The organism is Clostridium vincentii (genome assembly GCF_002995745.1).
Lineage (GTDB): Bacteria > Bacillota > Clostridia > Clostridiales > Clostridiaceae > Clostridium > Clostridium vincentii.
In genome coordinates this window covers 1-97928 of record NZ_PVXQ01000010.1, presented here as the reverse complement: position 1 = coordinate 97928, position 97928 = coordinate 1, and the positions used below count along the sequence as shown (strand labels likewise).

Here is a 97928-nt window from a genome sequence, read left to right as displayed (position 1 = left end):
GGTTTGATAAAATGTTTAGATATTTTGAAGTGCCTGAAGCTAAAATACATGTAAATATATTTGAATTAAAGAAAGAGATTACATATATTCTGTAAATTATAATATGGGGAGCCGTATGCGGGAAATCCGCACGTACGGTTCTGAGAGGGGCCAGGGAAATGATTCCCTGGTCTACTTACCGGGTTGTTAACAAATTAATAAAATTCAAAAATAAGTAAATAAATAACTAATCTAAGAACTTCACTAAATAATAAATTTAGTGAAGTTTTTTTTGATTTATAGAATTATATCAAGATTTTTGTTTATCAAAATTATCTTATGGGATATAATATAAGTAAATAAAGATAAATTATCATTGTAAAAAAAGAATACCATATTAGAAGGACGTGAATAAATTTGTCTAAGAAACATGATTTTGATGCAGCATGGAAATCAATATTAGAAGCATTTCAAATAGAAGTGGTAGAACTACTTTTTCCAGAAATATTTAATGAAATAGCATGGGAGCTTGGAACAGAATCATTAGATCAAGAATTGCAAGAAATACAAAAAGAAATTTTTGATAAATACAGTGCCGACAAGATAATTTCAGATAAAATAATAAAGGTTAGGTTAAAAAATCAGAATAGTAAGATATTATTTATACATGTAGAGGTACAAAGTTATAGTAGTGAAGAAGATGCTTTTGGAGAAAGAATGTTCAGATATTTTTATAGGATCTGGGATAAGTTTAGGTATAAATATGAAGATAAATCTGAGATAGTTGCAGCAGCAATATATACGTATAAAGGACAACGAGGAAAAGATAAAAAATATATATACAAATTGCCAGAGTTAGAAGATGAGATACTAGTATATAATTTTAAAAGTATTGATGTAGAAAAAATCAATTTAGAAAAAATCAGTGATGATAATCCTTTAAAATTAGTTTTTAGAATGGCGAAAACATTATTAGAAACAAATTCAAAAGATGAAGATATATATGAAGCAAAGATAAATCTAGCAGAAGAATTGGTAATATATGATAAAGTTAAAGATAATGAGCAAATAAAAGCATTAGTGGATTTTTTAGAATACTTGTTTTTAATTCAAGATAGGGAATTGGAACAAAAATATGAAAATTATAAAAGAGAAAAAGGAGGTGCTTTAAAAATGACAGTAGATCAAATAAGAAAATTACATTATAAACAAGAAGGAAGAGAAGAAGGAAGAGAAGAAGGTATTGAAAAAGAAAAAGAGAAATCTAGACTAAAAGATGTTGAAAGAGTCATAAAGTTACTGACTAGGAAAATTGGAGCATTAGATAATAGTTTTATAGAAAAAATAGAAAAGTTTAATAGTGATAAATTAAATTTGATTATTGAAAATATTTTAGACATAGAAAATTTAGAAGAGGTAGAGAAGTATTTACAAGGGTGACTGTCAGTGCGCCAAAAGCAAATGAGTCACGAGTTCCTCATTAGCACCCCAGAGTACCATTTATTCGAGCAAGTGGGTCGCTGCGCACCCCACAATGGTAACAGGGACATGGGAAAAATAGTAAAAAAGCAAGCGGAGTCCTTTAAGTCATCCGCAAGGGTGACAGTCAGCTGAAAAATGCAAGTACAAGCCACTTCACTAAATGTATGTTTAGTGGAGTTTTTTCGTTTAAGAAAGGTTCTATATGGTATATAATATTAATATAGAGTAATTGATTTAGAAAGCATCCTAGAGGTGTATAATTTTCAAGGAGGTGGATAAATTTTGGCAAAGAAACATGATTTTGATGCAGCCTGGAAATCAATTTTAGAAGCCTTTGAGGTAGAAATAGTAGAATTGCTTTTTCCAGAGATATTTAGTAAGGTGGATTGGGAATTAGGAACAGAATCATTAGATAAAGATCTACAAGAAATACAAAAAGATATATTTGATAGAGATAGTAGCGAAAAAGTAATCTCGGATAAAATAATAAAGGTGAGATTAAAAGATAAAAAAAGTAAGATATTATTTATACACGTAGAAGTACAAAGCTATAGTAGTGAACATGAAGTTTTTGGAGAAAGAATGTTCAGATACTTTTATAGGATATGGGATAAATTTAGATATAAAGATAAAGATAAGTCAGAAATAGTGGCTGCAGCAATATATACTTATAAAGGCGAGGGCGGAAAAGATAAAAGATATGTATATAAATTACCAGAGATAGAAAATGAAATATTAATATATAACTTTAAAACTATTGATGTAGAAAAAATAAAGCTTGAAAAAATTAGTGATGAGAACCCATTAAAATTAGTTTTTAAAATGGCAAAAAGCTTGTTAGAAACAGGTGTAAGAGATGAAGACATTTATGAGGCAAAAATAAAATTAGCAGAGGAATTAAAAAATTATAATAAAGTTAAAAATAATGATCAGATAAAAGCATTAGTAGATTTTTTGGAATACCTATTTTTAATTCAAAATCAGGAGTTAGAAAATAAGTATGAAGAATATAAAAAGGCAAGTGGAGGTGTATTTAAATTGAGTATAGATGAGATTAGAAAGTTGCATTACAAGGAAGAAGGCAGAGAAGAAGGAAGAGAAGAAGGCGAAATAAAAAAAGCTATGGAGATGGCTAAAGCAATGATATTAGATGGAGAAGGAAATGAAAAAATAAAAAGATATACTAAGTTGGAATATACGGTAATAGATGAATTAAGGAAGAAACTATCTAATTAGTAGCAAGCTTATCACTCTGTTCATCCCAAAAAGCGGAGTACTTTCAGCCTTTCTCAAGACCTAAATAATAGCTTATATAAAAAGCTCAAGGCAAGCCTCTCGCAAGGTCCCTCGGGGGCAATGTCATCCCGGGGGTCATTAACAAAATATTAATAAAATTCAAAGATAAGTAAACAAATATAAGCTGTAAGCTATGTTAAATTAATATTTAGTGCAGTGTTTTTTTTCTAGGAAAGGCATTCATAAAAAATATTCTATATGATATAATGACAGTAATGTAATGTAGGTATTGATATGAATGAAATACTAGAACAAATACTTAATGAATTAAAAGATCTTAAAAAAGGTTAAGTTAGAATTGAAAAAAATTGGGATTCGTTCATGAATATACAGCTAAAATAACAGAAGATATAACCGTAGCTAATATGAAAATTGATAAAATATCGGATGATATAGATTTTCTTAAACATAAAGAGCATCATCGGAAAACAAGCTCGTCACGGTGTTCCTCCCAAAGATCCCTGGGGGTTATTAACTTTTAAAATGGCAAAAAGTTTATTATAGGTGTAGATATGAAGACATATACTGAACTACTCACCGTAGTTATTAAAGCACTCGCTGAATCAGGACTTGTTGATATATTAAGTTTTAAAAATCCTCTAGAATATGAATACTTAAAGAGTATATTTGAGGAGTCTTTTTTAGATTAAAACTATAATTTATGTGCTGAGAAACTTAAGTAGAAAATCTTAAATATAATAGAAAAAAAGGAAGTGATTAAAGAATGGATAACGAAGTATTAAAAGCATTAAGCAGCTTACTTGATGAGAAATTAGAGCCAATAAAAAATCAACTTAATAGTTTAGAAAAAAAAGTTGATGGAGTAGTAGATCAAATAGCTAATTTACTAGAGTTTAGGAGTGATATGTCAGAACAAATGAAGCAAGTTAAAGGTGACGTTAAATCAATAAAGAAAGATATCACAAATGTTGAAGTAATAACGGCTAGTAATTGGAAAGATATTGCAAAATTAAAAGCTGTAAAATAGTAGCAAGTTCAAGGCAAGCCTCTCGCAAAGTCCTTGGGGGTTGGGGTTGCTGACAAATTATAATCAAGTGGGTCGCTGCGCACCCAACAACGGTAACAGGGACATGGAAAAAATAGTAAAATAAAGATCTCCGCAAAGACAGTTGATGGCTGTGAACAAAATGTAAATAACCAAAGATGGGGCATATAATGAGAATATAAAAACTTCACTAAATAATAAATTTAGTGAAGTTTTTGTTTTAAACAAAGAGCAAAATTGTTTTTTTAATATTAGGTGAAATTTTGATAAAAATTGGATATAACATGAAAGGTAAGGACGTAGCTAATTTTTTATAAGAATATATGTTCTTGAAATTGGGAATAATTATATTAAAGGTATAAAGATGGAGCAAAGGAAAAATCCATGTGATATACTTAAATAAGGACAAGGAAGAAGGCAGAGAAGAAGGCGAAATAAAAAAAGCTATGGAGATGGCTAAAGCAATGATATTAGATGGAGAAGAGAATGAAAAAGTAAAAAGATATACTAAGTTGGAATACAAGGTTATAGATGAATTAAGGAAGAAACTATCTAATTAGCAAGCAGGTTACTGCAGACCACACAACGTGAGTTAAAGAAATTAAAGGTGATTAGATAAAGACTTCTTAGATAGGATTAGTCAAAGTCATTCACAGTATATAAAAGCTACAAATGCAAACAACCTAATAGATGTGATTGGTTGGGTGTTGAAACAACAAACACACGTTGAAGAAATGCTCGATGCATATAATATTAAACTATTTCAGTGATAACAAGGGGTTGATAAATTGAAGAAAGTAATTATACTTTTATGCATAGTATGGATGGGATTTATATTTTATATGTCTAGTAATAATGGAGAAACATCCCATGCAAAAAGTAATAAAATAGTCAATTTTATTGAAAGTAAATTAATACAGGAAGATACTATTAAGGCGCAGAAAGTGAGAGAAAAGCAACTAACATATATAGTTAGAAAAAGTGCTCATGCATTTATTTATATCGTGTTAGCAATTTTTGTAAGTGCAATATTATTCGCCTTTAATAAAAAAGGGAAACATTCAATAATTTATATCCTATTTATTTGTTTGATCTATGCTGTAATTGACGAGTATCACCAATCTTTTATAGCAAATAGAACCTCTTCAGTTGGTGATGTTTTAATAGATTTTGGAGGAGTTTTAATAGGAGTAATATTTTTCTATCTAGCTTATTATTTAGTTTATGAAAGATATAGAAGGTATGCAATTAATAAGGCTCTAAAAGTGCCTAAGTACAAGCATTTTCATTATAATAAAATTTAATGAAAATGCTTTTTTTTTGTTTAAAAAACAAGACTTATGACTATAATTTTAATGATATAACCCATGAAATTATAAACAATAGCAGAGAGAAAATCTGTTGCTTGGTGAAAAATAGCGAATAAAGGCGAACTCCTAAGGAGACAGAGTCTTCTAAGTCCTCAACAAAGGTGAGTGGAATTTGTCAAAAGTGGAATGAGGTTATAATTAGTTAAAGAAACATTATAAATATGTTTAAATATAAGGAGAAATATATGCATCTATTAGAGCTTAAAAATATTAATAAGAGCTATAAATTAAGTGGAAAAGAAGAATTTAAGGCCTTGATTAATGTTAACTTATCCTTTGATAAGGGAGAATTAGTGTCTGTGATTGGTGAGTCGGGTAGCGGTAAATCTACATTAATGAATTTGATCGGAGGATTAGATTCTAATTACTCAGGGGGACTATTTGCAAGTGGAAAAGATATTGGGAACTTTAGAAAAAAGGAACTTGATAAATATAGAAAAAATAAGGTTGGATTTGTTTTTCAAAGTTTTAATCTAATATCACATTTGTCTGTTTTAGATAATGTAACAATTGCTATGACATTGTCAAATGTGAAAAAAAAAGATCGAATAGAATATGCAAAAAAAATACTAACTGAATTTGGTTTGAGAGACCATATGGATAAAAAACCAAATGCACTATCCGGAGGTCAAAAGCAAAGGGTTGCTATTGCTAGAGCTTTAATTAATAATCCAGAAGTAATTATTGCTGATGAGCCTACAGGTAGTTTAGATTCAAAGACATCAATGCAGGTTTTAGAGATACTTAAGGGAATTGCTCAAAGAGGAAAACTTGTAATTATGGTTACTCACTCTGAAAAGGTAGCAGCTCTATCAAGTAGAGTGATTAAAATATCAGATGGTAAAATCATTGATGATAAAAAAGTTTTTGCACTAGAGAAAAATTCTGACATAGATAAAGTCGATAAAGAAGAAGCAAAACTAAATAAAAAAAGACAGAATTTGAATTTCATATCTGCCATAAAACTTGCCCTTATTAATATGAGGGAAAAACTAGTACGTAACATATTTATTTCAATAGGAGCAAGTATTGGAATAATGAGTGTTATTTTAATGTTATCTTTGGGCAGTGGAGTTAAGGCTTATTTTAATAAGACTATGAATAGCTATGTGAATCCTTTAGTAATAGAGGTTAATATGCCAAGTAATGATGAAGAGACAGTTGACTTAGATATTGCAACTATTGAAAAACCTACAATTAATCCGCAAAGTTCATTTAAAGAAGAAGATATACAAAGGTTGGCTGAAATAGAGAATGTATCCTCTGTAGAAAAAGGATTTACTGCAATTTCTATGGGGACTAATTCATTAAAGTATGATGGTAAATCCAGTGGTTTAATGAGAACCTCAACTATATCATCAAATATAACAGCTTCAAATGTTGAAGAGGGAGCACTACCAAAAGACGGCGAAGTATTAATTAATAAATCTGTAAGCGATAATCTTGGTGGAGAGGTTGTCGGAAAAACAGTTACTTTAAATATGTTTGTTAATCAAAAAATGGTGAAGAAAGAATTTGTTGTAAGTGGAATTTATGCTACGGCAGGTGGAGATTTAACTGCAGTAATGAAATCTGTTTTTTTGAATTATCTAGATTTAGAAAAATTGTATTCAGAAAATAGCAGTGAATTGAAATCAAATGTTATGTATATTAATACTGATAAGGCTGAATATACAGATTCTATTAAAGAAAAGGTCAAAGAACTTGGATATACAGGATCATCCCAAGAGCAAATGAGCGAAATGTTTAATGAAATGATAAGTATCTTAACATATGTATTAGCAGGAATTGCAGCAATATCCTTAGTTGTATCAACAATTATGATAGTAGTTGTTATGTATATTAGTGTTGTAGAGAGAACAAAGGAGATAGGAATAATTAAAGCAATTGGTGCAAGGCAAAAAGATATAAGAAGAATATTTGTCTGTGAAGCATTTCTAATTGGAGTTTTTAGTGGTATTCTTGGAATTTCATTAGCATTTATATTAATGAAAGGCATAAATATTGTATCAACTAGAATTTTCGATATAAATTTAGTTTTAATACAGAATTCTTACATAGTATTCGGGTTAAGTGTAAGTATTGTTATAAGTACAATTGCCGGAGTCTTACCAGCGAATAAAGCTGCTAAATTAGATCCAGTAGAATCTTTGAGACGAGAATAACTACAGAGTGGAGAGTTGAAGGTTAGAATTTCTCCGAAATTCTTTTGAATGAAATAAGTTTTAATTTAAGAAAAAGGTCATATGGTATATACTAGTAGAGATAGAGAATTAAGGGGGTCCATATGATTAAAATACTAAAACTGATTGTTGAAATAATTAATGAATTACATGATATTCTTGTAGATTTTTTTGGTGGCTTTGAAATGAAGTTTAATGATAAGCAACTTCATTTTATTATTATAGGTATAATTGGTATTTTTATTTACTTTGTAGTTAATAAGTTATTTAAAGATATTTCTAAATATAGCATTGCTGTCATATCTTTTATATATACAGTAACCGTACTTGTAGTTATTGTTTTTGGTATCGAAATTGGACAGAAAATTACCAATAGAGGCAATATGGAATTTGCAGACATAGTAGCAGGTCTATGGGGATTTGCAACTTTTTTTGCTGGTTATATTGTAATTTATGGAGCGGTTTTGCTTATCAAAAAGGGTATAAAAAAGATACATAGAAAAAATATAGAAGAAAGAACAACAGAAGAGATAGATTAGAGTTTTTCTATGGTTTATATGATTGAAGAACGTAAAATCTGTAAGTTTTTGCATATTGATAAAAAGAATTTGCAATGATATAATTTTATTATAAGATTGTAAAATCATATAAATGGTGGTGGTAAAATGGATAAAGAAATTTTGGAACTTTTAAAACATATTAATAATAAGATTGATACTTTAGATACTAGATTTGATACTTTAGAAAGTAGGTTTGACACTTTAGAAAGTAGGTTCGATAATTTAGAGATCAGGTTCGATACTTTAGATATTAAGGTTGATGAAAACTCAAGAATTCTAAGAGCATTAGAGCATTTGGCAGAAGTAAACAAAGCCGAACAGGATAACTTTAGTAATAATATGGCTTATTTGACTGGAGATATTAAAGGTCTAAGAAGAGATGTAACAACCATGGAAGTAATAACATCAAAGAATTGGAACGATATAGCGATCCTAAAAGCAATTTAACAGAATAAAGAAGATTTGCAATGATATAATTTTATTATAAGATTGTAAAATCATATAAATGGTGGTGTTAAAATGGATAAAGAAATAAAACAGATGTTTGAATTAGTATTAACTAAATTAGACAGTATCGGAAAAAAGCAAGACCGTATGGAAGAAAAGCAAGATAGTATGGATAAAAGACAGGATGAAATGTATATAATGCAAAGAGGCTTAGAAGAAAATGCAAAAGTTACAAGAGCCCAACAAGAAAAAATGATGTATATACTTTCTGACATACAGGGAAAAGTTACAAAATTAACTGGAGAAGTTGAAGAACATGAAAATTTTATTAGTCAAATTAGATCTATTAAATAAAAAAAGGTTGGTGAAATAATATATTTTCACCAACCTTTTATTTATTTATCTAAGAATATGTAATCAGTCATTTGTTTAGCAGTTTCTTCAATATCAAATACATAATAATAAATTCCATTGATTAGTTTACCTTCTCCATAGCCATCTCTTGGAAATCTATCTTGAGATAATTCGCTAATAGGTAGAGAATTTGCTTTAATCGCTAAGGATAAAAGATCTGTAGGAACTAAATTAGTATCTACAAGAGGTAATAAATCATCTAATAATGATGGATAAGAAGTAACTGAAGCACTTTTAAATTTATTAAATAAAGCGGTAATTACAGTTCTTTGTCTTTCGCTTCTCACAAAATCTCCGCCTACTGCATGTCTAATTCTAGAATAAGCAAGCGCTTCATCACCATCTAATGTTTGATTTCCAGCAGAGGCTAAATTTAAAATATTCTTCTCTTCACTAGTAATATTTACTTGGATTCCTCCAACTGAATCTATAAGTTTTGGAAGAGATGAAAAATTAACGGATACAAAATCCTTTATATTTAAATTAAAGTTTTTATTTAAAGTTTTTATTGCTAGTGTAGGGCCCCCATTAGCGTTTCCACTAGCAGTACCAAAAGCATAGGCATGATTGATCTTATCCTTGCCGTCTCTTCCTAGAATTTCTACATAGGAATCTCTTATTATAGAAGAAACCTTTAACTTATCGTGTTGTTTATCAATTGTTAATACCATTATTGAATCGGAACGTCCTATTTCTCCATCTGAAGAATCAATACCAAAGATTGCGATATTTGTAATATCAGTTGTATCAACCTCAGACTCTAAAGTTGGGCTGATTTCTAAATCAGTATTATCTAGCTCTATATTATTAACCTTATTTAAGGTTGTATGAACATAAGCATAACCGCCAACGCATAAAATTAAGACTAATGAAATAATACCTATTAATATTTTTTTACCTGGAGACATTTTTCTTCTTTTTTTCAAAAGCTAACACATCCTTCCCTTTGATAATTTTAACACTATACATTATTTAGGTAAAGTAGACTAGCTAAATAAAAAAGGTTGGTGAAAAGACATTTTCGCCAACTTTTATTTGATTATCGATCCAAGAATATATAATCAGTCATCTGTTTAGCAGTTTCTTCAATATCAAATACATAATAATAAATTCCATCGATAAGTCTACCTTCGCCATAATCATCTCTTGGGAATCTATCTTGATCTAATTGACTAATAGGAAGAGAGTTTATTTTTGTAGCTAGAGCTAAAATATCAGTGGGATTTAAATTAGTATCTAAAAGAGGTAATAAATTCTTTAGTAAGGATGGATAGGAGGTAATAGAAGCACTTTTGAATTTACTAAATAAAGCAGAGATTACATTTCTTTGTCTGTCGCTTCTTACAAAATCCCCGCCTTCTGCATATCTAATTCTAGAATATGCAAGAGCTTGAGCTCCATCTAATGTTTGGTTTCCAGCGGAAGCTAAATTTAAAATTGTCATTTCTTCACTACTGATATTTATTTTAATACCTCCAACCGAATCTATAAGTTTTGGAAGGGATGAAAAATTAACAGATACAAAATCCTGTATATTTAAATTAAAGTTTCTATTTAAAGTTTTTATTGCTAAAGTAGGGCCTCCATTATTGTCACCACTAGCAGTACCAAAAGCATAGGCATGATTAATTTTATCCTTGCCTTCCCGCCCTGGAATTTCTACATAGGAATCTCTTATTATAGAAGAAACCTTTAGCTTATTATTCTTTTCATCAATGGTTAATATCATTATTGAATCTGATCGTCCGATTTCTCCCTCTAGAGAATCAATACCAAAGATAGCAATGTTTCTAATCTCCGCAACAACAACATTAGCAGTTAGATGGGGCTTGATCTCTAGGTCATTAAGATCGATCTCTATAGTATTAACCTTGCTTAATGTTGTATAAATATAAGAATATCCCACTACACTTAAAATAAGAATTAATGAAATAATACCTATTAATATTTTTTTGAATGGGGATAGCTTTTTTGTTCGGTTCATGAATTACCACGTCCTTTCATAATATTAATACTTTATGAAAAACAAGTATAAAATGTTAACATTAAAAGAGCTTGTATGATAAGAATTTAATATTTGTGAAATAGGATAAATAAGGTATAATAAGTATATTAATCTGGAATTATAAGGAGAAATTATGAGAGATAAAGAAAGAAAAAGAAAAAAAACAAAGAATCCGTGGAGTGCTAAGAAAAAAATTATAGTTATATTGTCTTCTTTACTAGGAGTAATACTATTAGGATTATTAGGAGCAGCAGGCTATAGCTATTATGTTTATAGTAGAATGGATAATGTACAGATAGACAGAGAGGAAGTTCTTAATGATACTGGGAAAAAAGAAGAATATTCTAATATTATTAATATTGCTTTGTTTGGAGTAGATAGAGGAGAAGATGATGGCGGAGAGGGTGGACTTCACGGCCTATCTGATGCAATTATGATTTTGACAATAAATGAAGACACAAAACAGCTAAAAATATCATCCATTATGAGAGATACTTATGTGAATATTCCAACCCACGGGGATGATATAATTAATACTGCAATGTTAGCAGGTGGACCTGAGCTTATGCTTAAGACTATTAATACAAATTTTGATCTAGATATAGATAAGTTTATAGGGGTTAATTTAGAGTCATTACCTAAAATAATAGACAAGCTAGGTGGCCTAGATATAAATGTAGATAGTGAAGAGGTTCCCTTAGTAAACGGACTAGTAAGGAGCATAAATGAAAGAACTAGCAATAACTCATCTGGTATTACATCAGCTGGAATGCAACATTTAAATGGAACGCAGGCTACGGCTTATGCTAGAATTAGACATACAGATGGAAATGATTTTAAAAGGACACAAAGACAAAGAACTGTTATAACACTTATAGCTAATAAATTAAGTGCTATGTCAGTTGATGATTTGAATTCCTTTGTTTTAGAGGGATTACCAATAGTTCAAACTAATTTAACCTATGCAGAGGTTGTATCAATTGGAACTAAGGTTTTAAGCATAGGAACAGGGAATATTCTGCAAAATAGATTTCCTAATGATGGAGATCACTGGAGTAGTACAGTAAATGGCGGATATAGATTAAATATCGATAAAGAGGCGACTACTGAGAAGATGCACAAATTTATATATGAATAGATTTAATTTCTAATATAAAAAATAATGCTTAGGTATCCCAATAAAATGGGGGATACCTAAGCATTTTTAATTTAATACAAATTTTCTAATAGCCTTTCCAACACCAGAATTTACATTAGTATCTGTTATGTAATTAGCTTCATTTTTAAGCAGGTCAACTGCATTTCCCATGGCAATTCCAAGACCTGCATATCTAATCATGGAAAGATCATTTTCATTGTCACCCATGCAAATAACCTGTTCTTGTTTAATTCCTAAGGATTCAGCTAATCTTTGAACTGCCGAGCCCTTAGATGAACCTTTCTTCATAATTTCAAAATTATAAGGGCCAGAGCTAACTACCTCAAATTTATCTAAAGATTTAAGCTCATTTTTAACTTTTAATAAAGCTTCCTTATCCTTTTTTTCAATTACAATAGCTTTTAAGACTTCATTTTCATATTCTTTAAAAAGTGGTGAAAGATCTTCTTTTATACAAAAGTGAATTCTTAAGTCCTCAGAGACTTCTTTATTAAATGCTACATAAGGATGATTTTCAGGCAAGGTTTCAGAACCTAGCGCTGTATTATGTGTATAAAAATAATGTGTTAAGTTACTTTTATTAAGTATTTCATTAAGCTCATTACATTCCTCAAGGGTGAAGGTGTCCTTATATATAAATTCTTCCTTTGATCTTTCACGAATATAAGTGCCGTTAGAGGCTATAATAGGTCCTTCTATATCTAGGAGACTATAAGAGTAGCTTGCAGATGTAAACAACCTTCCTGTAGTTACTGCGATTACAACACCTCTGTTATGTGCTTCTTTTATGGCCTTTTTATTTTCTTCACTTATTAGATGATTATCATCTAGCAAGGTTCCATCCATATCTATACATATAAGTTTATAATTCAAATCTTACACGCCTCCATTTATAATCTTTATTATTTCTTCTTTTTATACTAGTGTACCACAGGTTATTTAAGTTTGAAAATTGTAATATTATCGTTGGTAATTTCTAGACTACTTTTGTTTATAAATTGAATATCAGTTGAATCAGAAGGAATTGATATAAAGGCTTGATTTTTATCTGAATCAGATTTGGAAGGTTCTGTTTGAACTTTTTCTGAATAACTTTTTTTAGTAGTTCCATCTGAATCTATATATTCAAAATAAATAGCATTTTTATCAATATTATCTTTTTCTATTTTCATAACAATAGTGTTTTGTTCTACTCCAATAATTTCTTCGAAATTATAATAATTAGCTGTATAGTAATTAGTTATAGAATTTGGAGTATTAGATAGAGTTGAAGGTGCTGCCCCATAGTAATTACTTATTAAGAGTAAGGGCTTAGGCTGTATTGGTAATACAATTTGAGAAGAACCTTCGCTAGCTGTAATTTGAGTATTAAAATCTTTTTTCCAAGATCCTAAAAAAATAATGTAGTAGTGAATTGTTAGTGATAAGGTTATAAAAGCTAAAATGAAAATTGATGAAGTTAAGAGATAACTTTTTTTAAAGCCTAAATAACCAATTAGATTTATTATTGCTATATTAATAATGGTACAACTTAAAAAGAAACTTCTATCAGGACATTCAGGCATAGTATACATAGCTAATCCGCTTATTATACCTATAAAAAATAGATTTAAATTAACTAATAACTGTTCAGTAGACATATTTTGTTTTATACATTTTAAGAATAAGAATATGAATAAGGGTATTAATATTAATAAAAATTTAAAGTAATATATGGCTAATAAGATGCCACTTGTGGGAATATAGTTAGTTAAAATTAATATTAGCAAACAGATAAATGATAAAATACATAGAATTGATAATATGGTATTAGTCTTCTTGTGTTTTTTGATGATATCTATATATTTTATAAAAGTGGATTTTAATTTTGTATTTATAAGTACTATTACTGCAAATAAAATGATTCCAATTAAAACTTTAATAATAGTGCTTGTTCTTAATATATTTGAAGGTTGAGATACTCTTAGAAAATTACCTGGAGCTAAGATTAGGAATAGTCCTCCAATTAAAAAACATAAAAAGGTTAAGATCTTTTTATGGTTAAATTTACTGATACATAAATCTAGTAAAAGATATGCTCCACCACATATAAAAATCATTTCATGAGAAGCACCTGTAATAAAGGCAATTATCATTAACAAGGGTGTTTTTGAATTGTTTTTAGAATAAATATTTAATAATAATAAAAACAAGGTGCTTGGCCACAAATAATTAATACTTCCAGAAAGCCAAACTATTGTTTCACCAAACATTGGAGTGAAAATCCACACAATAGCAAAGATTATAAGTAAAAGGTAAGGCGTTTTTTTAGAAAAAACTAAATTTGAAATTAAGTAAATAAAGATACAAAAAACAAATGAATTTACAATGGGAAAAGTGTTGCCTCCAATAAATAAAAATAGCTGAATTAAAGAGTGAACTATGATTCTTCCAGTCCAATTAAAATATAGTATTTTTTGTGAAGTTAGTATATCACTTAATGATGAAATTCGTGTATTTGTCCATGTAATATGACTATAGTTATATTCATCAGCATTAAAATGCATATTATTTGTTAATAAAAAGATAATTGTAAATATTATTATATATAAATATAGAGTTGGATTTTTAAAAATATTACGAATAGATTTCATATTTTTAGCTCCTTTCATTTTTATGGTATTATTTAGGGATTTACTGAACATAATAAATTTAATTATACGGCTGATTAGTTAATTATTCAATTGAGAATATCTTTGTTAGAAATTTACTCTATAGATTGTATGTAAATACTAAAGAATCTATATAAGGTAAATATTAGGGCTATTACTAGAACATAATACCAATTCTGTTGCTCATATCTATTAAAAGGTATAAGGTTGCACTGAGCGAAAGCTTTAAATTAATTATGCAAGGAGAAGGTAAAATGGCAAAAAACAAAAGAAGAGGAAAGAAATTCCTAGAGATGTTGTTATCAATTCTAATGGCGACAATAATGGTTTCTAGCGCAACACCAGCTACTACTAACGCAGCGACTGTTGATGGACAAGCTATTGTTGCTGAAGCAAAAAATCATCTGGGAAAACCATATGAATGGGCGGGAAAGGGACCAGGAACATTTGATTGTTCAGGTCTTACAGCTTATATCTATAGACAGGTAGCTGGAATTGAGATAGGTGAAAGTACTTATACTCAAATTAATGCCGGGACGGAAGTGTCTCAAGCTGAAATGCAACCAGGTGATTTAGTATTTCCACATGATGGACATGTAGGAATATACATAGGTAATAATCAAATGATTCATTCGCCTAAGGCTGGTGATGTGGTGAAAATCTCAGATATATATAGTTTTTGGAGAGCAAGAATAATAATAGCTACGGCTCCAAATACTACTCTTCAGGCAGCTAAGCCTATTGTGCTAGCTGAAACAGGAGAGGCTCCAGTATTTGATGCTAATTTTTATGCTAATAAATATTCGGATTTAAGACAAGCCTTTGGGACTAATGAAGCACAGTTATATAATCACTGGATAACCTATGGTATAAAAGAAGGACGAACAGCCTCGGAGATATTTGATGTTAAATTTTATTTAGCTAATAATAAAGATTTAATAAATGCCTTTGGAGCGACTAATTATACAGCAGCTTATAATCATTTTAGAAATGATGGTTTTAGAGAAGGGAGAAATCTTTCACCTGTATTTAATATGGGATATTATAGTAAAAATAATCCAGATTTAGTAAATGCCTATGGAAAAGATTATTCTGCAATAATGAATCATTTCAAAGTATATGGAATGAATGAAGAAGTGCAAGTGAAAATTTTAACTTAGGGATATATAAGAGCAGATATAAGGATTTAGTAAATGCTTATGGTAATAACAACAAAGCATATTATGATCACTATTTAACATATGGAATAGCTGAGGGAAGATCAGCAAGATAATCTTTTTGAAATTACTATAATATTTAGATAAAGCATTCTTAAATTAATATTTTTGAATGCTTTTTTCTTGTTTTATAGAGAATAAAAAGATCCTAGCGAGTTCTTAATGGAATTGTCATTCTTTTATGGTAAATATAGATTAGACTTTTAGTAAGGACTAATAAATACAAAGTCTACTTGATTTCAAGATAATATTTCATAAAGGATGGATACTTTAAAGAAATTTGACAAGAATTAAGAATAATAATAGTATAAAATAGGATGAAAAATTGGTATAATTATATTTGGCTATAAATGCTAAAAATATAGTAATAAAAGTTAGGAGAAGATGAGATGGGAAACTTTAATTTTGTTAAAACTAAAATCAAAGATTTATACATTATAGAACCAAAGGTATTTGGCGATAGCAGAGGATACTTTATGGAAACTTATAATAAGGAACACTTTAATGAGGCTGGTTTAACTATGGACTTTGTACAAGACAATGAATCAAAGTCAAGTAAGGGAGTTTTAAGAGGTTTACATTTTCAAACTAAGCATACTCAAGGAAAGTTAGTTCGTGCAACTCGTGGAAGTGTATTTGACGTAGCAGTAGATTTAAGAAAAGGATCTGCGACTTATGGACAATGGGAAGGTGTTATTCTTACTGAAGAGAATAAGAAACAATTCTATGTTCCAGAAGGTTTTGCACATGGATTTTTAGTTCTTTCTGATGAAGCTATTTTTAATTATAAATGTACAGATTTCTATTCACCAGAATTTGATGGTGGAATGTTATGGAATGACCCAGATGTAGGAATCGAATGGCCACTTGAGGGAATAGATAATATTCTTTTATCAGAAAAAGATAAAGTACAAAAAAGATTTAAGGACTTAGATGTCACATTTGAATATAAAGGAGATAAAAAATAATGAAAACTTATTTAGTTACTGGGGGAGCTGGATTTATAGGCTCAAACTTCGTTTTATACATGTTAGACAAATATTTTGATGTTAAGATAGTAAATCTTGATTCATTAACTTATGCAGGAAATCTTGAGAATCTTAAGTCACTAGAAAAAAATCCTCATCATATATTTGTTAAAGGGGATATTGGTGATGCTGAGTTAGTAAGTGACCTATTTAAGAAGTATAGTTTTGATTACGTTGTAAACTTTGCTGCAGAATCTCATGTTGATAGAAGTATAAAAGAACCAGAATTATTTGCAAAAACAAATGTAATGGGAACAGTAAACCTCTTAAATTGTACTAAGAATGCTTGGTATACAGAGGAGAACGGCTGGGCTAAAGGAGTTAAATATCTTCAAGTATCTACAGATGAAGTTTACGGATCTCTTGGAGATACAGGATTCTTTATGGAAGATACTCCACTTGACCCACATAGTCCATATTCTGCAAGTAAGGCAGGAGCAGACTTTATGGTTAAGGCTTATGGAGATACATTCCAAATGCCAATTAACATTACAAGATGTTCTAATAACTATGGCCCTTACCAATTTCCAGAAAAGTTAGTTCCATTATTAATAAACAATTGTTTAAATCATAAGGACTTACCTATCTATGGAGATGGCTTAAACGTTAGAGATTGGTTATTTGTTGCAGATCATTGCAAAGCAATTGATATGGTCTTAAGACAAGGAGTTCTAGGAGAAGTCTATAATGTAGGCGGACATAATGAAAGAACAAACTTACAAATAATTAAAAAAGTTATTTCATATATAAATGAAAATGTAGACGAAGAAGTAACAGAGAAATTAATGACTTATGTTGAAGATAGAAAAGGTCATGACAAGAGATATGGAATAGCTCCAGATAAAATAAAGGCTGATCTAGGATGGTATCCTGAAACTACTTTTGAAGTTGGAATAGAAAAGACTATTAAGTGGTATCTAGATAATAAAGAATGGATGGCAAATGTAACAACTGGAGATTATCAAAAGTACATTACGAAAATGTATAAATAGTATATAAGTAGAGAAGATTAATTTTAGAAATGTTATAACTGTGGGGTCTTGAAGAATGCAACACAGCTATAGCATTTTATAAGGATATAGGAGAGTTTTATTTATGGGTGTTTCAGTAGTAATTCCAAATTATAATGGGGAAAAATACTTAAAAGCTTGCTTAGATAGCTTAATGGAACAGTCATTAAAAGCTGAAGAGATAATAATAATAGATAATGATTCCAAGGATTCAAGTATTCAATATATAAGGGCTAACTATAAAGACAAGGTTACCTTAGTAGTTATGGATAAGAATTATGGCTTTAGTAGAGCTGTAAATGAAGGAATAAAGAGGAGCAAAAGTGAATTTGTAGCTTTGCTTAACAATGATACAGAGCTCCATAAGGATTGGCTTAAAGAACTTTATAATTGTATAAAAGAGGATGATAAAATCTTTTCAGCTTCAAGCAAAATGCTTAGATTTATAGAAAGAGACATAATAGATGATGCTGGAGATGAGTATACGTTATTTGGCTGGAGCTCCAAAAATGGTGATGGCAAGCCTAGTTCAAAGCAAGATATTTCAAGGGAAGTGTTTTCTGCCTGTGCAGGAGCGGCTATTTATAGAAGTAGTATTTTAGAGGAAATAGGACTATTTGATGAAGATTTTTTCGCCTATTTAGAGGATATGGATATATCCTATAGGGCAAGAATATATGGGTATAAGAATTATTATGCATCTAAATCAAAGGTTTATCATATAGGAAGTGCAACTAGTGGAAGTCGCCATAATTCCTTTAAGGTAAAACTTGCAGCTAGAAATAATATATACTTGATCCATAAAAATATGCCTAACCTTCAAATTGCACTTAATTCTATCTTCATTTTTATTGGGATTATGATTAAGTGGATTTACTTTGCCTTAAAGGGCCTGGGACGGGATTATATTTGTGGAGTATTTGAAGGCTTAAAAACAAAGAAGAAAATTAATAGGGTAAAGATTAAAAACAACCTATATAATTATAGAAAAATCGAAAAGATGTTATTTATAAATACAATAAACCTTTTAAAGAGAGGGTAAGATATGATTAAACAAAATCAAAAATTAGTTAATAAGGCTATGGTTCTTACGGATATAGTAGCTATAATAACTTCATTTTTATTTACTTGGTATATACGAGTTCATAGTGGAATTATAGAAGTTCAGGGAGGAATACTAAGCTTTAGAGAATACTTAGTGCCTGTTCTTATAATGGTTCCCATATACATATTAATATATAATTTCAAAAGACTTTATAATAGTGAGAGAGTAATATTTATGAGTAAAGAAATAGTAAATATTATAATTTCAAATGTTTATGGGATTATATTATTTACTGGAGTCTTATTCTTAACAAAGCAGATAGATTATGCAAGATCAGTTTTAGTTATCTTCTTTGTTGTATGTACAGTATTTACTTCTCTAGAAAGAATTGTAATAAGGCTGCTTATGAGACGCGCAAGAAAAAATGGATACAATATACGGCATACTGTATTTGTTGGATTTAGTGATGGAACTAAGAAGTTTTATAAATTGATAAATGAAAATAAACATTGGGGATATAAAGTCTTAGGTATCTTTGAAGATAGTGAGATTAAATATGAAGATCTTAAATATTTAGGGGATTTAGACTGCTTAGGCGAGTTCTTAGGTAAGAATAGAGATGTTGATGAAATTATTATTACTTTAGAGATGAAGGATTATGATAAGCTAAAGGCTATAATAGCTGCCTGTGAGAAATTAGGGGTTAGAGCTCAAATTATTCCTAGTTACTATAAGTACTTACCAGCAAAACCTTTTGTAGAGGAAATTGGTGGAATTCCCTTAATTAACATGAGATATATTCCCTTAGATAATATTTTAAATAAGGCAATAAAAAGAGGCGTAGATATAATCGGATCATCTATTGCAATACTTCTCTTTTCCCCAATAATGATCATAACTGCAATACTTGTAAAAACTACATCGAAGGGGCCTTTAATATTTAAGCAGGAGAGAATTGGCTTAAATAGAAACTCATTTGTTATGTATAAGTTTAGAAGTATGAGAGAACAAGATCCGGACGAGGAAAAGGAGAATTGGACTGTTAAAAATGATCCTAGAAAAACTAAGGTTGGGAATTTCATAAGAAAGACTAGTATAGATGAATTACCACAAATCTTTAATGTTCTTTTAGGCGATATGAGTTTAATCGGTCCAAGACCCGAGAGACCTTTTTATGTAGAAAAGTTTAAAGATGAAGTACCTAAATATATGGTTAAACATCAAGTTAGACCAGGTATTACAGGCTGGGCTCAGGTTAATGGATGGAGGGGAGACACCTCTATTGAAAAGAGAATAGAATGTGATATTTATTATATAGAGAATTGGAGTTTAACCCTAGATATTAAGATAGTATTTTTAACTGTTTTTAAGGGGTTTGTAAATACTAATGCTTATTAGAGAAAAAGGAGAAAATGATGAAAAGTATAGGAAAAAAGAAGGCGTTTATTGTATTAGGGACTTGTGTAGGTTCTGTATTATTATTTATGCTATTTACCAAGTATTATAATGTTAAAGTTGATGAAGGTGTCTATGGAGAAGGCTCAACCCTATTAAACATTGCTATGATATTCGCTTCTTTAGGATTAGGTTGGGTAGCGGCAACAGCTTTAGTAGAACTGAAGGAAACTATAAAATTTTTAAAAATTTCCGTGGATAATAAGAAGTTAATAAAGACTTTATCAAGAAATGATTTTAAAAGTAAATTTGCAGGTTCATATTTTGGGATAGCTTGGGCATTTATTCATCCTGTAATAACAATCCTTGTATATTGGTTTGTTTTTCAAGGAGCCTTTAAACAAGGAGATGTGGCAGGAAAACCTTTCATTTTTTGGTTTATAGCTGGAATAATACCTTGGTTTTTCTTCTCAGAAGCTCTTCCATCAACAAGTAATGTTTTTTTAGAGTATGGTTATTTGGTGAAAAAAGTAGTTTTTAAAATAGAAGTTTTACCAATGGTAAAGATAATATCTGCACTATTTGTACATGTTTTTTTTATAGGCTTTATATATCTAATTATGGCCCTATATGGATATTATCCTGATGCATATACTCTGCAGTTTATATATTATTCTTTTGCATTGGTAAGTATTGTTTATTCAGTTTCAGTAATGTCATCAGCAATAATATTGTTTTTTAGAGATTTCGGTCAAATAATTAATGTTATTTTAAGTGTAGGATTTTGGTTTACTCCAATAGGTTGGAATGTATCAATACTCCCAAAGAATTTGGCAATATTATTCAAACTAAACCCATTGTATTATATAGTAACAGGATATAGAGATGCTTTTATAGATAAAATATATTTTTGGGAAAGACCCTATGGAACATTATATTTCTGGGTACTTTGTTTAGTTATTTTATCATTAGGAATTAAAATATATAATAGATTAAAACCACATTTTTCAGATGTGATTTAGAGAGGTATTAATATGAGTGTAATGATTAAAGTTAAAGATTTAGTTAAAACGTATAATATATATGAGAAACCAATTGATAGATTAAAGGAAAATTTATTTAAAAGCAAAAAATCTTATCACAGAGAATTTGTAGCTTTAAATGGATTAACCTTTGATGTTCAAAAGGGTGATGCAATAGGAATATTGGGCAAGAATGGTTCCGGTAAATCAACTTTGCTTAAGATGATTACAGGGGTATTAACACCTACTTCAGGAGAGTTAACTATAAATGGTAAAATAGCGGCTATACTTGAACTTGGAGCAGGTTTTAATATGGAGTATAGCGGTATTGAAAATATATATCTTAACGGAACTATGATGGGATATACTAGGGAAGAAATGGATGCGAAGATTGATGCAATTGTAAAGTTTGCAGATATAGGAGATTTTATAAATCAGCCTGTAAAAATTTATTCTAGTGGTATGTTTGCACGATTAGCTTTTGCTGTAGCAATTAATGTTGATCCAGATATTTTAATAGTTGATGAAGCATTAGCTGTAGGAGATACAAGATTTCAAATTAAATGTATTGAAAAGATGAAGAATCTTAAAACAAATGGAACAACTATACTTTTCGTATCTCATGCAACAGAGCAAATAAAAAGATTCTGTAATAAGGCAATATGGCTTATGGATGGGAGAATAAAAACTCAAGGTGAATCAGGTGAAATAGCAGATTTATATGAAGACTTTATGAAGTACGGTGAAAGAGATAATACAACAGATGTAAGGCTTAAGGATAAGGCTGTTGAGGATGAAGTTCCTAGTAATGGAGAATTTAGAGCGCCAGTAAATGATGATACATTAGCGTCTATAGCAAAAGTGGAACTGTCAAAGGAAAAGTTAAGATCCTTTGAAGATATAGAGGTTGAAGTAACCTATGATATTTATAGAGAGGAAATAGACGGTTTTCTTCTAGGTGTTGCAATATATACACCCGGGAGAGAGTATATATTCGGACCAAATACATCTTTAGAGAAGGTTAAAATGCCAAATACCTTTGGAAGGCATAAGGTTATATATAGGATACCTAAAATGCCATTACTTGGGGGCACATATACAATAGATGTAGGGATTTTTACGGATGAGAGTATTATAAACCTTGATTATAAGGAAGCCATCTGTGAATTTAAAGTAGCAAATAAATATATATCAGAGGGCAAATTTTATATAAGCCATGAATGGAATGTAATAGAATAAAAGAGATAAAGACAAGGTTTTTATTAGAGTAATATAGTTAAATTACAAGAAAAGGGTGAATTAATTTTGAGAAGTATTAGATTTTGTATAGATGATATTTTAGTTACTGAAGATAAGACAGAATTAGTTGTGACTGGTTGGGCTTATGCAGAAAGTAAGCAGCCTATAAAAATTGAAATGGTGAATGTTGATTATTTTAAAGTGGAGAAATTTGAAAGACCAGATATTTTTCATCAATATAAAGAGGAATCTTTAGCTCTAGAAACTGGTTTTAAAATAACAATTCCATATAAAGAAAAGAATAAAATTGTATTTTCAACTAAAGATGAAGAGGCAACTTGTAATTTCAGAAGTAATGATAAGACAAAGACACAAAAGTCTAGGAGTAAATTAGATGTATTCATGTTTATATTTGATTTTTCAAATATAGGCAAGTTATTTAAATACATAATGGATTATGGTGTAATGGATACCCTTATAAGGATAAAAAGAGTAATAATTAAAACAAGTTTAAAAGGTATAAAATATAATGATTGGTTAAATAGAGAAAGAGCATCTACAAAGGAGCTAGAAAAGCAAAGAAAACATGTTTTTGAATATTCTCCGAAGATAAGTATAGTTGTTGCTACTTACAATACAACTGAGAGTAATATTAGAGATATGATGAAATCCTTGATAAAACAGACCTATAGCAATTGGGAGCTTTGTATTGTAGACGGAGCTAGCAATAATATATCTACTATTAAAGTGCTTAAGGAATATCAAAATAAATATGACAATATAAAGGGTAATTATTTAAGCGAAAATTCTATAACTTTAAATAGTGTATATGAAGAATTGAAACTAACTTCAGGAGAATTTGTTGGATTATTAAATCAAGGTGATTTCTTGGAATTAGATGCACTATATAAGATAGTAGAAGGCATTAATAATAATAGAAATGTTGATTTCATCTATACAGATGAGGATAGGGTAAGTGATAGCGGAAAAGAATTTTCTGAACCGCAGTTTAAACCGGATTGGGCTCCAGATACTTTTAGAAGTTATAATTATATTTCTAACTTCGCTGTATTTTCAAAGAAACTTCTTGAGAATATTGGAGAGTTTAAAGACAATCAAAATTATGATCTTTTATTGAAGTTAACAGAAGGGGCTCAAGAGATATTACATATTTCAAAAGTTTTATATCATGGTAGAAGTTATAATAAAAATAAGATTGATATAGAAGAGGACAAAGAAGCTATCAAGAATCAGTTAGAGAGAATAGGGGCAAAAGGTATTGTTGAAGATGGATTATTCCAAGGGTCATATAAGGTGGAGTATGAGATAGCTGATAATCCGTTAGTGTCTATTATAATACCTAATAAGGATGAACATGAGACATTAAAGGCTTGTATTGAATCTATATTTGAGAAGAGTACTTACAAGAATTTTGAGATAATTATAGTTGAAAATAATAGTACTGAAGATGAGATATTTAAGTACTATGAAGAATTAGCAAGTAATAATAAGATTAGAGTAATTACATGGGACAAAGAATTTAATTATTCAGCAATTAATAATTATGCATTTAATGAGACCAAGGGAGAATATATAGTCTTTCTTAATAATGATATAGAAGTCATTACTCCAAATTGGATTGAGGAAATGTTAATGCATACTCAGAGAATGGGAATAGGCATAACAGGTGCTAAATTATATTATCCAGATGATACTATACAGCATGCAGGGGTAATTCTTGGTCTTCGAGGAGTAGCTGGGCATTCACATGGAGGTTTTAAGCGGGATGATTTAGGGTTCTGTGGAAGGCTTAAGATTATTCAGAATTTAAGTGCAGTAACTGCAGCTTGCTTAATGATTAGAAGATCGGTTTATGAAGAAGTTGAAGGCTTTGATGAAGAATTCCCTGTTGCCTTTAATGATATAGATTTTTGCCTTAAGGTAAGAGGAAAAGGTCATTTAATTATATTTACACCATTTGTTGAGATGTATCATTATGAATCAAAATCAAGGGGAGAAGATACTACTGTAGAGAAAATTGCACGATTTGAGAAGGAAGTAAAGAGGTTTCATAAAAAGTGGGGACTTTGGATAAGAGATCCATATTATAATGATAATCTTACTCTTGATGAAGAGGACTTCTCATTAAAAGTTTAAAAATCTATGTTTAGGATGGTGAGTATGTGTCTAAATTAGAATGTTGTATTGATAAGGTGTTAATTAAGGATAATGATGTTATTATTCAGGGTTGGGCTTATAAAAATAGTATTGAAGAAATGAGTATATCAATAGAGGGAACTGATAAATTTGATAAAACTGTTATAAAAAGAAAGGATGTTTTTGATAAATTTAATGGTGAAGAAGCTGCTATGGATGCAGGTTTTAGTATAAGTACCCCTTATAGTAAAAAGATAGTTCTAATAGCTGAGTCTGGAGAGAGTAAGAGCAGGACAGAGATTAATCCTAAAGCTTGGATAAAGAAAGATAATCAAGGAATGTCAATTAGTAAAGCTTTAAGAGTTCTTAACTCTAATAATATTAAAAAAGTAATAAGAGGGATAAAAACCAATGGACTAAAAGCTACATATTATAAATCAAAGTATAAGATTAATTCAAAGGTTAACGAGGGTGTAAGCTATGATAAATGGATTAGAAAAATGTTGCCTACAGCAGATCAATTAGCTAATGAAAGAAATCATGCTTTTGAATATAATCCTAAGATTAGCATTATAATTCCAACTTTCAATACAAAGATAGTATTTCTAGAAGAGGTTATAGATTCGGTTATAAATCAAAGTTATACTAATTGGGAATTATGTATTGCAGATGGAGCTAGCTCTAATCAGGATACTATTAAGAGACTTAAGGAATATGAGAAGCAAGATAAAAGAATAAGGGTGAATTATTTAACTGAGAACTATATGATATCAGGGAATTCAAATGAAGCTCTTAAACTTGTTACTGGAGAATATGTAGGTTTATTAGATCATGATGATTTATTAACCGAAAATGCTTTATATGAATATGTAAAGAGGTTAAATGAAGATAGAGATGTTGAATTTTTATATAGTGATGAAGATAAGATTGATGAAAAGTGCGAGGAATATTTTGATCCTCACTTTAAGCAAGATTGGGCTCCAGATACTTTTAGAAGCTGTAATTATATTTGTCATTTCTCAGTATTCTCAAAAAGTCTTTTAGATAAGGTAGGTAATTTTAATCATAAATTTGATGGTAGTCAAGATTATGATATTATTCTTAGACTAACAGAGAAGGCTAAAAAAATAGCACATATCTCTAAGGTTTTATATCATTGGAGAGTTCATAGAGATTCTACTGCAGGAGGAATCGGAGCAAAGGAATATTGTATAGATGCAGGAAGACGTGCTGTTCAAGCGCACCTTGATAGAATAGATGAGAAGGGAACCGTTGTGAATGGTGCTTTTGGCGGATGTTACAAGGTAAATTATAATATTAATGAAGATAAAAAAGTGTCAATTATAATTCCTAATAAAGATGAGATTAGTACTTTGAAAAATTGTATAGATTCTATTTTAAGTAAAACTAGATATAAGAACTATGAAATAGTAGTAGTAGAAAATAATAGTGAAGATAAAAATATATTTGAGTATTATAAAGAAATAGAGAGACGGATCAATATAAAGGTTGTTACGTGGGAAAGAGAATTTAATTATTCTGCAATTAATAATTTTGGAATTGAGAATAGTGATGGAGAATTCATCCTCTTATTAAATAATGATGTAGAGGTGATTTCTGAGAATTGGCTTGAAGAAATGCTTATGCATGCCCAAAGACCACAAGTTGGAGCAGTAGGGGCTAAACTTTATTATAAAGATGATACTATACAACATTATGGAGTAGTCCTTGGGGTTGGAGGAGTAGCTGAACATCTTGGTAAGGGTCTTGGACGATATGATGGTGGTCATATGGGAAGATTATTTATGATTTTAAATGTTTCGGCAGTTACTGGGGCTTGCTTAATGATTAGAAGATCTCTTTTTGAGGAATTAGAGCGGTTAAATGAAGATTTAGCTGTTGCATATAATGATGTGGATTTATGTATGAGAGCTAGAAAAAGTGGTTACTTAAATGTAGTTACACCTTACGCTGAATTATATCATTATGAATCAAGGTCTAGAGGTTTGGAAGACAATGAAGAGAAGATTAAGAGACTTGAGAATGAGATGAATTTATTTAATGGTATTTGGGGAGAGAATATAGAAGATCCTTATTATAATGTTAACTTTTCAAAACAAAGAGCTGATTTTAAATTATCAGAAAACTAGGAGAAAAATATGAATATATCAATAATTTGCCCTATATATAATGGAGAAAAATTTATTTGCAAACTCGATAAAAGTTTAATGACACAAGAAGGTGTAGAGAGTTTTGATATCAGATATGTTTTAACTAAATCTAAGGATAAAAGTGAAGAGATATTAAGAAATATTAAAGCTAATTATAGTGTTTTAGAAGTTGAGGAATTTTCTCATAGCAAAACACGAGAAAATGAAGCTTTCAAGGCTGATGGCGATATAATTGTTTTTATAACACAGGATGTTATTATAGAAGATAATAAATGGCTGCTTAAGCTTACAAGGGATATAAAGGCTGGAGTATGTGATGCAGCCTTCTCAAGGCAAATATGCGAAAATAGGACTATTGAAAGATATACAAGGATGAAAAATTATCCTAATGAAAGCCGAATAGTATCTAAGAGAGATATAGAGAAGTTAGGAATAATGACTTACTTTTATTCAGATGCTGCTGCTGCTATTAGACGGAGTACTTTTGTTGAGTTAAAAGGTTATGATGGAAAAAATCTTTTAACTAATGAGGATATGTATATATCCTATAAGCTTATTCAAAATGGCTATAAGATAAAATACTGCGCCGATGCCTGTGTTATACATTCCCATGTGTACACTTATAATTCATTATTTAAAAGATATTTCGATCAAGGAGTATTTCTAAAGCAACACAAATACATATCTGATTCAGGTGCGGGAAGTAGTGCCTTAGAATTAGTAAAGTTTGTAGCTATAAATTCCTTGAAAGAAAAGAATTTTAAAGCCTTTTTTGATATTATACCTAATTTTGGAGTGAGATTTATCGCAAATAAATTAGGAGCGAGATATGAGAAATTATCTAGAAAAAGGATATCTAAATATACTTCTAATAAGAATTACTGGGTAAAAGAAGAGTGGTAGAAAACAACTGATAAGTTTATTTAGAAAAAATAGGAGGTGCTAAATGAAAGAAAAAACTAGTAAAATAACAAGGTCAATTTTACCGCTACTTATTTTATATATTCTTAATTATTATATTGGTAAATATGGTGAGTCTTCTAATGGGCATGTGTATTTAAAATATATATTAATTACAATAATTTATTGTTCAGTTTATATTGTTATTAATACAAAAAATAAATATTTAAATATACTTAATATTCATAGAATAAGATATTACATTTTAGCAATAATATTTATAATATTAGTTTTATTTAAAATCCAAGGATCTTCTATAGGTATTTGGGATGATTATTATAAAGATTATGGAGGCCAAGAAATAAAAACAGTCTATGCAGGGGTACCGAGAGATGTTAGATCAGACGAGTGGTTAGTTCAAACTCCAATTTATTTATCCCAAGTAACTGGAGAAGGAACTCTTTCAAGAATTAACCCTAATATAAGATCAGATGGACAAGATATTGTTGTGTCAGCATATTCTCCTGCTCTTGACATAACAAATATAGGAAAACCTTTTAATTGGGGATTCTTTTTCTTAGATAAAGAGAGAGGACTTTCTTGGTACTGGAATCTTAAATTATTAGGTCTATTTATACTTTCTTACGAAATGGCATTAATACTTGGGAAAAGAAATAAGAGTATAGCTGTTATCGGAGCAATGTTAATTACCTTTGCATCTGCTAGTCAATGGTGGTTTTCTTCAATAGTAGATTTAATTATTTTTTCACAAGCACTAGTTGTAAGTATATATTACTATTTACGGACATCTAATGTTAAATTAAAAATTGTAAATACCCTGTTGTTTATTATAGCAGGGATTGGATTTGTAATATCCTTATATCCTCCAATACAAGTTCCATTAGGGTATTTAACGTTAATATTTCTGGTGTTTATTGTATTAAAGAATAAGCATAAAATAAAAAGGAAAGATATAACAATATTTTTGATATCAGTTATTTTAATTTTTGCTGTTATAGGATATTTTGTTTATACAGCTATGGATGCATTAACTTTATTAAGTTCAACTGTGTATCCTGGAGCAAGAGTAGAATTAGGTGGTAGTCGAGATTTTGCTAGTATAGGAAATTATTTGTTTGGATGGCTCTTACCCTATAAAGATGTACCTTATGCAAATAGTTCAGAGCTTAGTGGATATATAAGTCTATTGCCAGTAGTTATTATTTTATTCTTCTTTAGGAATAGGAAAGATCGGAATAATAAACTTATAATAGCAGTAGTAGTATTCATGTTAATAATGTGTTCATTTACATTGTTTAAGTATCCAGAATTCTTAGCTAAGATAACATTATTTTCATATGTACCTGAGTCTAGAATGAGGATTACTTTAGGGCTAGCAGGAACATATTTAATCTGCTTACTTTTACCTAATTTACTAGAGAAGAAAAATAAGACTAGTATGGCTATTATAGTTACTGTAGTTTCTTTGGGTATATTATTTATACCATTATATAAGAGTCAAGCCTATGAGTATTTAGGAGCTGGAGGTACTATTATGGCTATTATCCTATTTGCTATATTAATTTATTATATAGTAAAAGGATATGTAAAAGAGATGGTACCATTTGTAGTAGTATTTATGCTGATAACAGGATTTTTTGTGAATCCAGTTTGTAGCGGAGTAGCTCCTATATATGAAAAAGAAGTTAGTAAGGCTATAACCAGGATAAATGAAGTGGATTCAGGTAAATGGGCAGCTGTAGATTCCCTTGTTGGAGGAGAATTTTTAAATGCAAATGGTGTTGAAGTATTTAATAGTGCACATCATTATCCTGATTTAAACATGTGGCAAAGCTTAGATGAAAATAATGAGTATGAAAATGTATATAATAGATTTGCTCATATAATAGTTGAAATTACAGAGAAAGAAAATTCTTTTGAATTAGCTCAGAATGATGTAGTTAAAGTTAATATTAATATAAATGAGCTAGATAAAACAGGAATAAAGTATTTTATGAGTGGTAATGACTTAAGTGAATTTAATAAAGATGGAGAGACGATTTTTGAAGAATTATATTTTAATACTATAGATAATGTATATATTTATGAGTATGTTTCCTAAAAAAAATGAAAAAATATATAATTTAGTATAGATATGGTATAATTCATACAATATGAATAAGAGAGGGTGAAGCAATTTGAAAGGTATAATATTAGCTGGAGGGTCTGGTACAAGACTATACCCCGTTACAAAAGCAATGTCTAAGCAAATGGTTCCAATTTATGATAAGCCAATGATTTATTATCCTATGTCAGTATTAATGCTGACAGGAATAAAAGATATATTAATTATATCAACTCCAAGAGATATAGTTACATTTAAAGAACTTTTTAAAGATGGTAGTGATCTTGGATTAAATATTGAATATGCAGTTCAAGAACAACCTAATGGCCTAGCAGAAGCATTTATAATTGGAGAAAAGTTTATAGGAGATGATTCTGTATCTCTAATTTTAGGAGATAATATATTCTACGGACAAAACTTCTCATCTCACTTAAAGAAGGCTTCAGAGCTTAATGAGGGTGCTTATGTATTCGGATATTATGTTCAAAATCCAAAATCTTTTGGTGTTGTTGAATTTGATGAAGATGGTAAAGTTATATCATTAGAAGAAAAGCCAGAACAACCAAAGTCAAAATATGCTGTTCCAGGATTATATTTCTATGATAATACTGTAGTTGCAAAGGCAAAGGCATTAAAGCCATCCTCTAGAGGTGAATTAGAAATTACTGATTTAAATATAGTATATATGAAGGAAGAAACTTTAAAGGTTCAACTTCTTGGACGTGGTATGGCATGGCTTGATACAGGAACTCATGCATCAATGCTTCAAGCTTCAAACTTTGTTGAAGCAGTTCAAAATACTCAAGGAACTTATATAGCTTGTCTTGAAGAAATAGCTTATAGACAAGGCTGGATTAGTGCAGATAAGGTTAGAGAATTAGCACAGCCTTTACTTAAGACTGGTTATGGAACATACTTACTTGATGTAATAGAAGAATTAGAAAGTAAAAAATAATTTAGATTGTAGGGTGATTATACAATGAAAATAGTAATTACAGGTGGAAAAGGACAATTAGCTAATGAATTTAAGACTATTTTAACTTCGGGAGAAGCTGAAATAGGTAAATGTCCAGTAGACTATAAAAATTGTGAAACAATATATGTTGATGTTGATGAATTAGATATTACTGATATAGCAAAAGTTAATGAATTTATGTTGAAAGAAAAGCCAGATGCCATTATTAATTGTGCAGCCTTCACAAACGTTGATGGATGTGAAAGCAATAAGGATGCAGCCTTTAAGGTAAACGCATTAGGTGCAAGAAATTTAGCTATTGCAGCTGAAAAAATAGGGGCAAAGCTACTTCATGTATCTACAGATTATGTCTTTTCAGGAATAGGAAGTGTTCCTTTAGCTGAATATGATAAACCAGAGCCAACTAGTGCTTATGGTACAACTAAGCTAATGGGTGAAGATTATGTAAGAGAATTTTCTTCTAAGTTCTTTATAGTAAGAACTGCTTGGTTATATGGATATGTTGGAAAGAACTTTGTTTATACAATGATGACCTTAGGTAAAAATAAGGATTCTATAAAAGTTGTAAATGATCAAAGGGGAAATCCTACAAATGCTAATGACTTAGCTTATCATATTCTTAAACTTGTAAATACTGAAGAGTATGGAGTATATCATTGTACTGGTGAAGGCGAATGCAGCTGGTATGATTTCGCTAAAAAGATTATGGAATTATCAGGAGAAAAGTGCATAGTAAATCCTTGTACTTCTGCTGAATATTCCGATGATTACCCAAACTCAGCTAAGAGACCGGAGTACTCTTCATTAGATAACATGATGCTTAGATGCACTGTTGGAGATGAAATGAGAAATTGGGAAGAAGCTATTGAAATGTTTATGAAAAACCAAAAATAAGTAACAAGTTATAGTTAGCTGAGAAATCGGCTAACTATATTTTTTTTAGGGTTATTGTAAATAAAACACCAAATAACTGTTTTAGAAAGAAATAGATGCAAAATAAGTAAAAATATTCTATATAAAAAAATAAAAATGATTTACCATGCACCCATAATATGCTAGAATTTGATGTGGGAACATATTATTTTATGACGAAAGGGGGGAAGAAAATGCGGAGAAAGAAAAAGTCCTTAGTTTTTGTGATTTTAGTTACATTTATCTACAATTTACTTCCAATTGGAATGGTACAAGCAGCAGATAACATTAACATAGTATCTAGTACAGCAATAACTGTAGATGTAGCTAAGACCTGGGCCAAGAGTAATGGAGCAACTAGCACATTTATAGGATTAGCTGATTTATATTGGAAGTATGCGTCTGCGCATGGAGAGGTTAATCCAGCAGTTGCATATATTCAAGCAGCAAAAGAGACTGGGTATGGAAAATTTGGTGGAGTAATAGATGAATCATATAATAATCCATGTGGCTTAAAAACTACTACTGGAGGAGATGATGCTGATCTTAATGTGCACCAGAAATTTAATTCTTGGGATGAGGGTGTACAAGCTCATCTAGATCATTTAGCATTATATGCAGGTGCATCAGGATATCCAAGAAAGAGTACTTATGATCCAAGGCATTTTACAAGTATTAGCGGAATAGCTAAAACTGTAACAGCTCTTGGCGGAAAGTGGGCCCCAAGTACAAGTTATGGAGTAGAGATAATGACTAGATATAATACTCTAAATAAGCTTCAAGGGAGCAGTTTATCTGATCTTGGCAACAGTAAGGAATTAATAGGTAATATAGAAGAACCTTCTTTAAATCAACAAGTTAACGGTAACACTCTTACTGTAAGCGGATGGTCTATTAATCCTTCAGGGGTTAAAGAAGTAAAGGTTTATATTGATGGAGTATTAAAGGGGAAAGCAACTATTGGATTAAATAGGCCTGATGTAGCATCTATCTATAAACAATCATATTCTAACACAAGTACTAGTGGCTATAAATTAGATGTAGATATCAGTCAATTATCAGCTGGAACTAAAACTGTAACAGTAGAACAGGTTGGTAATGATGCAACAGTACTTAAACAAACAAAAACTATAGTTGTTAAGAGATTGCAAGCTGTAGCAAGAATAGATGAGCCTAATGAAGGCGAAAATATTAGTGCTAACAGTATTAAGGTAAGAGGTTGGGCAATTTCTAGCACTGGAGTTAAAGAAGTTAAAGTATATGTTGATGGAAAGTTAAAGGGAACTGTAACTCCCAATAAATCAAGACTGGATATCAAAAATGCTTTTTCAAAATACCCAGGAGCAGAAACAAGTGGCTATGAATTAATGGTAGATTTATCAGATATAGCAGGCGGAAGCAAGGTTATAAAAACTGAAGAGATATCAAATGATAATAGTATCAATGTTTCTGAAAGAAAAATTAATATTAAAAAATTATCATCTTTAGGTAGAATAGATGAACCGTCTGAAGGGAATGATGTAACCTCAACTTCAGTAAAAGTAAGAGGTTGGGCAATAGCTCCTTCAGGAATAAAAAAAGTTAACATTTATGTTGACGGAGTACTAAAAGGAACGGTAGTACCAAGCACTTCAAGACCGGATATTAAGAATGCTTTCTCAAATTATCCAAATGCAGGAACAAGTGGCTATGAAGTAATGGTAGATTTATCAGGCATAGCAGTTGGAAGCAAGGTTATTAGAGCAGAAGAGATAGCTAATGATAATAGCGTTAATATTTCTGAAAGAAAAATTAATGTGAAAAAGGTATCAGCTTTAGGTAGAATAGATGAACCATCTGAAGGAAAAGAAGTAACAGCAACTTCTGTAAAAGTAAGAGGCTGGGCAATAGCTCCTTCAGGAATTAAAAAAGTTAATATCTATGTTAATGAAGTGCTAAAAGGAACAGTAGTACCAAGCAATTCAAGACCAGATATTAAGAATGCTTTCTCAAATTATCCAAATGCAGGAACAAGTGGCTATGAAGTAATGGTAGATTTATCAGATGTAGCAGGTGGAAACAAAGTTATTAGGACTGAAGAGATAGCAAATGACAATAGTGTTAATGTTTCTAATAGAACTATAAATATTAAAAAGGTTAATACAACAGTAGGAAGAATCGATGAACCTAATGAAAGTGGTATTGTAAAAGGTAAGTCTATGAAAGTTAGAGGCTGGGCTTTATCACCTACAGGGGTCAAACAAATTAAAATATATGTTGATGGAGTATTGAAAAATACTTTGACACCAAATGTAATTAGACCAGATATTAAAAACGCTTTCCCAAACTATCCTAATGCAGATAAAAGTGGATATGAAGCATTAGTTGATATATCTAATGTGGCGCCAGGAAAGAGAGTAATTAAGGTTGAAGAAGTATCTAATGATAATACTATAAGTACTCAAGTAAGAAATATACAAGTACAGAATTTAGATTCTTTAGGAACAGTTGAAGGTTATTCAATTAATGGTAATACTATGAAAGTAAGCGGCTGGGCGATTTCAGGAGCTGGAGTCAAGGAAGTTAAAGTATATGTAAATGGCATATTAAAAGGTACAGTTGTTCCTAGTTTTGCAAGAGCTGATGTTAGTTCTGCTTATGCTAATTACATGAATATAGCAAAAAGTGGATATGAATTATCAGTGGATATTACAAATATTCCAAGAGGAACAGCAGTGATTACAACACAGGAAATTTCAAAAGATGGTACAGTTGGCAAAAGTCAAAAAAACATTACTGTAAATAGAAATGCGCCTATTGGATCCATTGATGAACCATCAGATGGAACTGTAATAACTAGTAATGAAGTTCAAATAAGTGGATGGGGCACAAATGATTCTAAAACAACGGCTGTTAATATATATATTGATGGAGTGTTTAAGAGTAGTGCTACCATTGGAATAAGCAGACTAGATGTTAAAAATGCTTACAAAAACTATCAAGCAACTGAAACCAGTGGATATCAATCAAAAGTTAATGTTAGTTCATTAGCGGCAGGTAAACACACTATAAAAGTTGAAGTTATAGCTGTTGATGGAAGCAAAAATAGCATGGAAAGAGAATTTTATAATAAATCAAAGACAAAGTTAATAGTAGTAGATCCAGGTCACAACTACGGTGGGGATTATGGAGCTGTGTCAATTATTAATGGAGTAAAGTATGATGAGACAGTAATGAACATGGCAGTTGCATTAAGACTTGAAAGCACACTTAAAGCTCAAGGATATGCAGTAGTTTTAACAAGAAGTGCCCTAGATAGGAGTACTATTGATTTATCTACTAGTTTGAAAAACAGAGCTGTAATTGCTAATAGCTTGAATGCTGATTTATTTATCAGTATTCATCATAATGCAAGCCCTAGCTCAAGCGCTAGAGGTTCAGAGGTATATTATACTCAGAGAACTACCCCAGATGATGCATCTGTAGTACAAAATGCAGATAAAATATCAAAAGGAAGAGATTTAGCAATAGCAACAGCAAGTAGTATGAGTGCAAATACCGGATTTATTAATAAGGGCGGAAAGGGAGATGTATCCTCTTTAGGATATAGCTTATCAGTTCTTAGAAATACTAAAATGCCAGCAATACTTGTTGAATGTGGATTCTTAACAAATCCTACAGAAGCAAGCTTATTAAATAATGCTAGTATCCAGCAAGCAGAAGTAAATGGTATTACTTCAGCTGTTAAAGCTAGATACTAAAATATTTAAAAAACCATTAAGTAGTGGAAAAATAAAGCTACTTAATGGTTTTTTTATACAATGTTTTACAACCTTTACACCTATAAAAAAATATGATAAACTACATAAAGGACTATTTAAATTTAAGATATATGTAGTATACATATATAAGAATACAGGGTGATTAAATGAAGATATTAGTAATTATTCCAGCTTATAATGAAGAAAAAAATATTATTGGTGTAGTTGAAAATTTACAACAAAAATGTAGTAATGTAGACTATATCATTATTAATGATTGTTCTAAAGATTCCACAGAAAAGATAATTAAAGACAATGGATTTAATTATATATCACTGCCGGTAAATTTAGGAATAGGTGGCGGAGTTCAGACTGGATACAGATATGCTGTTGAAAACAATTATGATATAGCGATTCAGATTGATGGTGATGGACAGCATGATCCTATATACATAGAAAAGCTAATTGAACCAATAATAAATGGTGAGGCTGATATGGTAATTGGATCAAGATTTATAGAAAAAGAAGGATTCCAAACATCCTTTATGAGAAGACTAGGGATAAATTTCCTTAAAGGGCTCATAAAATTATGCTGTAGACAAGAAATTACTGATACTACAAGTGGATTTAGAGCTACTTCAAAAGATTTAACCAAAAGGTTTGCAGATGTTTATGCACAAGACTATCCTGAACCTGAGGCTATAATTGACAGCGTTTTAAACGGATACAGGGTTAAAGAGGTTCCAGTTATAATGCATGAGAGAAAAGAAGGAGAATCATCTATTAATACTTCTACATCAGTATACTATATGATAAAGGTTTCATTAGCAATAATATTATGTAGGCTAAGCAATAGGCGGAAGTTTTCCCGTTAATTTTCATATAGAATCTTAATGAAAGATAATGCTATTGCGTTATCTTTCATTAATGTTTAAATAAATTTATTCAAAATAAAATATATAGTGAAGTTCTTAGGAGGGTTTACATTGAATTCAAAATTACAGATATTTTTTATCGTAGCTATAATAATATATTTAGTTATTATTATACATTTGCTTAAAAAGAAAAAATTAAATTTAAAGTATACTTTATTATGGCTAATTGCAGCTATAGTCTTGCTTATAGTTACAATTTTTCCAACATCAATGTATTTTATATCAAGTATTATTGGGATTGATACTCCTATAAATAGTGCATTAATATTAGCAGGTATGTTTGTACTTATAATACTGATTACTCTAACATCTATTGTTTCAGGTTTAAACCAAACAGTTAGAGTTTTAACTCAAAAATTGGGCTTATTAGAGAAGCAAGTTAGAGACTTATCTGATGAAAAAAAGGATGAAATGGTGTAATATGAAGGAGTCGAAGATGGTAAATTATATATTAATAGGCGTATATATGGTACTTACGGTATCTGGGGTAATTTTATTCAAGTTAGGAGTAGAAAAGGAACCTTTAGTGTCAATTTCTATTGGAATGTCTAGTTTTAAAATAAGTTTTATATCCATATTAGGGTTATTGAGTTATGTATGTAGTTTTTTAATGTATATGTTCTTGATATCTAAGTTTGATCTTACATATATTGTTCCGGTAACAACTGGAGTAATATCAGTAGCAACATTTATATTAGCAGTATTGATATTTAAGGAAACCTTAACTTTATCAAAAATTGCAGGAAGTATACTAATCTTATTAGGTGTGGCTATTATTAATTTTAAAAAGTAGGTGGTTTAATGAATAAGTTTGATGATCATACTTTCGCAATTACGGCATATAAGGAGTCCTCTTATTTGGAGGAATGTATAAAATCAGTTCTAGAACAAAAAGTAAAATCTCGAGTTATAATAACAACTGCAACTCCAAATGAATATATAAAATCCTTGGCAGAAAAATATAAAATTCCATTATATGAAAGAGAAGGTAAGCCAGGGATACAAGATGATTGGAATTTTGCTTATTCAAAGGCTGATAGCAAATATGTAACAATTGCTCATCAAGATGATATTTATGATGAAAGTTATAGTTATACCTTAAAGAAATATACAAATGATAAGAAAAAACAGATTCTATTTTTTACTGATTATAGGGAAGTTAAAGATGGGAAAATTATTCCATTAACTTTAAATCTTAAAATAAAAAAAATTATGTTACTTCCACTTAGATGTAATATATTAACAGGTAGTAAGTTTTTAAGAAGACGGATTTTATCATTAGGTTCTCCGATATGTTGTCCTTCAGTAACTTATAATAAAGAGAATAAAGAGAAGAAAATATTTACTTCAGAGATGAAATGTTCTTTAGATTGGGATACATGGTACAAATTTTCTAAAGAAAACGGGGAATTCGTATATATAAATAAAGATTTAATTTATCATAGAATACATGGAGAATCAGAAACTACTAATTCTATTGCGAATAATGTTAGACAATCTGAAGATTATGCTATGTATAGGAAATTCTGGCCAAAGCCAATAGCTAAGATTTTATCAAAAGCTTATGCAAAAAGTCTAGATACAAATGAAATGTAGGGGATAAATAAAATGGATAATAAAAAAATAATAATTAATTTGAAAAACATTGCAAATATAGCTAAAGAGAGAATTAAACAAAGATATATGCTGATAATAGTATTAACAATTATCACTATATTCTTTAGCTATTTTTATAAGGATCTAAAATATAGAGAGAACTATAAAATTGACGATGGGAAAGCTCAGATAGTATCAAATGAAACTATAATGCAGAAAATTCACGTTGAATATAATGAGCCCATAGAGTTATGTATAAACGTAGGAAAAAACAATCCAACAAAGTCAACTAAGTATAATATTAGTATAGAGAATAATGATGAAAGTATAGTTGATATAGATATAGATACCTTAGATTTAGAACAAGAACAATTAATCTCATTAATGTTACCAAAGTTAGATAATGTCAAAGGTAAAGATTTGACTTTGAAAATATCAAGTAATAATGTAGATCCACAAAATGCATTAATAATCTATACAGGAAAAGCAGATAAAGAAACTATGTTAATAGACAAGGACCAAGTGAGTAATGTAGTTTATACAAGAATTACATATCCTAAATTCCATGGTATATATCCTATTGCATTAGTATTATTATATGTATCCTGTTGTATTCTAGTATTAGGTATTGACGTAAAAAAAGTTCATAATAGTATATTCGCAATTATTTTACTTACAGGAATGTTTACTGTAGCATTTAATCCAGTATTGGACACACCTGATGATCATGCTCATATAGCTAGGGCGGATTTAACGTCACAGGGGATCCTTTTTGTTACAGGGGATATCTCGAAATATAAGGTGTCTAATAGTGTAAGAGATATATTATTAGATAATTACTCTACATTACAAACTACAACTCTATTTAATAGTGAAGTTGATAGCAATCAGGAATATCAAGCAAGCAATTATGCCAATACGAACTTATTTATAGGATATATTCCGCAAACATTAGGGATCTTATTGGGTAAACTTATTGGACTTAATAGTTTTATGATTTTAATTTTAGGAAAACTATTTAATCTTATAGCCTATGCATTAATGGTTAGATTTGCAATTAAAATAGCGCCTATGTTTAAAGTTCCTTTGGGGTTGATTGCTATAATGCCAATGGCAATATTTATAGCTAGTTCATTTAATCCGGATGCAACAACATACGGACTAGGATTTCTATGTATAGGATACTTTCTGCATTTATATAAGAAAGAAAATATTAGTATAAAAGAAATTGCTATATATTCTACTCTGAGTATTGTATTAGGATTAGTTAAACTTCCTTATTGTATACTAGGAGGGCTTATAATATTTTTACCTAAATCAAAGTTTATAAATAATAAAACTTATTATAAGAGCTTTTTATTTGTATTATTAGTAGCTCTTGTTTCTCTTGGATGGGGAGGCTTTGCAATAATAAACTCAGCAGTATCACCCTTTAACAGTTTTTATGAAGTAAATAATATTGATATTAAAGGGCAAATAATGTATATATTAAATGATCCAGTACATTTTGTTAAGATATTTTCAGTAGCATTGCTTGATAACATAGGGGTTTATTTACAACAATTAAATACATTTGGCTGGCTTAGTTATGGTTTGAATGCTGGTAGTATGATATTATATTCTATTTTTATGGGGTCAGTAGTATTACTTTATCCCAATAAGGAAATACTCGGTAGGAAAACAAAATATGGTATTATGATAGTTGCTGTAGGGGTATATGCAGTTACTTGCTTCATATTATTTTTAAGTTGGACTCCAGTTGAAAGCTCGATAATAGAGGGAGTTCAAGGACGATATCTAGTCCCATTAATAGGGCTGTTAACATTATTATCTAATGGAAAAGTAGATAAAGATAATGATGGTACTACAGATTTGAAGTTTCTATTTACTGGATTGATTTTTGTTATTATATTCATTATTACAATGATGAATAAATATTATTAAAAATTAACCAGACAGCAAAAAGATAAATTTAAAAAATAAAATTATCTCTGTTAAGTAGGTGTAAATATTCACCTTCTTAGCAGAGCTTTTTTTGTAGATATTTTGGGGTAATTATATATATATGAAGAAAGTTATAGAGAAATGTTATATAATAATAAACATAGTGAAAATATAAACTAAGGGGATGAAAAGTTGAAGAAGGTATTTGTAATAATTCTTAATATTATGTTTGGTATAAGTATAATTTTACCAGCGATTTCTCCTACTGTAGTAGTACAAGCTATTGATTCAAAAGAAGAATCTGCTTTGGTAGAAGAAAAAGAAAGTCAAGGAGAAGAACAAACAATTCTAGAAGAAGAACAAACAATTCTAGAAGAAGAACAAACAATTCTAGAAGAAGAACAAACAAGTCCAGAAGAAGAACAAACAATTCCAGAAGAGTCTAAATCAGATTTAATAAGTGGACAAGTTTACGAAACGGTTAAAAAACCAGAAGCGCAAATTGATGCGAAATCTGAGGAGTTTGTAGAGGACATGGAGAAGGAAGAATTTAAAGAGGCTTATGATAGCTCAATAGATTCAGATTTTTTAGTGCCTAAGACGGATTCTAATTTTGAGGTTGCCCTTGCTAAGGATAATGGGGAATTCATTTTTGTACAGGGAGCAGATACTCTAGACGAGGCTATGGAAATAGCAAATAATCAGGAAGTGGAAATTAGCCAAAAAAAATCAGCTAGTAGCGATAATTCGGAAACTCTTATACCTAGTGTATTAGATAGTAAAGGTATTGCTGTATATGCTACTAGTTCTATGGGACGAGCTATAAAATATACTAATGGATCAGTGGATAATAGTCAGATAACATACCTACATGATAGTGAAAGCGGAGTTGGAAGTAGTAATACATCGTATTATATAAATCATAACTATATTGAAGACGTTCCTATTATAGCGGAAACGCAAAATGCAGTTAAGGTAATGGTTAACGGATATACCGGTTGGGCAAAAAAAGATACTGGTACAGGAACATATGATTTTACAGTAGTACCAATTAATCAGGTGTATAATCCTAGCTATTTTAAAGTTGAGAACGGACAATTATATCATTATATATCATCAGATGTGACAGATAAAACTGCTACAAAGGGTTATACAATAGCTGTTAGTGTAGCGCCATCATATTTAAAGACTGGGACCAAGTATTATAGTTATGATGGAAAATATTTTTATACTAATTTAAGTACTTTAATATCAAATTATAAATCGAATACAAGAGCAAACGCTATAAATACTAGTAGTGCTTTCTATAATTATTTTCAATATTTACCTTTTAGAAGTGAGACAAGCTATACTGCAGCACAATTGAATTCTTTTATAACTAGTAATACAACTAGTACTAGTAAATTAAGAGGAATTGGTGAAACTTTAATAAATGTACAAGAAAAATATGGAGTAAATGCAGCTATAATATTAGGAACGGCTATAAATGAATCAGGATGGGGTAATTCATCAATCGCACAAAGTAAAAATAATATTTTTGGATTAAATGCAGTTGATTCAGACCCTTTATTAGCTGCTAATCAATATAAATCAGTAGCCGCGTGTATTGAAGAATTTGCTAAGTATTGGATATCTAAAGGATATTCTGACCCTCAGGATTCTAGATATTATGGGGGATTCTTAGGAAATAAGGAATTAGGAGCGAATGTACGATATGCATCAGACCCCTATTGGGGAGAAAAGAATGCAGCTCATGTATTTAATATAGACAAAAAATCAAGCGGTAATAATATTAATAATCTTTCAGATTATGATTATTATCAGTTAGGTATATATAATAAAGTCACAACTCTTAAATTGGCAAATGGAACTGTAATTTACCCAGTTGGGAGTAAAATAACTCGATATCAAGAAACTATTGGAGGTTCTGTAATACTATCCTCTAATAACGTGGTAGATAGTAGAGGAACTCAAAGTTATGAAGTATCTCCAATTAGAAGTTCTCAAATACTAAATGGAGGAGCTGAATTTCAAGGAGAATTTGATTGGGATGTTAGAGGTTATGTAGATTCAAGTGCTATAACTAAAATAAATCAATCATCAACTCCAGAGCAAGGAATAATGTATCAAACACATATTCAACTTGCAGGATGGGAAAGTATGAAATACAATGGGGAATCTGGAGGAACAGAAGGCCTAGCTAGAAGATTAGAAGCAATTAAAATCGAATTACTAAATTATCCTGGAGCTACTGTCACATATAGAACCCATGTACAATTACAAGGGTGGCAAGCTTGGAAATCTAATGGACAACTATCAGGTACAGAAGGAAAATCGTTGAGACTAGAAGCAATACAAATTGCAACTTCTGGATTACCGGCAGATATGGAAATTCAATATAGAGTTCATGTTCAAAATGATGGATGGCAAGAATGGAAGTATTCTAATGAAGTTGCAGGGACCTCAGGAAGGTCACTAAGATTAGAAGCCATACAAATTAAGGTAGTAAAAAAAGAAGTAAGAGTACAATATAGTACCCATGTAGAAAAGGTAGGATGGCAAGCATTAAAATCCGATGGACAAACCTCAGGAACATCAGGAAGATCTTTGAGATTAGAAGCAATAAAAATTAATGCTATAAATCTTCCAGAGGGAGCATCTATTAAATATATGACTCACATTCAAAATTTAGGATGGGAAAAACAATGGAAAACAGCTAATCAATTATCAGGATCAGAAGGTAAATCTTTAAGGCTTGAAGCTATTAAGATTAAACTTGAAGGAGCTACCGGATACCATGTGGAATATAGAGTTCATGTACAATATCAAGGTTGGGGAGCTTGGGTACGCGATGGAGCTTTAGCAGGAACCGAGGGGAAAGCTCTAAGATTAGAAGCTATAGAGGTAAAGATTGTAAAAAATTAGATTAACAGAACCTCTTAAATATGTTAAAATAGATTTAATAGATAACATAATAAAGGAGAGGCTAATATGAAAGTCAGAAAAGCTATCATTCCTGCAGCGGGGCTGGGAACAAGATTTTTACCAGCTACTAAGGCACAACCTAAGGAAATGTTACCAATAGTAGATAAACCAACTATACAATTTATTATAGAGGAAGCAGTTGCTGCTGGAATTGAAGAAATACTTATTATTACAGGAAGAAATAAGAAGTGCATAGAGGATCATTTTGATAAATCTGTAGAACTTGAAATGGCTCTTGAGAAATCAGGGAAAACAGAACTTTTAGAAATGGTTAGAGGTATATCAGATATGGTTGATATACATTATATAAGACAAAAAGAACCTAAAGGCTTAGGTGATGCAATTTATTGCGCAAGGGCATTTGTAGGAAATGAACCATTTGCAGTAATGCTTGGAGATGACGTTGTAGATAGTGAAGTACCATGTCTTAAGCAATTAATGGACTGTTATAGTGAATATAAAACAAGCATCCTAGGAGTTCAAACTGTACCAGATGAAGATGTTTCTAAGTATGGTATTGTTGATGGGCTTCATATTGAAGATAGGGTATACAAGGTTAAAGATCTTGTAGAAAAACCTGCTCAAGAAGATGCTCCAAGTAATGTAGCTATTCTTGGTAGATATATTATAACTCCACAAATTTTTGATATATTAAAGAATACTGCTCCAGGTAAAGGTGGAGAGATTCAATTAACAGATGCATTAAAAACTTTAATGAGTCAAGAAGCTATGTATGCCTATAACTTTGAAGGTAGAAGATATGATGTAGGAGATAAACTTGGATTTCTACAAGCTACTGTTGAGTATGCTCTAAAGAAAGATGGGTTAAGAGAAGATTTTATCGCTTACTTAGAGACAAAACCCTGGGAAAAATAATGAAATGAAAAGAACCATTAGTATTTAAAATACTAATGGTTCTTTTTAAATGTAAGGCTAAGAAAATATCCTAAGTAAATCCAAAATATTATTGAAATGAAACTAACTATATAGATTAAATTGCTCTCAAATAAGTTTATAAATAATATTCCTACTAAAAGTGATAATAGTACAATTCCAGATCGTTTATAAATACCATAAGATCTATCTAATTTTTTTATTAAGAATATGAATATAAAATATATAAATATTAAAAATAGAATAAGAGCAATGACCCCGTTAACAGTTATAATTTGTAGATACATATTGTGAAGTCCACCAGAATCAATCCCCGGTAGAACTACACCAGGTCTCATTGAATCGACTTTACTCACGAGTGCTTCGTTTCCTACCCCAAATAGAGGGTTTTCCTTTATGGATAGCCAAGCTGAAGACCAAAGTTCATTTCGTCCAGATAAAAAATCATATAGTTTTTCATGAAATAATGCAAAGCCTGCTATAGAAAAAATACTAGGTACTAAAATCATGGCAGACCTAAAAATTTTATTTTTAAATTTTATAAAAATTAATACAAAAAGAATTGTAATAATTAAGAGGTAAGCACTTATTCCGTTAGAAAAAACTAAAGGAATTATTTGCAACATAACGTTAAGTAAATGAAAAAACTTGGTTTTTTCATATTTATATTTTACGGACATATAAACTGATACTAACAAACCTATGGAAGCGGAAATCGCTAAGGAATTTTTATAAATATATAAACCTTGATCCACTCCGTATACTCCACTAGCAAAAGTAAAGGTTATATTAGCAAAATACATTATAGTTGAAGCTAGTGAAAATATAAATGTAAATATTGCTATGAAATTAGAAATAATTTTCAGTTCTTTCTCTAATTGATCATGACTTTTATCTAAATTAATATAAAATACAGATGACAATATAATAAATGTAACAAGCCATATCTTTAAATTTTCTATAGACCTATAGAAGATTAAGTTAATAATCAGTGTGAAACCTAAAAAGATGTATAGAGATAATTCAATTAAGGTTGGATACCGTTTAATTATTTTAATGATATGAACTACTGATAAAGCTAATCCCCATACTAATGCAACTTTTGAAAGAAGATTAATATAAGGTATTTCATTTAAAATAGTTACAAAACTCAAGCTGGCAAACAAATAGAATAAGCAAAAATAAAAATTATTGCTTAAAACACTATATAATTTTTTTAACATAAGAAAATCTCACTTTCAAATTTATCTTGGAATCATACCGATTTTCTTTTGCATCTTCCTAAGAGTATTGTTAGCAACGTGGGAAGCTTTAACAGCGCCCTCTCTATAAATAGATTCAAGATAACTTTTGTCCTTTAAAAGTTCCTGAACCTTATCTTGTATTGGAGATAATTCAGAGATAATAGAATCAGCCGCATCAGCTTTTAAATCTGAATAACCCTTTCCTGCATAGTAAAGTACTAATTCCTCAGGGGGAGTTCCTTTTATAGCTGACAATATGTTTAAAAGATTTTTAACTCCAGGCTGATCATCAGTATAGTTAATAAGTCCTAAGCTATCTGTTACAGCACGGCTTATCTTCTTTTTAATAACTGCAGGTGGATCCATAATAAGTATATATGAATTTGGATTATCCGATGACTTTGACATTTTCTTTAAAGGTTCTTGTAAACTCATAATTTTAGCACCGATTTTCGGGATATATCCCTCTGGAATTTTAAAAGTTGGGCTATAGCTACTATTAAATCTTGTAGCAATATCACGTGTAAGTTCTAAATGTTGAGTTTGATCCTTTCCAACAGGAACTAAATCTGTGTTATATAAAAGTATATCTGCAGCCATTAGGGAAGGATAATTAAATAAACCTACACCTATGGAATCTCCATACTTTTTAGATTTATCCTTATATTGAGTCATTCTGCTTAGTTCACCCATATATGTATTACAAGTTAATAACCAACAGCATTCAGCATGAGCTGGAACATGGGATTGAATAAACAGAGTATTTTTTTCTGGAGAAATTCCAGAAGCAATATATATTGATAATAATTCAAGAGTTCTTCTCCTTAAATCAGCTGGAGTTTGACGTACTGTTATAGCATGCATATCAACAACACAGAAATAGCATGTATAATCATCCTGAAGCTTAACCCAGTTTTTCAATGCTCCTAAATAATTTCCTAGAGTTAAATCTCCAGAAGGTTGTATTCCACTAAAAATAACTTTCTTATTTTCATTATTAAGGTTTTCTGACAAAAAAAACACCTCTTCCTATTTTAAGTAATACTTATATTATAAGATTTAGGGTTTTGACTGTCAATTAAATGACTGAAATTAAAAAATACAATGGGATAAGTATCGATACATTTGCACAATATATTATGGCAGAATATAATAATTATATAAAATTAAAGGGGGCAAAAAGAAATGGAAGAAAAAAAGAGATTATCAACAAAGGACTTAGTCATTATGGCATTAATGATTGCTTTAGTTTATTTAGCAGGAAGTATAATTAAAGTTCCATCAGTTGGAGGTTTTGTACATATTGGGGATTCCATGGTGTTTCTATCAGTTGTAGTACTTGGTAAAAAGAGGGGCGCTGTTGCTAGTGCATTTGGAATGCTTTTAGTGGATATTTTAGGTGGATATGTTATATGGGCTCCATTTACTTTTGTAATTAAGGGGATAATGGCTTATATTGTTGGGGCTATAATTGAAAAGATAGGTGGAGAAAATGCATTTGAAAATTTTAAGAAAGAATATATAATAGCATTTATTGCAGGGGGAATATTTATGATCATAGGCTATTTTATAGCAGGAACAATCCTTGCAGGGCTTTTAACAGAAAAGATAGGGTTGATCCAAGGATTAGCCTATGCTGCTAAGGATATTGTAGGTAATATTATTCAAGTTGTAACTGGAATAGTTATTGCTGTTCCTTTAAGTGCTATTATATTATCTGCTCAAAAGAAAGCAGGAAATTAACCCCCTTTGGGGAGTTGAAAGTTGAGAGTTGAAAGTTGAGAGTTGAAAGTTGAGAGTTGAAAGTTGAGAGTTGAAAGTTGAAAGCTTAAGGACACGAATCTTTGATTCGTGTCCTTAAACTTTTTTGCGTAATTTTTTGAAATCCCTTGAGGAAAAGTGAAAATCAAAATCTATGATTTTGATTATTGAACTTTCTCCTTGGAGCTTTATCCATAACTATCAATTCACCGAAGGGAGCATATTATCTTCTATCGTTCATTCTTTCAGCTTTTCTTGCTTTTCTGCAGGCTGGGCATCTAACGGGATCGTTTTCAAATCCCTTTTCTTTAAAGAATTCTTGTTCACCTATAGTGAATAAAAATTCCTGTCCACAGTCTTTACAAATTATTGTTTTGTCTTCCATTGAAATTACCTCCTTAAAAATCATAGGGTAAATTGACTTTGATAACTCTAACCTCACCTGAAATTTAAGGGAAGTATTAGTATCATAGAGAATTACCAGTTTCTATTATTATAGCAGATAGATGGAGGAATGATACAATTTATCTGCTATAATAAATCAATTAAGGAATAATTTTCTTTGTAACCTTTTTATTGTATTTACCAAAATAAAATATAATAAAGATTACAAGTGGAATTGCAATAAAAAAGACTAAATTAGTTAATTGGAACAACCTAAGGAAGTAAAAGAGAAAATATTGATTCTGAGTTACTATAAATGATGCAATAAAAAGTGCTAAACTATAAAAAATTACAAATGATTTTTGTTTCTTGATTTTATCTTTATATAATAACAATATCCCATAGGAAGATAAAATATATTTAATAAACCATAGACAAACACTTCTAAATATATAAAACAATTCACCAAATTCAAAGAAACCTGCAATCTGTACCCTTTGAGATTCTATGTAACCAGGATAAAATATTTTACCAGCCCGATCAGGGCTGAAAAATGCTATTGCTGATATAAAGGAAATGGTAATTAGTATGCAGCTTATGGTTATTGCAAGGCTATTATGTTTTAGAAGAGATTCTTTTTTATCTAAATATATTAAATAAGGCAAAGCTATAACAATTGAGGAGAAAGATCCAATGATTTCTAAAAGGCAAAGCCATTTATCATTTGTCATACCATTCTCCATGATGGGAAGTAAATAGTTAAAGTCTAAGAATTTAAGTAGTAGCGCTATTAAAATAATATCCCCAATTAAAGTAATGGTTCCTATAATAATAACCAAAACAAGTATGGAGTTAAACTTCTTAAGTAGAACATAACCTGCTGGTATTATAATAAATAATAAGCAATACCAAGTCGGGGTGGAGAGAAAATAATTTGTATGTATAGAGTTTGCATTAACGGATGCAGATTCTATGGCGGATAGAAATAATCCTATGGAAAATATAAAAATTAAAATATTATTAGCTCTTTTTGGAAGAACCTTAGAAAAAATTTCAGTTATGTTGTAAATATTAGTTTTTCTAAATACATAAAGTAGAAATGTAAAGTAGAAAAATATAATTAAGGATGCAAAAAGTGAAATTAACCATGTATCCCTTCCCCCATAATTGATGAAAATAGAAGAATAACTTCTTAGGGCTATAGTACTTGTAGCTATAATAAAAAACATAAAATGTCTTGAAGATAACTTGTTCATAAAAATCCTCCTTAATTAATTTAATATTAGTATTAGCAAAAAAGAGAATATTAAACCTTCCTGGAGAGATAATATATTTGGGTGATGTTTAATGAATAATAATGTTAATTATGTAAAAAAGAGATTTGAAAATGCTTTTGACGTAAAGTATAGAGAAATAATGACTAGCTTAGGAACCTGTACTTTAGTATTTGTAGATGATTTGTGTAGTACTCAATTCATTAGTGAATATATAGTCACACCTCTAAAGAAAAAAGAATTTGAATGCACGGGTATCGAGGACATAATTACTAACGTTTTAGATATTAATATTGCAGATTATGCTAAAGATTTAGAGGATGCTATTTCTCATATTCTGGCTGGAGACGTAGTCCTACTATTTAAAGACCATGATAAAATAATTTTCTGTGAAGTTAAGGGTTTTGTTAGAAGATCTGTATCTATACCTGTTACAGAAGCTGTTGTTAAGGGGCCAAGGGAAGGTTTTACAGAACTGTTTGTAGATAATATTTCTCTTATACGACGTAAAATAAAGAATTCAGATTTAAAATTCGAACCCTTAGTAGTAGGAAAAAAGAGTAAGACGGTTGTATGTATTTGCTATATTAAAGGTACGGCTCCGGATTCTTTAGTATCGCAAATAAGGGATACTATAAGTAATCTAGATATAAAATTTCTTTTAGATACAAATTACATTGAAGAGGAACTTAGAGGCCAAAAATCTGTTTTTGATACTATAGGTTATACAGAAAAACCTGATGAGGTAGCTTCAAAAATCTTAGAGGGTAGAGTTGCTGTAATGGTGGATGGAACACCATTTGTAATAACTGTACCATATTTCTTTTTAGAAAATTTCCAAGCTCCAGATGATTATTATGTTAATAAATATTTCTCTAGTTTAACTAGGGTTCTACGATGGGTTGCATTTTTTATAGCAACATTTTTACCTGGTATATATGTTGCAGTAATAACTCATCATTTTTCTCTGATTCCATCACTTTTTGTATTTCGATTAGCTGTATCAAGGGCTGGGGTACCGTTGCCAACTATTGTAGAAGTGATAATGATGATATTAGCCTTTCAATTAATAAAGGAGGCGGGTCTTAGGCTTCCACAGCCTATTGGGGGAGCTATGAGTATAGTTGCAGCATTGATATTAGGAGATGCTGTTGTGGGCGCAGGGATAGCATCTAGAACAACTATTATAGTAGTTGCCGCTAGTACCTTAAGTTATTTCTTAATTCCAAAAGTATATGGAGCTATGTCTATATGGTCAATGATTATAACTATAGTTAGTTCGCTTTTTGGACTTCCTGGATTCCTTATTAGTTCTATTATCCTCATTGTAAAATTAGGAGAGCTTGAGACAGGAGGATATTCATATCTTTTCCCAATTGGAAGTACAGCTATCTATAATTTCAAGGATATATTATTTAGGGGTGACTTAAGAAGGATATCTAAAAAGTTTATAGGAAATGGGGAGGAGGATAATAATGAAGAAAAGAGTAGCTAGTATTTTATTAGTCGTGTTATTAATATTGCCGCTAGGGGGATGTTTTAATTATACAGAAATAAATAGAATAACCTTTGCAACATCTATTATTTTTGATAAAGATGACTATGATAATATAATAGTTTATTTGGATTCTGTCCGCCCTTATAGAGATGCTAATGAAAGTTCTGATAAGGGTAAACGAATAATGTTAACGGGGACTGGAAAAACAGCACTTGAAGCAATTCGAAACATTAATGTATCTTCAAGTAATGTTATTAATTTTAGCCAAGTTAGAGCTTATATATTTTCAGAGCAAGTAGCTAAAAATGGTGTAAAAAATCATATGGATCTAATAAATAATCATCAGGAATTTGGTCTTGATCCTTATATGTTTGTATATTTTGGGGAAATTGATGATTTATTAAAAACTACTAATGATGAGGAAGAATATTTAGGATTATACTTGGATCAGTTAGTAGAGAATAATAAACATAACGGAACAGTAATAAAAACTAATGTAAATGATTATGTAACTAATAGTCAAAATGAAAGCAGTATAAGTCTTATGAGTGCTATAGAATTAAAATCAGAGGGGATTGCAAACAAAGTAGAACTAAATGGTGGAGTGATAATGAAGGATAACCATATGGTTGATAAACTAGAGCAAAAGGATGCTCTTACATATAACATATTAAAAAATAGAGTTAAGGGTGGAACTTTTCAAGTAGCAAATCCTAATGATGCTAGTAAGCTTATTACTTTAGATATCTTAAATGGTAATAATAAGAGTGAGATATTAGTTCAGGGTGAGGATATTCTTTTAAAAAAGAAACTGAATATTAAATTATCTATAGGTGAGATTCAAGGGAATCTGGAGATGACACAAGCTGCTTTGGAGACTATTAAAGTTAATGAAGAATGGAAGCTTAAAAAATATGAAGAGGAATTTTTTCAAAGATATAAAGAAAAGGAAATAGATATTTTAGGGGTAAACAGATTAATTGAAGAAAAATATCCTTCTTTAAATAAAGAGAAAATACTATCTAAAACCATACTTGAGACAGAAGTTAACCTTATTATAGACGGAAGTAATTTAGCAATAGACAGCTTATAGTAGTATAGAAAAATAAGGACTCAAATTTATCCTAAATTATTGATATACTTTATAAAATGGTTTATTATAGAAGTAGTTATAAAATTATGGTTTGGGTTAATTCTATACAAAGTAAGGTGGGAGAAAATGCAAGATTCTGGATTGGGAAATGATGAAATTAAAGAGGAATTTGAAAAATACCAAAGAAAAACAGAAATGCAAATGCAAACTTTATCTAAAAAAAATATGAAATTGGAAAAAGATATTAATGTGCTAGCTAACATAGTTGAAATAAGCAAGTATATTAATTCATTTTTAAGTGATGAAAATCTTATATCCATGATAAATGATATGGTATTAGGATTGCTTGGTGTTGCTTATTCAACTATATTTCTTGAGGAAGATGGAGAACTTGTAATAAAAGCAACTAATGTAAAGAATAAAAAAGTTGAATTAACAAGTCAAGAGAAGGTTTATATTCAATTAGGAAAAGAATATCTAATTAATTCTTTAGATGGAATCAGAGATTACAAATGTTTGAATGTTAAAATTTGCTCAGTAATGGCTATGCCTATACAAATTAGAGATAAATCTTTTGGATTTATACTAGTAGAGCATCAGTTATATAATTTTTTAGATAAAGAGCATAAGAGATTTTTAAAATCCATTGCCAGTCAAATAGCAATATGCATTGAAAATGCAATATTGTATAGAGAACTACATGAAGCTTCTAAGAAAGATCCTCTACTTGGAATTTATAATAGAAGATATTTCTTTGAAAAAGTTGAAGATAAAGCACTTGCTAATCCTGATAAGCGGTATGCAGTAGTTATGATGGATTTAGATGATTTTAAAAAGATAAATGATGATTATGGACATCAATTTGGAGATCAGACTTTAATTGAAACTAATCAAGCTATTCGAAAGCTCTTAGTAGATGGAGATGTATTAGCAAGATATGGTGGAGAAGAATTTATATTTTATATTGATAGTTTCAAAGATAAAAAAGAGGTATATGATAAAATAGAAGCCATCAGACAGAGTATATCAGGTAATGTTATTGATAACGGAGAGGATTCAAAAATAATAACTGCAAGTTTTGGAATTGGCTATTATCCTGAAGATGGAGATACTGTTAGTGAAATTATAAATGAAGCTGATATATTACTATATCAAAGTAAAGAATCAGGTAAAAATAAAGTTACTTATTACGGCAATAAACAATAATATTAAGAGCACTCTATAATGTTTTATTATAGTTGTGCTTTTTTCTTTTAATGGATACTAAAAAACACAATAAACTTGGTGAAATAGATAAAAATCATAAAGTGAGTGTATTAAAATATGTTGTCAGTGTATTGATACTATTATCTGAAGTATATTAAAAATATTTAGAAAGAGAATTTTTAATGTTAAATAAAAGTGTAAGATCACGTGTATGCCGTTAAGATCAACATTTAGAAAAAGCAAAGTACTTTGATATACTAACTTGGCATGCTAATTGCTATATAGATTAATATAATGAGAGTTAAGTTTGTTCCTAAGGGTAGCAATCTAATGTAAACCTATACTAGAATGAAAATAATGTAAGAAGCAATTAACATGAAGGGGGATATATAATGAACAAAAGAAAGTTAACAATACTAATAACAATAGCACTTACGCTTATAACAGCAACAACTATTTCTGCAATGTATTATTTAAATAAATCGGAGAAAATACAGACTGAGGTAGTTAGAGTAGAAAAGGAGACTGATAGTGTAGATATGGATACAGAAGAAATCATAATACCACCTAAAGTAGTAAATCTAGATAGACTAGAAATTCCTGGCACTAATTCAGATGCTTTAAATTCTTGGGATACAGTAGAATCAAGTAAACTATATCTTTTAAGTAGTAATGGTAATGGTAATGGTAATGGAAATAGTAATGGGAATAGTAATGGTAATGGTAATAGCAATGGGAATAGCGATGGTATTGGTAATGTTAATGCTGGTATTACAACTGATTATTTAGAAGATTATCGTGAACAGTATCACTTTTCTGTTGCTGAGGCATGGGCCAATGACCCGAATGGAATGGTTTACTTTAATGGTGAATACCATTTATTCTATCAATATTATCCAGATGACGTTGTATGGGGCCCAATGCATTGGGGACATGCAGTTAGTAAGGATTTAATCCATTGGGAAGAACTATCAATTGCTTTAGAGCCAGATGAAGGTGGAACAATTTTCTCGGGATCAGCAATTGTAGATAAAGATAATACTAGTGGTTTCTTTGATGGAATTGAAGGCGGCGGATTAGTTGCAATCTATACTCAACATTATAAAAATGATGAAGGCATAGAGAAACAAAAACAAAGTATTGCATACAGTAAAGATGATGGAAGAACATGGACTAAATACGAAGGAAATCCTGTTATTTCAACAGAAGATGATCCGTTAAATGATTCGGCATTTAGAGATCCTAAAGTATTCTATAACGAAGATTCTGATGAATGGATGATGGTAGTTGCAGGCGGACCACTAAGATTCTTCTCATCAACAGATTTAAAGACTTGGGAACCAGAGGCTATGCAACCAGAAATTCAAACAGAATGTCCAGATATATTTAAATTAGAAGTTGGAGATACTGGAAATTTCAAATGGGTATTGAGCGAAGGCGGAAGATATTATCGTGTTGGTGATTTTAAAGAAGTAGATGGTATTTGGACATTTATTCCTGATACTGATGAACGTTTTGTTATGAATTTCTCTAAAGATTCATATGCAGCTCAAACTTATTATGGTGTAGGTGAAAATGGTACACCTGATGGGCGAAGAATTATGATTAACTGGATGAATAATTGGGATTATTGTAATGCTATTGCCCCAATAACAAAAACATTTAACGGACAATTTACTTTGCAAACTGAATTAAAATTAGCTGAAACAGCTGATGGAGTTCGTATGATACAACAACCAATCGAAGAATATGAAACGTTGCGTAAAGAACCTACAACTTTTGAGGATGTTACAATTTCTCCAGATCAGACTAATGTTATGAGTAGTTTATCTGGAAGTCAATATGAAATTGTTGCAGAGTTTGCACCTGATGCAGATACAACTGAGTTTGGATTTAAATTACGTGTTGGAAAAGATGCAGATCAAGAAACAATAGTTAAGTATAATACTGAAACTAAAGAAGTAACCCTTGATCGTACAAAATCAGGACAAGCACCAATTAATTTCGCACAAGCATATAGTAGTAAGATAAATAAAACAGCAGATGGTAAAATTCAATTGCATATTTTTGTAGATTCATCATCTGTAGAAGTATATGGAAATAATGGAGAGGTATGTGGCGCAGCTCAAGTTTTCCCTAATCGTTCAAGTCAAGGAATCGAAGTATACTCACTTGGCGGAAAGACAAAAGCTACAATTAACTACTATCCATTAAGTGGTATTTGGAATAATGAACTTAAGGGAACTAAAGCTGTTTTAGTATCATTAAGTGAGGAAGAACTAGGTAAAACTGTAGGGGAGGAATTTTCTGTTTATACAGCTATACTTCCTGAAGCAGCAGATCAAGGTGTTACATGGAAATTTTCAGATGCTCAGGTTTTAGAAATTGTAAGCCAAGATAATATAAAGACAACATTTAAGACAGTAAAAGCAGGAAGTACAACTTTAACTGCTGTTTCTAAAGATGGAAAGGCTGAAAAAACAGCTAATTTAAATATTTATGGTAATGATCCAAGTAGTATTATTAAGGATTTATCTAATTTTAGTACTAATGGGACTTGGTATGTGAAGGATGATGCTTATGTAGGGAATGATGAGGGTGATGCATTCGCAGTAGCAGAACAAACCAATGAGATTGGAATGGTATCTACACTCGCGGCAGATGCAGATGTATCAGATGGAAATACGGCAGGCCTTATACTATTATCTCAAAATGCAAATCCAAAAGAAGGATCTGTAATAGTAAATATAAATAAAAATGGTGAATTTAGGGTGTTTGAATTCACAGGGCTTGATGGAGACGGAAATCCAATAGTTAAGGATTTAATTTACGGTATAGTTCCAAAAGCAGACGATAGTATATATAAATTAAGAGCAGAAGTAAATGGCAAGCATATTAAGTATTGGATTAATGATGAATTAGTTTGTGATACTAATCAAGATTTTGAAACAGGAAGATTTGGATTAAATGTTTTTGGGGGACAAACAGCATTTAAAAATGTAACTCTTGAGAATAATGTTCCAAGTACTAAAACAAGTATTCCTGAGTCGGGTTTAACTTTTGACAATACACCAGGGGACTTACATGTTTCTGATGATAGCTATGTGGTGGATAAAGGTAAAGATCAAAATGGTTTTGCAATATCAGATCAAAATATAGATATTGCTAAAAACACATATACTTTAGACATGGATTCTAAGATTTTAGGGGATTGGCGTAACCAAATACCAGCAAGTGGTGATGTTGCAGGTGTTGTATTATTTGCTCAAAGCGATGATTTCTTTGCAGGCGGAGGTATTATAGCTAATGTAGGAAAGTGGGGTTCTTGGAGAATGTTTGCACGGTTACCAGATGGAAGTGAAGTTGAACTTGCAAATGGTAATGTTGGTGAAACAACCTACAGGACGTACAAGTTAAAAGTTAAATTAGAAGGAAATAAAATTAGTTTTTAGATAAATGATAAATTAGTGTGTGATAAGATAGAACAAAATTATTATACAACAGGGAAATTTGGATTAAATGTATGGAATGGACCATCAGAATTTAGAAACATAAACTTACTAGTAGAGGAATTGGGTTAGTACACAACTATAACTTAACATTAAGGGCATATGGTGAAGAATTAACTACATGAGAAAATTCAGTAGTTGATTCTTTACAATTACATACATATAAAATCTAAGGAGGAGAAATTGATGAAAATCAAAAACACGGTATGCATCTTAGCAGTAACGGTTATTATTTCACAGGGTATTTTGAGTTCAAATAGCAAAGTGGAAGCAAATGTTGAAGAGACCAGTATAAATTCCGCATATGCTAGTCCAACTATATTTCCAAAATCACAACAATCACCTCTAAGTTATATTGGAGACACTATGCCCTATTATGAAAATGGTAAATTTAATATATTTTATTTAGATGATATAAGAGACAGCACTGAAAATGGGTTCCACCCTTGGAGCTTAATTACAACAGAGAATTTTTATGATTATCAAAATGAAGGTGTTGTAATTAATCACTCAAATAATAATGCAGATCAAGATCTTGCTTTAGGTACTGGTTCTGTTATTAAGGATAAAAATGGTTTGTATAATGCATTCTTTACTGCCTTTAATGATCGTAGAGATACAGGAGAACCCTACGAGGTTATAATGCATGCTACAAGTACTGATCTTAAAAATTGGACTAAGATACCTGAAGATACATTTTCTGCAGCACCTCAGTATTCTAGAAATGATTTTAGAGATTCATATGTTTTCTATAATGAAGAGGATAATAAGTATTGGATGCTTATAACAACTAGGAAAGATAATACAGGTGTAATAGCACGCTATACATCAGATGATTTAAAAACATGGACTGATCAAGGAGTATTATTTGCCAATGATACAGATAACACAAACTTAGAATGTCCTCAATTATTTAAATTAGGAGATTATTGGTATCTTACATTCTCAGATCAATCAGCACAAGATCCGTTTGGAAAACGAGTTGTTCATTATAGAATAGCTACTAATCCAATGGGACCATTTACTAAACTAGGATTCGATGATAGCTTGGATGGAAATGGCTTATATGCTGGAAAATTTGAAAACGATTCCAATGGTAACGTTTATATGTTTGGATGGAATCCAACAAAAGTTGGTTATACTGATTCAGGTGAGTATAACTGGGGAGGTAATTTAGTAGTGCATCAAATCAAACAAGATGCAGATGGTACCCTTCGTGCAACTCCAGTAGAAAAAGCTATAAATGCAATAAATAATTATGCAGATTTTACTGAAATGAATAAGACGCAAACAGTAATCAAAAACAATAACGACTATTCTTTCACAGGAAATGGCTATGAATCAGTGACTTTCGGTGAAGTTAATGGAATAAGTAAAATCACAGGAAAAATAAATACAAAAGGCAAGAATAATAATTTTGGATTTATGTTTAATGTGGAAGATAATGGGAAAGCTCCATTAAATATTGTCTTTAACCGTCAGTATGGAAGATTAGAATTTTACAGTGCATCAACAGATGAATCACTAGGAGCAATAGAGTCTACTAAATCATTAACTATTGGGGACAATGCTACTTTAGATTTTTCAGTGGTGATTGATGACTCAGTTGCAGTGCTTTACGTGAACAATGAAGTTGCTTTCACTACACGTATGTATAATATGCAAAATCATAAGTGGGGAATATTCTCTATGGATAGTGATATAACATTCAGTAATTCAGTAAGACCAGCAGTACCGATTGTAACAATCAATGATGTAGCAAATACTGTAACTGGAATGGCAACAGGAATGGAATACAATCTAGATAATGCAGGATATGTAGCATATGTAGAAGGAGTGTTTAATGCTATAGATTTCAGTGGAGATCATACATTATTGGTAAGAGTAGCAGCAGAAGGAATTAATCCAGCGGGAGTAGATATAACATTAACATTTACGGTTCCAGATAGAGCAAATAATGCCAACTTATTTTTTGATTTCGGAGTTCAAGGAAATAATGGATGGGGTTATGGATATGGAACAAGCAATTTGGATTTTGCTGATGCTACAGGTTATGATGCTAATAGCGAAAAGTATTATCAGCCAGGGCTTGATGGTCTTGAAATAAAATCTGATTTTGTTCATCCGGCAGTAAATAAGGGAGCGGTATATACATGGACAGTGGGAGAAGATGGAACTATTGATATAATAGGTAAATACACAAAGTTTACCCATGCAGATGTTAATCCAACTTGGCCAGATGGTGTTAAACTAACAATCTATAAAAATGACCAAAAATTGCAGGAGGATGTAGTTGCAGTAAGTGCTACAGTCGACAATACTAAGAATATAAATATTAGGGCACTTAATGTAACAAAAGGGGACAAGTTATATTTTATCATCACGGCTAATGCAAATAATGCCTGGGATGCAGGAAAACTTGAGGTTAGTATAAATGCTGTATAGGCTACTCTAACTAGATTGTCAAAATCACACAATCACTTCTGAGTTATATTGGAGATTATATAAGAGACAGACGTGTAAAAATTAATAACATACTGGAATCTATTTCAATATATCCTATAGAGTAGACAAAAAAAGTCTACTCTATAGGATATTTTTATATCAGAAAATGAATTGTCCTTGACATGAAGTGTATTTTAATGTTTTAGTATAGCTGTATTTTTAGATAAGGTTAAATTTATATTGGGGGATTAATAATGGATACCAGGAAGCTGTTAAGTTTAATTAAAAGGGGAGAAGGGCCTAAATTAGATTATAAAGTAAAGCTTGAATTATGGACCGAAAGTGGCAAAAAAGAATTAGCTAAGGATATAAGTGCAATAGCCAATTCAAAAGGTGGTAGAGGTTATCTTATAGTAGGGATAGAAGATAAGAGTAAAGAGGCAATAGGAGTTAAAGAGGAAGAAACTTTTAAGGAAGAACAAGTACAACAAATCATTACATCAAGATGTGAACCTCCTATTCCAATTGAGGTTGAGTTTTTAAAGTTTCATGAAAAAAATATAGGGGTTATAACAATATATGATGGAAATCAAAAGCCTTATCAAATAAAAGAAAATGGTGCCTTCTACATTAGAAGAGGATCAACTACAGATATAATTAGAAAGCAAGAACTTCTAACATTGTTTGAAGAGAATTTAGATTTAAGTATAGAAACCTTTCCTGCAATGAAAAGCAGTATAGAATTTTTAAATATGGAGCTTATTGATAAATATTTTAGAAATAAGGGGATATATATTAATGATGACAATAAAAGTTTCCTTTTAGAGAGTTCTGGAATAATTTATAGGGAGAAGGAAAGCGGAAAGGAAAAGTGTACTTATGGAGGGTTACTTGTATTTTCTGATAATAATAGTCTAGTTATTCCTTATAATATGATAAGGATAATAAATGATGTCAATAAAGGATACAAAGAGGTTACTATTATTCAAGGTAATCTTCTAGATATGATACTGAATTCAGAAAGAGTTGTTAATGAAATACTTGAAACAGAGTATCCTGTTGAGGCAATTTTGGAAGCTATTAAAAATGCAGTGTTGTATAGGGAATATTCAGAAGTTAATAGAATAATTGAAGTTGTTATAAGTAGAAAAAGTATTATTATTGAGAGCCCAGGAGGGCGAATAGAAAAGAATATAAAAGGAAACAATGAAAATTATATGAAAAGAAATATGTGGATATATGAAAAGTTAATAACCTTAGATGATAGAAATATATTTTTAAAGAATGGAAAAGGATTTAGTAGAATGCAAAATGCATTTAAAGGGAGAGGCAAGATTAAATTAATAAATTCTAGAGTAGAGAACAGTTTTAAGGTTATATTACCAGGGATTTAATAGAACTAGAAGAGTTTATGTAGCATAACTTTGAAATTAATTTTAATTTAAATAGATTGAAAAATAAGCTGTTCTTAGAATAATTCTAAAGACAGCTTTATTCATTATATGAAAAATAAGTATTAAGTTGATTAAAGATATATATGGGTTTATACTATATAATATATATCTAAATGATGAAAAAACAGGAGGTACAAAATGGCTAATGTATTAGATGAGTTATTGGATCGTGGATACATAAAGCAATTCACTCATGAGAATGAGACAAGAGAATTGCTTGAGAAGGAGAAAATAACTTTTTATATAGGATTTGACCCAACTGCAGATAGCTTACATGTTGGACATTTTATAGCTATGATGTTTATGGCTCATATGCAAAAAGCAGGACATAGACCAATAGCCTTATTAGGTGGGGGAACTGCTATGGTAGGAGATCCAAGTGGTAAGACTGATATGAGAAAGATGCTTACAAAGGAACAAATCCAAGTTAATGTTGATTCAATTAAGAAGCAAATGGGAAGATTTATAGATTTTTCCGATGATAAAGCACTAATCGTAAACAATGCAGACTGGCTACTTGGCTTAAATTATGTTGATTTTTTAAGGGATATAGGAAGCCATTTCTCAGTTAATAGAATGCTAAGTGCAGATTGTTTTAAGCAAAGATTAGAAAAGGGATTATCATTTTTAGAATTTAACTATATGTTGATGCAAGGTTATGATTTTTACGTTTTAAACCAAAAGTATAATTGTAAAATGGAACTTGGTGGAGATGATCAATGGTCTAACATGATTGCTGGCGTTGAATTAGTAAGAAAGAAGGCACAAGGTGAAGCTTTTGCAATGACTTGTACATTACTAACAAATAGCCAGGGACAAAAGATGGGAAAAACTGTTGGTGGAGCTTTATGGCTAGACCCAGAGAAAGTATCTCCTTTTGAGTTCTATCAATATTGGAGAAATGTAGATGATGGCGATGTTGAAAAATGCCTAGCATTATTGACATTCCTACCCATGGATGAGGTAAGAAAACTCGGTGCATTAGAAGGTGCCGAAATTAATGAAGCTAAAAAAAGATTAGCTTATGAGGTAACTAAACTTGTACATGGAGAAGAAGAAGCTAAAAAATCCACTGAAGCATCAGATGCATTATTTTCAGGCGGAGCTGATATGAGTAATGTCCCTACAGTAGTAATTACTGCAGATAAAATAGGAACAGAATTATTAGAAGTGTTAGCTGAAAATAAAATAATACCATCAAAAGCAGAAGGTAGAAGATTAATTCAACAGAATGGCTTATCTCTTAATGGGGAAAAGATAACTGATTTGAAAAGATTAATTACTAAAGATGACTTTAAAGATGGAGCTGCATTAATTAAAAGAGGAAAAAAGAATTATCATAAGATAGAATTAAATTAATATAGTTTATAAAATAAAGCTAAGAATATCTTAGCTTTATTTTTTTATAATGACTTAATATACCTATAGTAATGTACGATAAATATAATAGTGAATTTTATTAAGGGAGAGATATTATGCCGGCAATTTGGAATATAGGGAATGTCAGTGAAGCAAGTAATAAAAAGGTATCTAGCAAATTAACGTTTGAAGTAGGAGAATCATTTAAAGGTAGGATTGTAAGCAAGGGTGAGGGAAATGAAGTTGTAGTCAAATTATCTGATGGATGGCAATTTACAGCTGAAATTGAAGGAAAAGTTAGCCCTAATGAGGAAGGTCTTATAAAGTTTGAGGTAGAAGATTTTGAGGATGGAAAGATTAAACTTAAAATAATGCCAAACCAACAGACAAATCAAGGTTCAGAGGGGAATATAATTGGGGACTTCATGAAAAAGACTGGTATGACAAAGGAAAGCTTAGATATTCTCAAAGCCATGGTTAAGTATAACATTCCACTTACTAAGGAGAATATAACATTTATAAAAAGCATTACTGCCTTTAATGAGAAGATAAATTCTAATCCTGCGGAAATAGATAATTTTATTAATAAATTTATATCGGGAAAAGGAATTGAAGAGGGAAGTACTAAAGGACAACAAATAAAGGATATCTTAAATGATTTTTTTAAGAGCTTTAAAACCGTTAGTAAAGATGATATATTATTTTTTATAGAAAATGATATTGATATAAATAAAGAGAATATAGATAGCTATAATAAGTTGTTTAAGTCAGAAGGGACTATAAAAGAATATTTTGATAATATTTCTAAAGCTTTGAAGGACTTGAATATAGATCTAACAGATGCAAAAACACAGGATTCTAATAGCACAGAAAAAGGGAAGGTAAATCTGCTTTCTATATTAAAATCTGTGGCAGGTGAGTCGGGGGATATAGTTAAGGAATCTGTAAAGGAAGTTTTAGTAGAAAATAAAAATAAATTTACAACCAATGAGTTTAAGGATAAATTCCTTAAATTAAGTGCCTTAAGTGAAAAAGAACTTATAGATTTAGTTAAAAGTAACTTAGGGAACAAGTCTAATATAACCAATAAGGATATAAAAACTTTAATATCCAATATTTTAGGCAAAGAGATAGACATACCAGAGGCGGGTCTACAAAAAATAAAGGCTGCAATTACATCTCAAATGGCAGCTGAAGTTATACCTGTTAAAGAAGGGGAAGTCGCTAAGGAATCTATAAAAGAAGTTTTAGTAGAAAATAAAAGTAAATTTACAACCAGCGAGTTTAATGATAAGTTCCTTAAATTAAGTGCCTTAAGTGAAAAAGAACTTATAAATAGAGTTAAAACTAACTTAGGTAAGGAGTCTAATATAACCAATAAGGATATAAAAACTTTAATATCCAATATTATAGGCAAAAATATAGATATACCAGATGCGGGGATACAAAAAATAAAGGCTGCAATTACGTCTCAAATAGCCGCTGAAGCTGTACCAGTTAAAGAAGGGGAAGTTGACCCACGAAGGAATGTAATAAAAAGTATTATTGCCAATGCGGAATTGAATTTCGTAGAAAATGATATTGATATTAGTAAAGAAAATATAGGTAGTTTCGATAAAATTTTAAAATCAGGGGAGACTGTAAAAGAATATATTAATAATCTATCGAAGTCTCTTAAAGATCTAAATTTAGATATAAAAGATTTAGAAACAATACTTAAAAATAATGAAGAGGAATCTATTCCAAAAGCAATATTGTCTTCAGAGGAAAAAGCCTCCTTAGACAGCAAGGACTTAGCATCTAAAATATATAATTCTAATAGTACAGATAAGGGGAAGGTAAGCATGCTCTCTTTATTAAAATCTATGGTAGGCGAGGATGTAGAAGTCACTAAGGAAACTATAAAGGAAGTATTAGTACAAAATAAAAACGAATTTACAACTAGCGAGTTTAATGATAAGTTCCTTAAATTAAATTCCTTAAGTGAAAAAGAACTTATGGATGTAGTAAGATCTAGCTTTGGAAACAAAGAGAATATAACAAATAATGATATAAAAACTTTAATTTCTAATATTTTAGGAAAAGAAATAGATATACCAGAAGCACAGTTGCAAAAAATAAAGGATATAATTACTTTTCAAATGAAAGGTGAAATTGTGCCAGAAAATGATGCAGCTATACCGACGGCTAAAGGTTCAATTCTTGAAGAAAATGCAAAGTCTATCATAAGTGAATTAAATATTAAAGGTGCTGACAATGAAATAAAAAATAGTATAACGAAAGAAATTTTGAATCTAAGTTCTAATGAAATAATTAGAGAAGATATAAAAGTTAAAATAGAGAATATGAAAGATATAATAAAGGATATTATTGCTCATGCACAATTAAAGGGAGATGGAATGGAGAAAGTAATGCAATTTATTAAGGGAAATATAAGTGATTTTAAATTACTTAATTCAGTAAATAATGAGTATTATTATTTAGATGTTCCTATAAAGAACAATGGAGAAGAGTATCCATGCAAGCTTATTATTAAGGATAGTAGAAAAGATAATAAAAAAATAGATAAAACAAATGTAAAGATGATAGTAGCGGTAAGAACTATTAATTTAGGTACTGTAGATGGATATTTAAAAGTGAATGGAACAAATTTAAATGTTAATATAAAATGTGATGATGAGTTTGTTAAGGTAATTGATAAGACCAAGGAAAAACTTTTAGAAGGGTTAAAAAACTTAGGCTTTTTTACAAGTATAACGGTAACTCCAAAGATATCAGAAATTAGCTTAACAACTTGTAGAGGTTTTTTTGAGGAAAGCCATGATAGAGCAATAGATACTAAGGTATAAGCGTAATCAAAAAAATATTGACCTAATAGGGTATTGGTTATAATATTAAAGGAGACTGTGTAAATTAGGAGGTGTAACATGACGCAAAGAAGAAAAGCTATAGCTCTACAATATGAACAAAGTTTTGCTGCACCTATTGTCACCGCAGCTGGTATGGGACAAATTGCAGATAGAATTATAGAAAAAGCAGAAGAGAATAGTGTTCCCATAGTATATAATAAAGAGCTAGCAGATCTTTTATCTAATGTAGATGTTGGTGAAACTGTACCATCTGAACTATATGAAGCAGTTGCTCATGTTATTGCCTATATTACAGACTTAGATAAAAAGTTGAAAGAGGAGAATTAATGGCACTTTATGCAATTTCTGATTTACATCTGGGATTTAACGAGGATAAACCTATGGATATTTTTGGAGAAAAATGGAATGGGCATCCTGAAAAGATAAAAAATAATTGGATGAAAAAAGTGAATGAGGAAGATACAGTTCTAATAGCAGGAGATATATCTTGGGCTATGAACTCTGATAGCAGTAGTATTGATTTGCAATGGGTAGAAGACCTGCCGGGCAAAAAGATATTATCAAGGGGAAATCATGATTACTGGTGGAGTAGTATAACAAAGCTTAATGCTTTGTTTGAAAACACTAAATTTCTTCAAAATAATTATTATTCCTATAAAGAATATGCTATATGTGGGACCCGTGGATGGACTTGTCCTGGAGGCGATAAATTTACAGAAAAAGATAAGAAAATATATCTAAGAGAGCTTATTAGATTAAGACTATCTTTAGATGAAGCTAAAAAAAATGGATTTTCAAAGTTTATAGTTATGCTTCATTATCCGCCTACTAATGATAGATTTGAGGAATCAGATTTTGTAAAGATAATTAAGGAATATGGCGTAGAAAAAGTAATATATGGACATTTGCATGGACCCTCCTTAAAAAGGGTGCTAAATGGAAAAGTTGATGGGGTTGAATATATTATGACATCTGCTGACTTTTTGGATTTTGATCCTACTATTATAATAGAATAAATAAAAAAGTGAGTTCCAAAACTATTTTTTGGAACTCACTTTTAATTTTTTTAAATTTATATTTACTTTAAAAGGTTTTTGGCTAAAGAAGAAAGTGTATCATTAAATTCTTCAATACTTGAAGCTTGTACATCCATTGTAGCCGCGATTTCTTCTGCTAAAGCAGTATGTTCTTGAGAAATTGAATTAGCTGTTTCTACTGCATTAAGAACTTCATCCTTTTGAGCGGCTGCCATTGCAAGGTTTTCAATAGCATCATTTACCTCTGTTGTAGTCACATCAATAGCTGTTTTTATACTCATAAAGCTAGTTTTTGTTTCAGCTAAAGTAGCTTGTTGAATATTTATTGCTGTAGTACCACTGTTCATAGCATTTGATGCATTTATAATATCTTTTTTAATTTCGTCTAATATTTTAGCAATACTTTGAACTGCTTGTTTTGAATTATCTGCTAGTTTTCTAACTTCTCCAGCAACAACTGAAAATCCTTTGCCAGCTTCTCCAGCTCGTGCAGCTTCAATAGCAGCATTTAAGGATAATAAATTAGTGAGGCTAGCAATTTGATTTATAGAATCTGTAATACTATTAACAGACTCCAACTTTGATACTAATTCGTTTACAGTAGAGCTAGAAATTGTGAAGGCACTTTGTAAATCACTTAAAGATGAATCAAGTTTCTCTATTTTAGCTAATCCATCATTTGATAAGTCATCGGTATCAAACATTTGTATCTGAACATTAGTTACATTATAAGCTAGTTTTTCCATACTTTCACTAAAATCTTTAAGAATTGTAGCGGCAGTATCAATCTCTTGGCTTTGCTTAACTGTAGCATTACTTAATGTGTTAACAGATTGACTAACTTCATTAATAGATAAAGTAATACTGTTACTATTAGTTTGTAGTGAATTAATTTCATCAATAATTCCGTCTGAAAGTTTTAAACCCTGTGTATCTTGTATATTTTTTGTATATACTGGGTGTAGGCTTTCGGTTTCAATATTTTCTTTAATGCTCTTTTTAGTAAATAAACCCATCTCATTACCTCCAAATTTATATGTTTAAATTAATTATAATTCAAGTATTTAGTCGTATATATGTTATGTTTATCTAATTATAACACATTCACAATTTGACTAAAATACCTAAGGACAAATATTCTAATATTTTTTGTTAATAATATCTTTGCCAGTTCTAGCTAATTCTTTAACTTTCACAGAAGCCCCTACAGTTGTTATTACAGTTGAATACCATCTAAGAGCTTCTTCTGATTTATTAGTTCTTCTATATAAATCTCCAATTAAATAAGAGAATGAATCTCTTTGCATACCGTATATTGGAAAATTTTCCAAGCTAAATGATTTAAGGAAGTATTGAAGAGATTGATTTAAAAAAAGGTTCTCTTTTTCTATATCTTCGTTAAGTCTAAACATCCATCCAAGCTTTAAGAAAATCATAGCTATGGAACTATTTGTAGCATTTATAGCCATAGAATTAACTAAGGCAAGTTTATATCTATTAATTGCGTCAGGGACAGTTAGGTTTTCTGGAAAATTATGAGGTCTCCATTTACGCGTTATTTCATTAAGTATTATATCTTTCTGATGGGACTTGATTTTTGGAAAATCTGCCTTTATAGCAGAATAACCGCAACTATTACATACCCATACATCGTAAAAATAAGGGTTTATTACTCTATATCTTATAAAAAAATCAGAATCTTTTGATGTGATTCTCGGAGAGTTTACCTTGACAATTTTCACATTAAATTTAGAATTACATATAGGACAAATTATTTCTTTATCATATATGTGTATTTTCAAATCTGTTTCGCTCATTTTTTACCCCTTACAAGATTAATTTAATTATAATTTAATTATATCATAATTTCTTATTTAATAAAGCTGACTTTTTGGTATAATAATAAGTAGGAGAATATGAGGTGATTTTTTTTATGGCAAGTAATAATTGGAAAAGTTTTCTTGTGCCCTATGAGCAAGCGGTAGAGGAACTGAAAATTAAACTGAAGAGTATAAGAACAGAATATAGAAGGAAAAATGAGTATTCCCCAGTTGAATTTGTAACAGGGAGAGTAAAGGAAGTAGCCAGTATTCTAGAAAAGGCTAATAAATTTGAAATACCAATAGCTAGGGTTGCTTATGAGCTTGAAGATATAGCTGGAATTAGGATCATGTGTCAATTTGTTGATGATATAGATATAGTTGTACAAATTTTAAGGAAAAGGCGAGATATGCAAATTCTTTATGAAAAGGATTATGTTAAAGGTGTAAAAAAAAGTGGGTACAGAAGTTATCATATGATAATAAAGTATCAAGTGAATATGGCAGGTGGTCCTGTAGAAATATTAGCAGAGTTTCAAATAAGAACTCTTGCAATGAATTTCTGGGCGACTATTGAGCATTCTTTAAACTATAAATATAAACAAAAAATTCCGGATAATCTTAAAGTAAAGTTAAAGAGTGCAGCAGATGCAGCTTTTAAATTAGATGAAGAAATGCTTGAAATAAAGGATGAAATTAAGGATGCACAGAAATTATTTGAGGTTAAATCGGATGTTATTTCAACTATAATGAGTAAAATAATAAATTTAAAAACTATTGATAGAGTCCTAGAATCTACTAGATACGAAAAAACCTTAAATAAGTTAATTGAAGATGGCGAAGTTTGGGAACTAAATAATTTATTATTTGCCATAAACAAAGATATTGAAAAGTTTAAGGATAATTAAAAGTGCCTTGGGCACTTTTTTTACTTGCAAAGTATATCAGATAATAAACATTATTATCTGATATACTAATTATAAAATTTTAGGAGAAAGATTATGGATGATAAAATACTTTTAAAACAAGTTAGAGAAAATCCTATGGTTCTTGAGAGGATAAAAGATCCTAACCAAGAACTAATAAGTGCGGCTGTGAAAAAAAATGGTATAGCAATTAAATTTGTTGTAGATCCATCCTTTGAATTAAAAAGGGAAGCTATAAAAAGCAATCCTTTAGCAATAGAATTTATCATGAATTTAGATGAGGAATTAGGATTACTAGCTGTTAAGCTTCTTTGGAATTCATTAAAGCTTATAAAGAAGCCATCCTATGAGGTTCAAAGAGAAGCGATTAATATTAAGGGGTGGGCAATACAATATGTTGAAAATCCTACAGAAGAATTATGCCTTTTAGCAGTTAATAGAGATTTTGATTCTATAAAATATATAGAATCTCCATCAAATGAAGTGCAATTAGCAGCTGTCCGGGGTTCCTGGAATGCAATAAAATATATAAAAAAGCCTACTTTAGAAATAAAAAGAAACGCAATAATTCAAAATGAAGAAGCAATTCATTTTATAGCTAATTATGATATAGATGATCTGAAAATTTTTATTGAAGATAACATAAAAGTTGTTAAGTACTTATATGATTCTATGGAAATTGAATTAGTTCTAGAGGTATTAAATAAGAAGCTTGAAAAGGATGAATTCACAGAAGTATACTTGAGAGATTTTTTAGAACTTGAGATTCTAGAAATGGATAAAATAGAATTTATTAATCTTTATGGAAGCAAAAGGGTTAAAAAACTATTAGTAGATTATAAGCTTTCAAAGTAATAGGAGGAAAAAATGAAATTTTCAGAAGTATTAGATACTGTAAATATGATTATAGAGACCGGCGAAGTACCTCTTATAATTGGAGAGAGTGGGATAGGGAAAACGGCTTTAGCTAATGCATTAGCGAAGAAAAATAAATATTTTCTAGCTAATATTGATGCAAACCTTCTTAAGGAGGGGGAAATAGGAGGATTACCAACTGTAGTAGGTGGAAACACAGTTTATGCAACTCATTATAAGCTAGCTCAGATTAGTAATGCAATTAAAGAAAAAAAATCTGTTTTATTATTTATAGATGAATTAAATAGATGTGACCATGCGGTACAGCAGGAACTTATGAATCTTATTTTAAATAGAGAGATAAATGGCTATAACCTTTCAAAGGAAGTTAAGATAATTACAGCCATGAATCCATCAAACAAATATGAAAGTTTTAAAGATAGTGATTATGAGGTTGTTGATATGGATCCTGCCCAAGAAGATAGATTTGTTTGGGTGGAGATGGCCTCAGATATTAAAGAATGGATTAAGTGGGGAATGGATCAGGGAAATATTCACAGTGATGTAATTGAATTTTTATCTGCATTCCCAGAATATTTAAATACTCCGAATTCTAGAGAAAGTTTAAAGGCAACTCCAAGAAGTTGGGAGAGAGTTTCAAAGGCTTATAAATTATATAAAATGCCAAATTCAAAATACTCATTAAATACATTTTTAAATGTAGTCCGTGGTAATGTAGGGGAAAGCATTTGTACAGACTTTACCAGTTACATATGTAATTTAAAAAAACCTTTGATTAAGGTGGATAACTTATTTAGTTATGATATTTTGCCTAGGGAAGTTAAAGATGAAATCTTGAATGAATCTCATTCAAGATTATATATTTTAGCAAAAAATTCGTTAAATTATCTTGAAAATAACTCCATGGAGAGAAATACTCTAATGTTTTCTGAAATTTTAAAATTGTATCCTAGAGATTTAAGACTTGGAATTATGAAGGAAATTAAAAAAGATTATTCTAAAAAAGTATATGAAGAACTTTTAGAGTGTGATGAATTCTTGGAAAGTTTTTTTGAAATATATGCTTAAGAGGTTTTGGTGAAAAAATATGTTTAATGATAAAAGAGAATATTTATTTAAAATAGCGTTTGATATAGAATTTCAAGAAGAGATAACAGGTGAGTTTAAAAGGGACTTTTTTAAACTAGTTAGTGATGTAATTATAAATATGGAGGATGGAGAGGACAGCTTTTTTGGAAGTTTTATGCTTAAGATAGAAAGAGATATCCGACTTGATATCTCTTGGCCTCTTTCAACAATTCCTAAAGCAAATGGATTCTTAATGTATTTCAATCCCATATTGTTTTTACAAAATACTAAAAAGGAAATGGTAGCGCTTTTTAAGCATGAAATCTACCATATGATGTATTCTCATTATAAAAGAGTGAATCAATTAAAAAATAGCTATAATAATGAAGCAATTTCTTTAGCTATAGATATATCTGTTAATCAATTTATAAAGAATATGCCCACAGAAGCTAAAGGAATAGATGGACTTAGTCGGGAATTAAATATTGAATTAAAAGCAAATAGGACTATAGAAGAATATGCTAGGCTCATTCAAAAAGCCTTTAATTCAAGACCTAATAGAAAGATAGGACAAGATGATGATAGTACAGATATTGTAAAGAAGATTGATAATAATAAAGCTCATAAGCTTTGGGAAGAAATTGATATTGAGGAAAAGACTATAGAGGGAAATCTTAAGAAGATAGCTTTAGGTAGTGATGATACAAATGCTCCAGAGGATTTACTTAAGATAGTTATGTCTTTAAAGGGACGTGAGGAATTATCCTGGCAGGAACTTTTGAAAAGGATGATTCCATCTATTAGGACGGGTCATAAAAAGACTATAACAAGAAGAGATAGACGTCAACCTGAGAGGGTGGATCTAAGAGGAAAGCTACCTAATGCTATACCTGAAATAATAGTAGCTATAGATATTAGTGCAAGTATGACTGATGATGATATAAAAAAGATAATGATAGAATTATTAGCTATAACTAAAAATAATAATGGCAAGATTACAGTCATAGAATGTGATAGTGAAATAAAAAGAATTTATCCTCTTAGATCACCAAAGGATATTAAAAAAAGAGTAACTAATAATGGATCTACAGCTTTTTCACCAGTTTTTGAATTTCTTAAAGAAAAAAATTTAAGAGATAATATATTAATTTATTTTACTGACGGAGTAGGAGAAGATGAATTAACATGCAGGGTAGTCTCTAGGGAAGTTCTATGGGTTCTCATGGGAGATAATAAATTATCTTTAAAGGGACCATTTGGTAAAATAAGAAGAATTAAGAGCAGCTCTCCAGTTGGAGAAGGTAAAAGTGCAGCTTTAAATATGATTAGAGAGGTAATTCATGATTGGGCAAGATAAGCTATAGATGTCGATTTTTGTAGAAATGCGAATCTGGTTATGATATATTGGTATCTGGGGGAGATATATATGCAATTAAAACATAAAACATATTCTTTAGTAATGCTGATAATACTATTTATAAGTCTAATATTTAATATAATTACATCTATAGATAATATAAAATATAAATATAAAGTAGGGGTAAAATCTTATAATAATATAGAGGATATAAGAAGTAGAAATGAGAGTAATATAGAATTATTAAATTCAACTATTGAAGTCGGAACTATTAGTAATAAGGATGCAATAAAGTTATATGAAAATTATAATATTATAGCTGATAGTTATATTGATTTATGGAATGAGTATTCCTTTTATGAAAAAGAAGAGAAAAGAGGATTTTCGTTTAAAAAGATAGAAACTAATGAAACTCTATTAAATGATGTAAATTATAGGATACAGGAATATTTAAAGGCAATATTGTATTTAGAAATGGAAACTAAGACAAATAAGTTAGAGATTAATCCTGAAGCAATGGAGAGATTTAAGCAAATGAAGAATCTTTCTATTGAAATAGATACTTATTATAAAGAGTTTTATAGTAATGAGTTAAATGGAGCTGTAGACGAGGATAAAAAGGACAAAATAATTAAAAGGTTTTATTGGGTTGATATACTTGAAGGAATAAATGAAATTAACGAGAAATATATAAATGTGGAGTTTAAAGTTTAACATAAAAAAGAGATGCAATAAGCATCTCTTTTTTTAGTGTTTTAGTGACAGCCACCGCCACAAGAACCACAACTACTTTCAGTTTCGATTAAAGGTTTCAATGAAAGACCTTTTCCTTCATTCTCTTGCTCAGAAAGAACTAAGAATCCACCGAATTGATCAATTAGATTTTTTTCAATTATAAAAGTAATATCATTAATTACTTCAGTTACATCATCTTCCTTGACTTCACTTACAGAAATGTTGAAAGCAGGACCGCTGCAAGACTGTCCAGCAAAGTTAATTCTTATATTATAACCTTCAACTTTACTTTCATCTAAGAATGCTTTAAATTCATTATAAGCATCTTCACTCATTGTTACATTTTTCATTTAACTCACCTACTTTTTATAGATTATTTTAATTTAGTATAACACACCCTAGTTTATTTTCAAGAAGTTTTTATAGGGGTCTATCCACGAAGTGCTGTTATGGGTATAATAATATGGAACATAGATTAATACCTTATTAAAAGGACTATGCTAAGTTAAATTGAAACAAGGAGATTTTAATATGAAACCATATGATGAAAAGTTTATTATAGATAAAATAAAAGAATATAGTTCACAAATCCAGGTAAATGAAATAGGAAAATATAAAATCATGAAAAGAGATGGACTAAAGGGAATTATAGATGGGTACCTTTATGAGAGAGAAGGGGAAGTAAACACTGAAATTCCTGAACTAGTAGGTGAAGAGAGAATTTGGATGAGAATATGCCCTAAGGAGATTCAAGGGAGTTATGAATTTATAAAGCTTGCCAAGGGTAAGGTTGGAATTGTTGGACTTGGATTAGGATATATTGTTCAGGAAATTTCTAAAAAGGATGAGGTTGAAGAAATTATAGTCTATGAAATTAGCCAAGATGTAATAGATTTATATAATAGTAACTTTCAAAATAACAAAAAGATAAAAATAATTCATGGAGATGCTTTTAAGGTAAAAGGAGAGAAGTTTGACTTATTCTTTTCTGATATATATGAATATAAATTAAGCTTAAAGGTAGTGGAGGACTATATTGAATTAAACAAAATTCATAATATAGAACAATATTTGTTTTTTGGACTTGAACATTTTCTTTTAAGTTGTAGTTATGATGAAATAGTTTGGGTTTATCTTCCGGAACCGTGGATGGATATGAGTAAGAGGATATCAAATAGATTAGATGATTCAGGGTATATAAAATACTATAAGAAATTAGATGAAAAATTAGTAAGTGAGGTTCTTGAAGCCTTTAAAGTTATTTTTAATGAAAATGAAGAAGAAGAGTAATTTATTGTAAATAAAAAAATCTCCAGAAATATGTTTATTTCTGGAGATTTTCTTTGTGTATAAAAATTTATTTAGCAACTATATTAACAAGACGTCCTTTAATTACTATAACCTTAACTATATTTTTACCTTCAGTACTAGCTTTAATTGTTATGTCTGCTAAAGCAGCAGCTTTTATAGCCTCTTCAGATAAGTTAGATGAAACATTAATTCTATTCTTAATCTTACCATTAACTTGAATAGCTATTTCTACTTCATCTTTAATTAAAGCAGTAGGATCAAATATTGGCCATTTTTCATTAAATACTGAGGTGTTGTTACCAATAGCATTCCATTCTTCTTCACAAAAGTGAGGAGCAAATGGTGCAAGTAATCTTACAAAGTCAAGAACTACTTCTTTTAAGAAGTCTAGGTTTTTACCATCTTCTTGCATATATTTAGTTAGTGCATTAACAAATTCCATCATTCTAGCAATGGCAGTGTTAAATTGCATCTTATCTCCATCTTCAGTAACACCCTTAATAGCAGTGTGTCTCCAGAAGTTTAATTCTTGTTCTTCATTATCTAAAGTAGATTTATTGTTTTTACCTTCTTTAATTGCCGCATTTGCCATTTCAAGAGCGCGTTCAATTCTATCTACAAATCTTGACACAGATTTAACTCCGTCATCACTCCAAGCTCCACCTTCAGTATATGAGAACCCAAACATTAAGTACATTCTAAATACATCTGCACCATATTGATTTATATAAGAATCAGGTGATATTGTATTCCCTTTAGATTTACTCATTTTTAAGCCATCTGGCCCTAGAATAAGACCTTGGTGAGTTAGAGATTTAAAGGGTTCATCAAAGTTCAAATATCCCATGTCTCTTAATGCTTTAGTGACAAATCTTGCATAAAGAAGATGCATACAAGCATGCTCAGGACCTCCAACATATTTATCAACTGGAAGCATTTTATTTATTAGTTCAGTATCAAAAGGTTTTTCAGTATTTTTGTTATCAGGGTATCTTAAGTAATACCATGATGAACATACAAAGGTATCTAAAGTATCAACTTCCCTTTTTGCTGGACATCCACATTTAGGACAAGTCGTATTTACGAAATATTCACTTTTAGCAAGAGGAGATTTACCATCTGGTGCAAATTCAACATCATAGGGAAGTTTAACTGGAAGATCCTTTTCTGGTACTGGTACAATTCCACATTTATCACAATAAACTATTGGAATTGGTGCACCCCAGTATCTTTGTCTTGAAACTAACCAGTCTCTTAATCTATAATTTACTTTTTCAGATCCTAAATCATTTTCAGCTAACTTTTCAACAACTTTAATTTTACCTTCTTCTGTAGTTAAGCCATCAAATTCTCCAGAATTAATCATCATTCCATATTCGCAGTAAGGAAGTTCAACTTCGTGGCCCTTTTTATTTGTTATAACCTGATCTATTGGAAGGTTAAACTTTTTAGCAAATGCGAAGTCTCTTTCGTCATGAGCAGGAACTGCCATAACAGCACCAGTACCATAAGTTGCAAGTACATAGTCTGAAATCCATATTGGAACTACTCGGCCATTAATAGGATTTACAGCATAAGAACCGGTAAATACCCCTGTCTTTTCCTTAGATATAGATTGTCTTTCTATTTCAGATTGTTTAGCTGAAATCTCTTTATATTCTTCAATAGCTGATCTGTTTTCATCAGTGGTGAATTTATCAACTAGCTTGTTTTCAGGAGCTAGAACTACATAGGTAACACCATTTAAGGTATCAACTCTTGTAGTAAATACATCAAAACTTAGGTCGGAATCTTTAACTTTAAATGTAAGTTGTACTCCAGTAGATTTACCTATCCAATGCTTTTGCATAGCTACTGTCTTTTCTGGCCAATCTAAAGTATCTAATTTATCAAGTAATTCATCTGCATAATCAGTTATTTTAAAGAACCATTGAGTAAGTTCTTTTTTAGTAACTTCAGTTGAACATCTCTCACAGACTCCGTCTAGAACTTGCTCATTTGCAAGAACTGTATTACATGATGGACACCAATTTACTGGTGCTTTCTTTCTATAGGCTAAACCTTTCTCAAAAAGTTTTAAGAATAACCATTGAGTCCATTTATAGTAGTTAGGGTCTGAAGTTACAACTTCATTTTCCCAATTGAACATAGCACCCATAGCTCTTAGTTGTTTTTCCATAGTTTCTATATTCTTATATGTAGAGTCTTTTGGATGTACGCCTGTTTTTATAGCGTAGTTTTCTGCAGGTAATCCAAAAGCATCGAAGCCCATTGGTTGGAATATATTATATCCCTCCATCTTTTTCATTCTAGCCCAAGAGTCAACTGGTCCATAGTTAAACCAGTGTCCAGCATGAAGCTGACTTCCTGATGGGTATGAGAACATTTCAAGAGTATAAAGTTTCTTATCTAAATTTTTAGGATCGAATTTATAAAGACCATTCTTCTCCCATAATTCTTGCCACTTTTTATCAACAGCAGTTCCGTAGTTTCCCATGTTAAAAAATCCTCCTTAAAATTGTTTGTAAAAAGTAAAAACCCTCATCTCTAAAAAATCAAGAGACGAAGGTATGTTTTTCCGTGATATCACTCTTATTAGGATAGTAATATCCTCACTGAAAACTATATCAACGCCAAAATATATAGTTATTAATAATATAAATAATTATATATTTATAAGGGCCTAAAGTCAATCAGGTTACCCTGTATTATAGAATAGGCTACATAGTTATAGTTGTAAGAAAAATAAGGAAGTAGAATTTTATGACTTAGATAAAGAATTTCATAGATTGTTATTTAAAGGCGTAAATAAATCAATTAATCTTCTAAAAGACCTTTACAATTAATAATAATTATTATATAATAAATATTGTAGTGAAAAACGTAGTACTAAAAACGTAGTACTAAAAACGTAACACTCAAAAAAAGATGAAATTATAGAAGTCAATAAAAAAGTTATGAATTATGGGGAGGATTATTAATTATGAAGAAATTTGTATGTACAGTATGTGGTTATATTCACGAGGGAACAGAGGCACCAGAGAAATGTCCAGTATGTGGTGTTGGATCAGATAAGTTTATGGAACAATCTGGAGAAATGATTTTTGCAGATGAACATCATGTTGGAACTGCCAAAGGTGTTGACCAAAGAATTTTAGAAGGATTAAGAGCTAACTTTACTGGAGAATGTACTGAAGTTGGAATGTATTTAGCTATGTCAAGACAAGCTGATAGAGAAGGTTTCCCAGAAGTTGCTGAAGCTTATAAGAGAATAGCTTTTGAAGAAGCAGATCATGCATCTAAATTCGCTGAGTTATTAGGTGAAGTTGTAGATGGTGATACTAAGACAAACTTAGAAAAGAGAGTTGCTGCTGAACATGGAGCTTGCCAAGGTAAGAAGGATTTAGCTACACTTGCAAAACAATTAAACTTAGACGCAATTCATGATACAGTACATGAAATGTGTAAAGATGAAGCTAGACACGGAAAAGCTTTCGCTGGATTATTAACTAGATATTTCAAATAAAACATATATATAAATAAGGATAGAGCATAATTGCTCTATCCTTATTTTTTTTATAGAAAAGTGGCAATACAAATAGGTTTAGTTGAAAGTTGAGAATTGAGAATTGAGAGTTGGGAGTTGAAAGACACGAATCTTTGATTCGTGTCCTTCAGATTTTCTTGAGTAATTTTAAAAAATCCTTTAAGGATTTTATTTTATCCATAACTTTCAACTCACCGTAAGGTGCACCCTTCGGGTGTCAACTGTCAATTATCAATTCCCCAAAGGGGCGCTTTTCAGGCGTCAACTCTCAACTCTTCTCAAGGTAGTGTGGTGCAGTCAATTTGTTCTTTAGGATAGACTTTATCGCAGAGATAATAATATCATTATTATCATCATGGATAAAATGATCGGATCCTTCTACAATTATTTGATCTGTATTAGTAGAAAAGTTACGCATATTCTTTTGAGACTGAAGCCAAATCTTATTTACTGGATCTGAATAAGCTCTTCTATTCTCAGCTGTAAGAATTTGAATAGGCAAATTTTTGAAGTTAGTTCCATGGCTTAAAACTGTAGAGCAATTACGTTTGAAATTTTTCATCTCATAAACCATATTTTCATTCCAAAAGTTTTTTATAGTGAGTCTAGTTTTAATCTTAATAATTTCTTTTGAAGAGGCTGCTGTAATAACTTGATTCTTAAAAAAAGGAATTTTAAATGCTAATCTAAGTAGTCCAATGAATTTTAGAAATTGCATAGAGCGAAGAGTTAGTATATTTGGTAAGGGTATAGTATCCTTTATTTCAGGGTTTACTCCCTCCTCTAAGATGATTCCCATAACTTCATTTGGATACATTTGTGTGTAACGTAAAACTTCTATGCTTGCCATGGAATGAGCTAAGAAAATATAAGGGGGAGTATGTCCACTTTTTTTTAATGCAAACCTTATATCATCAACTAAGCTGTCAAGCGGTATACCATGAGATAGATCATTACTATATCCATAACCATAACGTTCATATAAAGCTGTTTTAGTAAATTTGGAAACGCTCTCCTGTAAGTTATAAAAATCATAATAAGGACTAGCACAACCAGTTCCAGAAGTAAAAACAAGGGTAGTTTTGCCAATACCCTTAGAGAAAATATGGAGAGAACCATTAGAAGCTTCAATAAGCATACCAGGCGCTTTAGAATCTTTGTTTTCATAAAGCAAAATTATTTCCTCGAGAACTATTCCTACTATTGCTAGAATGATTAGAAAGAGAATAAAAAATAAATCCATTTATTAACTCCTTTCCAAAAATTGTTATAATGTAATAATAGAATTTTTTAACAAATAAGTCAATATTATATAGAGAGAAATTTGCCTATTATGGAGAAAAAATATATAATCTTATAAAGGTTGTAATGAAACCCAATTTACATGCGTTCGCTTAAAGGAGAAATATTAATGAATATTTGGTTGCTTATAGGGGTAATAATAGTAGTTATTAATGTATTACTAAGTCTTTATTTAGTATTTATAGAAAAAAAAGATTCATCAACTACTTGGGCATGGCTATTAATTATGATTATTCTACCTGGATTAGGGTCTGTTGCATATCTTTTGCTTGGACAGAATTTAAGTAGAGAAAAAATATTTAAAAAAAAGATAGTAAAAGATGAAGAGAAAAAAAGAGAGCAATCAAAGAATTCTTCTAAAGAAAAAGAAGGGGAACATGACTCTGGAGAATTTTCAGACTTAAGGATAATGAATTATAATCATTGTGGAAGTAAATACACTAAAAAAAATAAGGTTGATATTTACTATGATGGGGAAGATAAATTTGAAAATCTAATAAAAGATTTAGAAAAAGCAAAAAAATTCATCCATATACAATATTACATATTTAAAAGAGATAGTCTTGGGAAGAAAATAATAAAGATTTTAGAAAAAAAAGCAGCCCAAGGAGTAGAGGTAAGATTTCTAGTAGATAGTATGGGATCTTATACAATTACTAAAAGATCAATGAAAAGATTAATTAAAAATGGCGGGAAATTTGAAATGTTCTTTCCAGGAATACTTCCTCATATTAATACGCGTATTAACTATAGAAACCATAGGAAAATGGTTATAATAGATGGAGAATATGCTTATACTGGTGGTTTTAATGTAGGAAAAGAATATATTAATCAAGATAAAAAGATTGGCTTTTGGAGAGATACTCATATAAGGATTAAGGGATCTGCTATTAAGGATTTAACTGATAGATTTTTACTTGACTGGTGTTATGCATCAGGAGAAAATATAGAAGACTTTTCTATATTCTATTCTCAAGAAAGATGTGAAGATGGTGATGTGGGTATACAAATAGTTACAAGTGGTCCGGATCATAAGGAAGAGTATATAAAACATGGTTATTTAAAAATGATCAACAATGCTAAAAGGACAATCTATTTAGAAACTCCTTATTTTGTACCTGATGAGCCAATGCTTGAAGCTTTAAAGTTATCTGCCTTATCAGGAGTTGATGTGAGAATAATAATACCAGGAAATCCAGATCATATTTTCATGAAATGGGCAGCTAGCTCATATATTGGTGTGCTACTAGATATTGGAGTAAAAATATATAGCTATAGAAACGGATTTATTCATGCTAAGAGTATTGTTGTAGATGGGCAAGTATCTTCAATTGGTACTGCCAACATGGATATTAGAAGCTTTAAATTAAATTTTGAAGTAAATGCCTTTATATTTGATGATAGAATAGCTAAAAATTTGGAAGAGCAATTTTATAGAGATGTAGAATTTTCTGTATTAATAACAAAGGAAGGATATCACAATAGAGGTATAGGAATTAAAATTAAAGAGTCGTTAATGAGATTAATTGCTCCTATTCTATAAGAATTTGCAGAAATATATTGACACTTATAGCCAGTTTGATATAATAAGAAAAAAAGAAAGATAATTAATGAAGTATTGATATTAAAATTAAGAAAATACTAAATATATAATAACGGAGGACATTATGGAAGGAATTATTAGGAAAACAATAGCGAAAATGTATAGCTTTTTTTACTTTAGCTTCTGGGGCTTTTATTTTAGCGCTGGCTATTTGTTTTGCAAAAAAAAGAATAATTCATTTCTAATGAGTGAGTAGTTTTTATATATCTATAAAAGTATTTATATACAAAGACGATTCTAGAGAACTCATTAGTGGGTTCTCTTTTTTTATATTTAAATAGATAAAAACCATAAAACTAAGGGGGAAAAAGATGACAGGATGTTTAAACCCAGGGAGAGAAGAGAGATAAATCTAATATAAAGGATGAGCGAAGATGGAAAGAAAACTACATGTAGATCTACAAGAAAATAGTTATGACATCTTTATTGAAAAAGGAATACTAAGTCTGTTAGGCGAAAAGATAAAAAGCATTTATAATGGAGAGAAAATTTTTGTTCTAACTGATAAAAATGTAAATAAGCATTATGGAAATAAACTTAAAAAGTCTCTAGAAAAGGCTGGATTTATGACTAAATTTATGGTTCTTGAGCCAGGCGAGGCCACAAAGTCCTTTAATACTCTTCCAAGTATATACGATGAATTGCTAGATTTTAAAATAACTAGGAAGGATCTTATAATAACCTTGGGTGGAGGAGTTATTGGAGACTTAGGAGGTTTTGCAGCTGCTTCATTTTTAAGAGGAGTGCCTTTTATACAGGTTCCAACTTCCATAGTTGCCCAGGTAGATAGCTCTGTTGGAGGTAAGGTTGCAGTTGATCTTGAGAGGGGTAAAAATCTAGTGGGAAGTTTTTATCAACCTAAGGCTGTTTATATTGATGCTGAAGTTTTAAATACCCTATCAGATAAGTTTTATAAAGATGGAATGGGAGAAGTAATAAAATATGGCTGCATTAAAGACAGAGAGTTCTTCTATAAGTTAAAATCATTAAAAAATAGAGCTCAGGTTATGGATAATATTGAAGAAATTATTTATAATTGCTGCTTGATAAAAAAGATTGTAGTAGAAATTGATGAGAGAGATTTAGGGGAGAGAATGTTACTGAATTTTGGTCATACTCTAGGTCATGCAGTAGAAAAATATTATAATTTTACAGGATATAGCCATGGTGAAGCGGTTGGTATAGGAATGTATAATATAACATTGAAAAGTGAAAATGAAGGCTTAACTAAAAAGGGAGTAGCGCAGGAAATAAAAGAGATTTTAATTAATTATGGACTTCCTTATGAGGTTGATATTGAGAATAATGATATCATATTGGATACCATAGCGTTGGATAAAAAGAATATGGGAAAAGTATTAAAGATAATTGTAATAAAAGACATTGGGGAAAGTATAATATACGATACTATACCAGAATTTTTTAAGGGGGTGAAATAATGGGAAGCTTGAAACTTTATCCTAAAAACCTTAAGGGAGAAGTTAAAATTCCACCGTCAAAAAGTATGGCTCATAGGGCACTTATATGTGCAGCATTAGGGGACAGTGTAAGTAAAATTACAAACATTGACCTTTCAGATGATATAATAGCTACAATTGATGCTATGAGATCCATAGGAGCAATTATTAATAATAATTCGGAGTATATAGAAGTTAAAGGAATTAATTCTAAGGACTTATCATTAGATAGAGATTATGAAAGGGTTATCGATTGTAATGAATCAGGATCTACTCTAAGATTTCTTATTCCTATTGCATTGGCATTTGAAGGCGTTACAAGATTTGTAGGAAGAGGTAACCTTGGAAAGAGACCTTTAAATACCTATTATGAAATCTTTGATGCACAAAAGATAGAATATAAATATAAAGAAGATATTCTTGATTTAGTTACTTCAGGACAGTTAAAATCAGGAGAATTTGAAGTTAAGGGAAATATAAGTTCTCAGTTTATAACTGGATTATTATTTGCATTACCATTGCTTCAAGGGAATTCAAAAATAATAATCACTACTGAGCTAGAATCTAAAGGATATATAGATTTAACGCTATCTGCAATGAAGGATTTTGGAATAAAAATTATTAATAAAGATTATAAGGAATTTATTATTAAAGGAAATCAAAACTATAAAAGTAAAGATTATAGAGTCGAAGGAGATTATTCTCAAGGTGCCTTTTTCTTATCAGCAGATGCAATAGGCGCAGATGTTAATATTTTAGATTTAAAGGAAGATTCTCTTCAAGGAGATAAAGAAGTAATCGATATTTTAACTAGAATGGGAGTGTCTATTATTAAGGAAGAAAAACATACTAAGGGCAAGGTTCAGGTCTTGAAGAGTACATTAATTGATGCATCACAATGCCCTGATATAATTCCTGTTTTAGCAGTTGTTGCAGCACTCAGTGAAGGTAGGACGGAGATAATAAATGCAGGAAGACTTAGAATTAAGGAATGTGATAGATTAAATGCAGTTACATTAGAATTAAATAAATTAGGTGCAAAAATAGAGGAAAAACCTGAGGGCTTAATTATAGATGGAGTTAAAGAATTTAATGGTGGAGTTAATGTTTGGAGCCATAAGGATCATAGAATAGCAATGAGCTTAGCTATAGCATCTATTAAGTGCAAGGAACCTATTATATTAGAAGAGTATGAATGTGTATCAAAATCATATCCGCACTTTTTTGAAGATTTTAAGATGTTAGGAGGAAGTTTTGATGAGTGGAGTATGGGGAAATAATTTGAAAATTTCTATTTTTGGAGAGTCTCATGGGAATGCGATTGGAATTACTATTAGTGGGCTTCCTTCGGGAGTTGAATTAAATTTAGAACAAATAGATAAGGAAATGAAGAGAAGAGCGCCAGGTAGAAATGATTTATCTACAGCAAGAAAAGAAGGGGACATACCTGAAATCCTAAGTGGATTTTTTAATGGAAAAACAACAGGAACTCCTTTATGTGCAATTGTTAGAAATAGTGATACCAGATCCAAGGATTATGGAGAGATTAAGGAATTAATGAGACCTGGTCATGCCGATTATACTGGAAATATTAGATATGCAGGCTTTAATGATTACAGAGGTGGAGGCCATTTCTCAGGAAGAATAACAGCCCCTTTAGTATTTTGTGGAGCAATATGCAAACAGATATTAGCTAAAAAAGGTATAGAGATAGGAGCTCATATTAAAAGCATAAGAAATGTTAAGGATAAAGCTTTTGATTATATTAATGTTTCTAAGGAACAAGTTATATCATTAAGAGATTTAGAATTGCCTTTAATTGATAGATCAAAGGAAGAATTGATGAGAAAGACAATTCTAGAAGCTAAAGATCAAGGAGATTCTGTGGGAGGAATAATTGAATGTGCAGTAGTTGGAATAGAAGCTGGCATTGGAGATCCCTTCTTTGACTCCATGGAGTCTACATTATCCCATTTATTATTTTCAGTCCCTGCTGTAAAGGGTGTTGAATTCGGAATGGGCTTTGGAATTACTAAGCTTTATGGATCTGAAAGTAATGATGAACTTTATTATGAAGATGATAAGGTAAAAACAAGCACAAATAATAATGGTGGAATATTAGGTGGTATAACAAATGGAATGCCAATAATATTTAAAGCTGCCATTAAACCAACTGCATCAATAGCAAAAAAACAAAAAACAGTTAATATTGAGAAGAAGAAAGATGAAAATCTAGTTATTGAAGGAAGACATGACCCCTGTATAGTTCAAAGGGCAATTCCTGTTATAGAAGCAGTAACAGCTATTGGAATACTTGATTTAATGAAGGGGAGAGATGGATGGAATCTTTAGAGGATTATAGGGTAGAAATAGATAGAATAGATAGGGAACTAACTATCTTATTTGAAAAAAGAATGGACATGGTTCTTAAGGTAGCTAATTACAAAAAAGAAAATAATGTTCAAATTTTTCATAAGAATAGAGAAGATATTGTTTTTGAAAATGCTAAGTCTAACCTTATAAATAAGGATTATGGTGATGAAGTAGTAAAATTCTTTAATGCTACCATGGAAATAGGTAAGGCGCTTCAAAGAAGAAAAATTGATGATATAAAAAAATTAGCAGAAGTTAAAGTTGAAAGATCAGCAATTGATAAAAGTAGAAGAATTGGGTTTCCAGGAGTTTCAGGTTCTTTTACAGAGGAAGCTGCTACTAAATTCTTTGGAGATAAAATAGAGAAATCTTACTATGAAGATTTTGAGGATATATTTAAGGCTCTTGAAAAAGATGAAATATATTATGGAATTATTCCTATAGAGAATTCTTCAACAGGCGCTATTTCACAAAATTATGATCTTCTGAAAAAGTATGGGTTTTACATAGTTGGCGAAGAGTATTTAAAAATTCAACAACATTTAGTAGGGCTTAAAGATACTAACTTAGATAAGATTAAAGAGGTATACTCCCATCCACAAGGAATTGAACAAAGTAGTGAATTTCTAAAGAAATATGAAAATTGGAAGCTTATACCCTTCCATAATACATCAACTAGCGCAAAGTTAATTAAGGATTTATCAGATAATACTAAGGTTGCAATTGCAAGTAGTCGCGCAGCTAGTATTTATGGACTTGAAATTATAGAGGAATGTATTAATAATCAAAAAGATAATAATACAAGATTTATAGTTATTTCAAAGGAATTAAAAGTAGTGAAGGATGCAGATAAAGTTAGTGTTGTTTTTTCTCTTGAAAATGAAGCAGGTACACTTTATAGATTACTTAGATATTTCGCAGAGAATAATATTAACATGATAAAAATCGAGTCAAGACCTACTAAGGATACTCCTTGGAAATATTTCTTATACGTAGATTTTGAAGGTGATATTGATAGTGAAGAGGTTCTGAATGCTTTGAAGCTAATTGAGAAAAATTCTGGATATTTTAAACTATTAGGTGCTTATAAGAAAAAAATATAAAGTTTAGGAGAGTATTTATGGAGTTTTACGGATTAGTTGGAGAGAAATTATCTCATAGTCTCTCTCCTGAAATACATAAAAGAATATTTGAACAATTAAATATAGATGGGGGATACAAGCTTTTTGAAATTCCTAAAGAGGATATAGGAAACCTTGGACATGCGTTAAAGCTACTTAAGATTAAGGGCGTTAACGTAACTATTCCTTATAAGAAAATTGTTATGGAAGATCTTGATGTTATATCTGAGGAAGCAAAAAAAATTGGAGCAGTTAATACTATATTGAATAAAGATAATAAGCTTTATGGGTATAATAGTGATTATTATGGATTTGGTAGTATGCTTGATATTAATAATATAAAGCTTAAGGATAAGGTAGCTACTGTTTTAGGTAATGGTGGAGCAGCTAAGGCAATAATCACTTATCTTTTGGATAAGGGGATTAAAAGTTTATATTTAGTAACTAGAAATAAAGAAAACAGTGAAAATATTAATTCTAAGGTTAAGCTAATAGATTATGAGGATCTTAAGAAAATAGGTGGAGATATTTTAATTAACACTACCCCTATAGGTATGTATCCTAAAATAGGAGTATCCCCAGTGTCTAAAGAGGTAATTGAAAATTATAAAACTCTTGTAGATATAGTATATAATCCAGGAATGACAGAGTTCTTAAAAATAGGTGAAACTTTAGGCAAGGATATTTGTGGCGGCTTATATATGTTAGTTGGGCAAGGGGTTAAGTCCCAGGAAATATGGCAAGATATAAAAATAGATTCTTCAGTGCTTAAAAATATCTATGAAGAGTTAGAGAAGCAATTTAAATAGGGGGAGATTTAATGGAGTCTGTGAAGAATAAAATAGCCATAATAGGTATGCCAGGTTGTGGAAAAACTACCCTTGGGAAACTTCTTGCTAAGGAACTTCAATATAATTTCTGTGATATGGATAGTTATATTGAAAAAATTTCAGATAAGACTATCCCAGAACTTTTTAATGAAGGTGAGGAAGTTTTTAGAGAATGGGAATCTAAAGCCTGCATTGATTTGGTAAAGAAAGAAAGAATAATTATATCTTGTGGTGGAGGTGTTGTGAAAAAGGATGAAAATATTGAAGCCTTTCAGAAGGATTGTGTAATTCTTTTTATTGATAGATCAGTTGAAGATATAATAAAGGATGTAAATGTAAGTTCTAGACCTTTGCTTAAGGATGGTACCTTTAAATTATATGAGATCTATGATGAGAGATATAACATGTATAAAAAAGCTGCTCATGTTATAATCGGGAATAGCGGGCCTGTTAAAGAGGTAATAAAGAAAATTAAGTTATTACTTCAGAATAAGATTAAGGAGTAAACAAGTATGAAACTTATGGTGATTAATGGACCTAACTTAAATATGTTAGGTGTTAGAGAAAAAGGTGTATATGGGAAGAAAAGCTTTGAGGAGGTATGTAAATATATCGAATCTGAGGGGAAAAAGAGAGGCAATGATATAACGTTATTTCAAAGTAATATTGAAGGGGAGATAATTAATTGTATTCAAAAAGCTTATTATGAAGAGTATGATGGAATAATTATTAACCCCGGGGCATTTACTCATTATAGCTATGCTTTGCATGATGCTATAAAAGGTGTTAGCATACCAACTGTGGAGATACATTTATCAAATATTCACGCTAGAGAAGAATTTAGAAAAACATCTGTAACTGCACCAGCTTGTATTGGTCAAATATGTGGCTTTGGTGAGTTTGGATATATAATGGCTATGGAAGCTCTATTAATTAAGTAGGTGGATAAAATGATAGAGAATTAAAATAAACCGTAGAAGATCTAAGAAAGACTATGAAATTGTAGTATTGCAGAAAAGTAGTATTGTAGGAAAGTAGTATTGTAGGAAAGTAGTATTGTAGGAAAGTAAAAAAATGTAGTATAGGAGGAAAATTAAATGATTATTATTATGAACCCTAAGTGTGGGGACAGACAAATTAAAAAGGTGATTGATTTAGTAGAAAGTAAGGGGTTATTAACTAATCTCTCAAATGGTACAACAAATTGCATCATAGGATGCATTGGAGATACATCGGTTTTAGACTATAATATGTTATTAAGAATTGATGGAGTAGATAAGGTATTAAAGGTACAAGAACCTTTCAAAAAGGCAAATATATTATTTAAGCCTGAACCATCTATAATTGATGTTAATGGAGTTAAAGTTGGTGGAAAACATTTAGGAATTATGGCTGGGCCATGCTCAGTTGAATCAGAAGAGCAAATAATAGAGGTAGCTAAGGCAGTTAAAGCAGCTGGTGGTAACTTCTTAAGGGGAGGGGCTTTTAAACCAAGAACCTCACCTTATAGCTTTCAAGGACTTGAACTTGACGGACTTAGACTTTTAAAGCTAGCAAAGAAGGAAACCGGATTAGCAATAGTAACTGAACTTATGTCTACAGATTACATAGATGAGTTTGTAGAAAATGTAGATGTCATTCAAATTGGAGCAAGAAATATGCAGAACTTCGATCTATTAAAGCAAGTAGGTAAAACAAAAACACCTATTCTTTTAAAGAGAGGATTATCTGCAACTATAGAGGAATGGTTAATGTCAGCTGAATATATTATGGCTGGTGGAAATGAAAATATTATTTTATGTGAAAGAGGTATAAGAACCTTTGAAACTGCTACAAGAAACACTTTAGATTTAAGTGCTATCCCTGTGGTTAAAAAGTTATCTCATTTACCAATAATAGTTGATCCAAGTCATGCTGCTGGATACAGGTACTTAGTAGAACCGTTAGCTAAAGCGGCAATTGTTGCAGGTGCAGATGGTCTCATGATAGAGGTTCATAATGACCCGGAAAATGCTTTAAGTGATGGACAACAATCTATTAAGCCAGAAGACTTCAAGATTTTAATGGATAAAATTAAAGTATTAGCTAAATTGGAAGGTAAAGAGATTTAGGGGGAGAATCAATGAATATTGTAATAGTTGGGCTTGGTGTAATTGGAGGTTCTTTTGCAATGGCTCTTAATAGTGTAGGATACAAGGATGTATATGGTGTTGATATAGATGAAGAAACCCTCAGAAAAGCTAAAAAACTTGGCATAATTAAAGACGGGTCTAGTTCGGGAAAAGAATTTTTTGAAAATGCAGACTTAATTATCATGGCAATATATCCTAAGTTAGTAATTGATTTTGTTGAAAGAAATAAGGAGTATTTTAAAAAAGGCTCTATTGTGACGGATACTACTGGAATAAAGGGAATGTTTATTGACAAAATATTAGAGATTATGCCTGATGATGTAGAGTTTATTTTTGGGCATCCTATGGCAGGTAGAGAAAAAAAAGGCATTGATTTTGCAACAGCCCAAGTATTTAAGAATGCAAATTATATAATAACTCCGATTTCTAGGAATAAGGAAAAAAATATTCAAATTATTGAGAAATTAGCCTTTGAAATTGGATTTAAGAGGGTACGAAGAATAAGTCCTGAATTGCATGATGAAATGATAGGATTCACATCTCAATTACCTCATGCTATGGCTGTAGCCTTGATCAATAGTGATGAAGAAGGAAGAGAAACTGGGAATTTCATAGGTGATAGTTATAGGGATTTAACACGTATAGCTAATATAAATGAAGAACTTTGGAGCGAACTTTTCCTGGGAAATAAGAATAATTTGTTGAAAGCTATAAATAATTTCGAATTACAGTTAGATTTGATAAAAAAATCTATATATGAGAATGACAAGGAAGGATTAATGGAGTTCTTTAAGAAATCAACTAGTAGAAGAGAAAAACTTGACTAAAATAATAAGATAATATTAAAATTCCTCCAACTAAATTTAGTTTGGAGGAATTTATATTTTATATATGAAATTCATTGCAAGATAAAAAAAAACTATTATAATTAGATTAAATAGAAAATATTGTTATATTGAGCAATTGATAGAAAATTAACTCTAGGGGGAAGGCTATATGGAAGAGAAAAGAAGAACAAAAAGGACAGGAATTGAAAAAAATAGCAAAGTTAGAAGGATAAATAATGCTATAGAAGCTAAAGAAGTAGATGAAGAAACTTTCGAAGTACAGATAACTAACATATCAAAGGGTGGGATAGCTTTTAAAAGTGAAAAAGAATTTACTATAGATACATTTCTTAGTGCTAATGTTATTTTATGGACAAAAGAAACCTTTGATACAATAGTTAAGATTGTACGTATAGACAAGGATACCCATGGAAAGAGTGTTTACGGATGTGCTTTTGTTGGGATTGCTGGGGATAATGAAGCAAAAATTGATGTTTACCAAATTGTAAATGAAGTATTTGAATAAAATTAAGAGTGTTTCTATAAAAAAAATTTGATGAATAAACCTAATAAAATCTATGCTAAATTTGCAATAGTAGGGCTCTTAATTCATTGGTATACAATATGATGTATGCCAATGAATTAAGGGTGTTTTTTTATTGCTTTTCATTACATAAAAAAAATTTTTTTCAAGTTTATTATCTAAAAAATGCAAAGTAACAAAGGCAGTTTAGCACTTGAACTAAACTGATTATTTGTAAATAATACAAAATAAATGTAAAAAATAGACTGATTTGTAAAAATAACTAGTATAGACAATTCTATAAGCAGTATGTTAGACTAGGTTTGTAAAACAGTAAAAGGTTTTTTGTATGATTTTTTTGTATAAAAATATGTACACATTAGGAGGATGACAAATGTATTTTAAAGAAAAACATGGATTTAAAGAAGATTTTCTATGGGGAAGTGCATCTGCAGCTTATCAAGTAGAAGGCGCTGCTGAAGAAGATGGAAAAGGAAGAAGCAACTGGGATGAATTTGTAAGAATTCCTGGAAAAACATTTAAAGCTACAACAGGTGATGTGGCAGTTGACCATTATCATCGATTTAAAGAAGATATTGCATTAATGGCAGAAATGGGATTAAAAACTTATAGATTCTCGGTTTCTTGGCCAAGAATTTATCCAAAGGGAAAAGGTCAAGTTAATGAGAAGGGTCTACAATTCTATGATGATGTGATTGATGAATGTTTAAAGTATGGAATAGAACCTATGGTTACAATGTACCACTGGGATTTGCCACAAACCCTTCAAGAAGAATATTGTGGATGGGAAAGCAGAAATATAATTGATGATTATGAAAATTATGCAATAACTTTATTCAAGCGATACGGAAAGAAGGTTAAGTACTGGATAACTTTAAATGAACAAAACGTATTTACGAATAATGGATGGGTAATTGCAGCACACCCCCCAGGAAAGAAAAACGACATGAAAATGTTCTATCAAGTAAACCATCATGCAAATATAGCTCATGCCAAAGCGGTTCTCGCATTTAGAAAATTAGTTCCAGGAGGTAAAATAGGTGCAAGCTTTGCATTTAACCCAAGTTATGCCATTGATTGTAATCCTATTAATGCTATGGCAAAGGCAGATTATGATGATCTACAATCATTCTGGTGGATGGATGTTTATGCATATGGTCATTATCCAAAGGCAGCCTTTAAGTATTTAGAAGCTCAAGGTTTTGCTCCGAAATTTGAAGATGGGGATGAGGAGCTTATGAAGGAAGCTGCACAAGTTGACTTTATGGGAGTAAACTACTATCAGACAGTGGTTGTTGAATATAATCCAATAGATGGTGTTGGAGCATCTGAAATAAATACGACAGGTAAGAAGGGTATATCACAAATTAGTGGAAAACCTGGATTATACAAGAATCCAGCGAATCCACATCTAAAAACTACAGATTGGGATTGGACTATAGACCCGATGGGCATAAGAATGTGCTGCAGAACAATCACTAGTAGATATGATTTACCTGTAGTTATATCTGAAAATGGACTTGGAGCATTTGATAAGAAAACTGAAGATAATAAAATTCATGATGATTATCGTATAGTATATTTAAAGGCTCATATAGAAGAATTGAAGGAAGCAGTTAATGAAGGCTGTGAAATAATTGCATACTGCACATGGTCAATAACAGATTTATTAAGTTGGCAAAATGGATATCAAAAACGTTATGGTTTCATTTATGTAGATCGTCAAGAAGAGGAAGGCGCTTCCATGGATCGTTACAAGAAGGATAGCTTCTACTGGTATCAAGATGTAATAAAGACAAATGGTGAAGAATTATAATTATAAATTAAAAAAAGGGCTGTTGAAGAATTATTTAAAAAATAATTCATGTCAACAGCCCTTTCTTATTTTTATATATCTTTAAATATTACAAATAAATAAATTCTAAAATTTGTAAATATAAAATAATTTCTTTTTAAAACAGAATAGTACATGAAAAAGACAGTATTACACATGGTATTAGTAATTGCTTAGAAGTAATATTAGATATAGTATTCACATGATGAAAGGTATTAATTTTCTGAAAACGATTTAGACAATAAAGAACCTATGATTAGGAGGCTATTAATTTATTGAATGGTTAAATGTATACAAACTAATATGACCTTATATACGTTGACCATAAATATAATTCAAATAGAAAAGTAATAGAAGGAGGAGGAGAAAATTTTAAAGGGATTGATTTTGAAATACAAAATCCCAAAATATTTATAACAAACTTTAAGAAGGTAAAATTATTTATTTTAAGGAGGAATTATTATGTCATCATTAGGAAAATTCTTTGACGAAAAAGTACTACCATTGGTTATGAAATTTGTTACTTTAAAAGGGGTAGTTGCATTAAAAGACGGTATAATGAGCACATTACCACTAACTATAGTAGGATCATTATTTTTATTAATTGCCCAATTCCCAATACCAGCTGTAAATGATTGGATGGCTAGTGTATTTGGAGGAAATTGGTCAGAGCCATTATGGCAAACTTTTGGTGCTACATTTGGAATTATGGCTTTAGTTGCATCAATAGGTATAGCATACATTTATGTAAAGAATGAAGGTTATGAACCTTTGCCAGCAGGAATAATATCACTTGTAGTATTCATAATAACTATAGATGGTTTTGTTAAGATTGAATCTGGAGAAAAAGTAGGAAATGTTATCCCTAAAACCTGGACTGGTGGGCAAGGTATGATTACAGCCATCATAATTGGAATAATAGTAGGTGCAATTTATTCATGGTTTATGAAACATAAAATTACAATTAAAATGCCAGACGCTGTACCATCGGGTGTTGCTAACTCTTTCACAGCGTTAATACCAGCAGCCGCTATTATTACAGGTGCAACAGCAATTTATATATTCTTTAGATATGGATTGAATACAACTTTTGTTGAATGGATATACAAAGTAATACAAACACCACTACAAGGTATGACAGATTCATTAGGTGGAGTTATAGTTATTTCATTCTTAATTCCTTTCTTATGGTGGTTTGGAGTACATGGAGCTGCAATTGTTGGTGGCGTAATGGGTCCAATATTAACGTCAAATACATTAGAAAATCAAGCTATACTTACTAGTGGAAAAGCTCTTACATTAGAAAATGGGGCACATATTGTAACACAACAATTTCTAGATTTATTTATTAATTTAACAGGATCTGGAATTACATTTGCATTTGTATTGTGTATGATAATTATTGCAAAATCAACACAATTTAAGCAACTTGGAAAATTAGCGGTACTTCCAGGAGTGTTTAATATAAATGAACCAGTTACTTTTGGAGCACCTATAGTAATGAATCCATTTATGGCAGTTCCATTTATAATTACACCTGTGATATCGGGGATAATAGCTTATTTTGCAATTGCTATGGGATTAGTTGAACCATTTGCAGGAGTAATCCTTCCTTGGACAACCCCAGCAATAATATCTGGATTTATAATTGGTGGATGGAAAACAGCACTTTTACAAATAGTAATTTTAATAATTGCATTCTTTATATACCTTCCATTCTTTAAGAAACAAGATAACTTAAACTTTAAGAATGAACAAGACTCAGAAGATGTACAAGCTTAGTGAAGGCTTACGCATAATATAAAATATATAATTATTAGATCACGAAAAGTATAGTAATAATATTTCAGATACAATATGTATTATGTTTGAGTAATACATATTGTATTTTAGAAATAATCTTACAGCTTTTTATGATTTAATCAATGAAAAGAGGAAGAATAATGATATTAGTAAATTGCCCTTTAAAACAGGAAGAAATAATTAAAATGGTAGAGAATATTGAAATTGGAAATAAGAAACAATTTAAATTTTGCAAGAAACAAGGAATAACACTCTGCTTTAAATCTGATTTTAGTGATGGGAAACTTGCATGTTCAACTATAAAACAAACTATAAAAAGCACGGATTGGGGTAAGGTAGTATACTTCAACGTTGTTGAAGTACAGAATATGTAAATAAATTTGATAGTAATATATAAATGGAAATTTAATTTCCAGTCATAGTTTAGAATTTTTTTGTATTACTAATACTGAATTAATAACATACTTTCAGTTTCTACAAAAAAGTAATTTACACATAAAATAATCATTATCAAACATGGTATTATAAATATTCTAGAAGTAAAATTGGATATGAATTTCTTATAAAGAAAATATTTGATATTTAAAGAATAGGGTGGGATATAAAATGAAAATTAACAGAAGTTCTTATAGTATGCACAAGTACTAATATCTCCAAAAAATTTAGAGTACAGCGAGATACTGATTCCTGAATATTGCAAGGATGAAGTGTTGGTAAGGTTATTGTATATCCAAGATTGTAGAAATATGGAAAAAGGAGTTTTATATAGGAGAGTGAATAATGGCTATTATTTTTGATGAAAAACTGCAACTGTTTCATTTACAAGCAGCAAATACAAGTTATATGATGAAGATATATAGAGATGGATACTTTGCCCATATTTACTGGGGAAATAAATTAAGAAATGCAGAAAACTATGCTGAGATACCTGAAGTTGAAAGAGCTTGGGGAGCACATCCAAATTCTGATGATAGAACTCTTACTTTAGATTGTGTTCCACAGGAATACCCAGCATATGGTACATCGGACAACAGAAATCCTGCATACCATATTCAATTAGAAAATGGGTCAACTATTTCTGATTTAAGGTATAGTTCTCATAAGATTTTAAAGGGTAAACCAGCGCTTGAGGGATTACCTTCAACTTATGTTGAAAGTCTAGAGGAAGCAGAAACTATAGAGATTACTTTAACAGATTCACTTATAAAACTTGATGTTATTCTAACATATACAGTATATGAAAAACTTAATGTTATCACTCGTTCAGTTAAATACATCAATAGTGGAAATGAAAAATTAAAGTTATTAAAGGTATTAAGTGCTAATGTTGACTTTAAAAATGATAACTTTGATCTTCTTCACTTATCAGGTTCTTGGGCAAGAGAAAGACATATGATAAGAACTTCTTTAAGACCAGGAATACAATCTATTGAAAGCAGAAGGGGTGCAAGTAGTGCACAACAAAATCCTTTTATTGCGTTACTAAGCAAAGATGCTACAGAGACAAACGGTGATGTATACGGCTTTAATCTTGTATACAGTGGAAATTTTGTTGCTGAGGTTGAGGTAGACCAATTTTTCACAACTCGTGTAAACATGGGGATAAATGATTTTGATTTCAGTTGGCTTTTAGAACAAGGTCAAAGTTTTCAAGCTCCTGAAGTGGTTATGGTATATTCAGGCAAGGGTCTTGGAGAAATGTCAAGAACTTACCATAAGTTATACCGTACAAGACTTTGCAGGGGGCAATTCAGAGATAAGGAAAGACCAATTTTAGCTAATAACTGGGAAGCAACTTTTTTTAAATTTAATGCAGACAAAATAAAGGCTATTGCTAAAGCTGGTAAAGAAGTAGGCATTGAACTCTTTGTACTAGATGATGGATGGTTTGGCAAGAGAGATGCTGATAATTCTTCTTTGGGAGATTGGGTGGTAGATAGAAATAAACTTCCAGCAGGATTAGTGCAGCTTGCTAAGGATATAACAAGTTATGGCATGGAGTTTGGATTATGGGTTGAGCCTGAAATGATATCACCAAATAGCGACCTATACAGAAGTCACCCTAACTGGTGCTTACATGTTCCAGATAGAAGACGTACTGAAGGAAGAAATCAACTTATTCTTGACCTATCAAGAGTGGAAGTTTGTGATTACGTTATAAAATCAATCTCAGATGTTCTTAAGAGTGCTAAAATAACTTATGTTAAGTGGGATATGAATAGAAATATGACTGAAATAGGTTCTGCGTGTCTTCCAGCAGAAAGACAAAGAGAAACTGCACATAGGTATATATTAGGTCTATACAGAATAATGGGAGAAATAACTTCTGCATTTCCACATATTTTATTTGAAAGCTGTTCAGGTGGTGGCGGACGTTTTGATCCAGGAATTTTATATTATATGCCACAAACTTGGACTAGTGATGATACAGACGCAGTTGAGAGATTAAAAATACAATATGGAACAACTGTAGTGTATCCAACAAGTGCAATGTGTTGTCATATATCTGAAGTACCAAACGGTCAGACTGAAAGAGTAACCAATATGGATATGAGATGCAATGTAGCAATGTCAGGAAACTTTGGCTATGAATTTGATTTAACAACTATGGGTGAAGAAGATAAGGATGTAATCAGAAAGCAGATTGAGCAATACAAGGAAGTAAGAAGTTTAATTCAATTTGGAGATTTCTACAGACTATTAAGTCCATTTGAAGGGAATGAAACAGCTTGGATGTTTGTTTCAGAGGAGAAGAAGGAAGCTTTCGCAGCGTACTTCAGAGTGCTTGGACGTCCAAACTCGCCTTTTATTTGGGTAAAATTACAGGGATTAAACCCTAATTATGATTATAGGCTTATAGGTACTGGTAAGGTCTATGGTGGAGATGAACTTATGCAGGCTGGAGTCGGATTACCTTATGTATTAGGTGATTTTTACAGTCAGACATGGAGATTTGAGGCTATTTTTTGATGACAGTAGAGTGATGGTCTTTACAATGTATAATTGATTATAACAATATCACGCGTGTAACAATATTTTAAATAGGAGTTTTTAGAATTATTGGTATTGTATACGAATTGATAGGATAAGGGTTTCATACTTTTACAAAAGAATCTATCAATGTCGTGTTTTAACATTCGTGTTAACTTTATAAATAAAATTATAGGAGGATTTAATTAATGAAAAAATTGTATTTAAAAAAAGTTATCATACCTGCTTCTCTAGTACTTATGTTCTGTTTAGGAAGTGTAGTAATATATAATAATAATATCAAAACAGATAAAACTTATTATGTTAGTCCTAGGGCTTCAGATAACATAAAAGGGTTTAATATTAAAAAACCTGACATTAAGTTTGATTTACCTTATATTGGTTCTGTAAAATCAAAAAATACCGAGGAAATAGAATCATCTAATTGGTTTATTGGATGTGAAACAATGGATCGTGATTTTACTGATTATGAGCAGTATAAAGAGTATATTTCTCCATTAGGTATTAAAACACTTCGTATGCAGGGTGGATGGGCTAAAACGGAGAAAACAAAAGGAGTATACGATTGGGCATGGATGGATAAAACTATTGATGATGCCGTAAGTAGAGGATTTAAACCGTGGATGCAAACTGGATATGGAAATTCGATTTATGCTGGTGGCGGTGGTGAAAATTTAGGCGCAGGAATGCCTTTATCAAAAGAAGGATTAGAAGGTTATGGAAATTGGGTAAAAGCAATGGTTACAAGATATAAAGATAAAATTAAAGATTGGGAAGTATGGAATGAACCCAATTTTGCAGATAACGTAGTAAATACACCAGAAGTTACTGCTGACTTCAATATCTTTACAGCAGAAATTATTAAGGATATTCAACCAGAGGCAAGAATTACAGCTCTTGCTATAGGACATATTGACGTAGATTATATAGAGAGATTTTTTAAACTTCTTAAAGATAAAAACAAGATAGAATTGTTTGATAACGTAACGTATCATGACTATTCTTATAATCCTGACGAAAATTATGATCATGTATATAAGATGAGACAAATAGTTGATAAATATGCTCCGGGAATGACAATGAGACAAGGTGAAAATGGTGCACCTTCAGTAGGTAATGCAGGTGGAGCACTTTGGGATAATAAATGGACTGAATTAACTCAGGCCAAATGGGATGTAAGAAGAATGCTTGGAAATCTTGGAAACGATGTTGAGTGTAGCATGTTTGGAATAATTGAAATGCAATATGCTGGACAGGGACCGATAAATAAAAAAAATACTAAAGGTATTATTGAATCGACTCCAGACAATAAAGCAGTAAGACCAAAGATTGCTTATTATGCAATTCAAAACGTAACATCTATTTTTGACGATAAACTTGAAAAGATTGACAATGTAAAACTTATTAGAAATATAGATGCAGCAGGTTCAGACACAAAGTATGCAATTACAACAGACAGAAGTGTTTCTGTATATGGATACCGTAATAAAGAATCAAAGAAGCAATTGTTCACAATTTGGATGGATGATGCTATTCCAAGTGATGTATATAAAATGAAACCTCAGCAAGTTACTATTGCAAACGGGAATTTTGAAAATCCTGTTTTAGTTGATGTTATTACCGGTGGAATTTATGAAATACCGTCGGATAAATGGAGTAAAAAAGGTGACACTTATACATTTAATGATATTCCTGTTTATGATTCACCAATTTTAATTGCTGACAAAAGTCTAATAAATATTAAATAATTTAATAAGAGAAGTTGAGGCTTCACAATATTTCACAACTTGTGTAAATATTGTGAAGCTATATTTTAATTAAAGATGAACAGTAAGCTTTCCAGTAGAATTTGAAAGGGTATATATATGATAAATAAAACTATTGATTTGTGTGGTGAATTTCCATATGAAAATAAAAAGAATAATGACTTAAGACCAACTTTGGATACTTATATACTTAAAGGAAATAAAAAAAGAGCAGCAGTTTTAATTTGTACAGGCGGGGGGATACACTTACATCTATCAGAGAGGTTGAACCAATAGCCCTTCAAATTTAACTCTGTAGGATTTCATGCGTTTGGATTTATTTTATAGCGTAGCTTCAAACAAGCATCCACAGCCATTGTTAGATATATCCAGAGGGTCCACATGGATTATCACTTGCTAATGAAGAAAATAGTGGTATGGGAGTGTATCCAAATGGAGCCACTTGGATGAATCTGTGTACTACATGGTTAACTAATCTATTTTTAAAGAAATAAAATATTTGTGCAAGAGATAATAAGTCTAACTAATAGTGCTTTAATTATAATATGTTGTCCCACTGGTAATGTTTAATAATATAATCATATTCAAGTCATTCTTATGTGTTAGAGTATAATTTTAGTAGGCAAAGGTAGCAAAAAAATAAAGGAGATGTAAAAACATCTCCCCAATACATAAATTATCCATTATAATTTTATTGCTAAGATAAAAAGAATGGAGTTGGATTTATG

The 97928-nt window shown here is 30.5% G+C and carries 80 protein-coding genes; 67 read left to right on the top strand and 13 right to left on the bottom strand.

The window, feature by feature from the left end; all coding sequences use genetic code 11:
- Positions 1–396: 396 nt before the first annotated feature.
- The 10 genes from CLVI_RS06580 (at position 397) to CLVI_RS06545 (ending at position 8677) form a co-directional block, all read left to right on the top strand.
- Positions 397–1419, top strand: coding sequence for a DUF4351 domain-containing protein (locus tag CLVI_RS06580; protein ID WP_146127308.1), 1023 nt, complete (start codon positions 397–399; stop codon positions 1417–1419).
- Between the two features lie 324 nt (positions 1420–1743).
- Positions 1744–2697 carry an Rpn family recombination-promoting nuclease/putative transposase gene (locus tag CLVI_RS06575; protein WP_106059315.1) on the top strand — a complete coding sequence of 318 codons (954 nt, stop codon included), beginning with the start codon at positions 1744–1746 and terminating at the stop codon, positions 2695–2697.
- A gap of 572 nt (positions 2698–3269) precedes the next feature.
- Positions 3270–3407 (top strand): hypothetical protein, encoded by a 138-nt coding sequence (locus tag CLVI_RS17415; RefSeq protein WP_170065612.1) that lies wholly within the window; start codon positions 3270–3272, stop codon positions 3405–3407.
- A gap of 74 nt (positions 3408–3481) precedes the next feature.
- Positions 3482–3745 carry a hypothetical protein gene (locus CLVI_RS06570; protein WP_106059314.1) on the top strand — a complete coding sequence of 88 codons (264 nt, stop codon included), beginning with the start codon at positions 3482–3484 and terminating at the stop codon, positions 3743–3745.
- A 404-nt stretch (positions 3746–4149) separates the two neighbouring features.
- A complete protein-coding gene (locus CLVI_RS17410) occupies positions 4150–4323 on the top strand; it encodes a hypothetical protein (RefSeq protein WP_170065611.1) in 174 nt (57 codons plus the stop codon).
- 228 nt (positions 4324–4551) lie between these two features.
- Positions 4552–5067 (top strand): VanZ family protein, encoded by a 516-nt coding sequence (locus CLVI_RS06565; protein ID WP_106059313.1) that lies wholly within the window; start codon positions 4552–4554, stop codon positions 5065–5067.
- 251 nt (positions 5068–5318) lie between these two features.
- A complete protein-coding gene (locus CLVI_RS06560) occupies positions 5319–7298 on the top strand; it encodes an ABC transporter ATP-binding protein/permease (RefSeq protein ID WP_106059312.1) in 1980 nt (659 codons plus the stop codon).
- A 122-nt stretch (positions 7299–7420) separates the two neighbouring features.
- Complete coding sequence (locus tag CLVI_RS06555; RefSeq protein ID WP_106059311.1) at positions 7421–7855, top strand: hypothetical protein; 435 nt, start codon at positions 7421–7423, stop codon at positions 7853–7855.
- A 126-nt stretch (positions 7856–7981) separates the two neighbouring features.
- Positions 7982–8323 (top strand): hypothetical protein, encoded by a 342-nt coding sequence (locus tag CLVI_RS06550; RefSeq protein ID WP_106059310.1) that lies wholly within the window; start codon positions 7982–7984, stop codon positions 8321–8323.
- 72 nt (positions 8324–8395) lie between these two features.
- Positions 8396–8677 carry a hypothetical protein gene (locus CLVI_RS06545; protein WP_106059309.1) on the top strand — a complete coding sequence of 94 codons (282 nt, stop codon included), beginning with the start codon at positions 8396–8398 and terminating at the stop codon, positions 8675–8677.
- A 41-nt stretch (positions 8678–8718) separates the two neighbouring features.
- On the opposite strand, the gene CLVI_RS06540 is transcribed toward CLVI_RS06545, so the two are convergent.
- Entirely contained in the window at positions 8719–9663 is a 945-nt protein-coding gene (locus CLVI_RS06540; RefSeq protein ID WP_242980589.1) for an LCP family protein, read from the bottom strand.
- 113 nt (positions 9664–9776) lie between these two features.
- Positions 9777–10721 (bottom strand): LCP family protein, encoded by a 945-nt coding sequence (locus tag CLVI_RS06535; RefSeq protein WP_106059308.1) that lies wholly within the window; start codon positions 10719–10721, stop codon positions 9777–9779.
- Positions 10722–10875: 154 nt separating this feature from the next.
- Here CLVI_RS06535 and CLVI_RS06530 point away from each other — a divergent pair, with 154 nt between their 5' ends.
- Entirely contained in the window at positions 10876–11880 is a 1005-nt protein-coding gene (locus CLVI_RS06530) for an LCP family protein (RefSeq protein ID WP_106059307.1), read from the top strand.
- A 66-nt stretch (positions 11881–11946) separates the two neighbouring features.
- Here the strand turns inward: CLVI_RS06530 and CLVI_RS06525 are convergent, their stop codons facing one another.
- Both CLVI_RS06525 and CLVI_RS06520 read right to left on the bottom strand, forming a co-directional pair.
- The gene (locus tag CLVI_RS06525) at positions 11947–12774 is read right to left on the bottom strand and encodes a Cof-type HAD-IIB family hydrolase (protein ID WP_106059306.1); all 828 of its coding nucleotides are present in this window, start codon (positions 12772–12774) and stop codon (positions 11947–11949) included.
- A 62-nt stretch (positions 12775–12836) separates the two neighbouring features.
- Positions 12837–14534, bottom strand: a complete 1698-nt coding sequence (locus tag CLVI_RS06520; protein ID WP_106059305.1) for a DUF6056 family protein — start codon at positions 14532–14534, stop codon at positions 12837–12839.
- 272 nt (positions 14535–14806) lie between these two features.
- Here CLVI_RS06520 and CLVI_RS06515 point away from each other — a divergent pair, with 272 nt between their 5' ends.
- The 21 genes from CLVI_RS06515 to galU all read left to right on the top strand — a co-directional run bounded on the left by CLVI_RS06515 (position 14807) and on the right by galU (position 43825).
- Entirely contained in the window at positions 14807–15712 is a 906-nt protein-coding gene (locus CLVI_RS06515) for a C40 family peptidase (RefSeq protein WP_242980588.1), read from the top strand.
- Positions 15713–16158: 446 nt separating this feature from the next.
- Positions 16159–16737, top strand: a complete 579-nt coding sequence (gene rfbC, locus CLVI_RS06510) for a dTDP-4-dehydrorhamnose 3,5-epimerase (protein WP_106059304.1) — start codon at positions 16159–16161, stop codon at positions 16735–16737.
- Entirely contained in the window at positions 16737–17789 is a 1053-nt protein-coding gene (gene rfbB, locus CLVI_RS06505) for a dTDP-glucose 4,6-dehydratase (protein ID WP_106059303.1), read from the top strand. Before rfbC ends, rfbB begins: the two co-directional genes overlap by 1 nt.
- Positions 17790–17892: 103 nt before the next feature.
- Positions 17893–18849: a glycosyltransferase family 2 protein gene (locus CLVI_RS06500; RefSeq protein ID WP_106059302.1), complete on the top strand. Its 957-nt coding sequence runs from the start codon at positions 17893–17895 to the stop codon at positions 18847–18849.
- Between the two features lie 3 nt (positions 18850–18852).
- On the top strand, positions 18853–20250 hold the full coding sequence (locus CLVI_RS06495) for an undecaprenyl-phosphate glucose phosphotransferase (RefSeq protein WP_106059301.1): 1398 nt from the start codon (positions 18853–18855) through the stop codon (positions 20248–20250).
- 14 nt (positions 20251–20264) lie between these two features.
- Complete coding sequence (locus CLVI_RS06490) at positions 20265–21269, top strand: ABC transporter permease (RefSeq protein WP_242980587.1); 1005 nt, start codon at positions 20265–20267, stop codon at positions 21267–21269.
- 12 nt (positions 21270–21281) lie between these two features.
- Entirely contained in the window at positions 21282–22508 is a 1227-nt protein-coding gene (locus CLVI_RS06485) for an ABC transporter ATP-binding protein (protein ID WP_106059300.1), read from the top strand.
- 66 nt (positions 22509–22574) lie between these two features.
- On the top strand, positions 22575–24665 hold the full coding sequence (locus CLVI_RS06480; RefSeq protein WP_106059299.1) for a glycosyltransferase family 2 protein: 2091 nt from the start codon (positions 22575–22577) through the stop codon (positions 24663–24665).
- A 26-nt stretch (positions 24666–24691) separates the two neighbouring features.
- Complete coding sequence (locus CLVI_RS06475) at positions 24692–26815, top strand: glycosyltransferase family 2 protein (RefSeq protein WP_106059298.1); 2124 nt, start codon at positions 24692–24694, stop codon at positions 26813–26815.
- A gap of 9 nt (positions 26816–26824) precedes the next feature.
- A complete protein-coding gene (locus CLVI_RS06470; RefSeq protein ID WP_106059297.1) occupies positions 26825–27739 on the top strand; it encodes a glycosyltransferase family 2 protein in 915 nt (304 codons plus the stop codon).
- Positions 27740–27782: 43 nt separating this feature from the next.
- Positions 27783–29858 carry a DUF7657 domain-containing protein gene (locus CLVI_RS06465; protein WP_106059296.1) on the top strand — a complete coding sequence of 692 codons (2076 nt, stop codon included), beginning with the start codon at positions 27783–27785 and terminating at the stop codon, positions 29856–29858.
- Between the two features lie 76 nt (positions 29859–29934).
- Positions 29935–30816, top strand: a complete 882-nt coding sequence (rfbA, locus tag CLVI_RS06460) for a glucose-1-phosphate thymidylyltransferase RfbA (protein WP_106059295.1) — start codon at positions 29935–29937, stop codon at positions 30814–30816.
- 24 nt (positions 30817–30840) lie between these two features.
- The gene (rfbD, locus tag CLVI_RS06455; protein WP_106059294.1) at positions 30841–31731 is read left to right on the top strand and encodes a dTDP-4-dehydrorhamnose reductase; all 891 of its coding nucleotides are present in this window, start codon (positions 30841–30843) and stop codon (positions 31729–31731) included.
- 212 nt (positions 31732–31943) lie between these two features.
- On the top strand, positions 31944–35489 hold the full coding sequence (locus CLVI_RS06450) for an N-acetylmuramoyl-L-alanine amidase (RefSeq protein ID WP_106059293.1): 3546 nt from the start codon (positions 31944–31946) through the stop codon (positions 35487–35489).
- A gap of 167 nt (positions 35490–35656) precedes the next feature.
- Entirely contained in the window at positions 35657–36364 is a 708-nt protein-coding gene (locus CLVI_RS06440) for a glycosyltransferase family 2 protein (protein ID WP_106059291.1), read from the top strand.
- Between the two features lie 111 nt (positions 36365–36475).
- Positions 36476–36844, top strand: a complete 369-nt coding sequence (locus CLVI_RS06435) for a DUF2304 domain-containing protein (RefSeq protein ID WP_170065610.1) — start codon at positions 36476–36478, stop codon at positions 36842–36844.
- Positions 36845–36860: 16 nt separating this feature from the next.
- Positions 36861–37217, top strand: a complete 357-nt coding sequence (locus CLVI_RS06430) for an EamA family transporter (protein ID WP_170065609.1) — start codon at positions 36861–36863, stop codon at positions 37215–37217.
- 8 nt (positions 37218–37225) lie between these two features.
- A complete protein-coding gene (locus CLVI_RS06425; protein ID WP_106059288.1) occupies positions 37226–38020 on the top strand; it encodes a glycosyltransferase in 795 nt (264 codons plus the stop codon).
- Between the two features lie 12 nt (positions 38021–38032).
- Positions 38033–39964, top strand: coding sequence for a DUF2142 domain-containing protein (locus CLVI_RS06420; RefSeq protein WP_106059287.1), 1932 nt, complete (start codon positions 38033–38035; stop codon positions 39962–39964).
- Between the two features lie 192 nt (positions 39965–40156).
- Positions 40157–42889, top strand: coding sequence for a glucosaminidase domain-containing protein (locus CLVI_RS06415; RefSeq protein WP_106059286.1), 2733 nt, complete (start codon positions 40157–40159; stop codon positions 42887–42889).
- A 66-nt stretch (positions 42890–42955) separates the two neighbouring features.
- A complete protein-coding gene (galU, locus tag CLVI_RS06410; protein ID WP_106059285.1) occupies positions 42956–43825 on the top strand; it encodes a UTP--glucose-1-phosphate uridylyltransferase GalU in 870 nt (289 codons plus the stop codon).
- A gap of 32 nt (positions 43826–43857) precedes the next feature.
- On the opposite strand, the gene CLVI_RS06405 is transcribed toward galU, so the two are convergent.
- Positions 43858–45066 carry an O-antigen ligase family protein gene (locus CLVI_RS06405; protein ID WP_106059284.1) on the bottom strand — a complete coding sequence of 403 codons (1209 nt, stop codon included), beginning with the start codon at positions 45064–45066 and terminating at the stop codon, positions 43858–43860.
- Between the two features lie 21 nt (positions 45067–45087).
- Positions 45088–46101 (bottom strand): tryptophan--tRNA ligase, encoded by a 1014-nt coding sequence (gene trpS, locus CLVI_RS06400; protein WP_106059283.1) that lies wholly within the window; start codon positions 46099–46101, stop codon positions 45088–45090.
- A gap of 171 nt (positions 46102–46272) precedes the next feature.
- Between trpS and CLVI_RS06395 the strand changes: the two genes are divergently transcribed.
- Positions 46273–46830 (top strand): ECF transporter S component, encoded by a 558-nt coding sequence (locus tag CLVI_RS06395; protein ID WP_106059282.1) that lies wholly within the window; start codon positions 46273–46275, stop codon positions 46828–46830.
- A 241-nt stretch (positions 46831–47071) separates the two neighbouring features.
- Here CLVI_RS06395 and CLVI_RS06390 read toward each other — a convergent pair whose 3' ends face one another.
- Together CLVI_RS06390 and CLVI_RS06385 are read right to left on the bottom strand one after the other, a co-directional pair.
- On the bottom strand, positions 47072–47233 hold the full coding sequence (locus tag CLVI_RS06390) for a zinc-ribbon domain-containing protein (RefSeq protein WP_106059281.1): 162 nt from the start codon (positions 47231–47233) through the stop codon (positions 47072–47074).
- A 160-nt stretch (positions 47234–47393) separates the two neighbouring features.
- Entirely contained in the window at positions 47394–48488 is a 1095-nt protein-coding gene (locus CLVI_RS06385) for an endospore germination permease (RefSeq protein ID WP_106059280.1), read from the bottom strand.
- A gap of 91 nt (positions 48489–48579) precedes the next feature.
- Here CLVI_RS06385 and CLVI_RS06380 point away from each other — a divergent pair, with 91 nt between their 5' ends.
- From CLVI_RS06380 to CLVI_RS06335, 10 genes are all read left to right on the top strand, one after another.
- Positions 48580–50001: a spore germination protein gene (locus tag CLVI_RS06380; protein WP_106059279.1), complete on the top strand. Its 1422-nt coding sequence runs from the start codon at positions 48580–48582 to the stop codon at positions 49999–50001.
- On the top strand, positions 49982–51097 hold the full coding sequence (locus tag CLVI_RS06375) for a Ger(x)C family spore germination protein (RefSeq protein WP_170065608.1): 1116 nt from the start codon (positions 49982–49984) through the stop codon (positions 51095–51097). The genes CLVI_RS06380 and CLVI_RS06375 overlap by 20 nt, the downstream gene beginning before the upstream one ends.
- A 126-nt stretch (positions 51098–51223) precedes the next feature.
- Positions 51224–52303 (top strand): sensor domain-containing diguanylate cyclase, encoded by a 1080-nt coding sequence (locus CLVI_RS06370; RefSeq protein WP_106059277.1) that lies wholly within the window; start codon positions 51224–51226, stop codon positions 52301–52303.
- A 392-nt stretch (positions 52304–52695) separates the two neighbouring features.
- Positions 52696–55755: a glycoside hydrolase family 32 protein gene (locus CLVI_RS06365; protein WP_106059276.1), complete on the top strand. Its 3060-nt coding sequence runs from the start codon at positions 52696–52698 to the stop codon at positions 55753–55755.
- Between the two features lie 243 nt (positions 55756–55998).
- On the top strand, positions 55999–58257 hold the full coding sequence (locus tag CLVI_RS06360) for a glycoside hydrolase family 32 protein (protein WP_207655335.1): 2259 nt from the start codon (positions 55999–56001) through the stop codon (positions 58255–58257).
- A 254-nt stretch (positions 58258–58511) separates the two neighbouring features.
- Positions 58512–59651 (top strand): AlbA family DNA-binding domain-containing protein, encoded by a 1140-nt coding sequence (locus CLVI_RS06355; RefSeq protein ID WP_106059275.1) that lies wholly within the window; start codon positions 58512–58514, stop codon positions 59649–59651.
- A gap of 198 nt (positions 59652–59849) precedes the next feature.
- Complete coding sequence (gene tyrS / locus CLVI_RS06350; RefSeq protein WP_106059274.1) at positions 59850–61070, top strand: tyrosine--tRNA ligase; 1221 nt, start codon at positions 59850–59852, stop codon at positions 61068–61070.
- Between the two features lie 116 nt (positions 61071–61186).
- A complete protein-coding gene (locus CLVI_RS06345) occupies positions 61187–63919 on the top strand; it encodes a hypothetical protein (RefSeq protein ID WP_106059273.1) in 2733 nt (910 codons plus the stop codon).
- Between the two features lie 78 nt (positions 63920–63997).
- Positions 63998–64267: an EscU/YscU/HrcU family type III secretion system export apparatus switch protein gene (locus CLVI_RS06340; protein ID WP_106059272.1), complete on the top strand. Its 270-nt coding sequence runs from the start codon at positions 63998–64000 to the stop codon at positions 64265–64267.
- Positions 64267–64956 (top strand): metallophosphoesterase, encoded by a 690-nt coding sequence (locus CLVI_RS06335; RefSeq protein ID WP_106059271.1) that lies wholly within the window; start codon positions 64267–64269, stop codon positions 64954–64956. Before CLVI_RS06340 ends, CLVI_RS06335 begins: the two co-directional genes overlap by 1 nt.
- A gap of 62 nt (positions 64957–65018) precedes the next feature.
- On the opposite strand, the gene CLVI_RS06330 is transcribed toward CLVI_RS06335, so the two are convergent.
- Positions 65019–65993, bottom strand: coding sequence for a methyl-accepting chemotaxis protein (locus tag CLVI_RS06330; protein ID WP_106059270.1), 975 nt, complete (start codon positions 65991–65993; stop codon positions 65019–65021).
- Positions 65994–66116: 123 nt separating this feature from the next.
- On the bottom strand, positions 66117–66794 hold the full coding sequence (locus tag CLVI_RS06325; RefSeq protein WP_106059269.1) for a DUF2225 domain-containing protein: 678 nt from the start codon (positions 66792–66794) through the stop codon (positions 66117–66119).
- Between the two features lie 116 nt (positions 66795–66910).
- Here CLVI_RS06325 and CLVI_RS06320 point away from each other — a divergent pair, with 116 nt between their 5' ends.
- From CLVI_RS06320 to CLVI_RS06300, 5 genes are all read left to right on the top strand, one after another.
- Positions 66911–67705 carry a GTP pyrophosphokinase gene (locus CLVI_RS06320; protein ID WP_106059318.1) on the top strand — a complete coding sequence of 265 codons (795 nt, stop codon included), beginning with the start codon at positions 66911–66913 and terminating at the stop codon, positions 67703–67705.
- A gap of 93 nt (positions 67706–67798) precedes the next feature.
- The gene (locus tag CLVI_RS06315) at positions 67799–68578 is read left to right on the top strand and encodes a hypothetical protein (RefSeq protein ID WP_106059268.1); all 780 of its coding nucleotides are present in this window, start codon (positions 67799–67801) and stop codon (positions 68576–68578) included.
- Positions 68579–68590: 12 nt separating this feature from the next.
- A complete protein-coding gene (locus CLVI_RS06310; protein WP_106059267.1) occupies positions 68591–69667 on the top strand; it encodes an ATP-binding protein in 1077 nt (358 codons plus the stop codon).
- Between the two features lie 19 nt (positions 69668–69686).
- The gene (locus CLVI_RS06305) at positions 69687–71024 is read left to right on the top strand and encodes a vWA domain-containing protein (RefSeq protein ID WP_106059266.1); all 1338 of its coding nucleotides are present in this window, start codon (positions 69687–69689) and stop codon (positions 71022–71024) included.
- 69 nt (positions 71025–71093) lie between these two features.
- Positions 71094–71738 carry a hypothetical protein gene (locus CLVI_RS06300; protein WP_106059265.1) on the top strand — a complete coding sequence of 215 codons (645 nt, stop codon included), beginning with the start codon at positions 71094–71096 and terminating at the stop codon, positions 71736–71738.
- A gap of 41 nt (positions 71739–71779) precedes the next feature.
- On the opposite strand, the gene CLVI_RS06295 is transcribed toward CLVI_RS06300, so the two are convergent.
- Entirely contained in the window at positions 71780–72109 is a 330-nt protein-coding gene (locus CLVI_RS06295; RefSeq protein ID WP_106059264.1) for a HesB-like protein, read from the bottom strand.
- 181 nt (positions 72110–72290) lie between these two features.
- Between CLVI_RS06295 and CLVI_RS06290 the strand changes: the two genes are divergently transcribed.
- Positions 72291–73049, top strand: a complete 759-nt coding sequence (locus tag CLVI_RS06290; RefSeq protein WP_106059263.1) for a polyamine aminopropyltransferase — start codon at positions 72291–72293, stop codon at positions 73047–73049.
- A 67-nt stretch (positions 73050–73116) separates the two neighbouring features.
- On the opposite strand, the gene leuS is transcribed toward CLVI_RS06290, so the two are convergent.
- Positions 73117–75567, bottom strand: a complete 2451-nt coding sequence (leuS, locus tag CLVI_RS06285) for a leucine--tRNA ligase (RefSeq protein ID WP_106059262.1) — start codon at positions 75565–75567, stop codon at positions 73117–73119.
- Positions 75568–76053: 486 nt separating this feature from the next.
- Here leuS and CLVI_RS06280 point away from each other — a divergent pair, with 486 nt between their 5' ends.
- Positions 76054–76596, top strand: a complete 543-nt coding sequence (locus CLVI_RS06280; protein ID WP_106059261.1) for an NADH peroxidase — start codon at positions 76054–76056, stop codon at positions 76594–76596.
- 289 nt (positions 76597–76885) lie between these two features.
- Here CLVI_RS06280 and CLVI_RS06275 read toward each other — a convergent pair whose 3' ends face one another.
- The gene (locus tag CLVI_RS06275; protein ID WP_106059260.1) at positions 76886–77860 is read right to left on the bottom strand and encodes an alpha/beta fold hydrolase; all 975 of its coding nucleotides are present in this window, start codon (positions 77858–77860) and stop codon (positions 76886–76888) included.
- A gap of 168 nt (positions 77861–78028) precedes the next feature.
- On the opposite strand from CLVI_RS06275, the gene cls reads away from it, so the two are divergent.
- The 17 genes from cls to CLVI_RS17405 all read left to right on the top strand — a co-directional run bounded on the left by cls (position 78029) and on the right by CLVI_RS17405 (position 97476).
- Entirely contained in the window at positions 78029–79462 is a 1434-nt protein-coding gene (gene cls, locus CLVI_RS06270; protein WP_106059259.1) for a cardiolipin synthase, read from the top strand.
- A 434-nt stretch (positions 79463–79896) separates the two neighbouring features.
- Positions 79897–80961 carry a 3-dehydroquinate synthase gene (gene aroB, locus CLVI_RS06265; RefSeq protein WP_106059258.1) on the top strand — a complete coding sequence of 355 codons (1065 nt, stop codon included), beginning with the start codon at positions 79897–79899 and terminating at the stop codon, positions 80959–80961.
- Positions 80961–82259, top strand: coding sequence for a 3-phosphoshikimate 1-carboxyvinyltransferase (gene aroA / locus CLVI_RS06260; protein WP_106059257.1), 1299 nt, complete (start codon positions 80961–80963; stop codon positions 82257–82259). Before aroB ends, aroA begins: the two co-directional genes overlap by 1 nt.
- Positions 82237–83331 (top strand): chorismate synthase, encoded by a 1095-nt coding sequence (aroC, locus tag CLVI_RS06255; protein WP_106059256.1) that lies wholly within the window; start codon positions 82237–82239, stop codon positions 83329–83331. Before aroA ends, aroC begins: the two co-directional genes overlap by 23 nt.
- Positions 83319–84455, top strand: a complete 1137-nt coding sequence (pheA, locus tag CLVI_RS06250; RefSeq protein ID WP_106059255.1) for a prephenate dehydratase — start codon at positions 83319–83321, stop codon at positions 84453–84455. Before aroC ends, pheA begins: the two co-directional genes overlap by 13 nt.
- Positions 84456–84472: 17 nt before the next feature.
- A complete protein-coding gene (locus CLVI_RS06245; RefSeq protein WP_106059254.1) occupies positions 84473–85282 on the top strand; it encodes a shikimate dehydrogenase family protein in 810 nt (269 codons plus the stop codon).
- Positions 85283–85293: 11 nt separating this feature from the next.
- Positions 85294–85809, top strand: a complete 516-nt coding sequence (locus tag CLVI_RS06240; protein WP_242980585.1) for a shikimate kinase — start codon at positions 85294–85296, stop codon at positions 85807–85809.
- Positions 85810–85815: 6 nt separating this feature from the next.
- Complete coding sequence (gene aroQ, locus CLVI_RS06235; protein ID WP_106059253.1) at positions 85816–86244, top strand: type II 3-dehydroquinate dehydratase; 429 nt, start codon at positions 85816–85818, stop codon at positions 86242–86244.
- A gap of 156 nt (positions 86245–86400) precedes the next feature.
- Positions 86401–87414 (top strand): 3-deoxy-7-phosphoheptulonate synthase, encoded by a 1014-nt coding sequence (gene aroF / locus CLVI_RS06230; protein WP_106059252.1) that lies wholly within the window; start codon positions 86401–86403, stop codon positions 87412–87414.
- A gap of 11 nt (positions 87415–87425) precedes the next feature.
- Positions 87426–88262 carry a prephenate dehydrogenase gene (locus tag CLVI_RS06225; protein WP_106059251.1) on the top strand — a complete coding sequence of 279 codons (837 nt, stop codon included), beginning with the start codon at positions 87426–87428 and terminating at the stop codon, positions 88260–88262.
- 169 nt (positions 88263–88431) lie between these two features.
- Positions 88432–88788, top strand: a complete 357-nt coding sequence (locus CLVI_RS06220) for a PilZ domain-containing protein (protein WP_106059250.1) — start codon at positions 88432–88434, stop codon at positions 88786–88788.
- A gap of 391 nt (positions 88789–89179) precedes the next feature.
- The gene (locus CLVI_RS06215) at positions 89180–90622 is read left to right on the top strand and encodes a glycoside hydrolase family 1 protein (RefSeq protein ID WP_106059249.1); all 1443 of its coding nucleotides are present in this window, start codon (positions 89180–89182) and stop codon (positions 90620–90622) included.
- A gap of 480 nt (positions 90623–91102) precedes the next feature.
- Positions 91103–92422, top strand: coding sequence for a PTS sugar transporter subunit IIC (locus CLVI_RS06210; RefSeq protein WP_106059248.1), 1320 nt, complete (start codon positions 91103–91105; stop codon positions 92420–92422).
- Positions 92423–92583: 161 nt separating this feature from the next.
- Positions 92584–92817, top strand: a complete 234-nt coding sequence (locus tag CLVI_RS06205) for a hypothetical protein (RefSeq protein ID WP_106059247.1) — start codon at positions 92584–92586, stop codon at positions 92815–92817.
- A gap of 406 nt (positions 92818–93223) precedes the next feature.
- Entirely contained in the window at positions 93224–95413 is a 2190-nt protein-coding gene (locus CLVI_RS06200) for an alpha-galactosidase (RefSeq protein ID WP_106059246.1), read from the top strand.
- 209 nt (positions 95414–95622) lie between these two features.
- Positions 95623–97182, top strand: coding sequence for a glycoside hydrolase family protein (locus CLVI_RS06195; RefSeq protein ID WP_207655334.1), 1560 nt, complete (start codon positions 95623–95625; stop codon positions 97180–97182).
- A 117-nt stretch (positions 97183–97299) separates the two neighbouring features.
- Complete coding sequence (locus tag CLVI_RS17405; RefSeq protein WP_170065607.1) at positions 97300–97476, top strand: hypothetical protein; 177 nt, start codon at positions 97300–97302, stop codon at positions 97474–97476.
- The last annotated feature ends 452 nt before the right edge of the window (positions 97477–97928 follow it).

Coding starts and splice junctions, on each gene's coding strand:
- CLVI_RS06440 (WP_106059291.1), top strand. CDS start 35,657: ATGAAGATATTAGTAATTATTCCAGCTTATAATGAAGAAAAAAATATT.
- CLVI_RS06450 (WP_106059293.1), top strand. CDS start 31,944: ATGCGGAGAAAGAAAAAGTCCTTAGTTTTTGTGATTTTAGTTACATTT.
- CLVI_RS06490 (WP_242980587.1), top strand. CDS start 20,265: ATGATGAAAAGTATAGGAAAAAAGAAGGCGTTTATTGTATTAGGGACT.
- CLVI_RS06420 (WP_106059287.1), top strand. CDS start 38,033: ATGGATAATAAAAAAATAATAATTAATTTGAAAAACATTGCAAATATA.
- CLVI_RS06240 (WP_242980585.1), top strand. CDS start 85,294: ATGGAGTCTGTGAAGAATAAAATAGCCATAATAGGTATGCCAGGTTGT.
- CLVI_RS06300 (WP_106059265.1), top strand. CDS start 71,094: ATGCAATTAAAACATAAAACATATTCTTTAGTAATGCTGATAATACTA.
- CLVI_RS06200 (WP_106059246.1), top strand. CDS start 93,224: ATGGCTATTATTTTTGATGAAAAACTGCAACTGTTTCATTTACAAGCA.
- CLVI_RS06245 (WP_106059254.1), top strand. CDS start 84,473: ATGGAGTTTTACGGATTAGTTGGAGAGAAATTATCTCATAGTCTCTCT.
- CLVI_RS06380 (WP_106059279.1), top strand. CDS start 48,580: ATGAATAATAATGTTAATTATGTAAAAAAGAGATTTGAAAATGCTTTT.
- CLVI_RS06210 (WP_106059248.1), top strand. CDS start 91,103: ATGTCATCATTAGGAAAATTCTTTGACGAAAAAGTACTACCATTGGTT.
- rfbC (WP_106059304.1), top strand. CDS start 16,159: ATGGGAAACTTTAATTTTGTTAAAACTAAAATCAAAGATTTATACATT.
- CLVI_RS06550 (WP_106059310.1), top strand. CDS start 7,982: ATGGATAAAGAAATTTTGGAACTTTTAAAACATATTAATAATAAGATT.
- CLVI_RS06425 (WP_106059288.1), top strand. CDS start 37,226: ATGAATAAGTTTGATGATCATACTTTCGCAATTACGGCATATAAGGAG.
- CLVI_RS06305 (WP_106059266.1), top strand. CDS start 69,687: ATGTTTAATGATAAAAGAGAATATTTATTTAAAATAGCGTTTGATATA.
- CLVI_RS06280 (WP_106059261.1), top strand. CDS start 76,054: ATGAAGAAATTTGTATGTACAGTATGTGGTTATATTCACGAGGGAACA.
- pheA (WP_106059255.1), top strand. CDS start 83,319: ATGGAATCTTTAGAGGATTATAGGGTAGAAATAGATAGAATAGATAGG.
- CLVI_RS06430 (WP_170065609.1), top strand. CDS start 36,861: ATGGTAAATTATATATTAATAGGCGTATATATGGTACTTACGGTATCT.
- CLVI_RS06555 (WP_106059311.1), top strand. CDS start 7,421: ATGATTAAAATACTAAAACTGATTGTTGAAATAATTAATGAATTACAT.
- CLVI_RS06335 (WP_106059271.1), top strand. CDS start 64,267: ATGGCACTTTATGCAATTTCTGATTTACATCTGGGATTTAACGAGGAT.
- CLVI_RS06345 (WP_106059273.1), top strand. CDS start 61,187: ATGCCGGCAATTTGGAATATAGGGAATGTCAGTGAAGCAAGTAATAAA.
- CLVI_RS06370 (WP_106059277.1), top strand. CDS start 51,224: ATGCAAGATTCTGGATTGGGAAATGATGAAATTAAAGAGGAATTTGAA.
- rfbB (WP_106059303.1), top strand. CDS start 16,737: ATGAAAACTTATTTAGTTACTGGGGGAGCTGGATTTATAGGCTCAAAC.
- aroQ (WP_106059253.1), top strand. CDS start 85,816: ATGAAACTTATGGTGATTAATGGACCTAACTTAAATATGTTAGGTGTT.
- CLVI_RS06500 (WP_106059302.1), top strand. CDS start 17,893: ATGGGTGTTTCAGTAGTAATTCCAAATTATAATGGGGAAAAATACTTA.
- CLVI_RS06390 (WP_106059281.1), bottom strand. CDS start 47,233: ATGGAAGACAAAACAATAATTTGTAAAGACTGTGGACAGGAATTTTTA.
- CLVI_RS06385 (WP_106059280.1), bottom strand. CDS start 48,488: ATGAACAAGTTATCTTCAAGACATTTTATGTTTTTTATTATAGCTACA.
- CLVI_RS06520 (WP_106059305.1), bottom strand. CDS start 14,534: ATGAAATCTATTCGTAATATTTTTAAAAATCCAACTCTATATTTATAT.
- CLVI_RS06495 (WP_106059301.1), top strand. CDS start 18,853: ATGATTAAACAAAATCAAAAATTAGTTAATAAGGCTATGGTTCTTACG.
- aroB (WP_106059258.1), top strand. CDS start 79,897: ATGGAAAGAAAACTACATGTAGATCTACAAGAAAATAGTTATGACATC.
- cls (WP_106059259.1), top strand. CDS start 78,029: ATGAATATTTGGTTGCTTATAGGGGTAATAATAGTAGTTATTAATGTA.
- CLVI_RS06465 (WP_106059296.1), top strand. CDS start 27,783: ATGAAAGAAAAAACTAGTAAAATAACAAGGTCAATTTTACCGCTACTT.
- CLVI_RS06295 (WP_106059264.1), bottom strand. CDS start 72,109: ATGAAAAATGTAACAATGAGTGAAGATGCTTATAATGAATTTAAAGCA.
- CLVI_RS06485 (WP_106059300.1), top strand. CDS start 21,282: ATGAGTGTAATGATTAAAGTTAAAGATTTAGTTAAAACGTATAATATA.
- CLVI_RS06215 (WP_106059249.1), top strand. CDS start 89,180: ATGTATTTTAAAGAAAAACATGGATTTAAAGAAGATTTTCTATGGGGA.
- CLVI_RS06560 (WP_106059312.1), top strand. CDS start 5,319: ATGCATCTATTAGAGCTTAAAAATATTAATAAGAGCTATAAATTAAGT.
- CLVI_RS06395 (WP_106059282.1), top strand. CDS start 46,273: ATGGAAGAAAAAAAGAGATTATCAACAAAGGACTTAGTCATTATGGCA.
- rfbD (WP_106059294.1), top strand. CDS start 30,841: ATGAAAATAGTAATTACAGGTGGAAAAGGACAATTAGCTAATGAATTT.
- CLVI_RS06340 (WP_106059272.1), top strand. CDS start 63,998: ATGACGCAAAGAAGAAAAGCTATAGCTCTACAATATGAACAAAGTTTT.
- CLVI_RS06330 (WP_106059270.1), bottom strand. CDS start 65,993: ATGGGTTTATTTACTAAAAAGAGCATTAAAGAAAATATTGAAACCGAA.
- CLVI_RS06515 (WP_242980588.1), top strand. CDS start 14,807: ATGGCAAAAAACAAAAGAAGAGGAAAGAAATTCCTAGAGATGTTGTTA.
- aroF (WP_106059252.1), top strand. CDS start 86,401: ATGATTATTATTATGAACCCTAAGTGTGGGGACAGACAAATTAAAAAG.
- CLVI_RS06545 (WP_106059309.1), top strand. CDS start 8,396: ATGGATAAAGAAATAAAACAGATGTTTGAATTAGTATTAACTAAATTA.
- CLVI_RS06355 (WP_106059275.1), top strand. CDS start 58,512: ATGGATACCAGGAAGCTGTTAAGTTTAATTAAAAGGGGAGAAGGGCCT.
- galU (WP_106059285.1), top strand. CDS start 42,956: ATGAAAGTCAGAAAAGCTATCATTCCTGCAGCGGGGCTGGGAACAAGA.
- aroA (WP_106059257.1), top strand. CDS start 80,961: ATGGGAAGCTTGAAACTTTATCCTAAAAACCTTAAGGGAGAAGTTAAA.
- CLVI_RS06570 (WP_106059314.1), top strand. CDS start 3,482: ATGGATAACGAAGTATTAAAAGCATTAAGCAGCTTACTTGATGAGAAA.
- CLVI_RS06325 (WP_106059269.1), bottom strand. CDS start 66,794: ATGAGCGAAACAGATTTGAAAATACACATATATGATAAAGAAATAATT.
- CLVI_RS06315 (WP_106059268.1), top strand. CDS start 67,799: ATGGATGATAAAATACTTTTAAAACAAGTTAGAGAAAATCCTATGGTT.
- CLVI_RS06360 (WP_207655335.1), top strand. CDS start 55,999: ATGAAAATCAAAAACACGGTATGCATCTTAGCAGTAACGGTTATTATT.
- CLVI_RS06220 (WP_106059250.1), top strand. CDS start 88,432: ATGGAAGAGAAAAGAAGAACAAAAAGGACAGGAATTGAAAAAAATAGC.
- CLVI_RS06225 (WP_106059251.1), top strand. CDS start 87,426: ATGAATATTGTAATAGTTGGGCTTGGTGTAATTGGAGGTTCTTTTGCA.
- leuS (WP_106059262.1), bottom strand. CDS start 75,567: ATGGGAAACTACGGAACTGCTGTTGATAAAAAGTGGCAAGAATTATGG.
- CLVI_RS17405 (WP_170065607.1), top strand. CDS start 97,300: ATGATAAATAAAACTATTGATTTGTGTGGTGAATTTCCATATGAAAAT.
- CLVI_RS17415 (WP_170065612.1), top strand. CDS start 3,270: ATGAAGACATATACTGAACTACTCACCGTAGTTATTAAAGCACTCGCT.
- CLVI_RS06470 (WP_106059297.1), top strand. CDS start 26,825: ATGAATATATCAATAATTTGCCCTATATATAATGGAGAAAAATTTATT.
- CLVI_RS06290 (WP_106059263.1), top strand. CDS start 72,291: ATGAAACCATATGATGAAAAGTTTATTATAGATAAAATAAAAGAATAT.
- aroC (WP_106059256.1), top strand. CDS start 82,237: ATGAGTGGAGTATGGGGAAATAATTTGAAAATTTCTATTTTTGGAGAG.
- CLVI_RS06275 (WP_106059260.1), bottom strand. CDS start 77,860: ATGGATTTATTTTTTATTCTCTTTCTAATCATTCTAGCAATAGTAGGA.
- CLVI_RS06405 (WP_106059284.1), bottom strand. CDS start 45,066: ATGTTAAAAAAATTATATAGTGTTTTAAGCAATAATTTTTATTTTTGC.
- CLVI_RS06375 (WP_170065608.1), top strand. CDS start 49,982: ATGAAGAAAAGAGTAGCTAGTATTTTATTAGTCGTGTTATTAATATTG.
- CLVI_RS06320 (WP_106059318.1), top strand. CDS start 66,911: ATGGCAAGTAATAATTGGAAAAGTTTTCTTGTGCCCTATGAGCAAGCG.
- CLVI_RS06310 (WP_106059267.1), top strand. CDS start 68,591: ATGAAATTTTCAGAAGTATTAGATACTGTAAATATGATTATAGAGACC.
- CLVI_RS06205 (WP_106059247.1), top strand. CDS start 92,584: ATGATATTAGTAAATTGCCCTTTAAAACAGGAAGAAATAATTAAAATG.
- CLVI_RS06535 (WP_106059308.1), bottom strand. CDS start 10,721: ATGAACCGAACAAAAAAGCTATCCCCATTCAAAAAAATATTAATAGGT.
- CLVI_RS06365 (WP_106059276.1), top strand. CDS start 52,696: ATGAACAAAAGAAAGTTAACAATACTAATAACAATAGCACTTACGCTT.
- CLVI_RS06195 (WP_207655334.1), top strand. CDS start 95,623: ATGAAAAAATTGTATTTAAAAAAAGTTATCATACCTGCTTCTCTAGTA.
- CLVI_RS06530 (WP_106059307.1), top strand. CDS start 10,876: ATGAGAGATAAAGAAAGAAAAAGAAAAAAAACAAAGAATCCGTGGAGT.
- tyrS (WP_106059274.1), top strand. CDS start 59,850: ATGGCTAATGTATTAGATGAGTTATTGGATCGTGGATACATAAAGCAA.